Origin of the sequence: Lacticaseibacillus hegangensis, from assembly GCF_003946465.1 — a bacterium.
GTDB classification, from domain to species: Bacteria; Bacillota; Bacilli; order Lactobacillales; family Lactobacillaceae; genus Lacticaseibacillus; species Lacticaseibacillus hegangensis.
In genome coordinates, this window is sequence record NZ_RHOL01000009.1 from 1 (window position 1) to 85,498 (window position 85,498).

At 55.1% G+C, this 85,498-nt stretch carries 55 protein-coding genes and 2 pseudogenes; 43 read left to right on the plus strand and 14 right to left on the minus strand.

Annotated elements, in window-relative coordinates; genetic code table 11:
- From EKM86_RS03695 to EKM86_RS03705, 3 genes are all read right to left on the minus strand, one after another.
- On the minus strand, window positions 1-374 hold a 374-nt coding region (locus tag EKM86_RS03695; RefSeq protein WP_164506152.1), incomplete at its 3' end, for a PTS system mannose/fructose/sorbose family transporter subunit IID.
- Window positions 371-1,186, minus strand: coding sequence for a PTS mannose/fructose/sorbose/N-acetylgalactosamine transporter subunit IIC (locus EKM86_RS03700; RefSeq protein ID WP_125755173.1), 816 nt, complete (start codon window positions 1,184-1,186; stop codon window positions 371-373). The genes EKM86_RS03695 and EKM86_RS03700, both read right to left, overlap by 4 nt.
- Before the next feature lie 2 nt (window positions 1,187-1,188).
- Window positions 1,189-1,671, minus strand: coding sequence for a PTS sugar transporter subunit IIB (locus EKM86_RS03705; RefSeq protein WP_225419348.1), 483 nt, complete (start codon window positions 1,669-1,671; stop codon window positions 1,189-1,191).
- Between the two features lie 241 nt (window positions 1,672-1,912).
- On the opposite strand from EKM86_RS03705, the gene EKM86_RS03710 reads away from it, so the two are divergent.
- From EKM86_RS03710 to EKM86_RS12345, 19 genes and pseudogenes are all read left to right on the plus strand, one after another.
- Window positions 1,913-4,654 carry a sigma 54-interacting transcriptional regulator gene (locus EKM86_RS03710; protein ID WP_125755178.1) on the plus strand — a complete coding sequence of 914 codons (2,742 nt, stop codon included), beginning with the start codon at window positions 1,913-1,915 and terminating at the stop codon, window positions 4,652-4,654.
- Between the two features lie 82 nt (window positions 4,655-4,736).
- Window positions 4,737-5,150: a PTS sugar transporter subunit IIA gene (locus EKM86_RS03715; RefSeq protein ID WP_164506153.1), complete on the plus strand. Its 414-nt coding sequence runs from the start codon at window positions 4,737-4,739 to the stop codon at window positions 5,148-5,150.
- A gap of 61 nt (window positions 5,151-5,211) precedes the next feature.
- Window positions 5,212-5,370, plus strand: a complete 159-nt coding sequence (locus tag EKM86_RS12340; protein ID WP_164506154.1) for a hypothetical protein — start codon at window positions 5,212-5,214, stop codon at window positions 5,368-5,370.
- Between the two features lie 179 nt (window positions 5,371-5,549).
- Window positions 5,550-6,038: a GNAT family N-acetyltransferase gene (locus EKM86_RS03720; RefSeq protein ID WP_164506155.1), complete on the plus strand. Its 489-nt coding sequence runs from the start codon at window positions 5,550-5,552 to the stop codon at window positions 6,036-6,038.
- A 136-nt stretch (window positions 6,039-6,174) separates the two neighbouring features.
- The gene (locus EKM86_RS03725) at window positions 6,175-8,778 is read left to right on the plus strand and encodes a sigma 54-interacting transcriptional regulator (protein WP_125755183.1); all 2,604 of its coding nucleotides are present in this window, start codon (window positions 6,175-6,177) and stop codon (window positions 8,776-8,778) included.
- A gap of 241 nt (window positions 8,779-9,019) precedes the next feature.
- Window positions 9,020-9,517, plus strand: a complete 498-nt coding sequence (locus tag EKM86_RS03730) for a PTS system mannose/fructose/N-acetylgalactosamine-transporter subunit IIB (protein WP_125755185.1) — start codon at window positions 9,020-9,022, stop codon at window positions 9,515-9,517.
- 3 nt (window positions 9,518-9,520) lie between these two features.
- A complete protein-coding gene (locus tag EKM86_RS03735) occupies window positions 9,521-10,318 on the plus strand; it encodes a PTS mannose/fructose/sorbose/N-acetylgalactosamine transporter subunit IIC (RefSeq protein ID WP_125755188.1) in 798 nt (265 codons plus the stop codon).
- A gap of 7 nt (window positions 10,319-10,325) precedes the next feature.
- A pseudogene (locus EKM86_RS12490) lies at window positions 10,326-11,135 on the plus strand (PTS system mannose/fructose/sorbose family transporter subunit IID).
- A gap of 67 nt (window positions 11,136-11,202) precedes the next feature.
- Window positions 11,203-12,315 carry a glycoside hydrolase family 88 protein gene (locus EKM86_RS03750; protein WP_225419346.1) on the plus strand — a complete coding sequence of 371 codons (1,113 nt, stop codon included), beginning with the start codon at window positions 11,203-11,205 and terminating at the stop codon, window positions 12,313-12,315.
- Window positions 12,309-13,235: a glycoside hydrolase family 43 protein gene (locus EKM86_RS03755; RefSeq protein ID WP_125755196.1), complete on the plus strand. Its 927-nt coding sequence runs from the start codon at window positions 12,309-12,311 to the stop codon at window positions 13,233-13,235. Before EKM86_RS03750 ends, EKM86_RS03755 begins: the two co-directional genes overlap by 7 nt.
- Window positions 13,232-14,821, plus strand: a complete 1,590-nt coding sequence (locus EKM86_RS03760; protein WP_125755198.1) for a glycoside hydrolase family 43 protein — start codon at window positions 13,232-13,234, stop codon at window positions 14,819-14,821. The genes EKM86_RS03755 and EKM86_RS03760 overlap by 4 nt, the downstream gene beginning before the upstream one ends.
- Window positions 14,822-15,089: 268 nt before the next feature.
- On the plus strand, window positions 15,090-15,482 hold the full coding sequence (locus EKM86_RS03765) for a PTS sugar transporter subunit IIA (RefSeq protein WP_125755200.1): 393 nt from the start codon (window positions 15,090-15,092) through the stop codon (window positions 15,480-15,482).
- Window positions 15,460-16,272, plus strand: coding sequence for an HAD family hydrolase (locus EKM86_RS03770; RefSeq protein ID WP_125755202.1), 813 nt, complete (start codon window positions 15,460-15,462; stop codon window positions 16,270-16,272). The genes EKM86_RS03765 and EKM86_RS03770 overlap by 23 nt, the downstream gene beginning before the upstream one ends.
- 28 nt (window positions 16,273-16,300) lie before the next feature.
- On the plus strand, window positions 16,301-17,599 hold the full coding sequence (gene rpoN, locus EKM86_RS03775) for an RNA polymerase factor sigma-54 (protein ID WP_125755204.1): 1,299 nt from the start codon (window positions 16,301-16,303) through the stop codon (window positions 17,597-17,599).
- Between the two features lies 1 nt (window position 17,600).
- Window positions 17,601-18,281, plus strand: coding sequence for a hypothetical protein (locus EKM86_RS03780; protein WP_125755206.1), 681 nt, complete (start codon window positions 17,601-17,603; stop codon window positions 18,279-18,281).
- A 3-nt stretch (window positions 18,282-18,284) separates the two neighbouring features.
- Window positions 18,285-19,697 carry a glycoside hydrolase family 36 protein gene (locus EKM86_RS03785; protein ID WP_164506156.1) on the plus strand — a complete coding sequence of 471 codons (1,413 nt, stop codon included), beginning with the start codon at window positions 18,285-18,287 and terminating at the stop codon, window positions 19,695-19,697.
- 371 nt (window positions 19,698-20,068) lie between these two features.
- Window positions 20,069-20,857, plus strand: a complete 789-nt coding sequence (phnX, locus tag EKM86_RS03790) for a phosphonoacetaldehyde hydrolase (RefSeq protein WP_125755210.1) — start codon at window positions 20,069-20,071, stop codon at window positions 20,855-20,857.
- 174 nt (window positions 20,858-21,031) lie between these two features.
- Complete coding sequence (locus EKM86_RS03795) at window positions 21,032-22,465, plus strand: MFS transporter (protein WP_125755212.1); 1,434 nt, start codon at window positions 21,032-21,034, stop codon at window positions 22,463-22,465.
- 217 nt (window positions 22,466-22,682) lie between these two features.
- Window positions 22,683-22,859 (plus strand): hypothetical protein, encoded by a 177-nt coding sequence (locus EKM86_RS12345; protein WP_164506157.1) that lies wholly within the window; start codon window positions 22,683-22,685, stop codon window positions 22,857-22,859.
- A 164-nt stretch (window positions 22,860-23,023) separates the two neighbouring features.
- Here the strand turns inward: EKM86_RS12345 and EKM86_RS03800 are convergent, their stop codons facing one another.
- Window positions 23,024-24,145 carry an alpha-L-fucosidase gene (locus EKM86_RS03800; protein ID WP_379908839.1) on the minus strand — a complete coding sequence of 374 codons (1,122 nt, stop codon included), beginning with the start codon at window positions 24,143-24,145 and terminating at the stop codon, window positions 23,024-23,026.
- A gap of 42 nt (window positions 24,146-24,187) precedes the next feature.
- On the minus strand, window positions 24,188-26,566 hold the full coding sequence (locus EKM86_RS03805; protein WP_125755216.1) for a glycoside hydrolase family 3 C-terminal domain-containing protein: 2,379 nt from the start codon (window positions 26,564-26,566) through the stop codon (window positions 24,188-24,190).
- Between the two features lie 136 nt (window positions 26,567-26,702).
- Here EKM86_RS03805 and EKM86_RS03810 point away from each other — a divergent pair.
- Window positions 26,703-27,782 (plus strand): annotated as a pseudogene (locus tag EKM86_RS03810) (endonuclease/exonuclease/phosphatase family protein).
- Between the two features lie 121 nt (window positions 27,783-27,903).
- Here EKM86_RS03810 and EKM86_RS03815 read toward each other — a convergent pair.
- Window positions 27,904-28,686, minus strand: a complete 783-nt coding sequence (locus EKM86_RS03815; RefSeq protein ID WP_164506158.1) for a MurR/RpiR family transcriptional regulator — start codon at window positions 28,684-28,686, stop codon at window positions 27,904-27,906.
- A 348-nt stretch (window positions 28,687-29,034) separates the two neighbouring features.
- Between EKM86_RS03815 and EKM86_RS03820 the strand changes: the two genes are divergently transcribed.
- From EKM86_RS03820 to EKM86_RS03860, 9 genes are all read left to right on the plus strand, one after another.
- A complete protein-coding gene (locus EKM86_RS03820) occupies window positions 29,035-30,552 on the plus strand; it encodes a DUF5597 domain-containing protein (RefSeq protein WP_164506159.1) in 1,518 nt (505 codons plus the stop codon).
- 61 nt (window positions 30,553-30,613) lie between these two features.
- Complete coding sequence (locus EKM86_RS03825) at window positions 30,614-31,957, plus strand: PTS sugar transporter subunit IIC (RefSeq protein WP_164506160.1); 1,344 nt, start codon at window positions 30,614-30,616, stop codon at window positions 31,955-31,957.
- Window positions 31,958-32,041: 84 nt separating this feature from the next.
- Window positions 32,042-34,444, plus strand: a complete 2,403-nt coding sequence (locus tag EKM86_RS03830; protein WP_125755223.1) for a glycoside hydrolase family 3 N-terminal domain-containing protein — start codon at window positions 32,042-32,044, stop codon at window positions 34,442-34,444.
- A 118-nt stretch (window positions 34,445-34,562) separates the two neighbouring features.
- Window positions 34,563-36,791, plus strand: a complete 2,229-nt coding sequence (gene bglX / locus EKM86_RS03835) for a beta-glucosidase BglX (protein WP_125755225.1) — start codon at window positions 34,563-34,565, stop codon at window positions 36,789-36,791.
- A 216-nt stretch (window positions 36,792-37,007) separates the two neighbouring features.
- The gene (locus EKM86_RS03840) at window positions 37,008-37,694 is read left to right on the plus strand and encodes a GntR family transcriptional regulator (protein WP_125755227.1); all 687 of its coding nucleotides are present in this window, start codon (window positions 37,008-37,010) and stop codon (window positions 37,692-37,694) included.
- 114 nt (window positions 37,695-37,808) lie between these two features.
- A complete protein-coding gene (locus EKM86_RS03845; protein ID WP_225419347.1) occupies window positions 37,809-38,126 on the plus strand; it encodes a PTS sugar transporter subunit IIB in 318 nt (105 codons plus the stop codon).
- A complete protein-coding gene (locus EKM86_RS03850) occupies window positions 38,116-39,522 on the plus strand; it encodes a PTS sugar transporter subunit IIC (RefSeq protein ID WP_125755231.1) in 1,407 nt (468 codons plus the stop codon). The genes EKM86_RS03845 and EKM86_RS03850 overlap by 11 nt, the downstream gene beginning before the upstream one ends.
- Window positions 39,522-39,857 carry a PTS lactose/cellobiose transporter subunit IIA gene (locus EKM86_RS03855; protein ID WP_125755233.1) on the plus strand — a complete coding sequence of 112 codons (336 nt, stop codon included), beginning with the start codon at window positions 39,522-39,524 and terminating at the stop codon, window positions 39,855-39,857. Before EKM86_RS03850 ends, EKM86_RS03855 begins: the two co-directional genes overlap by 1 nt.
- A gap of 40 nt (window positions 39,858-39,897) precedes the next feature.
- Entirely contained in the window at window positions 39,898-41,328 is a 1,431-nt protein-coding gene (locus EKM86_RS03860; RefSeq protein ID WP_164506161.1) for a sialate O-acetylesterase, read from the plus strand.
- A 129-nt stretch (window positions 41,329-41,457) separates the two neighbouring features.
- Here EKM86_RS03860 and EKM86_RS03865 read toward each other — a convergent pair whose 3' ends face one another.
- Together EKM86_RS03865 and EKM86_RS03870 are read right to left on the minus strand one after the other, a co-directional pair.
- On the minus strand, window positions 41,458-41,727 hold the full coding sequence (locus tag EKM86_RS03865) for a type II toxin-antitoxin system RelB/DinJ family antitoxin (protein WP_125755237.1): 270 nt from the start codon (window positions 41,725-41,727) through the stop codon (window positions 41,458-41,460).
- 212 nt (window positions 41,728-41,939) lie between these two features.
- Window positions 41,940-43,349: a C69 family dipeptidase gene (locus EKM86_RS03870; RefSeq protein WP_125755239.1), complete on the minus strand. Its 1,410-nt coding sequence runs from the start codon at window positions 43,347-43,349 to the stop codon at window positions 41,940-41,942.
- Between the two features lie 218 nt (window positions 43,350-43,567).
- Between EKM86_RS03870 and EKM86_RS03875 the strand changes: the two genes are divergently transcribed.
- The 4 genes from EKM86_RS03875 to EKM86_RS03890 all read left to right on the plus strand — a co-directional run bounded on the left by EKM86_RS03875 (window position 43,568) and on the right by EKM86_RS03890 (window position 46,979).
- Entirely contained in the window at window positions 43,568-44,764 is a 1,197-nt protein-coding gene (locus EKM86_RS03875; RefSeq protein WP_125755241.1) for a hypothetical protein, read from the plus strand.
- 341 nt (window positions 44,765-45,105) lie between these two features.
- Window positions 45,106-45,486, plus strand: coding sequence for a GntR family transcriptional regulator (locus tag EKM86_RS03880; protein WP_125755243.1), 381 nt, complete (start codon window positions 45,106-45,108; stop codon window positions 45,484-45,486).
- Window positions 45,479-46,186, plus strand: a complete 708-nt coding sequence (locus EKM86_RS03885) for an ATP-binding cassette domain-containing protein (RefSeq protein WP_125755245.1) — start codon at window positions 45,479-45,481, stop codon at window positions 46,184-46,186. The genes EKM86_RS03880 and EKM86_RS03885 overlap by 8 nt, the downstream gene beginning before the upstream one ends.
- A complete protein-coding gene (locus EKM86_RS03890; RefSeq protein WP_125755247.1) occupies window positions 46,179-46,979 on the plus strand; it encodes a hypothetical protein in 801 nt (266 codons plus the stop codon). Before EKM86_RS03885 ends, EKM86_RS03890 begins: the two co-directional genes overlap by 8 nt.
- A gap of 197 nt (window positions 46,980-47,176) precedes the next feature.
- Here EKM86_RS03890 and EKM86_RS03895 read toward each other — a convergent pair whose 3' ends face one another.
- Both EKM86_RS03895 and EKM86_RS03900 read right to left on the minus strand, forming a co-directional pair.
- Window positions 47,177-47,767, minus strand: coding sequence for a histidine phosphatase family protein (locus tag EKM86_RS03895; protein ID WP_125755249.1), 591 nt, complete (start codon window positions 47,765-47,767; stop codon window positions 47,177-47,179).
- Between the two features lie 32 nt (window positions 47,768-47,799).
- Window positions 47,800-48,750, minus strand: coding sequence for a DHH family phosphoesterase (locus tag EKM86_RS03900; RefSeq protein WP_125755251.1), 951 nt, complete (start codon window positions 48,748-48,750; stop codon window positions 47,800-47,802).
- Between the two features lie 96 nt (window positions 48,751-48,846).
- On the opposite strand from EKM86_RS03900, the gene EKM86_RS03905 reads away from it, so the two are divergent.
- Together EKM86_RS03905 and EKM86_RS03910 are read left to right on the plus strand one after the other, a co-directional pair.
- Complete coding sequence (locus tag EKM86_RS03905; RefSeq protein WP_379908853.1) at window positions 48,847-50,271, plus strand: nicotinate phosphoribosyltransferase; 1,425 nt, start codon at window positions 48,847-48,849, stop codon at window positions 50,269-50,271.
- 680 nt (window positions 50,272-50,951) lie between these two features.
- Complete coding sequence (locus EKM86_RS03910; protein ID WP_125755255.1) at window positions 50,952-51,776, plus strand: Cof-type HAD-IIB family hydrolase; 825 nt, start codon at window positions 50,952-50,954, stop codon at window positions 51,774-51,776.
- A 155-nt stretch (window positions 51,777-51,931) separates the two neighbouring features.
- Here the strand turns inward: EKM86_RS03910 and EKM86_RS12350 are convergent, their stop codons facing one another.
- Window positions 51,932-52,087, minus strand: a complete 156-nt coding sequence (locus EKM86_RS12350) for a hypothetical protein (protein ID WP_164506162.1) — start codon at window positions 52,085-52,087, stop codon at window positions 51,932-51,934.
- A 363-nt stretch (window positions 52,088-52,450) separates the two neighbouring features.
- Between EKM86_RS12350 and nagA the strand changes: the two genes are divergently transcribed.
- The 5 genes from nagA to EKM86_RS03935 all read left to right on the plus strand — a co-directional run bounded on the left by nagA (window position 52,451) and on the right by EKM86_RS03935 (window position 66,009).
- Window positions 52,451-53,614 carry an N-acetylglucosamine-6-phosphate deacetylase gene (gene nagA / locus EKM86_RS03915; RefSeq protein ID WP_125755257.1) on the plus strand — a complete coding sequence of 388 codons (1,164 nt, stop codon included), beginning with the start codon at window positions 52,451-52,453 and terminating at the stop codon, window positions 53,612-53,614.
- Between the two features lie 108 nt (window positions 53,615-53,722).
- On the plus strand, window positions 53,723-55,096 hold the full coding sequence (locus EKM86_RS03920) for a TPM domain-containing protein (RefSeq protein ID WP_125755259.1): 1,374 nt from the start codon (window positions 53,723-53,725) through the stop codon (window positions 55,094-55,096).
- Window positions 55,097-55,535: 439 nt separating this feature from the next.
- Window positions 55,536-58,466, plus strand: a complete 2,931-nt coding sequence (locus EKM86_RS03925) for a mucin-binding protein (RefSeq protein WP_125755262.1) — start codon at window positions 55,536-55,538, stop codon at window positions 58,464-58,466.
- A gap of 745 nt (window positions 58,467-59,211) precedes the next feature.
- Window positions 59,212-65,196: a mucin-binding protein gene (locus tag EKM86_RS03930; RefSeq protein WP_125755277.1), complete on the plus strand. Its 5,985-nt coding sequence runs from the start codon at window positions 59,212-59,214 to the stop codon at window positions 65,194-65,196.
- Between the two features lie 321 nt (window positions 65,197-65,517).
- Complete coding sequence (locus tag EKM86_RS03935; RefSeq protein WP_125755264.1) at window positions 65,518-66,009, plus strand: AP2 domain-containing protein; 492 nt, start codon at window positions 65,518-65,520, stop codon at window positions 66,007-66,009.
- 97 nt (window positions 66,010-66,106) lie between these two features.
- Here EKM86_RS03935 and EKM86_RS03940 read toward each other — a convergent pair whose 3' ends face one another.
- The 3 genes from EKM86_RS03940 to EKM86_RS03950 form a co-directional block, all read right to left on the minus strand.
- Window positions 66,107-68,302: an MBG domain-containing protein gene (locus EKM86_RS03940; RefSeq protein WP_164506163.1), complete on the minus strand. Its 2,196-nt coding sequence runs from the start codon at window positions 68,300-68,302 to the stop codon at window positions 66,107-66,109.
- Window positions 68,274-69,806 (minus strand): hypothetical protein, encoded by a 1,533-nt coding sequence (locus EKM86_RS03945; protein ID WP_125755268.1) that lies wholly within the window; start codon window positions 69,804-69,806, stop codon window positions 68,274-68,276. Before EKM86_RS03945 ends, EKM86_RS03940 begins: the two co-directional genes overlap by 29 nt.
- Before the next feature lie 113 nt (window positions 69,807-69,919).
- On the minus strand, window positions 69,920-71,398 hold the full coding sequence (locus EKM86_RS03950) for an ABC transporter substrate-binding protein/permease (RefSeq protein WP_125755270.1): 1,479 nt from the start codon (window positions 71,396-71,398) through the stop codon (window positions 69,920-69,922).
- A gap of 1,062 nt (window positions 71,399-72,460) precedes the next feature.
- Between EKM86_RS03950 and EKM86_RS03955 the strand changes: the two genes are divergently transcribed.
- The 3 genes from EKM86_RS03955 to EKM86_RS12355 form a co-directional block, all read left to right on the plus strand.
- Complete coding sequence (locus EKM86_RS03955) at window positions 72,461-74,050, plus strand: glycosyltransferase (RefSeq protein WP_125755272.1); 1,590 nt, start codon at window positions 72,461-72,463, stop codon at window positions 74,048-74,050.
- Between the two features lie 12 nt (window positions 74,051-74,062).
- Complete coding sequence (asp1, locus tag EKM86_RS03960) at window positions 74,063-75,580, plus strand: accessory Sec system glycosyltransferase Asp1 (RefSeq protein WP_125755274.1); 1,518 nt, start codon at window positions 74,063-74,065, stop codon at window positions 75,578-75,580.
- 133 nt (window positions 75,581-75,713) lie between these two features.
- Window positions 75,714-85,498: KxYKxGKxW signal peptide domain-containing protein (locus EKM86_RS12355; protein ID WP_164506164.1), on the plus strand; the 9,785-nt coding region annotated here is incomplete at its 3' end.

Genomic DNA, 85,498 nt, shown 5'->3' on the forward strand with positions numbered 1-85,498 from the left:
TGAAACACCAAAGCAGCGCAGTCCCGTGTGAATCGTGGGATTGCGCTGCTTTTTTGAAATTCTATGAATAATCCAGGTTCAATGTTATCAACGGGTTTTTCCGCGTTCTGTTTCTCCATGGAGTAGACGATTCCTTGAAGGAACGGCAGGAAGACCGGGTTGGTGTTGAAATACTGCATGTGCCGAGTCAGCGCGGCGTAGTAGTCGTCGTCATTTTTGTAAAGTTTGCGCAGCAGCGGCATCATGGTCCAGCCGAAACCCGGGCCCTGCATCCGGACGTAGGTCATTTCGCCCATGACAGTGAAGCCGCGCCAGAAGATGCTGTGAATATTTTTCTTGTCTTCAGTGGTCAAAGTCGTATTTTTTGTACTCACGATAAGAAGTCCTCCATTTCTTTGGAGCCAGTCTTCCCGGTGTCACCAGTGGCCGGTCCGCTAGGGTTATTCTTGTTGTTCTTACGCTTGCTGAAGTCGGTCAGGACGTAGTAAACCGCCAGTGCCGCCCCAAGAACGGCAATCGGCATGGTGCCGAGGTTCAGGTAAGCAGCCAAGATGAAACCAATGAAGAAGAACGGGATCAATTGCTTATCCCACATCGAGTTGACCAGGATCGCCATCCCTAAGGCTGGCAGTGCAGCGGACATGGCAGTCAAGGCGTTATTGACGAAGCCTGGCATGCTATCCATCAGACTCTTAACGGGTTCAACGCCAACCATCATGATCACGAACGCCATGATCGCGTAAACGGTAGGGTAGAAGATGATGGCGAAGTAGTGGGCGGCGGTGAAAAGCTTGTCATTGTGGTTCGCAACGGCGCGGTCTTCGAAGTCAACGACAAAGTTGAAGAAGACACCGGCAATCAGGTTGAAGAGTAAGACCGCGAGTAAACCGATTGGAATGGATAACGCGACGGCCGCCGAGGTGCCCTTGCCGAGCAGGATCCCAAAGGCAGTGCCGAACACCCCAGCAGACGCGACATCGGAAGGTACTGAGCCGCCAACGCTGAAGGTGCCCAAGAAGACGGCCTCGATTGCTGCCCCCATTAGAACACCTTCGCGCAAGTCCCCAAGCGCCAAGCCAACGAGAGGGCCAATCCAGATCGGTCGGATCTGGATGTTGAAGAAACCCCAGTCGAGGAATTTGGTGAGGAACATGATAATGGCAATTAGTAAGGCTTGAATAACCATGTTTAAGCTCCTTTGCTAATGAGTTTGTCGAATGCAATCAGTTGCTGATCAGGCACAATTTGGTAATTAACGGTGATGCCTGAATCCTCGATGGCCTGCAGGTCGGCGACGTCTTGGTCGCTCAGCCGCAGGTTATCCGTGTACTGTTTCTTTTCTTCGGCCTTACCGACCCGGCCGAAGTTGCCGATGTTGACCCGCGGGATCCCGGAGACGATTTCCGTGACGAAGCATGCGTCTTGTGGATTATTCACGACAATTAAGCTGTCGAGTTGCTGGATCCGCGGATCGGCAAACAGGACCTTGGCGTTTTCGCGCGTTAACACAATTGCTTTCATGGTGTCAGGGGTCGCCATTTTCAAAGAGGCCGTCTGAATCGGATCATTTGCGGCCTTATCGTTCACGACAATGATCCGACTGACGCCAAGGTTTCGGCTCCAGATCAGTGCGACCTGACCGTGGATCAGGCGTTCGTCAATGCGTAACATTTTAATCAATAAGATCACCTCATCTTTTTTTCTGCAGAATTTGGAACTTAGGCCTTCACCGTTGAACAAGCAACTATGGTGCCATTAATTGGCGAATGAGAGATGAACCGTGGTTTGACGGCGCTGGTGAGGACATTTATAAAAGCGCCTTCAGGAAATTCTTGTGAACCAATGAATAAATGGTATGATGTTTTCGACAGAACAGGCACGATTCTATAATGTGTCGAAGGAGGCGTTTTCAATGGGGGCTCATGAAGTTGAGGCACAAGTCCGGCAGTTGACCAAGGCGGCCTCAAGCTTGGCCGACCTGACTGCGATCACGACGGAAGCAATTGCCAGCGCGGTGCACCTGAGCCGTAATACGACCAGTCAGTACCTGAATGAGTTGCTCAAAGCGCACCGGGTCTTGCAGATCAAGTCACGGCCAACGTACTTTGCCGACCACGAGGCGTTTGCGGCGCAGTTTTTTGCCCCCAAGCTGGACGTTTATCCATCATTAGCCGCCCTTGAGCACGAGCAAAGGACGAGAAATAATGTCTTCAAGTCATTCATCGGCAGCGACCAAAGCATGAAGGAGGACATTGATCGCATTATTACCGCCTTGGCGTACCCACCCAACGGGTTACCGTTTATTCTCTCCGGTAGCACTGGGGTCGGTAAAAGTTATTTAGCCAAGCTGTCTTATGAATACTGTGTGCAGGAAGGCATTTTAAAAGCGCACGCGCCGTTTCTAACGCTTAACTGCGCGCAGTATTACCATAATCCGGAACTGCTTTCGAGCAACCTGTTCGGTTACGTCAAGGGCAGCTTCACCGGGGCTGTCAGTGACATGAAGGGGATGCTGGAGGCGGCCGATGGTGGAATCTTGTTCCTCGATGAATGTCATCGTTTGGATCCGGAAAGCCAGGAGAAGCTTTTCTCGTTCATGGATACCGGGACGTTCCAGCGCATGGGCGACACCGGTGCCGTGCGCAGATCAAACGTCCGGCTTGTCTTTGCGACGACTGAAGATCTCCAGGAGACCTTCCTCCAGACGTTCATGCGGCGGATTCCAATCGCGGTGACCGTGCCGAATCTCAACGACCGGTCCAAAATCGAGCTGCGGACGCACATCTACCAGGCGTTCATCAACGAGGCCAAACGGCTCGATATGCAGATCACGGTCAGCCCGTGGATCATCAACCGCCTGTACAACCACACCTACAAGGCCAATGTTGGCGAGCTGCGGTCGGATGTGCGGATCCTTTGCGCCCGCGTTTTCTCCCAGTCAGACAGCAAGCAGGCCATGACAATTGCCACTGAAAATATCGGCAACGGCTTGCTGACCAATTTGCTGGCCGTCAACGAGCAAGAGACGATTGTCCAAGAGCCGGTGGTTTTCACCCCCCAAAGCGTGCTGTCGGATTACTTGAAAGCCTGGCATGACGACAATGCCCTGGTGAAGGAGCTAATTCAGAAATTCTTACGGCTGGAAAATGACTACCAGACCCAGCAGATCACGCCAGATGTCGTGAAGCAGCAGTTGGCCCGCGAAACGGCCGCGCTGATGGAACAGATGGTCCACCAGGACAAGCGTTTCGAAAACGAATCGCTGAAGTACCTGACGGCGGTGATTCAGAAGTTGTTTGACTACTTGAATTCGAGCTTTTTTGTGAAAATTAAAGGCAACGCGGTCGTCACCATTGCTAATTTTCTGTATCGCAAGCACGACTTTGAACTGACCCTGACCCCGGCTAACGAGGCTAAGATTGAGCATCTGCTGGCGCTGCTGACCGAACACGCGACCGTCGAGAATCAGCTACTAAAGGCGTTCTTGGACCTGGTTCGGACCCAGCTGGACTTTCGGCTGGATGCCCTGAACCGGCTGCTTTTGCTGAGCTACCTGGTCAGCCTTGAGTTGAATGCTGAAGAAACCGGGATGCATGCCTTGATTTTGGCCCATGGATTTTCGACCGCTAGTTCAATCGCGGATGTCACCAACCAGTTTCTCAACGGCAAGGTTTTTGATGCGTACGACATGCCGCTGACGGTGTCTGTCGATCAGGTCAAAGGTTTCCTGGTCGATTACGTCAAAAAGTATGATTGTCACAACGGGCTGATTGTCCTGGTTGATATGGGTTCCCTGATGGTGCTGCCGGAGACCCTGAGCGACTTGCTGACCGGACCGCTGCTCCTGATCAATAATGTGTCGACGCAAGAAGCGCTTTACGTTGGTGAAATGATCCAGCAGGACGCGGGCATCGATGAGATTGGCCGCCGAGTGCAGGATAAATTGTTGCCCCAGTACAAGCTAACTTACCCTGTGATTGAGAAGACACCAATGATCGTCACGACCTGCCACACCGGGGTGGGGTCCGCACGCCAAATCGAGGCGCTGTTAGAACACAGTATTCCGGATTCAGTGAACTACAAAGTGGAGTCTGTCGATTACGCTTTTTTGCTCAAATATCAGCGGGAAGCGCCGATGTTCAAACAATACGACGTGGTCGCAATCGTGGGCACCAACGATCCGAAACTACCAGACGTGCCCTTCATCTCGCTGGAGATGCTCTTTTCAAACAAGGGGACCGAGGTCGTGCAGCAGTTGTTTCCGACAATTACGGACGCTGAGGAATTGGCCTCGATCAATGACAAGCTGATCCAGAATCTTTCCCTGGAGCGGTTGCTTTCGGCGGTGACGATCCTAGACGTTCATAAGGTGATCAAAATCGTTGGTAAAATGATTGAGCGGCTGGAAGATAGTGCGAAGATCCATCTTTCTAATAATCAGCGGGCGACATTATACGTGCACATCTCGGCGTTGATCGAGCGCCTGATTCGTAATGACAAGCCGTTAGAGTATGCACCAGTGGCCGACGTTGAGGCACGAGTCCAAGGGCTGGCCCAACTGCGCCGCGCGTTGTCCGAGATTGAAACCACTTATGGCGTGACAGTTCCCGAGGGGGAGCTGAATTATCTCTACGACATTGTGTATACGGACTAGCGTTGCCTTTGCCATTGTTCGACAGTCTCTTGGCATACTCCTTGCTTGTGAAGGGATGAATCAACCTGAAGGAGTCTTATCGATGTCGAGAATAATTCTGGTATCCCACAATCAACTGGCACTGGGGATGAAGGCCGCGGTCGAAATGATTGCAGGGCCTCAGGCCAACCTAGAGGCACACGGGTTAATGCCCGGTGAACTGCCTGACGCGATCATCGCCAAACTACGCCAAACAATCACTACGGATCAAGACGTCGTCATTTTGGCAGATATTGTCGGCGGATCAATGTGCAACGCCGCGATGGCACTGCTCGACCTGCCGAATGTCCGCCTGGTCGGGGGGATGAATCTGGCCTTAGTGCTGCAGCTGGTCTTGGCCCCTCCAACTGAGCCGGTGTCGCTGAGTAAAGCCATTAAGAATGCTAAAAAAGACGTTCGTGAGGTGGTCCTGGAGCTCAATGCGGATGATGATTTTTTCAAGCCGATGGCCCCTTAGTGTTTCCTGATGGATCAGGTGACCATAGCCACCCACGAAAAGGCTGTCGGAAATTGTCATCATGACGATGATCATTACTTTCCTCAGCAAGCTGATAGCGTTGATCCAAACGATCACGATATCGGCTATCGCATGGCGATTTGGCGCTGGCATTCGGCCGCGGGCGAAAGAAGAGCGACTCAATAAGCCGCTGAACCTTGCTCAGGAAGAGGCGGCGTAACCTTTGCATTCAGAATGCCAGCGGCCAAAATAAGTCTGCGGGGGACGTTAAGGCGTCCCTTTTTGCTGACTTCGTTATCTCCTGCCTTGTGGTGGAGAAAATACCAATCGTTTGTGACCGGGCCAGTAGACGCCCAACTGTGCTAGACTGGGACCATTCTAGTAAGTGAGATGACAGCCATGCCGACAATTCGTGAGATTCAGCCCAAAGACGACGCCCAGATGAAGGCCATTCTGAAGTTCTGCCTCGAGGAGGCCGATTTGGCGCTGCCGGGGACAGCGTATTTTGACCCGCAGATCGGTGAGCTGGCGGAGTATTACGCCGGGGTCGCTCGCAGCAAATACTTCGTCGCGGTGGCGGAGGGCGATGATGATCAGGTGCTTGGCGGCTGCGGAATCGGCCCGGTGGCGGATTTTGCCGACATTTGCGAGCTGCAAAAGCTGTACCTGACCCCGAGCGCTCGCGGCCAGGGCCTGTCCAAGCGGCTGCTGGCCCAAAGCATTGGTACTGCGAAGTCGTTTGGGTATCGCCGGATGTACGTGGTGACCGACACGAAGCTGCCGATCGCCAACAAGTTGTACCAGGCGCAAGGCTTCACGCGCCTGCCCCACGCGCTGGCCGATGACCCGCATGACGGCTGCGACACGTGGTACATCAAGGCCATTTGAACGCGGCAGTGTTCGGCCCGGTTCAACACTAGCCGCACTTTATTTTTAAACACCGGCTTGAACCCGCATCGGAAATCTGCTAGCGTTACCCCTGAAAGGGTTTGCATAACTGCAATTCTTGGAGGAGGAGACGCTGATGGCCGTTCAACGCGCTAAAGACCGGGTTTACGAGAAATTGAAGGAGTTGCTGCGGCTCCATGATAGTGTTGAAACGACGACCTTGGCCGATAACTTGGGGCTGAGCCGGTCCGTGACCAGCCACTACTTGGGGGAGCTAGAAAAGGCTGGTCGTGTCATTAAAAGTGACGGGCGGCCGGTCCGGTGGCGGCTGACCGTCGCCGGTGCGCCCAGCCATGAGCCGGCGGCCTTGCACGGGCTGAATGAGGTGATTGGGGCCAGCGGCAGCCAGCGTGAAAGTATTCGCAAGTGCATCGCGGCGGTCGAGTACCCGGGCGGGCTGAATCTGCTGATTACCGGCAGCAGCGGCGTGGGCAAGACTTTTTTGGCCAAAAAAGTGTACGAGTACGCCCGCGACACGGGTGCTATCGCGGCCGAGGCGCCATACAAGGTGTTGAACTGTGCTGACTACGCGAACAACCCGGAGCTGCTCTCCTCAATCCTGTTCGGCTACACCAAAGGGGCCTTCACCGGCGCCGAGGCTAACAAGCCGGGGCTGATCCAGGAGGCCGATGGCGGCTACCTGCTGCTTGACGAAGTGCACCGCCTTTCCGGGGAAAATCAGGAGAAGCTGTTCACCTTCATGGACACCGGAATTTACCGGCCCATCGGCGAAAATCAGCGTGACTGGCACGCGACGGTTCGCTTTATTTTTGCCACCACTGAGGACCCGAACGCGGCGCTGCTGGAAACCTTCAATCGCCGCGTGCCGGTCACGGTGCACTTGACGACCTACGCACACCGGCCAATCGACGAGCGGCTGGCGTACATCCGGGTGCTGCTGCAAACTGAGGCGAAGAATTTTCACAAGCCAATAACGCTAGCCCCGCAGGCCGTGAGTTACCTACTGAACTTACGTCCGGCTGGCAATGTCGGCCGGCTCAAAAACCTGATCAAGCTGGCCTGCGCCAAGGCGAATACCGGCGAGCACAATGACCTGCTGAAGGTCGGCCTGACCGACTTTGATTTGGCAGGGGCCGCGTTCGACCCGGTTGGTCAGCTGAAAGTGATCAAGCCGATGCTGGTGGCTCCGGATACCACTGATGAAGCCCTGCCGCCGGCGCTTGATCTGACGGTCGGCCAGCAGCTGACTGCCTATCTGCAAAGCGCCACTGACCTCTCCATGACCGATGTCCGCCGCAAGCTCCAGGCGCTGTTCACCGCGCAAGGCGCGATCGATCCCAGCATTTCGCTGCTGCACAGTATTCACGCCGAAGTGTTTAAGCACATCGTCATGCAGCGGTTCGGTCTGAAAGCGGCGAGCGATTACGAAAGCCTGCTGTTTCGGTTGTATGATTCGCGAGTGACGCTGGCCCAGCCAACCCTGGAAAAGCTGCAAACGCTGGCGGCTGATCACCCGCGGGCGCTGCACGTTGCCCAGAAGTTTTACCAGCAGCTGCCGCCACTGGACGCAGCCAGTGCTGAGGCGCTGCCGCTGCTCATGGCCAGCGTGATCTGCGATTCGATCGATGAGTCAATCGCGCTGCGCTGCCTGATGGTGGCGCACGGCTCGCGGATGGCCACCAGCATTCAGTCTGTGGTCAACCAGCTGTGCGGCACATACTTGGTCGACGCTATCGACATGCCGATCGATTCCAGCATCGGCCAGATTGCGACGATTGCCAAGCAAACGGTGAAGGATTTTGACACCTCGAACGGCTTCATTTTGCTGGTGGACATGGGGTCGCTGAGCCAGCTGTACCGCGTGATCAAGAATCAGCTGCAAGGCGACGTCCTGGTGGTCAACAATCTGACCACCGCCACCGCACTGGACATCGCGCTGAAAATTCAGCAGCAGCAGCCGTTTGACCGCATCGCGGAGTACGCCTCAACGGAGTACGCCATTTCGACGCAATACTTCGAAGGCTTTGCCAAAAATCAGAACATCGTGATTTCATGCATGTCGGGTCTGGGCATTTCCGAAAAGCTTAAGGAGATCTTCCAGTCCGTGATGGACCGGCGCCTCAGCGTGGTGGCGATGGATTACGCGCACCTGCACCAAAGCATCGAGGCGGACAACATCAGCGAGTTCGACGCGACGCAGCTGGTGATCACGACCACCAATCTGCCGGACTCGTTTGCCATTCCGCACATCAACATTTACGACCTGCTGGATCCAACTGGCCAGGAGTTTCTGCACAACATTTTGCGCCAATTCATCGACCAGAAGACCTTTGACGATCTGTACAACCGGATCGTTCGCTTCCTGTCGATTGAAGGGGTCACCGAGCGCCTCTCCTTCCTGAATCCGGACGTGATCATTCAGGAAGTCGAAACGGTTATTTTCAAGTTTGAAAATTACTATCACGTTCAGCTCGACGGCAAGGTCAAGCTTAACCTTTACATGCATATTTCCCTGATGGTGGAGCGCCTAATGACCGGGGTCAGCCGCAACGGGGAAAAGGATGAGCGCACGCCGGCCAGCCAGGAAGAGGCGGACTTCAACACGGTCGCCAAAGGCATTTTCAAGCCGCTGGAGCTCAAGTACAACATTGACATTAACGGCTATGAGCTTTCACTGCTGTATCAGCTGATGAATTACGCGTTCACGGAGGCTAAATAAATTCAATGGCTTGGTGCCGCTCCCTGGGGGTGGCGCCTTTTTCGTGTGTGCAGGGCAAGGCGCGGTGAAGTGTTTAGTTTTGTGTTTAAGAATATAGCGCAGCAAAAATTAATGCGGCAAAAGCCAATCACGACCGCTTTGGCACGCCAGTTGCTTATACCATAGTGAACACGTGTGTTATCCGGATAGACATGTGGTGTTTCAATGAATTGGAAGCGTTAACTATTATGGAGGTGTTGAAATGATCGAAATGATGCGGGTCGATGATCGGCTAATTCACGGTCAAGTCGCCTTGTTATGGTCCAAGGAACTTCAGCTCAATCGGATCATTGTGGCTAATGACCGGGCCGCTGCCAGCGAGATTCAAAAAAACGCGCTGCTGCTAGCGGCGCCGGCGTCGATCAAGGTCGCCGTTGAGCCAGTCGATAAAGCCATTAAGTTGGCTAATGATCCTCGCGGCGCCAAGTTGAAAATGCTGCTGATCGTGAACAACGTGGCAGACCTAAAGCGCGTGGTCGATGGGGTCCAGGCGCCGGACGACGTCAAGGTCGACATTGCCAACGTTGGCCGGATCGGTGGCGACTTGGCTAATAAGCAGAAAATCTCAGAAACGGTGTACCTCACCGAAGATGAGGTCAAACTGGTGCGGGAAATTGCCACCAAGGCCAAAAATTTTGTTTATCAACCATTACCTGGAGATACCCCGACACACTTTGTAGATTTATTGAAGGGAGAATAAACAATGCTCTTATATCAAGCGATTGCGGTGGGCCTGATCATGGCCTTCGCAAAGTTTATCAACGCATACGGCTCTTTTGCCCAACTGATGCCATTTATTCAATACATTTTGCTGGCTCTGGTTTTGGGGAAGAGCCCGTCACAAGCCATTATCCTTGGTGCCGCCGTTGAGCTCGCGTTTTACGGCGTCATGCAGATCGGCGCGGTCCTGCCACAGGATACCCAAGTCGGTGGGGTCCTCGGGGTCGCGTTCGCGCTGATTCTGAACCAGAAGCCGGCCGTTGCCGTTGCGCTGGCCGTCCCGATCTCAATGCTCGCGGTCATTGTCTGGAACCTGCTGAAGTTCTGGTTCACCGCGAACGTTGAAGTCTTTGAAAAGCACATCCGCGAGCGCAACCTCGCCAAGTTCAACCGGCTCTGGTGGATGCAGGTCGGCGTTTACGAAGTGGCTTACTTCGCCTTGGCCTTCATCGCCATTCTTGCCGGCACCACTGGCATCAAGATGTTTGTCAACAGCATTCCCAAAGTCTTCCTGACCGGCCTGACCGTTGCCGCCGGCATGCTGCCAGCCGTTGGGATGGGCATGCTGCTCAAGTACGTTTGGAACATTGAATTCCTGCCATTCTTCATTGCCGGGTTTGCCCTTGCTGCTTATCTGCAGCTGCCAATCATGGCGATCAGTATCTTCGGGGTCGTCTTTGGCCTGATCATGTTCTTCATTGACAAGCATATCGATGAGGTGAAAAAGAGCACCAAGCAAGTCAGTTCAGGAGATAAAGAGGAGGACTTCTTCAATGACTAAAATAGAAATGACGGCCGATGACAAAAAACTGACCAAGCACCTCTTTTGGCGCAACATGTGGCTGGGGTTCTGCATGTCTTATACCCGGCAGCAAGGCGTCGCATGGGACTGGGTTCACGAAAAGGCCTACCGTAAAATTTACAAAGATGACGACCAGTTTTGGGAAGCCATGAAGCGCAACCTGGAGTTCTACAACACCACCCCAAACATGAATGGCCTGGCGTCCGGGCTGGCAATCTCGATGGAAGAAGAGAACGCCAAGGCACCGAAGGGCACCTTCGACACAGCTGGTATCAGCGGGATGAAGATCGGGCTCATGGGGCCCTTGGCCGGCATCGGCGACACGTTCTTCTCCGGCGTGTGGGCGCTGATCATCATGGGCATCGCGATCAGCTTTGCCAAGACCGGCAACCTGGTCGTCGCCGCTTTGCCACTGCTCGCCTTGATTCCGAACATCCTGGTCCGTTGGTACGGTGAAAAGTTTGGCTAAAAACTGGGCAGCCAGTACATCGCCAAGGCGGTTCAAAATGGCGTTATGACGATGTTCACGAAGGCGGCTTCAATCGTTGGGGTCACCGTTGTGGGTGGCATGATTGCCACTTTGGTCAAGGTGCCTGTCGTTTTGAAAGGGAAAATCAACGGCTCTGAGCTGGTCCTGCAGAAGATTCTGGACCAGATCCTGCCAGGAATGCTGCCGCTGCTGCTGGCGGTTGGATGCTTCGTGCTTCTGCGCAAGAACGTCAGCCCGGTCAAGGTTCTGATCGGCGTGGTTATCTTGGGCTTCGCGCTGACCTTCCTGGGCATTACCGGCGCATAAGGATCGCTTTAAAGGCTCGTCCTGCGGGCCTTTTTTGCTTTAAACGGCACAAAAGGAGGAAACAATCGTGGCACAAACGAGTGATGAGGAACTGTTCGCTAAGGTGCAAACCAAGCTGACCGCCGAGGCCAAGCGGCTGGGGTCTGCGATCCCATACACGCCAGGGCCAGACGGCAAGTATGTGGACATGGCGCAAAAGGACATCACCTGGTGGACCAACGGCTTTTGGGCCGGCACCATGTGGCTGATGTACAACGCCACCAAGGACCCACTGTTTAAGAAAACGGCCGAGGCCAACGAGGATGAATTGGACGAGGCGATGACGATTTACACCGGGCTGCACCATGACGTCGGGTTCATGTACCAGCTGTCGGCCGTCGCGGATTACCGCCTGACTGGCAGCGAGCGCAGCAAGGCCCGCGGGCTGCACGCTGCGGCGCTGCTTGCCGGCCGCTACAACCCACGGGGCAAGTTCATCCGCTCGTGGAACCGCGACCGCGCCGGCTGGGTGATCATCGACAGCATGCTGAACATTCCGCTGCTCTACTGGGCACGCGATACGATCGATGACCCGCGGTTCGGCTACGTGGCCGAGGACCACGCCGACACTGTGATGCAAAACATCGTGCGGCCGGACGGCTCCACGAATCACATCGGCATTTTTGACCCGACTAATGGGCAACTGCTAAACACCCCAGGCGGCCAGGGCTACGGGCCGGGCTCGTCCTGGTCCCGCGGGCAGGCGTGGGCCCTGTACGGGTTTGCGCTCAGCTTTGCACACACGCAAAAACAGGCGTACCTCGACACCGCCAAGCGGGTCGCGAGCTACTTCATCGCCAACGTTGAGAAGACCGGCTATGTGCCCCTGGCTGATTTTCGCGCGCCGGCCACGCCGGTGATCTACGACACGTCGGCCTCGCTGTGCGCCGCCTGCGGCCTGCTTGAAATCGAAAAGCACGTGAGTGAATTCGAGAAGCCGCTGTACCACGAGGCGGCGGTCAAGCTGCTGCAGGCCGTGACTGACCACTACCTGGACCTGGATCCGGCCACCGACGGCATCGTCTTGGGCGCGACCCCGGCGTACCACGACAAGCTCCACGAGGTGCGGCTGATCTACAGTGACTTTTACCTGGTCGAAACGCTGACGCGACTGCTCGGGAAGGACTTTCTGATATGGTAAGCAACGCGAACGGCCAGCCGTGGCGCGACGCTGACGGCCGGCTGATTCAGGCCCACGGCGGCACCATCCTCGCCCATCAAGAGACCTATTACTGGTACGGTGAGGACCGTAGCCAGCCGGCCTTCGTGGCAGCCGGCAGGCGCGTGGTGCCATTCACTGGGGTGCGGTGCTACTCGTCCACGAACTTGCGCGACTGGCACGATGCCGGCCGCGTGCTGACGGCGGCTTCGGACCCCGAAGGCCGCCTGCAGGTGACCAGTGTCGTCGAGCGGCCCAAGGTCTTGTTCAACGCTGAGACGAGGAAATTTGTGATGTGGGCGCATTTTGACGACCAGGACTACACCTACGCTGGCTGTGTGGTGGCCATGGCGGATGCGCCGACCGGGCCGTTTACCGTGCATGACGTGCTGCGGCCTAACCGGCAGGAAAGCCGCGACATGACGCTGGTTCAGGACGGCGGCAAGGCGTACCTGTGCTTCAGCTCGGACATGAACCAGACGCTGTATTTTGCGCAACTGACGCCAGATTACCTGGACCTGACCGGTTTTTCAGCTAAGATTCTAGTCGATCAGGCGCGCGAGGCGCCGACCGTGGTTCACGACGGCGAGTGGTACTTTACCATCACCTCTGGCACGACCGGCTGGCGGCCCAACCCGGCGCTGTACTCGCGCTCCCGGTTTCTCTTTTCCGGCCAAAAGCTGATCGATAACCCGTGCGTGGGGCCGACGGCGGCAACCACGTACGGCGGTCAGCCGGCCGCGGTGTTCGCAGTGGCCGGGCGCTGGTACTTGCTGCTGGATCACTGGCAGCCGGCGGATCTGAGTCAGTCCGGCTACAGCATTTTGCCGATTGAAATCACTGGTCGCGACTTGCGCGTGGCCTGGACGCAAACGCCATTTGGCGGGGAGGTGAAGGCATGAGTGCCACAGTGGAAAATCCAATTTTACGAGGCTTCAGTCCCGATCCGAGCCTGCTGAAGGTGGGCGAAGATTATTATCTGGCCACCTCGACGTTTGAGTGGTGGCCGGGAGTTGAAATCTATCACAGCGTCGATTTGGTGAACTGGACCTTGGTGGCCGAGCCGCTGAACGACCCAGCGCGCGTGGATCTGCGCGGGGTTTACGATTCCGGCGCGATTTGGGCGCCGCATCTCAGCTATGCGGAAGACCAGTTCTGGCTGGTGTACACGATTGTGAAGTCGGCCACGGCATTCAAGGACACGCTCAATTACGTGATCACCAGCCCGGCGATTACCGGCCCCTGGAGCAAGCCGACGTTCATCAGCGCCAGCGGCTTTGACCCAGCGCTGTTCCACGATGATGACGGACGCCATTACTTCATGAACATGCTGTTTGATCACCGGCTGGATCACCCGGGGTTTGCCGGCGTGGTCATGCAGGAATTTGACGCGCAGGCGAAGGCCCTGATTGGGGAGCGCCGGCGCTTTTTCCCAGGCACGTCGCTGGGCGTTTGCGAAGGCCCCCAGATCATGAAGCGAAACGGCTGGTATTACTTGCTGTGCGCTGCCGGGGGCACGGGGTACAGCCACGCCTCGACAGTCGCACGCAGCCGCAACATTTGGGGTCCGTACGAGTTGTCCCCGTGGCAGCCACTGATCTCGACGAAGTACCACGACGACTTGCCGCTGGCCAAGGCGGGTCACGCCTGTTTTGTTCAAGGGCCGCAGGATGACTGGTACATTGTGTTCCTGTGCGCGCGGCCGCTGACCCCGCACGGCAACAATCCGCTGGGCCGTGAAACCGGGATCCAGTCACTGGTGTGGGAGGATGATTGGCCGCATTTGGCAAACGGGACGCACCTGCCTGACCAAACGGTGACGATTACCTCGGCGCCGGCGACTGCGGTGCAGGTGCTGGACCACTCGCAGGCCATTACGTTTGACCAGCCTAGTCTGCCGGCCAGCCTGAAGACGCTGCGCCAGCCGCTGGGGGACCGCGCGTCACTCACCGCACGCCCGGGCTGGCTGCGCCTGTATGGGCGCGAAAGTCTGTCAAGCCTGGACGCGCAAACGCTGCTGGCGCGCCGGTGGCAGAGCGTTCAGTTCACCGCCGAAACTTGCGTGGATTTTGCCCCGACCAGCTTTCAGCAGCTGGCCGGCCTGGTGCTGTACTATGACACCGCCAACTGGGCGTACTTGCACCTGTCGTACGATGAGGAGCTGCACAGCCGCTATCTGCAGCTGGAGGTGGCCGACTGCGGCAAGTTCAGCTACCTGTCTGAGCACCTGCCCATTCGCTTCGCAGGTCCAGTCGTGTTGCGAGTCCAGGTTGACCGAGAGGTGGCCCGGTTCGCGTATTGCCAGGCCGGGACGGCGCAGTGGCAGGTGCTGGCCACCCCGTACACCGCGGATCACCTGAGCGATGATCACATCAAGGCCAACGGCAAGCTGGCCTTCACCGGCGCCATGGTCGGGATCTGCACGCAGGACATGGACCAGCACCGCTCGCACGCAGATTTTCAGTACTTTAATTATCAAGAACAGTAGTCGGTTGGTGACTGGCGGCGCCTGGGAGAGACCCCGGGCGCTTTTCTTTTCTTGAACGGTAGAATTCTCGCAGTGTTTAGTTGACCTTAAACAGTCTGAGCAATTGCTTGAATCCAGGTATCTATGCCCTCAAATAATTAATTTTTTAATGCCACGGGTCTCCTTTTGTTAAGACCATTGCGGCAAACCAGCTTAAAATAGCAATTAGCTTCGCTTTGGCATACTATTTGCTTGAAGTAGCGTGAAGTATTCTGAGGAGACGTGACGAATGACAAAGATTATTTTGATTTCTCATAATAGCCTGGCAAAAGGGCTCGCTAAGGCGGTTGAAATGATTGCCGGACCCCAAGAAAATTTGGCCGCGTACGCCCTGATGCCGGGTGAAAATCCCGATGACATCGTTGCGGGATTTGCCAAGGACCTGCCCAGCGACGAGCCGGTGCTGATCTTGGCGGATCTAGTGGGCGGCAGTATGTGTAATGCCGCCATGGCCCTGCTGAAGCGGCCGAATGTCCGGTTGGTTGGCGGGATGAACATGGCGCTGGTACTGCAGTTGGTGCTTAACCCCGACGCTAATCTCGATCACGTGATCCAGTCTGCACGAGATAGTTTGCAAGAGGTCCGGTTGACCCCCGTCCATGCCGAAAATGACTTTTTCTAAACCGCGCTTGATCTGTACAGACCTGGACCGGACGCTGCTAGACCCCAAGGGCCAGGTGTCTGCGGCCAACCGTGCCGCCCTTCAAGCGGCCACTACGCGAGGCGTGGTGTTCGCCGTTGCGTCTGGGCGCCGGCTGCCTTCGATTGAAGTTCTGATGGCAGGGATGGGGATTTCCGGTTATAAAATTTTCTTCAACGGCGCCTGCATTGCCGATCCTAACGGTAAGCTGATTCATCGCCAGGCGCTGGCACCTAGCCGAGTCCGCAAGTTGATCGACCTTGGCGCTGCGGCCGGGGTGAATGTGACGCTCAGTACCATGACCGCCAACGTGGACTACATTCCCCAAACTGCCCAGTGGGTGCCGACATACATTGAGGCGCCGGCGACAAAAAGTGACTTGGCACCGCTGTACCAGGCGGCTGAGGCGACAGAGGTGTTTAAGGTCAGCTATTACGGCGCTGATTTGGCTGCACTCGGGGCGGCGTTGGCCACGGTCAGGGCGCGGCACCTGGCCACCGGCTGCTGGACCGACACTCGCTACGTTGAAATGACCGCCCCCGGGGTCGATAAGTTCAGCGGCATTCGGTGGCTGTGTGGGCATCTTGGGCTGGCAGTCTCGCAGGTCGCGGCGTTTGGTGATTACGACAACGATATTTCGATGCTGGCCGGCGTCGGTTGCGGGGTGGCGATGAGCAACGCGCTGCCGCAAGTGAAGCAGGCAGCCGCGCTGGTCGTCGATAATCACGCCAGCAGCGGCGTCGCCAAGGCACTGCTGGCGATGCTGAAATAAGTCGGTCAAGCAAAAAGGAGGGATCACGATGGCGTTAACGCAGAATTTTAGCTTCGGTCAAAACCAGGCCCAGGCGCAAAAACTGGTTCTCACCCAGGGCATGCGCCAGTCGATCCTGGTCCTTCAGCTTGATACCATCGACTTGGCGGCGTACCTGCAGGACCGCAGTCTGGGCAACCCTCTGTTTGACGTCAAGACTCGGCTGGACGCCCCCAGTGTCGCCCCGGTCGCCAATGACAGTTACCAAATCAAGGATACGCAGCAGTCGCTGTTTGATTACCTGCTGGAACAGGTGCAGTTGACCATGCGGAAAACCCCGCTGCGAGCGCTGGTGGTTTACCTCATCGAGCAGCTTGACCCGCGTGGCTATTTGCCGGTCAGCAATGAGCAAATCAAGGCGGAGCTGGGCATCACTGACATCATGCTGGCGGACGCGATGACGCTGCTGCAGCGGTTGGATCCGCCCGGCGTTGGCGCCCATGACCTGCAGGAGTGCTTACTGCTGCAGGCCCAGGCGGATGAGTATCCGGTGCCGACCGGCGTTATCGCCATTTTGACCGATCAGTTTGCCAACCTGACCGCTGGCCGGTTCGAGGCAATTCAGGCGAAGCTTGCGCTGACTGCCAGTCAGCTGAAGGCCGCGCTCAACTACATCCGCACGCTGTCCGCCGACCCGGGGTTGCCATACAACCACACAGCCACCGAGTTTGTGGTCCCGGACCTGCGCGTGCATCAGGTCAACGGCAAGCTGAGCATGGCCGTGATCAAGGCCAATCAGCCGCGGCTGGTGTTCGCCGAGGAGACTTACGCGCAGCTGAAGGACTCGACCGATCGTGAAGTGCAGCATTACCTCAAGGAAAAACTGGGTGAGTACCAATCCTTGACGTACAGTCTGGCGCGGCGCGAGGAGACACTGAGTCTGATCGGCCGTGAGCTGGTCAAATCCCAGTACGCCTTTTTCATGCAGGAACAGAAATCACTCGCACCGCTGCTGCTGCGGGACATTGCACAGCGGCTGCAGCTGGCCGAGTCGACCGTCAGCCGCGCCATCAACGGCAAGTATCTGCAAACCGACTTCGGGGTCATGCTCATTAAATCGTTTTTCTCTCGCTACTCGGCCAAGGACGCCACGCATTCTGTCGATCAGATTCAGACAGTGCTGGCGTCACTGATTGCCAAGGAGGATAAGACCCGGCCGCTAAGCGACGATGAGCTGGTGGGTCTGCTGCACGAGCAAGGCCTGAACATCGCGCGGCGGACCGTTGCTAAGTACCGGGCGGCATTGCAGATCCCGGTCGCACGCAAGCGCAAACAAGGGAGTGTTTAGTTTGACAGAACAATTACGTGTTTTATCCGAGCTGGCGTGCGGCGACATGGTCGCGCGCTACCTGATTGACGCCCATCAGCATGTGGAGTGGACGGTGTTTCCCGCCGCTTTGGCCGAGTCTGTAGTGGCGCCGCCAGACCAGGTCAACACCTTTTCACTGGTCCAGGCCAAGCGGCGGCAGGATCCGTCCGATAAAAACTTCTCCAACGGCTCGACGAGCTTTAACAGCGCCACGGCCCGGAGCCTGACCTTTGCCAGTCAGCTGATCGTACCCAGCAGGGCTGGCGTGCACGTCACGACGGCGCTAGTCGATCCGGACGGCAACCGCTATACACAGGAGCTGGTGTGGCAGGCTGAGGAGCATCGATTGAAAACCTGGACGACCTTCACCAACGGGACCGCGGCCGTGCAGACGCTGGATGGCTTGGCCTCGGTTTGCCTGGCGGGGCTTTCGCCGTTTCACGCTAAGCAGAAAACCGGCGACTTGGACCTGCTGCGGCTGCGCTCGAAGTGGGCGATGGAAGGTCGGCTGGAGCAGCGGCCAATTGAGGAATACGGGCTGGAGGAGAGCTGGAAGCCATCCGGCCTGGGCCTTGAGTCTTTTGGCCAGAACGGCACCATGCCTGTGCGGCGCTTCTTCCCGCTGGTCGGGGTGCAGGACAAAGATCAGGACTGCCTGTGACTGGTGCAGCTGGCAGGCAAGGCGTCCTGGCGCCTGAACGCCGCTCGGCTGGATGATCGCCTGGTCGTCTTCGGCGGCCTGCCGGACCGCGACACCGGCGCCTGGTTCCAGGAGGTGGCGCCGGGGGTGACCATTCGCACGCCGTTTGCTTACGTTACCTGTGGCCAGGGCCCGTTGCTGCAGGTCAGTAAGCGCCTGCACGTGCCGGTGCAGGCCAGTGATGCCAGCGTGGTTTACAACGAGTGGGCGACCACTTGGGGTGAGCCAACGACCGCGTCGATCAACCGGGCCCTGCCGCTGCTTGCGGCCCACCACATTGGGACGTACGTGATTGATGCGGGCTGGTTTCGCAAAGGTAGCACCAATTTTGACCCACAGATTGGGGACTGGCAGGTCGACCGGGATGCTTTTCCCGAGGGGTTGAAACCGGTGGTCGCGGCGATTCATCATCGTGGCATGAAGGCTGGTATCTGGTTTGAATTCGAGAATGTCGGGCCGGACAGCGACCGCGCCAAGGACCAGACGATGCTGGCTAAACGCGATGGGCAGGTGGTCGCGACCCTGAAGCGCCGGTTTCTCGACATGACGCTGCCGGCCAATCGGCAGTTCCTGCAGACGCGGATGATTGACTTGCTCAAGGCCAATGGGTTTGATTACCTGAAGGTGGACTACAACGACACCCTCGGGCCCGTCATGGACGGTAAGCACCCGGGCGCGGCGGCGCTGGAGGATCAGATCGACGCCACCCTGGCGGTTCTGGCCGATGTGCACCAGCAGCTTCCAGGCATTCAAGTCGAAAACTGTTCGTCGGGCGGGCACCGGTTGACGCCGGCGTTCATCGAAAATACCGAGTTTTCCTCATTTTCCGATGCCCACGACACGCTGTCAATTCCAATCGTGGCCGCCAATGAGCTGGTGGTGATCCCGCCGGCCAAGAATCTGATCTGGTGCGTGCTGCACGCCGATGAAGACTTAGAGACGTTGTACTACCATTTGATTGCCACCTTCCTGGGGCGTATCTGCCTGTCCGGTGACATCAGGGATCTGAGTGGCGCGCAGTGGGCGGCCGTCGATGCCGGTATCGCGTTTTATCAGACGCATGCGCCGCTGATTTTTAACGGCAGCCCTTATCGCCTCGGGGCGCCGGTGCTCAGTTATCACGATCCGCACGGCGTTCAGGTGATCGGCTTTTACAACGGCCCAAGCCTTGCGCAAAGCAGTCAGGTACTGGTGATGGTGTGGAGTATGGCGCCAGGTGCAGGCACGACAGTTGAGTTAGGCCTGCCAGCAGCGGATTGGGAGATTGTTGACCAGTACGGCAGCAGACAGTTACTCGTTGATGCCAAACACCTCAAGGTCACGAATGCCTCATCAGGTTACCACGCTGTCGCCCTGGCGCTGGACCGTAAGTGCTAGGCCTAGTCACCTTCAGAATTAAAGAACGTCTCGTTCGCGAAGAACGAGGCGTTAATTTTTGGCTTGCCAAGCGGACATTGTGCCAGCCCTTTTGGTGGTGACGTTCAATGATAAACCGAAAATCGATGATCTCCCCCCTCCGGAGTATTTACACTCGCCGCAGGATTTTAACTTAACCCTTACATGGAGCGGCTTAGATTTTTACACGTTTTGGGTATGGTGAAAGTGAGGAAAATTCCTCGTCACTCTTTTCTTATGTTGGGGAATTACAAGGTTAAGATGCGGAATCTTCTCGCGTGGTGGTTAGGAGGCACGCAAATAGCCTGTCATTTATCTGTGAGCCAGCTTTTTGAGGATTTGGGGAGGACGTTATGGCGATTGAAGCCGTTATTTTTGACTGGGAAGGCACGACCATTGACTACGGCGGGCGCGCCACGCTGCTGGCGTTTCAGCGCACTTTTACTAGTTTTGGCGTGAAACTTTCGGAGGGCGTGGTTCGCCGCGACATGGCGCTGGGCGACCTGGCCCACATTCACCGGCTGTTGCAGGATGCTGCCGTCCGCGATGGTGCGGCCGCCTATTTTGGCATGACCAGCATTGATGACTTGGCGGTTCGAATTCTGGCCGCGATCAAACGGACGCGGCTGGCGATTCTGCCGACTAGCGCGCAGCTGAAGCCTGGCGTGCGCGAACTGATTGCCTATCTGGAGGCCAACCACATTCCCTATGGCACCACCAGCAGCGGTGATCCAGAGTTGATCCCGGATCTGCTGCCGCTGGTGGCGGCGCAGGGATTTCGACCGCACGTCAACATCACCACGAAGGATGCCGAGGCAGGGCGGCCGGACCCGGCGATGAACCGCCTGGCGATGGCGCAGCTGGGGGTGCAGCATCCAGCCCGCACGATTATTTTGGGGGATACGCTCGACGATATTCGTGCGGCACAGGCGGCGAGGGCCAACGCGGTCGGCGTGATTGAAGGCGCCAGTCTGCTTGGACTGGCCAAGGACCAGTGGCTGGCGTTGACCAACCAAGACCGGCAGCAGCTGCGGTGGAAAATCCGGCGGGAATACGCGGCCGCCGGGGCGGATCTGATCGTGAATAATGCGCGCGATTTGGTGCGTCTCATGCAAAGCGAGGCGACCATGGCGGCGAATTGAATCATCCATGTGATGCTGGCACCCTCTTTTTCATTGAGACGGGCGACTTTCAGCATGCAGGAAAATCGGCATCCTTTTAAGTAATCTGGACCGGGTGCAAGCGGTTGATGGGGTATAATGATCGCGAACAATCAATGTTGAACCTGCGACCATGATGCCGGGAGGCGAGCCACAATGAACGAACCAACGCCAGCTCAGGAACCAACCCCGAAAACCGAGACAAGGCCTCGTGAGCGGATCACGTACTGGCTGTATTTTACCGGCCAGGCGATGGGGTACATGACCCTGACCGCTTTTTCCACGACGTACCTGATGATGAACGGCGTCAACGTCAGCGCGGTCGCTACGGCGATGTTCATTGCCAAGCTCTGGGACGTTTTCGCCGACGCGCTGTTTGGCGTGCTGTACGACAAAGTGCACTGGCGCTCTGGCAACAAGGCGCTGCCGTGGCTGCGGCTGGCCAGCTTCACCGTGCCGATCACGACGCTGATCTTATTCCTGATTCCCAGCGGGCTGACGCCGACCATGAAGCTGGTGTGGTTCGTCATCGCCTACATCATCTGGGACACCAGTTACACGATGAGCGACGTGCCGATTTACGCGATGATCACCAGCATGACGGCACAGGTCAATGAGCGCAACTCGATCCTGTCGATGGCGCGGCTGTTTGCGCTGGCCGGCAGCTTCCTGGTCACGGTGATTGGGCCGGTGCTAGTCTCCGAACGGGTGGGGATGAGTTTTCCCCAGATGGTCGCGATTATTGCGGTCATGACACTGGTTCTGATGTTCCCAGTGTCCGTGTTTGGCAAGGAGCGGATTAAGCCCAAGGCCGGGACGGAGAGCCATTACCACTTAAAAGACATTATTCACTACCTGCGCACGAACAAGTTTCTCGGCATCTACTACCTGGGTTACCTATTCTGGGGCCTGACCCAAACTGACCAGGTGGTCGGCCTGTTCACCGCGTACTACCTGTTTGGCACCGCGCTGTTTGCAACCCTGACGACCGTGCTGGTGGCGATTCCCACCATCATTTTCTCGCCGTTCATGGGCCGCATCCTCAAACGGGTCGATAAGTTCAAGCTGTTTTACTTTAGTATGATCGCGCTGGCTGTCCTGGCGTTCGCGATGTACTTCGTCGGTTATCACAACAAGACGATGTACCTGATTATGGTCGTGCTGCGAGCCATTCCAGTCGGGCTGATCGGCGTTTTGGGCCTGACCTTCACCCCGGACATCGTGGAGTACGGCGAGTTTAAAACGCACATCGATGCGCGCGGCATCGCATTTGCCGTGCAGTCCTTTGCCGCAAAACTGTCCTCGATGAACGCGCCGCTGGGCCTGGCGGTGCTGAGCCTGTTCGGGTGGAAGGCCATCACGGCCAGCTCGTTTGCCGCGCTTGAGGCCGAGCACGTGACGCAAAGCGGCAGCGCTTTGAGCGGCCTCTGGGCAGTCACCGCGCTGGTGCCGGCGATCGGCGCCGTGCTGGCTTCGATCGTCCTGACCTTCTACAAGCTCAACGACCACGACGTTCAGCTGATGGCCAAGGTCAACGCCGGCGAGCTCGACCGGGCGGCGGCAGAGAAGCAGATGAAAAATCAGTACTAAATCGTGTTCAGAAGGCGTGGCCTGAGCCACGTTTTTTTGTATCTGGTGTACTCGAAATAATGGCTGGATGGTTAGAGCCACTAGGCAATTAGGCGTATTTCCAGTATGATTATTGGAGCAGAAAAGTTAATGAGCGGTGGTATCTGTTTTCGGAAGAAGGTGAGGCTAATGGACTTGATGTTCATGCCCTCTAATTCTAAGGAAAGGAGGTACGAGTTTGTTTGTGATTGGCGCATTGGCGACAATCACGGCTTGCATCGGCTGGCTAGAATTCCTGGTCATGGCGTTAACGCGCCTTGTCTACAGGATTATCATGCTGCATGACGCAGTGTGTCAGCTGATAAAAGCGTTCGGCCGTGGCCGAAAAAAGAAGCAAACTAAAAAGCCGCGCTGAACTTTGGCAAGCATCGCGACTTTTTAGTTAAGATGTAAACCACCGCTCTTTAGGCGGTTCTGCGGGAAAGTCACCTTTGCAGAGGTGGCTTTCTTTATGTTTCAAGTATAGCATGATTTTTTCTGCGAGAGAACCAAAGAACAAGCAGTCCTCGGGAGAATCAACTATAACGCTTTACTCGCCAAATCTGCCAGCACTTTGGTCTGCGGCGCTGGCAAACTGCCATCGGCTTTCGGACCAACGTTCAGTAGCAACCGGCCGCGCTGCGGGCGCGCGTTTGCGATCATCTGGCGCACCTGCTTGGCGGTGATGAAGTCGCTTGGCCGCGCGGCGCGGTTGTAGCCGAACGAGTAGTCCATGCCGCGGGTGATCTCGTAGTAATCCGGCGCGCCGGTCCAAACGGTGTGGTACTCCAGCGTGCGGTAGTCGTAGTACTGCGGCGCGGCGGTCTTGTTGTTTTTTTCCTGGCGCCAGTTGACGAAGGCGCCGCCCGCGTTGAACAGCGGGTACAAGGCCTTGTGCCGCATCCAGCCGGGGTAGTCGCTCCAGCGGTCGTCCACCATGCCCTCGGGCACCGCGGCGTAGTAATCGCGGAACAGCTGCGGCAGCCGCGGATCCTCCGGGTAGCCGATGTCGCTCCACAAAATGTCGGGATGGTAGCGGTCGATCAGCTCGTGCCACTGGGCCCAGACGTAATCGCGGTACTGCTTTGAGTGGTCGGAGCCCAGCAGCATGGTCGCGGCGCTTTGGATGCGCTCGTGCTTGAAGGTCCAGTCGAGCAGGCTCGAGTAGTACACGCCAAAGCGCATGCCGCGGGCACGAACGGCCTTGGCCAGCTGGCCGACAAAGTCAAAATCGAGGTGGTAGCCGGGGCGGCACGGATTTTCCACCTGCGTGTCATACATCACAAACCCGTCATGGTGCTTGGTGACGACCACGACGTACTTCGCGTGCGCCGCGGCGAACGCGTCGGCCCATGCCTCGACGTCCACGTTCCGGGCTTTTTCGCGAAAAGTGTCGGCAAACGCCGCGTACGGCGCGTTGCCGTAGTGCTCGCGGTGGTACTGGCCGGTCGGGCCGGTCGGAAACAGCATCGCGTTGCCGTACCACTCGGCGTAGGGCTGGTGCTTGAACTGCTCATACAGGGTCGGGTGCTTGCCCGGGCCGGTCACGGGTTTGGGCGCAAACGCCGGCACGCTGTACAGACCCCAGTGGATGAAAATGCCAAAGTCGGCGGCCTCGAACCACGCCGGCGCTTGGTGGCGGTGAATGTTGACTTCACTCATGGTGATCCCTCCTGTGTTGATGAGTGGCGACGGAAAAGTGGTTCAGCGGCGCGGCGCCTTTTTGCCGTGATTGGCCAAGGCGACGAGCAAATCGACCATCCACAGCTTCAAGCTGCCGCCGCTTTGCTGGGCGAGGCGCACCAGCGGCGTGTCCCAGACGATGGTGGCCAAAAACTGACCTTCCGGCGAGTCCTTGGGCGTGCCGTCATTTTTCTGCATGTTGGCGATGACGACGGTGGCGACCAGGCGCGCGACTCGCGAGTACTTGGCCAAGTCGCGCGGCACGCTGAGCCGGGTGAAGTCGCCGGGCTGCGGCGCGCGGACCGGCGCCGGGGTCAGACCGCTGAGCGCGGTAAAGTCTGCCACGTTCGGCAGGCCAACTGGCTGGCGGTACCAGGCGGGTGCCTCCACGCGAAAAGCGGGGGCGTCCACGGTCAGCGGCAGCTGCGTGATCATGTTGCGGCTGTTGTTGCCGACGCACACGTGCCACGCGCCGCCGGCCAAGGTGAACTGCTGGCGGCCTTCGTCCCAGCGGCAAAACGTGCGCTGAGGCAGCGTCAGCGTGACGCGCTGCTGCTCACCTGGGTCCAGCCAGACTTTTTGAAAAGCGGCCAATGCTTGCTTTGGTACCAGCTGGTCCTGATCGTCTTCGCTGACGTAAGCCTGCACGACCTCGGCGCCGCGCATGGTGCCCGTGTTTTTCACGTCAACGGTGACGGTCAGCGGTTGGTCGGTTTTGCCAAGGTGATCGGCGTTTAAGCGCGCGTTGCTCATGGCAAAGGTGGTGTAGCTCAGCCCAAAGCCAAAGGGATAGGCGACGGGCTGCCTGGCCTTGTCATAGTAGCGGTAGCCGACGTACAGACTCTCGGCGTATGGCACTGACAGCGGCGTTTTCCCGTACAGTACGCTGGAGGGCACATCTTCGTAGCGCAGCGGGTAGGTTTCGGCCAGCTTGCCGGATGGGGATACCGCACCGAACAGCAAGCGCTCGGCGGCGGTGCCGACGGCTTCACCGCCAAGGAACAAGTTAAGCACCGCCTTGGCGTCCTTCGCCCAGTCCGTGGTCACCACCGAACCGGCGACCAGCAGGACCACCACATTCGGATTGACGGCCGCCACGGCGTGCAGCAGTGCGGCTTGATCTGCGGGCAGTGCCATGGTCGTGCGGTCGGTGCCTTCCGCCTCGGCGGTGGCCGGCAGCCCCAGCACGACGATCACGTCTTCCGCCTTCTTTGCAGCGGCCGTGGCCGCCTTGACCAGCTTTTCGTCGGCCTGGCCGTCCAGCGCGTAGCCCGGCGCGTAGGTATACGCATGCCCGGCGGCCTTGAGCCCGGACAAAATGGAAGTGCTTTGCGGGGTCGTGATGTGCGACGACCCTGCGCCTTGAATGCGGGTCTCGTCGGCCAAGGCGCCGATCACGGCCAGCTTGCGGCCAGGTTGCAGGGGCAGCGTGCCATCGTTTTTCATCAGGACGGCCGAATTTTCCTCGATCTGCTGCGCCAAAGCGACATGGGACTGCAGGAGCGCCGTGCGATCGCCGGTGAACGCGGGGCGCTTCCGGTCGGCGATGGCCGCGATGTTGGCAACGGCGCGGGTGAGGCGGGCGCGGTCCAGCGCGCCTGTTTTCAGTGCGGCCAGGGCGGGCTTATCGAACAGGTGGCCGGAGCTCGGCATTTCCAGGTCGGTGCCAGCGTTCAGGCTTGCGACCTTGTCGTTCAGCGCGCCCCAGTCGGTGACGACCGCGCCCTTGAAGCCCCACTGTCCGCGCAGCACGGTGTTGAGCAGGTACTCGTGGTCGCTCATGTACGTGCCGTTCAGCAGGTTGTAGGCAATCATCACGGTTTCCGGCTGGCCTTGGGTGACGGCGAGGCGAAAGGCTTCGAGGTACAGCTCGTGCAAGGCGGTGGCATCAATCAGCGAATCGGAGCGCAGCCGGTCGGTTTCCTGACTGTTGCCGGCAAAATGCTTGAGCGAGGCGCCGACGCCTTTTGACTGCAGGCCGGAGATCCACGCGGTGGCAAGCACACCAGTCAGCAGCGGGTCCTCGGAGAAAAATTCGAAATTGCGCCCGCCCAGCGGATTGCGCTTGATGTTGACGCCGGGGCCGAGCACCACGTCAACGTTCATCGAGCGCGCCTCTTCGGCGATCGCCTGGCCCATTTTGACCAGCAGGGCCGGATCCCAGCTGGACGCCGACGCGCTGGCAGTGGGAAAGGCGGTCGCCGGCACGGCCTCGTTGATGCCGAGGTGGTCGGCCGCCTGCGCCTGGTAGCGCAGCCCGTGCGGCCCGTCGCTCATGCGAATGGCGGGGATGCCGGCGACGCTTTCGCTGCTCCAAAAGTCCCGGCCCGAGGTGAGCTTGATCGCGTCCTGGTCGGATAAGTCGCGGCGAGTGGCGCCGCTGCCGATGGTGATAGTCATCCTAAAACCCCCAATTCTTACCTTGAGAATAACACGCGAAAGCGGTTCTGTAACGCGCTTGGGGTCGCTTTATTTGCTGGAAAAAGCAGTCTGGCGTGGTACGATGAAGCGGATGCAACAATAGGAGGATGACGCTGTGAAAAAACATCGCGCACTGAAAATTATTGGGGGCTTGCTGGGATCCGTGGTCGTCATTCTGGGCGGCTACATTGTCTACCTGTACGCGGCCTACTACCGGCTGCCTGACAACTTGAAGCTGCGGGCCCAGCACAACCAGACCGGTGCGGTGCAGGTGGGCAAGACTTACCTGGCCCAGTCGTACAACATCGGCTACGATTCGTACCCGCCGAGCTATTCCTTTTTCATGGACGGGGGCAAGTACTCCCGCGCCTATAGCAAAAAGGCTGTTCAGGACTCGCTGGCCGGCGTGATCAACACCACGCGCCAAGGCGATCCCGACTTTGCCTTTTTCCAGGAAGTGGATCAAGACGGCGACCGCTCGCAGCACGTCGATGAGGTGGCCGGCATTCGCGGCGCGTTTGGTCAGCAGTACAGCAGCGTCTACGGGCAAAACTACGACTCGCCGTACCTGTTTTACCCGTTCAATCAGCCGATTGGCGCGGCCAAGTCTGGGCTGGTGACGCTGGCCAAGTTCAAGGTGAGCGGCGCGCGGCGGTACTCGCTGCCGATCGCGACCAACCCGACCAAGTTCACCGACCTCGACCGCGCCTTCACGGTGACCCAGACGCCCACCAGCAACGGCAAGCACCTCCAGCTGGTCAACATCCACATGTCGGCGTTCACCAAGGACCGGTCGATTCAGCAGGCGCAGTTCGCCAAGCTGTTCAAATATATCGACAAGGCGTACAAGCAAGGGGATTACGTCATCGTCGGCGGCGACTACAACCACCGCCTCCTGAAGGATTCCGCGGCGATTTTCCACACGAAGCCGCAAAACGAGACCTGGACCCACCTGTTCCCGTACGACCAGCTGCCGGCTGGCTTCCACGTCCCGACCATGGGCCTGGCCAAAGCCGCCCAGCCGTCCGTGCGCGCACTGGACCAGCCCTGAAAACCGGGGAAGAGCTTCGTGACGCTGATCGATGGGTTTATTCTATCGCCGAACGTCAAGGCCAAGTCGGTGAAAATTGTCGATACCGGGTTTAAGTACTCGGACCACACGCCGACGCGGATGGAATTTGAGCTGGAACCCTAGCACCACTACCTATGATTGGCACTTCTCTGATTCGAACGAACAATCAAAAGCAGACGTCAAATGCGGACGTCTGCTTTTGATTTGGGCCGGGAACCCTCGGTTGGAGCTTCTAACCTCGGGATTAACAATCGTCCCCGATGGTTTCTGCGTAGCGCCGGACGAGAAACTCGGTGGCGAGGAGCAAGATGTAGGAGCCAGTGATGGGATTGTTGGTTTTAGTGACGGCGTACACAGACTTAAACAGGTATGTCTCTGGAATGCCGGGATTTTGGGTGAACAGCGCAGTGTCTGCTGGGGAGTTAGAAATAATGTCGATCGTGGCAGAAAACTTGCTGACGAAGTAACCATAAGTTGAAATCGCAATTGCCAGATCGCCCTGCCTGAGCTGTTTGGCCTCGATCACCTGCTCATCACTAGTGCTGGGGACGTAGATGATTTTTCCATATCGCGCCAAGTCGGTCTGAATAATATTTGCAATTAATCGCGAACTGGAAAAACAGAAAATAAAGACCCGCGACGCGTGATGAATTGCTTGAGCCAACTGATCAAACAGCGAGATGTCAGCATTGTTGATGAAGTCTGTCATGGTCCGGTTGAGTTCGCGCCCAAAAAAGTTGAGGTACTCTCGGGGCTCGTTCTTGACCAGACTCAGCTTTGTCTCGGGGATGTGAAAGCCAGATGACTTAAGGGCGAGCTTTTCTTTGCGGGCGCTGTCTCGCATGTCGGTGTAGTTGCGAAACCCCGCGGCCACGACAAAGCGGCTAACGGTCGGCTCTGAAACGTTGCACTGCTGTGCGAGTTCTGTGATGGACATTTTGGCTAACCTGGGCCCCAGACGCAGGATGCAGTCGGCTAGTGTCCACGGGGTCGAGTTGATCGTATTTGTCTGTAAAATTTGAAGCATACTTTCCTGCAATGTCATGGCTTGCCCCTTTGAAAATCTTTTCATGTTTGTGAATAATCGCTTATAGGCTGAATATACCACTCCGATACGAAAATGTAAGCCCCTACATTTGTCGTATGATAGCTCGTGTAGGAGAGAGCAAGGGCACGATTCCTTGTTAGACCAAGCCTTGAGAGTGGTGCGCAACCACTACTTTCACTCAGTCAACTTATTTCAGTTTACCCAGTCGAGGCCTCGATGACGTTTGCTGACGATGAGTCAGAATCATTCAAAATGAAAAGGGTTTCTTTCGCTGATTGGTTTGGTCTCCTACATTGTCATTCAGTTAGCGACAAGGAGGGATTACTGATGACCACGCCACATCTACAAGAACTTGATGGTCAGACCGTACTAATGGTCGATGATCAACCATTCATCGGCTTGGCGGCAGAATGTCACAATTCTAGTGCCAGCAGCACGGCATATATGAACACAAAGGTGTGGCCTCGTGTTTCGCCACTAAACATCAATACCCTGTTAGTGCCAGTCTATTGGGAGCTGGTTGAGCCCGCACCAGGCAAGTTCGACTTTTCCTCAGTTGAAGACCTGATCTTGGGCGCGCGAGCGCACCAGGTGAAACTGGTGTTGCTCTGGTTCGGACTATGGAAGAACGGATTGTCATCATATGTCCCTGGTTGGCTCAAAGCCAATCCAACAGTCCAATACGCACAACAACAGGCCGGTCAGCACTTATACTCGATTTCGCCCGCCGATCAGCGAGCGGTTTCGCAAGATGCCAGGGCGTTCGCCCAGCTGATGGCCTTCATCAAGAAGGCTGATGCTGAACAATCAACCGTAATCATGGTGCAGGTGGAAAATGAAGTGGGGCTGCTTGAATCCGACTTTGACTACTCAGTGGCCAAGGATCAGGCGCTAAGTCAGACCCTGCCGCGAGCACTCAGTCAAAAGCCCGGCACGACCTGGCAACAGCAGTTTGGCGCCCAAGCCGGAGAGGCCTACATGGCGTTTCTATACGCCGCGGCGGTGCAGCAAATCGCCGCGGCAGGCAAGGCGCAGTATGCCTTGCCGATGTATGTAAACGCGTGGCTCGAAAAACCGCTCGGGCGCCCAGGCAACTACCCCACAGGGGGACCGACTGTGAGGATGCTGCCGATTTGGCAAAAGGTGGCGCCGGCCATTGATCTTGTCGCCCCAGATCTCTACGTGCCGAATTTCAAGGAAGTGAGCGATGCTTATGCGGCCCCCCAGCAAGCGCTGCTGGTTCCCGAAACTAGGCAGGATTTGCGCACTGTGTCCAACCTTATCTATGCAATTAGTCATTATAATCTCCTGCTATTTTCGCCCTTTGGTGCTGAGGATTTCTTCAGCCAAGCAGCGGCCCTTGATGAACATGTGTTAAAAGCAGTGGCCATCGATGCCGACGCTTTTGATTGGCACCAAACCGGGCCGGAACTGGCCCGCGCTAATGCGCTTTTGGCGGGGCTCTTACCATTACTCGTTTCCAAGCGCCAGACAGCGCAGATGCACCCATTTATGATCAGTCAGGCGGCCGACCGCGGCCGGCAAATCAAGTTAGCCGATTGCGAGGCGCAAGTGCACTTCCTGAAGCAGGAAGGAAACGTATCGCCTTCAGCGGGTTTTGTTCTGGAGCTCGCCGATAATGAATTTCTACTTTTCGGGGTCAATCTGTATGTGGACTTGGTTGCTGATGATCCACGGCGCAAGGTCGGCTTGTTGAGCCTTGAAGAAGGCACTTGGGAACGCGATGGGTGGCACGCGGGCAGAATGCTCAATGGCGACGAACGCTACCGCATTCAGATCGGTGCGATGCCGCAGCTGCTCAAGATTAAGACCCATCTGTACTGAGGCGCACTGTCAGTTCAATTGAATATTCGTTTCAGTAATCATTGTCAAAGGAGTGAGGATCGTGAACTTGCAAAAAATTGGCGAAAAGATTTTACCGGTTGTCGGTAAAATCAGTAACCAAAAGCATCTAGCCGCCATCCGCGACGGGTTCATCATGGCGATGCCAATGAGCCTGGTCGGGTCAGTCGGGTTACTGCTTCAGAATTTTCGCATTAACTTGGTCAATACGACGTTGCCGCTTGACCAAGACCCCTTCCAGAAATTTCTGGTGTTCGTGTTCGGGAAGAACTGGACAGCTTTTCCTAATGCCATCACCAACGTGTGCAACAATTTGATTTCAATCGTGGTTACGGTGACCATCGCCTACATGCTGACTGAAAATTATATTGAAGCCGGTAAGGCGAAGAACAAGTATCAGCACGCCGATCCACTGGTTTCAGCTATCATTGCGCTGCTCGGCAGTTTCTTGGTCTTTCCGCAAAGCACTGCAGGCAAACTTGGCAACGTCTGGACCCAAGATTCCTTCGGAGCGACCAGCCTGATTCTTGGCATGATTGTCGCATTGCTGTCGACTGCGATGTACGTTCACTTATCAGACACCAAGTTGACGATCAAGCTTCCAGATTCCGTCCCACCGGCCATTTTGAATGCGTTCGCCTCGGTGATCCCACTGGCCATTAGTGTGATCGTGATCAATGCAATCGAGTTCATCATCCGTGCCTTCGGGTTTACCGGGATGCAGGACTTGATTTACAAACTGGTTCAAGCGCCATTGCAAGGCGTCGGGACCTCAGTTGGTGGCGCCTTTATCACCGTTATCGCGCAGAACTTGGTGTTCTTCTTCGGGATTCACCCTGCTGCGCTGTCACCGATTTTTGAACCTATCAAAACCATCAATCAGAATGATTTGACCAACCAGTTGCTTCACGGGGCCTCAGTGATGAACTTAAAAGGTGCCCCAATCGGTCAAACCCTGCAGATGATCATGGGTTTGACGACCGTCTCTGTCTGCGTGGCAATCTTCCTGGTTGCACGTCAGTCGCCACACTATATGTCAATCGCCCAACTGGAATTAATTCCAGGGATTTTCAACATTGGCGAACCAATGATTTATGGCCTGCCAATCGTGCTAAACCCGTTCATGTTGATTCCTTATGTGTTCGCGAGTGCGATCACTAGCACGATCTACTACTGGCTGGAGTTGATCCACGCTATTCCCGCCATCGCGATCGCCGTTCCATGGACGACCCCGCCATTTCTTAACACGTACCTGGCTTCAGGCGGTCACATTATGCCAGTGCTCGTGCAGATTATCTGCTTCGTGTTTGACGTGATGATGTTTATCCCGTTCGTGAAGATGGCGATTCGGTCAGAGGCCAACAACGCTGCACTTAACGCAGATTAGACCCCGTTTCAGAGTAAAACCTCATGCGAGTTAGGCCCGCGTGAGGTTTTGTGGACGAAACAGGCGAAAAGGGAGAAAGAGAAAATGTCAAACTCAGCAAATGACTCAGCAACAATCAAACAACGGGTCGACCAGCTCTTTAATGACCTCAGTTTCGAGGAGAAAGTCGCCCAGTTAGTTGGCTATAATCAGGCCGCCTGGTCGAATGACGATTTGGAACACGATTTTCCCAGTGGCGCAGGCCAAGTCTCGTTGTTGGTGGGTGAGGAGATGCAACACATCGAAGACGTGGCCCGCGTGCAGCGCCAAATCCAGGAGAAAATCATCGCGCTTTCACCGCACCATATTCCGGCTTTGTTCCATGTCGAAACGCTGACCGGGGTTAAACTGCCTGGTGCGACCAGCTTTCCGACCGGGATTGCGCAGGCTGCGACGTTCGACCCGGAGGCAGCGGAACAAATGGGCGAGGCAATTGGGCGCGAAACCAAAGGGGTTGGGGCCACACTGGCCTTTTCGCCGGTCCTCGATATTTCCCGCGACGCGCGGTTTGGCCGCCAGGGTGAAACGTTTGGGGAAGACCCGACACTTGCGAGCGAAATGGGTACTGCAGTTGTGACGGGGATTCAGAAAAATGGCCGAACAGCTGCGGTCGCGAAGCATTTTCTCGGGTATCAGGCGGCGGAAAGCGGCATTCATGCAGCTGTGGCGAACATTCCGGAGCGGCTGCTCCATGAAGTGTATGCCAAGCCGTTCCAGGCGGCCATCTCGCTGGGTCATTTGAAAGGCGTGATGCCTTGTTACAGTGCCATTAACGGGGAACCGGTGACCGGCTCAAAGCATCTGCTGACAGATCTGTTGCGCAACCAGATGGGCTTCAACGGTATTACTGCCTCTGATTACAGCGGCATCAGCGAGATTTTTACCCGCTATCATCTAGGCGGACAATTAGCTGACGCTGCACACCGAGCGCTGCTTGCCGGGGTCGATCAGGAGTTGCCCTCAATGAATGCCTACCGACCAGAGGTACTGAAGCAGTACGTGGGTCAAAAGGACTTTGATGACGCCCTTGCTGCCGCGGTAAAGCGTGTGTTGACCCTCAAATTTGAACTTGGCGTCTTTGATCATCCGTTCGCAGAAGCGCCGACTGAGGTGACACACAGCTTCAGTCAGCCGGCGGCCATTGCGGCGAGCCGGCGGGTTGCCACCGAGTCGTTAGTTCTGCTTAAAAATAAAGGCATTTTACCCTTAAGCAAGAACAAGCAATCGATTGCCTTGGTTGGGTGGCACGCCGACGCAATTCGCACGATGTTTGGTGGGTATACCTATATGTCGACGATTGAAAAGCATTTCGGGGTTAAAAACACGATGGCCGGAGTCGAGGACGTCAAGTCTGAGCTGACGCCTGCAGGCTCGAAGAAACATTACCCTGGATCCAACGTTGACGTGGAAAATCCTGATGTTGAAGCCTTTGCTCGCTCTCAGCAACCGCAGATGAAGTCTTTACGCCAGCAAATTGAAGCGGACGTTCCGAGTGCGACCGTCAATTATGCCTATGGGTTCCCGTACGTTGGGGATGATGAAAGTCACTTCGACAAGGCACTTGATGCGATTCGCCAAAGTGATGTCGCCATCATCACAGTTGGCGGCAAGTATGGCACTGGTTCTTCTGCATCACAAGGGGAAGGAATCGATGCCACTAACATCAATTTACCGAAGTGTCAGGAAGACTTTATTGAAGCCGCAGCACGATTGAATAAGCCACTGGTCATCGTGCACTTCGGCGGTCGACCAATTTCCAGTGATGCGGCTGACCGGTACGCAGACGCAATTCTGGAAGCCTGGAATCCTGCCGAATGTGGGAGTGAGGCCATCGTCAGTGTTCTTTTTGGTGATTGCGAACCCACTGGGAGAATGCCGGCAACGACTGCATATACCGCCGGCCAGTTGCCGCTTTACTACAATCACCCGAATGGCTCGAGCTATCACCAGGCGACTGGTGGTGCATTTGACGGCTACGTGGACTGTCCCCACGAGCCCCGGTACTACTTCGGCGCGGGCTTATCCTACACGACGTTTGCTTATGGCGCATTTAAAGCGACCGCCGATTCGGTGGGGACGATTCATGTTGCATGCAGTGTCACCAATACTGGTAGCCGTGAAGGTACGGAAACTGTTCAGTTGTATGGCCAAAATCGTCACGCCTCGATGGTGCGGCCTAACATTGAACTACTAGGATTTAGCCGTGTGCCGCTGAGGGCTCACGAGACCAAGCAGGTCGAATTCACTGTAGAACCGAGTCAACTCGCATACTTGAACAACGAAATGAAATGGACTCTCGACCAGGGCGAATACCAGTTTTCGATTGGCCATTCCGCCGGGGAGCTGAAGTTCAGTGGGACTGTCGCAATTCGCCAGTCTCAGTTTTTCGGGGAGACCGACCGTTCACTTTTCGCACAAGCAACGGTGACGCCCCCGGCTGCAGATTGAGAATCTCGGCCGCGATCATCATTGCTGCCCGGCGGTCTGGGTGTCGACAAAGTGTGATTAGCCGTTCAGCACCGCTAAACAATCAGCAGCACATTATCCAGAGTATGGAGGGATAAGGTTGGAAGAAGCAAAACTTAGACAGTTATTGAACTCACTCACCATCGAAGAAAAAATTGGCCAGCTGGTCCAACTATCCGGGGAGTTTTACAACGCTTCAGATATTTCAATGGGGCCTCAACGTAAACTTGGCATCACTCAGCGAATGGTTGACCTTTCGGGATCAGTTCTGAACGTGGCCGGGGCAAGGCAAATTCACCGTTTGCAAGAAGCACATTTGGCTAAAGGCGGGCACGCCATTCCCCTGCTGTTCATGTCGGATATCGTCTATGGCTACAAGACGGTATACCCGATACCTTTGGGAATGGGGGCCTCATGGGATCCAGCTTTGATCAAGAAGGCTTACGAGAATGCCGCTGAAGAAGCGTATGCTGGTGGCCAGCAAGTTGCTTTCGCGCCCATGGTCGACCTCGTTCATGATGCCAGGTGGGGCCGAGTCTTGGAATCGACTGGTGAGGATCCATATCTCAACGCGCAGTTTGCGAAAGCGATGGTGGGCGGCTTTCAAAGTGGTCTCAAGAATGGCAAGGGCATTGTCTCCTGCGTCAAGCACTTTGCCGGTTACGGCGCAGTTGAAGCAGGGCGGGAGTATAACTCTGCAGATATGTCCATCAGTAACCTGTACCAGGACTATCTGCCTTCCTATAAGGCGGCGGTCCAGGCGGGCGCCAAAATGGTGATGACGTCGTTGACCACTTTGAACGGCGTGCCGGCGACTGCTGATAAATGGCTGTTGAGCGATCTGTTACGTAAGCAGTGGGGCTTTAACGGCGTGGTGATCAGCGATTATGCGTCGATTTATGAACTGACTCAGCATGGCTTTGCAGCGGATGAACAGGATGCTGCGTACAAGGCCTTGGATGCTGGTGTCGATATCGATATGAAGTCGCCTTGCTACGCGAATGGGCTGAAACCGTTGCTTGCGGACGGCCGGCTGAGCGAGAAAAAAATCGATGCGGCGGTTTGGCGTGTGCTGTCTTTGAAGAACGAACTGTGTCTGTTTGAAGACCCGTTCCGTGGTTCCTCCGAAGCGCTGGAAAAAGCCAACTTACTGACTCCTGCTAAGCGCCAGCTGGCCAGAAGGGTCAGTCAGGAGGCGATGGTGCTGCTCAAAAATCAACGGCATCTGCTCCCGCTTGACCGTTCAAGCCATCATCAGGTGGCACTGATTGGTCCTTATGCGGATGAGTATAAGATGTTGGGCCTGTGGGCGATTCATGGTGACCCGAAGGATACAATCACCTTTAAGCAAGGGGTCGGTGAGTATCTGGATGCGAGTCGACTGACGGTAGAAAAAGGGACAGATATCATACGCGATGCTGATTTCTTCGCCGAGTCCGGGCGTCCGGAAGATCAAGCAAACAGTCAGATTTCCGATTCGGCAACTGAGAAGAAGCATCACGATAGTGCAATTGCTGCTGCCAAGCGTGCTGACATTATTATTTTTGCCGGCGGTGAGCACACGCTGCAAAGCGGCGAGGCGGGATCAAGAACCAAGCTGAGATTGCCTGATAACCAGCAGCGCTTGCTTGACGAGCTGGCAACGTTGGGTAAGCCAGTTATTTCGGTGATCATCAGTGGCCGGCCGTTGGTCCTGACTGATGTCCTCGCGGATTCTGATGCCGTCATCCAGGCGTGGTTCCCAGGTATCGAAGGCGGACACGCCTTAGCGGACATTATCTTTGGTGCTTATAATCCCTCGGGTCGGCTGTCAATGAGCATGCCAGCGGTTGAGGGCCAAGCCCCGATTTACTACAATCATCTCAGCACCGGCCGTCCTGAAAAGACCTCTCAACACGTTGGCCGCTTTGTTTCAAGGTACACAGACGCGCCAACTGGACCATTATTCCCGTTTGGATATGGGCTATCGTATGGCGAGGTCACTTATCACCAGCCGACGATTGACCAGAGCCAAATCAGTTCGGCTCAGTCAGTAACGATTAGTGTGCCAGTTGAGAATGCTGGGGATATTGACAGAACCGAAACCATTCAACTTTATCTGCATGATGAAGTGGCTTCAATTGTTCAACCAGTCAAACGGTTGATCGATTTCAAGCGTGAAGTGATTCCTGCTGGTAAAACGGTGACCGTCTCTTTCGAAGTCAAAGCCCAGCAGCTGGGTTTTTACAACCAGCGAGGGGAGTATGTGATCGAACCTGGTAAGTTCGAACTGATGGTTGGCCCCAACTCAGATGAGACTCAGGCAGTTGAGTTTAGTCTCAAGGATTAACTAGCTTTTGTTGCTGTGGGAAACAGATTTTTGTCCATTGCGGGGGCCACAAGTGGTGCCCGCGTTTTTGGCTGCGCGCTGTTCGATGGCATACCTCATTTGAAGAGTTGTTATAACAATTTATGATTTGATGAGAGAAATCGCCAGAATCGTGTTAAAATGCGTCATGATGACACCGTATACATGAGTCACTGAGATAAGGGAGTATCCAATTTCATGAAGACGAAGTATGAATTGATTGCGGAAACGCTGCGCCAGAAAATTATGAATCACGACTATGAGGTGGGGGAACAGCTGCCCCAGGAGGAAGCCCTGGCGAAGGCCTACAACGCCAGTCGAATTACAGTTCGACGCGCCCTGGATGAGCTTCAGTCGGCCGGCCTGATCAATCGGGTTCAAGGCGCGGGGACGTTTGTGAAGAGTGATAAGGAAATCGAGGAGGAGCCGGGCAGTTTTGATTTGATTGACCCGGCGACGGTTTCAATCGACGTGCTGGATTTTGCAGTCACCAAGGCCACTCCGGAAATCAAGAAACGCCTAGCCGTCAATGATTATGACTTTGTCTACGATATTAAACGGCGCTACATGCTGGACGGTAAACCGGTCGGCTACAACCGCCTGTGGATGCCCGTTAAGGTGATCCAAGGGATGCGGCTGGACGTGCTGAAAGGGTCCATTTACGATTTTCTGCAAAATGATCTCGATTTGACTTTAGAGTCATCACGCCGGTCTTTTGCCGTTGCGCTGGCTGATGCCGATGTCGCTAAAGCCTTGTCAGTCAAAGCGGGCACGCCACTGCTGGAAGTGATTCAGGAATCATACTTGGCGCAGGGCAAAAAATTCGAGTACGGCAAAACGGAAATTGTTACCAGCCGGTATTCATTGCAGGAGACGCTGATGTAAAATTTTTTCGAACAAAAGGTCATAACAACTAAAAAGGGTATTGGCTATTCACGACAACGAATCTATATTAATCCGTGTAAGGGGTTTCAAATTCAGCTTCAAGGAGGAATTATTATGACTTTACGTGTTGGACTCTTTTGTTCCGGCGGGATGTCGACTAGCCTGATTGGTTCGAAGATGCAAAAGGTTTACGACGCAGCCCAACGCGATGTCAAGGTCACCGCATCCGATTTGTCCATGATCGATGAAATTGGGGACGATCTAGACGTGATCATCATCGCACCGCAGATTAACTGGGCGGCTGACCAGGTTAAGCAGCAGCATCCAAAAGCAAAAGTTGTGCCGCTAACAATGCAAGAATTTGGTCAGATGGATGGCAAGGTCATCGTCGACAAGCTTGATAACGAAGGGGTGACAAGCAATGAAGGCTAGTGCATGGACGCGATTCCAGGCAGGCTTTACGAAGACTGCTGGGAAAATTGCGGCGAATAAACTGCTGTTAACGCTTCGTGATTCCTTCATTCTTGTGGCCTCAACCACAATGATTGCCGGGTTTGCGACAATGATTTCGTCGGTTTTTGTCGATCCTTTAAACGGGTTGATTTTCGGCAAGCAGGGCCTGCAGTTAGGTAAAGTGATTGCTGGCTCCTGGGGTGCCTGGAGCAAGTCAGGTTTGTACAACGGCCTGCTGTCCACCCAGGGCTTGATCAGTTTGATTGCCAATGGGTCTTTGAACCTCATGGCGCTGCTGCTGGTCATCGTCTTTGCTTACATCCTGTCCCGCAAGTTCTACCGTAACAATAAAGAGCACATGACCTCCGTCATTTACGCGGTCGGTGCGTTCTTCATTTGCTTACCTTGGACATTCAAGTACGTCAACGGTAAGAGCACTGTTGACGTCACCAACGCCATCAATTCAACGTACCTTGGGACTCAAGGGGTCTTTGCCGCACTGGTCATTTCCGGTTTGGCGGTTGTGATCTACAACGAGATTTTAAAGCGGAACATCACCATCAAAATGCCAGACTCTGTGCCACCGGCTGTTGCCCGCAGTTTTGAATCATTGATTCCAGGCCTGGTCACAATGCTGTTCTTCGTCTGCGTCACTGGCCTGTCCAACACGCTGACTGGCAAATCGATTCCGGATCTGCTGCTGTCACTGCTGCAAAAGCCAGCGATGGCCGTTGCCGGCACTGGTGCGTTTGCCTTTGTTTCGCAGTTTACCTGGTCTTTGCTTCAGTGGTTCGGGATTCACCCAACTTCCATTTGGGGCCCGATCTTCGGCTTGACCTGGAACATTAACGATACGCAAAACATGCTGGGTCAGGCGCACCACCTGTACTCCACCATGTTCATGAACTTCTCGACTATTGCTGCTGGGACGTTTGCCTTGGCACCAGTCCTCGCGATCCTCATTGCGTCGCGTCAGGCCTCTGATAAGAAGATTGGTAAGATTGCCTTAATGCCAGCGATTTTCAACATTTCAGAGCCGATCACCTTCGGCCTGCCAATTGTTTTGAACCCGATTTACGCGATTCCATTCATCATTGTGCAGCCACTTTGCTTCTACCTTGCAGTGTTCTTCACTAAGATTGGGTTCATTGGGGTCATCATGAACAATGTTCCTTGGACTGTGCCGCCGATTCTTTCCGGTTTGCTGTTCTCCGGGTCAATTAACGGGGCCATTGTCCAGCTGATTAACCTTGCTGTCGCCACCCTGATTTGGATTCCATTCGTTCAGGTCTCCAACCGGATCAATGCACAGAAGCAACAGGAAAAGGAAGACAAAGCAGCGCTTGACGATGCTGCTAAAGGATCTGAAGCTTAATGGATGAGAAACAGTTAAAGCGCGCGATGCAGCTGATTGCAATCGCCGGCAACGCCCGCTCTGAGGCCGTAAGGGCCATGCAATCCGCTGACGATGAAAAGTTTGACGAGGCCGACGAGCTGTTGGCCAAGGCGAAAAAAGATCTTCACGATGCGCACAACATTCAAACCCAGTGGATGTCTGCTGAAATGGGCGGGGAAGTCGTAGAGAAGTCTCTGCTGCTGATCCATTCTCAGGACCACTTCATTGCCGCAGATATCATGATGACGGTTGCCACCGAGCACTTAGCTCAGGCGAAGAAAATCAAAGCACTCGAGGCGAAACTCAATGCTTGATCACGTCATTTTGGCGCCAGTGTTTACTGGGGGCGCAGTTTTGCAAGCAGCTAAACCAGTGACAGTCTTTGGCTGGGGCCCAAGTGGGGCGCTTGTCCGTGTTTTACTGGGCGGACAGAAGCGTGACACCGTGGTTCCGGAGACTGGCAAGTGGCAAGTTAGCTTTGGCAGCTTTCCGTATCGGTTGAAGACTCAGTTAACAATCACGGCCGGCCAAGCTTCGACGACTGAAGACGTGCAGTTCGGCGATGTGTTCCTGCTGGCTGGCCAATCGAACATTGAGTACAAGCTGCAGGACGACGCGGAGTTTGACACGGAGAAAGCCAATTTCTCTGCCACCAACATCCATGTCTACTACACCCCGCAAATCGAGTATGAAAAGTCGCTCACCTTTGGTTGGGGAGAAGTTACGACCCCCAGCTGGCAGTCTTTGACGAAGGATAATCTCGGCGATGTGTCTGCTGTCGGGTATTACGCTTTGAACAAAATTGCGCATGCGAACCCAGATATTCCGCTGGGGATGCTGGAATGCTTCAAGGGCGGCACTAGTGCATCAAGCTGGATGGCAGAAGCCACATTAGCCGCTGATCCGGCGCTGGCCGCGGGTTATCTCGAGCCTTACCACCAAGCTGTGGATGGCAAGAGCGCCGCTGACTTCGATCGTGCGGATACCGATTACAACACCATCCTTGAGGCGTACAACGCCAAAAAGGCGGCGTATATGCAGGCGCACCCAGAGCTCAGTCAGGAGCAAGTGAAGATGCACGTCGGTCACACGCCCTGGCCGCCCCCAATGCGGCCGGAAAGCTACCTGCGGCCGAACGGACTGTTCCACACGATGGTCGAGAAGACGGCGCCTTATACCGTCAAAGCGATGGTGTGGTACCAGGGTGAAAACGACGCCGACCATGCCGCGCTATATGAAAAGTTGCTGCCACGGCTAATTATCCAGTGGCGCACGACTTTTCAGCAGAGCAGTTTACCAGTCTATCTTATTCAGCTGCCGCAGTATCAAGATGAGCCGCATCACGCGTGGGCGCAGATTCGTCAGGCGCAGTGGCACACCAGCCAGCGGCTGGAAGACATTCACCTTGTCTCCCTCGTCGATACCGGTGAGCAGCATAATATCCATCCTGTCCACAAGCGTACGGCCGGCCAGCGCCTTGGCAGTTTGATCCTCAGTCAGGGGCAAACGCCGTGTGTGACCAGTTGCAAGCGCGTGGGGGATGCGGTCGTCTTGACGGTCGAGCCGGCGACTCAGCTGGTGGTGCAAGGTGAAACACCGGTTGAGGGGTTGTTGAATGGTCACTGGCAGCCGATGAAGGTGAAAGTGGCCGGCAATCAGCTGATTATTTCTGACCCAGCGCACGTTGAAAAGCTGCGCTATGCATACCGCAATGCACCGATCCCATCATTCTTTAACGAGGATGGTTACCCCCTAAGTCCGTTCTTGCTAAGTGTGAGCGAGTAACCGTAACTGGCGCTGGGAATTCGCAATCTAGTTTGGTAGTTAAGGAGAAGCCTGCCGTCTGGGCTTCTTTTTTGGTTTGGTGCAGATTTAGGACTTAGTCTGTGTGCTCGACGCCATGATTCTCATGGCTTACACGTTCAAATCACGCCACATGTCTTCAGCATTGTCGTAAGTCTTATGTGCTTTGGAATGGTCTGATTCGTGGAGCGCCTCTAGGGTCTCACTTGGAAGAGTTGAGGGTTCAAAAGGCAGCCGATGCGTCCTGACCATGGCGGCGATAAACAAATTAATGGCTGTATTCAGATCAATTCCTAAGTCTTTGGCAACTTCCTGACCAGCAGTCTTCAGTGCAGAGTCGATGCGGATGTTGAGCTGAACCTCTTTCTTTTTGGTGGCCATTTGCGAGTCCTCCATTCGTTATTTGGTCAGTTTCTGGCTTGCTAATTATACCAAGTTGTTGGTGATTCAGTGTGTGTGTCAAGCAATTTGGTATGAGGACATACTTCTCCGGCATAGTTGCACTGTGGTCAGACTTATGAATAAATGACGAAAAAAAGAAGGCCTGAATACTCGTTGTTGAGTATCCAGACCTTCTTGTTTAAGGCTTTGCTTTAGTCGTGCAGCGTGAACTGCAGCTTCATCCGCGGGGCGGCGAGCTCGATCATCTGGCCCAGCAGCTGGTTGGAGTTGTTGAACGAGACGTCGGCGAGCTTGGCGTTGACCTCGGTGAGATAAGCGGTGGTGTCCGGCTTGTCCAGCGCCACCTTGTCGCTTTCCAGCTGGATGTGGCGGCATTCGCCCACCGTGTTCTGCTCGAAAATGTTCTCGAAGTCTTCAAACAGGTGGAAGTCGTAGTCGCCAAACGTCGCCAGCAGGTAGGAGAGCCAGTACTGACTGCCCTGAGTGTAGTGGGCGCCGGTGTTCTTGTACTGAGCCGGGGTGTCGTTGACGTTGGCATAAAATGGCACGACCGCGTTGAACGTGTTCGGGCCGTATGCCAGCCAGTGAATACCCGCGATTTCCTTTGGCACATCGTTGCGGATCTGCAGAATGTGCAGCTCCTGGTTGCGATTGATGCCGATTGGCCGGTACAGCTTCTTTTGGCCTTCAGTGTTGGTGGTGCCGTAAGGGTCAAAGTCAGTGTTTTCGTAGTGGGAGCTCAGCACAAACTTAACGTCTTCAACCGAGATTTTCTTTTCCGTGCGGCAGATGAACGGCAGGTCCTGGTCGATCGGGCTCTGGTCAATTTCTGGGTTGAAGTACTTTTGGCCGTACCAAGCGCGCGGATTGTTGTAGCGCGTGTCCTTAACAGTTGAGGAGCCGAAGATGTGGCGCAGGTTGTAGCCTTCAGGATCCGGGTTCAGGTGGTTGTCGTCGACGAGCTGCTTCAGATCCGGTGCACACAGCGTGTCGTCGGAGTCGAAGTCAAAATGGTCGATGTTGAAGCGGTTTGGCGCGATGACATAGGCGTCGTCGGGGATGCGGACCGCGGCCCAGTGATGGCCGGCGATGCTGTCGAAGTACCAGCATTCGTCCTTGTCGGAGAAGCAGATACCGTTGGTTTCGTAAGTCCCGTACTGCTCGAGCAGCTTGCCCAGGCGCTGCACACCTTCGCGGGCGCTGTGGATGTACGGCAGCACGATGGCGGTGATGTCCTCTTCGCCCAGACCATCCGGATTCATCGGATCAACGCCCAAAGCGCGGGAGTTGGTTGTGATGGTTTCGGTTGCGGTCATCGCGACGTTTTCGCTGTTGATGCCGGCCGCGGCCCAGATGCCGTGGCCGTCCACCGCGTCAGGGGTGGAGGTGTAGCCGAGCGGGTTGTCCGGCAGTTCGACGTGGAACTTGGAGAGCACAGCCTGGTAGTGGCGTGGCTGGTCTTCCGGCTTCACGTAAACGAACTTCTCGGGGTTGAGCGCCTCGGCGCCGTCCTCGTTGCGGGCGATCATGGTCGAGCCGTCAATGCTGGCCTTCTTGCCGACCAGAATGGTCGTGCAGGAGCCTTTGTAGCGTTTCGTCAAAAGGATCATCTCTTTCTCAAAAGTTTGCCTCTTTATTGTAGGCTTTCGGCGGGGAAAATGCGAAAAGCCCGTGAAAGGTCTCTTGAAATGTTACAGTTCAATGACTTTGACGATTTGGCTCTTTACGACATAATGTGTCGCCCCGATGAATATAATTAGCGTGTATCTCAATTATTTGGCCAAGGAGTTTAGTCTTTGGCTTTCAGGAGGCGGTATCAATGGGTGAAGAAGTTGCAGTGGCACATACGAATGCAGAGGTCCAGGCGGTTTACCAGAAGGCGCAGCAGTTTGATCAAGCACGCGATTGGAATATTCCGAGTTATGCGTGGGACGTTGCACATATTAAGCAGCTTCAGCAAATGTCATTGGACAGTATCATTAATCATCTGCGCCAATTAATTGCCGCGAAGTTAGGGATGGAGGATCTTCAACGCCAACTTGAACAGCAGACCCGCAGTGAGACGGACCACTTCAATAGCGCCTTGGCTGAACAGAAGAAACAATTGAAACGTTACGTCTATTTGAACCAGCACCCGCATGAGGCAGCATATTTTAAAGAGCATCCGAATGGGTATCCAAGAGAGCAGAAAATTGATTATCACAACACGAGAACGGCGTTTTGGGGCACTTTCATTGCCTGGGGACTGTGTGTGGGTGCCGGGTTAAGTGTGAACTATGCCCCAAACGTTTTGATTTCGGTTGTATTAGTATTGTTCTCTCTGCTTTCGGCGGTGATGATTCCTATCTTTGTTGTGTTGTATCTTATGGCTAAATTTGGCTTTCATTTCTCACAGCCCTGGTCAAATTATCATAACTGGCGGATTCGTAAAGTCAGGACAGACATTCTCAAAGCCGACGAGGAATACCGGCGGGCGAATAACCGTAATGATGAAGCGCTACTTGAAAAAGAATTTAAATATCCAGATGCCATCACCGCATATCGCGGTGAGTATGTTGAAGCAATGCAAGAGACTTTGGTCAAGACGAATGCGCAATTGCAGCAGTACATCGTCACGGTTAATGCGCATGTCGGATTCTTCCCGCCTGACGACACACAGAATATGCAGCACTTATTCCGCGTCTACCTGCAGTTTTGGAATGGCCGGGCAGCGGACTGGCAGACCGCGACAACGCTGGTGGACCAGAGCGAACAGATGAATGACCTCAAAGAGAGCCTGATTGCCGAGATTCACTCCGCAACCACGGCGGTCATTGACTCAATCAATCAGGCCCGGGACCAGATCACCAATGCGATTGAAGACGCAGTCGACGCAATCAATGAGGTCGCCGATGAAGTCAATCACATGACGAACGCAATCAATTACTGGGGCAGGGTTCAAACGGAATTATCCGCGGTCCAAACTGGGTTATTGGCGCAAGCTGATGCTCGTATCGGTGCATACCGGCGGTACTAAGTTTCAAGGTGAATTAGGATTTTGCAAGGCCCTTGTTGGGGCCTTTTTGATTGTTTAACGACTTAAAATAAATGCCTGACAGAATTTGCGACTGGTCCGATGGTTTAAATAAGGAAAAATTTCGCCAAACGTGGTGAGCCAATTTTCACAGTTTTCTTAGTGAGTGCGGCTTTGCGATTTAGACAGATCATGGCAGTCGCTTAGTCGTCATTAGACCTTGGCTCCGAGGCTCAACTGTCCGGGTGGATAAGAAATTTTTGCGATATTGGTTGCACATTTCTGAGTGAGGCAGTATAGTACCAGTGTAATAGCTAACTAGAACACTCGTAAGGAGGCGCGGCATGGAGTTCGACGATAAGGTCCCGATTTATTTTCAAATCGAGCAGTACATCGACCGCGAGATCATCGTCGGCAACCTGGCGCCAGGCGCGCAGGTCCCGGCGGTGCGGCAGTTGGCGCTCACGCTGACGGTCAACGTCAACACGATCCAGCGGGCGCTGGCAGAGCTGATCCGCGAAGGCATCCTGGTGTCCGAGCGCGGCAAGGGCAACTTTGTCACCACGGACACGCAGGTCTTGGCCCAGATGAAAAAGCGCGTGATCCAAGGCGAGCTGGCCGGCACCTACGATCATCTGGCGTCCTTGGGGATGGCACCGGCGGAAATGGTCGCGGCACTGGAGGAGTACATCAAGGAGCGAAAGGGTGGTGAATCGCATGACTGAGGCATTGGCGATTCAGGGATTGAGTTATCGACGGAACCAGAAGCAGATTTTAAAAGACGTCAACTTGACGCTGCCGACCGGCCAAATCGTCGGCCTGCTGGGGGCCAACGGCGCAGGGAAAACGACGCTGATGCGGCTGATTGCCGGCAGCGCGATCAACTTCCGCGGCACGATCGACGTGGCCGGCGTCACCAAAGCGCCGCAGCGCAAGGGCCAAATCAGTTTCTCCGCGCAAATGGCCGGGTTCAACCCGAACTGGCGCGTGGGCCAGGTGGCCGATGTGATGACGGCGCTGTTTCCGGATTTCCGCACAGCGGACTTCCTGCAGCTGGCCCAGCTGCTGGACCTGGACCAAAAGCAGCGCATCAAGCGGCTGTCGAAAGGCAATCAGCGCAAACTGCAGCTGGCGGTGACGCTGTCCCGCCGCGCGGCGCTGTACCTGCTGGACGAGCCGTTTGACGGCATCGATGTGATGACGCGCAAGGCGATGCTCAGCAGCATCCTGCGCTGGACGCCAGAGCAGGCGACACTGGTGATCTCCGACCACCACGTGTCAGACATCGACCAGCTGCTGGATCAGGTGGTCGTGATCAAGGACCAGACCGTGGTCGCTCAGGAGGCGGCGGATACGATCCGCGCCAAGGGCCAAAGCATTGAGGCCTACTTTGAGAGTTTTTACGGAGGTGAGCAGCATGACTAGCATGAGTAAAGTATTTTGGCAGATGACCAAAGAACGCGTTCGGCAGGTCACGCAGCTGATCGAGATCGACCTGGGCGTGATCGCGGTGCTCGTGATCATGCGGCTGCTGGGGCGGATTTCGACAGACGATGTGCTTGGCTTTTCGACCCTTTTCGGCTTGATTACCGTGATGGTCGGCTTCATCGCCCAGGCGCAAAGCCAAGAGCAGGTCTGGGTCCAAAACCGCTGGCGGCTGGTGCCGATTGCCGACTGGAAGCTGTACTGTGCCAGCACGCTTTCGAACCTCGCGACCAGCGTCTACCTGTGGGCCGTCATCGCGGCGATCACAACTGTGGAGGTGCTGGTTTCTGGAAATAAGGGAAATTGGTCGAACACTGGTTTCACGATGGTGGCCAGTGTGCTGGTCCTGGTTCTGGTGATGCTCTTGCTGCTTTGGACCTTGATCAGTCTGGAACACATGCTAATTACCATGATCACTGACTTTCTGCCGGGCATGCAGGAAAAATGGCTCCGTTGTGTCATTATTTTTGCCAGCATTCTGGTTTCGCTCAAGCTGGTCGACTGGTTCTTCAGCGGCCTCGGCTGGCTGATCAAGGTGACTGGCATCACCGGCGCCTCGCTTAATTCGTCCATGACGATTGACGGCGCTGGGCTGACGATGCACGGCACCGTGCTTGCCGATCTCTGGCTCAGCACTGGCGTGTTTGCCGCCGCGGTGCTGCTGCTCGGCGCGCTGAACTGCTTTCTGCTCAGTCGTTGGGTGGAAACCAAGCAGACACCAACGGCGGTATAGTCTTGAGCATGAAAAGATGGCTGATTATGGCGGCCGCGGCCTTGGTGTTGATACTGGCTGGCACGTTGCCGGTGATTCGCGCGGCCCGGCTGGTGCCAATTTCCGCACTGCGTTACGAGTAAGATTCTATTTCAGTCGCCAAACAGGACCACGAGTCGCAAAACTGCGAAAACTCGTGGTCCTGTTTGGCCCCAAAATCAGTCTTTCTGCAGCGGGTCGTCACTGGCAACAAAGTGGAATTCGCTGCCGTCAAAACTCATTTCCAGGATCGCGCAGTTGCCGGTGTAAATCTGGTAGCCGGTCATCGGCCAGGGCAGGTAGTGCAGCAGGAAGGCGTGCATCGCGCCGCCGTGGCTGACGGCCAGGACCGTGTCGCCCTTGGCGTGCTGCATGACGTCAGTGAGCGTGGCCACCATGCGTTTTTGCACGTCCAGCATCGCCTCACCGCCGTAGCCGTGGTCGGCAAAAAAGGTGCCGTAGCTGGCCTCGCCGGGATGCTTGGGGTTGAGCGTTTCGCTTCCGCCTTCAAACACGCCGAAGTTCCACTCCTTGATGCCCTTCAGCCGCTGGTAGGGCTGGTCGGTGATGAGCTCCAGCGTGTCTGACGCGCGCTCCTGAGTGGAGGACACTGCGCAGGTGAAATGAATGCCGCGTTTTTCGTAAAAGGCCTTGGCCGCCTTGGCCTGCGCGATGCCGCGTGCGGTCAGCGGCGAATCCGAGGCGCCTTGGATTCGGTGGTAAACGTTGAATAAGGTTTCGCCGTGCCGCATCAGATAGAGAGTTTTCATTGGCTGATCCTTTCGTTCTGAAAAAAATTGGGTTACGTCTGCTGCTCGGCGTTCAGCGCGTCGAGCTCTTGAATGATCTGCTGGCACTCGTCGAGGTTCTTGGCCACGGCGCCCGAGGCCAGGGGATGACCACCGCCGCCGTGCTTGACCGCGAGGTGGTTGATTGGCCAGTTCTTGGAACGCAGCTCGACGCGCCACTGCCCGTCCGCGCGCTCGGTGAACATGACCCAGGACTGCACCGTGGTGAGCTTGCCGACCGTCGAAACCGCCGCCTGGGCCTCGCCGGGCTGCAGCTGCAGCTCTTCGATCACTTTTTGCGTGATGAAGAGGCTGCCGGCGCCATGTGGGGAAACCTGCATGTTGCCGAGCGCGTAAGCCTCAAGGTGCGCGATGGCCGGCGTGTAGTCGGACTCGGCGCGGCCGATTGCCGGCGCGTCGATGCCGGTGCGCATGAGGTCAGCGGCGACTTCGTGCGTGTGCGGCGTGGTCAGGTCGTACAAAAAGCGGCCGGTGTCGCCGATGATGCCGGCGTACAGCATCGCGGCCACCGGCTTGGTGAGCTGCAGGTCGGGGCTGGCCGCGATCATGTCCGCGACGATTTCCGAGCAGCTGGACGCGTTGGTGTTGACGAAGCTTAGATCACCGAAGGGCTCGCGGTCCGGGTGGTGGTCGATTTTGATCAGTTGCTTGCCGTCCTGCCAGTGGGCGCCGGCGATGCGCGGCTGGTTGGCTGTGTCGATGACGACCACGACGGCATCAGCATAGGCCTCAGCCGGCACGGTATCAGGCGTCGTGATCCAGGCCAGGCCGGCATCGGGTTCGCCCGCCTTGAGGACGGTTTTTTCCGGGTACGCGGCGGTCAAAGCGGCCGCCAAGCCGCCCTGGGAGCCGAACGCGTCGGGGTCGGGATTTTGGTGGCGGTGAATGATGATGGTGTCCGCGGCTTTCAGCGCCGCGAGAATTTGCGTGATGGTTGCTTGCATGATGTGCCTCCTACCAGTAGTTTAGCGTTTACCTTGCGAAAAAGGTACCGGCGTTGTGGTATTATTGAAGCTAATTACTGACAAGACAGGGAGATCATCATGCGTAATCTAGAAATGCTGACGGACTTGTACGAGTTTTCCATGGCGGGCGGCTTCCACCACGACCTGCCGCAGACCCGCGGCGTGTTTGACATCTTTTACCGCGACGTGCCGGACAAGGGCAGCTTTGTGCTGGCGGCCGGATTGGCGCAGGCCGTCGATGTGCTGCGCGATTTTCATTTTTCGCCTGATGACATTGCCTACCTGCGCAGCCTGAAGCTGTACGACGAGGACTTTTTGCAGTACTTGGCTAACCTCAAGCTGGACTGCACGGTGTCTGCGGTGCCCGAGGGGACGCCGGTGTTCCCGCGCGAGCCCTTGATGACGGTCGAAGGGCCGCTGGATCAGGCGCAGCTGCTGGAAACGGTGCTGCTCAACATTTTGAACCACCAGTCGCTGATCGCCACCAAGGCGCGGCGGATCACCTTCGCCGCGGCGGGCCGGCCGGTCATGGAGTTCGGCGCGCGCCGGGCGCAGGGGCCAGATTCCGCGATTTACGGGACGCGCGCGGCCATCATCGGCGGGGCGGCGTCGACCTCCAACGTGCTCGCCGCGAAAATGTTTGGCATTCCGGCGGCCGGCACCATGGCCCACAGCTGGGTCGAAGCCTACCCGAGTGAGCTGGCGGCTTTTCGCGCCTGGGCCAAGCACTACCCGGACAATGCGGCGCTGCTGGTCGACACCTACGACGTGCTGAATTCCGGCGTGCCGAACGCCATCACCGTGTTCAAGGAACTGCGCGCGGCCGGCCATAAGCCGGTCGGCATCCGCATCGATTCTGGCGACATCGCCCGGCTTTCCAAGGCAGCCCGCCGCATGCTCGACGCCGCCGGCTTTCCGGATGTGAAAATCACTGCCAGCAACGCCCTGGACGAAAACGTCATCCCGGCACTGCTGGGTGAAGGCGCGCCGCTGGACAACTTCGGCATCGGCGAGAAAATGATTACCAGCTCGTCCTCGCCGGTCCTGTCCGGGGTCTACAAGCTGGCGGCCACGCGCACCAACGGCGTCCTGAAGCCGAAGATCAAGGTGTCGGCGTCAATTGAAAAAACCACCCTGCCGGGCATCAAGCAGACCTACCGCCTGTACACGCCGGGCACCCATGAGGCGTTTGCCGATGTCATCGCACTGGCCGACGAAAAGCTGGAAGCGCCGCTGGCCGTGGTCAACAGTAACCCGCTGCTCACTTCCAAGCGCATCGTGCTGAAGGCCTTTGACGCGGCGCCGCTGAGCGCGCCAGTGCCGCTGGATCAGCCGGCGCCAAGCGACGTATTTGCAATTCAGCGTCACGCCAAGGCCAAGCTCAGTGAGCTGCCACTCGAGACCCAGCGCCTGGTCAACCCGGACACCTACACCGTGTACGTGACCCAGAAACTGGCCGACCTGCAACAACAGCTGGTGGACGAGGCTAAGAAAGATTAACTTTTTAGGAAAACCTGCAATCATCTGGTTGCGGTTTTTTTTTGCGTTGCACAAAAAAGCCGCCAGTTGGGGGACTGGCGGCAAAAGTTTGGGGTGCGCCTCACTTGGGGGGATGAGACGCGATAGGAGGAGTAAATATGAAGATTGGGGTATGGGATAGAAGCAAGTTTGCCTTGTTTCTATGGTGTTAATACTACAGAGGGTCTGTGAAGAATTAGTGACAGCACCTTGCAGGTTTTGCGGTGAAATGTGAATTTTTGGCAAAAGAAAGCCGCCGGTTGGGGGCCGACGGCTAATTGGGGTAGGGATGGCAACGTGCTTTGGGGGAGCACGCTGCCGAATTTTTACTTTGGAGGAGTAAAAATGAAAAAGTAGGGTTTGGATAGGAACGAGTTGTTCGCTCGCTTCTATGTTGTTCATACTAATGGCCGAATGTGAAGAAAGTGTGACGTAAAAAGTAAGGAATATTTTGTTTTGTTCAATTTAAAAATTCATGGCGAAAAAAGCGCGCCGACGGAGTTAGAGGCAGCGTCGGCGCAGGGCGAAACAGGTTGGAGGCTTGTTTCGATACTGATTACTATAGCGGGCGAATGCGGCAAAATTGTGACCAAGTCTTAGCCTTTTTCCATTCGGTGCTGCGGTACAATAAAACTAATACGAAGAGATGAGGGGCTGGTTGCATGTATAAGATGATCGTGAGCGATTTGGACGAGAGCCTGCTGCGAGACGACGGGTCGGTGTCGCCAAAGGACATCGAGACGATTCACAAGCTGCGCGATGAAGGCGTCAAGTTTGTGCCCAACACCGGCCGCGGCTTCGCGTCCGTCCAGCCGTTGCTTGCGACCATCGGCACCAAGGACCTGGCTGGCCAGTACGTGATTTCATACAACGGCGGCGCGATTGTTGAAAACAAGGACAATCGTATCCTCGTGCAGCACACGCTGGATTTTGACATCGCCGACCAGATCTACCGCCTAGCGATGGCGGAAGGCGACTTGTGCGCGCATGTTTATACCTTCCATCACGTATACGTGGCAAACATCAACGAGCCGGAACGCGATTACCTTGAAAACCGTGGGGTCGACTTCCAGCAGTTTTCTGCGCCGGACCTCAGCCAGTTCAAGGACCAGGCGATCGCCAAGGTAATTTTCCAGCATCTCGACTTCGGTGTGCGCCGCCGCTTTTACGAAAAAGTCGAGGACAACATCAAGACGCCGCTGACCGTGACTTACTCGTCCAACCGCTACGTCGAATTCAACCCCGACGCGATCGACAAGGGCAAGGCCGCCATCGCGCTGGGCGAGCAGATCGGCATCAAAAAGGATGAGATCATCGCCCTGGGCGACAACTCCAACGACCTGAGCATGCTCCAGCAGGTCGGCCTGGGCGTTGCCGTATCCAACGGCATCCCGGCGGTCAAGCACGCGGCCGGGCTGGTGCTCGACGCCACCAACAACGATGACCCGGTGACGGAACTGTACGAGAAAGTCTTCAAGCAGGCCTAAGAAAAGACTGTTGATGGTGGTCATTTTCTCGTGATATAATTAAGCCAGCAAAAAGGACGCCGGGAAGGGCGCCCCTGCAGAACACCATTCTTTGGTGGCCGACATTTAACCAGTAGCCGCGTCAGACCCAGCTAAAAGTCAACGCGGCTATTAGTTTACGCTTTTTTTCGGCCGCGGCCGAAAGACTGTCTCAGCTTCTTCGCTGCGCGGTGAAGCCGCGTGAGCCACACGATTACTCGTGTCGCCCAGCGGAGCACCGGCAGCGCGTTATCGCTGAGCCAGTCGATGATCCACGCGAGCGCGTCGATCATGGGTAAACTTGTACCTCCTTTCTTGAGAATTTAAGGTTATGGGCCTCAATGGCCATAAGCCTCACCTTCTTTCGAATGCGAAGATACCACCGCAGTTTGGTTGTTCTGCGCTCATGATTATACGGGATAATTTGCTTACTGCTTAGAGCCGCAAGGGATTACAAATTTATTCATCTCGAACATTAATTCACTAATCGCGGGGAGCCTTTTCTCCAAAGGCTTGAGCCGGACCGCTCGCCGCTAGCCGTGCTATGCTGTCCGTAGAGCACTGCTGGCTAGCTTTTGGCCTAGACCACTACCGGCAACCGTGCTACACTGGTGAATGGAAGTAAACCTCTACATTAAACCTAAGGAGATCACGCAATGAGCTACTACATTCATGCTGCAAAGTTTTTCCTGAAGAACAACACCGAGATCGGCGGCTGGCTGGAAGTCACCGCTGACGGCAAGTTTGGCGAGTACATCCCGAGCTACGGCCACAAGCCGGCCGGTGAGATCAAGGATTACGGCGAGCAGTGGATCGCGCCAGGCCTGGTCGACACCCACATTCACGGCCTGCTGGGCCACGACGTCATGGACAACGACTGGGCGGGCCTCGAGGAAATGTCCGAGGGCCTGCTGCGCACCGGCGTTACCAGCTGGCTGCCGACGACCTTGACCGGCTCATTCGACCAGCTCAATGACGTCTGCAAGACCATCGGCGACCATGCCGGGGAGGAAAAAGGCGCCAAGATCAAGGGGATTCATTTTGAAGGGCCGTTCTTCACCGAGGAGCACAAGGGTGCGCAGAACCCGAAGTACTTCCGCGACCCGTCCATTGAGGAATACGACGAATGGCAAAAGAGTGCCAAGGGCCTGCTGCAAAAAATGTCCCTGGCCGCTGAGCGCGACAACGCCGTGCCGTTCATCCGCCACATGGCTGGCGACGACGGCAAAGTTGTTGCCTTGGGCCACAGCAGCGCGACCTTCGAACAGGCTAAGGCCTGCATTGAGGCCGGAGCAAGCATGTTCTGCCACACCTTCAACGCGATGAGCGGCTTGAGTCACCGCGCGCCTGGCATGGTCGGCGCCGCGATGTACCTGAAGAACGTCGACGACGAACTCATCGCCGACGGGCACCACGTCCGGCCTGAAGTCATTTCCGTGCTGGTCCGCGAAAAGACCGCCGAGCACATCGCGTTGGTCACCGACTGCATGTCCGCCGGCCTGCAGCCTGACGGGGACTACATGCTGGGCGAATTTCCGGTCGTTGTCGCCAATGGCACCGCGCGGCTGAAGGACGAGACCCACAACCTCGCGGGTTCCATCCTCCAGCTCAAGGACGCCATCAAGAACGTCGTTGACTGGAACGCCGCAACGCCGGAAGAGGCCATCAACATGGGGGCTTACGTCCCGGCCAAGTCCGCCAAAATTGACGCGACCTGCGGCAGTATCCTGCCGGGCCGCGACGCCGACTTCTTGGTTCTGAACCCAGACATGAGTTTGTCCGAAACCTACCTGAACGGGGAGTCCCGGTACCAAGCTTAAGCGAAATGTTTCATCAGGCCTCGCCACAATTGGCGGGGCTTTTTTTCGTAAATTGCTCGTTTTGGGAAGGACGGGGGAGTAGACTTAATCAATATTGGAGGCGTGAAGATGAGAAAAAAGGCATTCTGGCTCAGCTTGCTGATGGGGCTTGCGCTGGTTTTTGGACTGGGGCACCCAGTTCAGGCGGCGACGCTGACCGATAATCAGGTGCAGCAGACGCGGGAGTGGTACCGCGATCCGCAAGGCGTCGTTGGCCCACACACCCAGCAGGCGTTGTACAACGCGAACTACCGGGCTTTTCAGAAAATCAAAGGCAAGCCGCAAATCGCGGTCATCGTGACATCGGGCAAAGACCAAGACGAGCTGCAGGATTACGCCAACGAGCAATTTAAAAAATACGGCTTCGGCCATGCGGACTGGGACAACGGGCTGCTGCTAACGATCGAGCCCAAGGAGCATCACTACTGGCTTGAGGTCGGCTATGGTCTGGAGCCGGTCGTGCCTGATGGGTCCGCCGATGAAATCGTCACTGATGCAGTGAAAAATCAGCTGCGTGCTGACCAGTACGACCATGCCATCGCAGCCATCGTCAACAACACGGTTCGTCGGGTGCAGAAACATCAAAGCGCCATCTCCACGCCGGCGGACATCGGGCAGCGGCGAGCGCAAGAGCGGCAGCAAAATGCCATCACCGTCGGGCTGATCTTGCTGTTTATCCTAGTTGTCTTCTTGATGGCGGCAAGGTTCTTCGCTTTGCGGAATTGGATCGGGCGGACGCTGGCGAATAAGCCGGACACTTTTCCCATCTTGCAGGAGTTGCACGAGGCGGGCATCGTCATCGACCCGAAAAGCGTGCCCGGCGGCGGCTGGCAGCTATTCGACCGGCAGCTGGCGCTGAAAGTCGCATTCGCCAAACTGATTCGCTGGGAATACATCAAGTGGCTGGCGGCAGCACCACAGCTCGGGCCGCAGCCGTATTACTACTACGAGAAGAACGACGACCGCATGACTGACGACAAGTGGCCCGCGGCCGAACTGGCAGCGGCGCCGAGCCTCAATGCGGTCCTGACTGACGAGACTGAGCGGCCGGGCAGACACAAAGAGCTGACGACGATCAAGGCTCACACAGATGCTGAGCAGCGTAAAGTCGGCGCCTATCAGGAGCGGTTCGAAAGGTGGATCACGTCTAGCCACGCGAAGCCTGAAGAGGCGAGTTACGTGTGGCAGGAATTCTATGGTCACGTGACGCCTGAGGATGCGAAACTAGCGGACGATAAGTTGGCAAAGCTTTGGTCCGTGCTGTTGAAACACAAGCGCCATCCGGATCTTGACCAAAAAGGAGTGATTGGCATGCCCGTCTGGGTGGATGAGAATTATGTCCATTCAAGTTCGCCAAGTTCTAGTACCGGTGGCGGCAGCAGCTTCGGCAGTGGCGGGGGCGGCGGTGCCTCCGGTGGTGGTGGCTTTGGCGGCAGTTGGTAAGCAGATAGCAAGGACCTTTCTTAAGGGTCCTTTTTTTGTGCGCAATATCTATCATAATCACTTCCGATTGATTGTGTGTACAATACTTAATATCCACGGAAAGATTGGCTTGAATTGTCAGTAATTGAACATATTTTGTTTGTTTTCTCCCTTGCTTTTTGAAGATACTAGCAGTTACCCCCTTACTTCTTAAATATCAGTATTTTTCAAATCGGCAAATGGACAATATGGACAGCCCGAAACGGGCACTAATAGACAGGACGGTAAAAATTTTTCTATTCATGATTCCTAGCGCCACGTGGCTTGACAGATTAAAATCTATATTTCGAGGAAAGAATATACTATTTTGACCAACCAATTCCATCAGATTTGAGCTATTATAGTCTTGTACATGGACTATTACCGATATTTAGGTATTCTATCAAAGGAGTAATCGATTATGGGAGACAGACATCTAATGAAGCGGTTAGCTGCTGATTCGCGCGATGAGAAGCGGCATTACAAGCTGTATAAGTATGGGAAGCTATGGGCTGTCGCTGGTATTTCTGTCTTGTTTGCGGGCACGCTTTACGTGCAGCAGCCGGAAACGACACATGCGGCTGCCAGTGATGATAGTGATGCGACGACACAAAACGACGCTGACGCGACGATGGATATGAGTGCTACGGTTCGGCTGACACCGAGTGCCAGTGCTGTACAGAAATATTCTGCGGCAGGGACATCTAGTGCAGATGAGGCACCAAGCAAAGAGATTTCACAGCACGCGGCGTCTGGCCAATCGCCAATGTCCTCGACCCCCGCCAAAGCTTCGGTCGCCAATGCGGCAGCCCAATCACACGCTGAGGAGCCAAATGTCTCCGGGCAGACGTCAACAAAGCCTTCTCTAACTGTGACTTATGTAGATGACGAAGCAGATAATACTGATGATGCAACAGTTTATACGGATCACGTCACTGGTGCGCCGGGTCAATCTGGCACATACAGATTCAGCTTACCGGGATATGATTCTAATTATGTGGCGGCATCTGGTCAGCCCACGGATATATCTTATACTCTGCCTAGCGAGGGCACAGATAACATCACAATCCACCTAACGCATAGAATTGATGACGTACATACTGAAACATTTCGCCAAATCACGTACACATATCAGGAAAATGGCAAGCAAGCAAAAAATTCAAAACGACAAACTATTGAATGGACAGGAACAAAAGACGAAGTAACGGGGATAAGCACCTATACGCCATCGGCACCCGAATATGCCCCCGTACCGAGTGGCACGATAGACGGTTACACCGCGGATCAGGCAACAGTACCAGCTGAACCAGTACCGGCGACTGTGGAATTGTTGCCAGGCGAAGACTTTCCTCTAAATTCAGAAGGGCCTCAGGTCGTATTCAAAAAAAATAAGGCTGCGGCAACAGTCACCTACGTTGACGACGCTGAAGGTGGCATCAAAGTGGCCACCGATACGATCAACGGCCGCCTGGGTGACACGGGGACTTATGACGCGGCAAATTATGTAGCCAACGATTCAAAACTCACAGAATACACTTTTGGGAAAATCTCATCTGACCAGAAAAAGCCTATCGAGATTCAGCCCAGCAAGGTGCCATATACATTGACTGGTGATGATACAGATAACTTAGTCGTTCATCTGACGCATCGGATCGATCACATCTCTGGTGATACCGAGCGAGTGATCACGTACTCAGATGAAAAAGGTCATCAACTTAGCGCACCTGTGACCCAAAGAATTAAGTGGGAAGCCTCAAGAGACCGGGTCACCGGAACAGGCATCAACACGCCCAACCCGGTTGGGTATGCCGCGGTCTCCAGCCCACTGATCACCGGGTATTACGCTGACCAGCAAATCGTGCCTGCGGAAGCTGAGAATGCGAATACGCAGGGCGTGCCTGCGCTGCAGACGATCCCTGTGGTTTATCACACTAAGGCGGAAACAGCCAAGGTCCTCTACGTTGATGATACGGAAGGCGATACCGAGGCCGTCAAAATTGACACCATTTATGGGCACTACGGCGACAAGGATGAGTATCAAGTCCAAGTGCCAGCCAACTATGTTTTAGCAAAGGGGCAGTTGGCTAAGCTGCCATATACCCTAACCGACAGCGTGGATGATAACCTCATCGTTCACCTGACGCATAAGGTGACCGATACCAGTGTTGAGACGAAGAGAACGATTCATTATGTGTTTGAGAATGGGAAGCCAGCTGCGCCTGACAAAGTACAGACCATCGAATGGAACGTTTCAAGAGATTCGGTTACTGGTAAGAGCGTTGCAACCGCGCCAACAGCCTATTACGAGGTGATTTCTCCAAGCATTGCCGGCTATTCTGCAACTCAGACTGTTGTGAAACAGGAAACACCAACGCCGCTTTCAGATGCTTCACGGATCAAGGATGAAACGGTAACGGTTAAATACGTTGCCAACGCTGCTGAGCTACAGATCACGTACGTCGCGCGCGGGCAGTCTGGTCAGCCTGATGAGCTCATCAAAACGGATAGGATCACGGGCAAAGTCGGTGATTCAGGCGACTACACACCAGTTGTTCCAGAGGGTTACGAAGCGGCGAACTTCACGCCTGGAAAACCGATCAGCTACACTTTGACTCCATCAGCTCAAGGCATCACGCTTTATCTGACCCGAGTGCCCGACAACAGCACCCCGGGTGGGAACATTAACCCAGGAGGGAACACTAACCCAGGCGGCAACGGCAACCCAAGTGGTAACACTAACCCAGGTGGTAACACTAACCCAGGTGGGAACACTAACCCAGGTGGTAACACTAACCCAGGTGGTAACACTAACCCAGGTGGTAACACTAACCCAGGTGGGAACACTAACCCAGGTGGTAACACTAACCCAGGTGGGAACACTAACCCAGGTGGTAACACTAACCCAGGTGGAAACACTAACCCAGGCGGCAACAACAACCCAGGTGGAAACACTAACCCAGGCGGCAATACTAACCCAGGCGGCAACACCTCCACGACAGGTGGGCAGCCTGCAGGAAATAACCAGAACGCTGGAAATTCGGGTAACGGCGGCCAAACCACTAGCCAAACAACTTCCCGTCCCACTCTTCCAGACACTGACGGAACGACTTCGCAGCAGACGGCGAACGGTGGCGCTGTGACGGTTTCTGCCAAGAACCGGCCGACGCTTCCAGACACTAACGGCACGTCTTCACAGGCAGGAACGAATGCTGGATTCGTGAAAGCCTCTGCTAAGAAACGTCTGACGCTGCCAGAGACTGGCGAGACGGCTACAGTTGGTCTTGCGTTACTTGGTGTTTCGCTACTTGCCCTATTAGGGTTAGCCGAGCGCAAACGCCAGGGTCAGCGTTAAGTCATTAACGGATCGGAAAGGGCAGCTCCTCTTGAGGGGGCTGCTTTTTCTGCTCTTATTCGGTCCATAACAGGCTTGGTACTGCTTTGCTAAAAACAAACGATCCATGGATGATGTACATAACAGTCATGTCGCAAAGCGAGTGAGATTCCAACTCCAGGACTCGTTCCCCGTTTTGCCTCGCCAGCAAGATGGACAAAACTGGGGGCTCACTTTTTGTCAAAATGGTAAAAACTGAGGATGTGAAACTACCGGATGATCAGTTGGCAAAACCTGGTCCGCGCTGTTGAAATATAAGTGCCATCCGGAACTTGACCAAGAGGGGGTGATTGGCATGCCCGTCTGGGTAGATGAAGATTATGTCCACTCAAGTTCGTCAAGTTCTGACACCGATGGCGGTTTTGGTGATGGCTGGTAGTGCCGATTACCGGAATGTCTGATCTTTCTGCAATCCTGGTTGCTTTTACGATAAAAGGGAAATCTAGCCATACTTTAGCGCAGGATACAGAGCGCGAGGAGTATGGTTTTTGATTGCTCAATCTGGGGGTGGTCTGTTAATGACGGGAAAAGAGGGCTAAAATAGGGCCTATAGTAAGCACACATTAGGGACCGTTGCTGTCCAGGTGAACGTAGTGATAGGGACGGCAGCCTAAATTCGTGAGCGTAATGGATTGTTGAAATTTTTGGGTAATTAAGCACATCTGGGCTGGGTGACAAAGCTTGGACTGCAATAGGGGGTAGTCTCATGCAATTTGATAGAAAAAATTCGCGTTTATTCCATGACTCATTTGAGGAAAAAAGTCGGTATAAGTTATATAAAAGCGGTAAGCTTTGGCTTACCGCCAGCATGTCTGTGCTCGTGGCGGGAATGGTTCTGACTAGCAAGACGCAAGTGCAGGCAGCTACGGCAACTGGTGAGCCCGACGTTGCTGGCCCAACAGGGGAATCGATTGCTGGTGCTAAGACTGTTACTTTAGCCTCTAGCCAACCAGGTAAAGCCATGGCGAATGTGGCTCAACCTGCTGCGGCGACACTCCAGGCTACGGCCTTCACGGGGACTGCCGCGACAGTGGAGGGTCAGACTGATAGTGGTTCGGGCCGCTATCAAGTGACTTTGGCCGCAGGGCTGCAAGCGCCCAACTGGGCCGCTGCGGATTTTGAGCAGACTAAGACTTCTGGCACTGACGACGAGTCAGTCGTGACTTTGTCGGCTGCAGGGCTTGCAAAGCTGCAGGCAGCCAATCCGTCGTATACGTTTAGTGCCGCCAATATTAAGCCAGGTGAGCTGGCTGGCGCACCCGCTGCGGTCGACGCGTCGGCTGCCAAGTCAGGCGCAGCCTCGGCTCATTTTGATGTGCCTTCTTCAGTTGATCAGAACCAGGCCTCAACGCAACGCACAAGTATTGACGCGGCTGCTGCGATCGCAGAGGCTAAACAATTGAGCCAAGGGGCACAGAAGACTGTGGCCCAGCTTGACACATACGTGACCCAGGACAACGAACTGGCGAGTCAAAGTGCCTCGGACAATATTCCGCATAATGATGCGCTGACTGCCCTGCAGACCCATGTTGGTGATGAAAATGATCAAGTTTTGGCGCTTACCGCTAATGTGTCTGATGATGTCAGCGAGGACCCAGCCGCGACTTTGAGTCAATTGACGCAAGCGGCGCAGATTTTGAACACGATGAATGAGGAGCTGACCCAGGCCGCATCAATGTTAGATACGGATAGAAACGGTGCCCCAAGTGAAGCCGCAAGTGCTGCTCAGACGGCCTTAGATGCGCTCACCCTACCAGCTGGCACAAGCGGTAAAGTTAACACTTACGGGGACTTAATTCTCAACGCGGCCAGTCCGGCTGATTACCAAGCTGCCGTCGATGTCGTGAAGGGTTCCGGCGAGTTGAAGAGCTTCCGGCAGGTTGTCGATCCTGATACAGACGCCCTGACTGACGCGGCAGGCACTGTGTTTGGAGATATTGGTCAGACACACAATCTGGTTGTTTCTGTGGATGCCAACACCGGAGATAAGATCACCGTTAGCATTCCGAAGGCCTTTCTTTCCCAGAGTGATTCCGTGATGAACGTCTCACCGACTACTTTGTTTAATGCGGGTTATGCCACTGACGCAGCGGGCGTAAACCGATTGATCAATGGACTAAATACATTTACGTACACTGCAGATACCGCTGGCACGCACCAATTTAATATCACGATTACCCTCGGTCGTCCATATGGTAAGGACTCTGATACCAAGTATGCCTATCCTCAGGACACGCAGCTACCAATCACCCTGAGGCACGGTCAGACGGTCAAGACGTTGACTTACACGCTGGATAATGGGTTTAGTCTGCAATCCCCAAGACTAAATCTTCATTCAGGTTATGCCACTTCGGCATCCAATGTTTCGATTGACAGCCTCGTGACGAATCAGGTGTATGAATTTACAATAACTTCGAATGGACAAGGGGACCCCTTAGAATTAAAAACAACTGTTAGTGTCCCAGAGGGTTTTGTAGTTGATGCGGTGACAAGTGATTTTGGTGATTTGGCCGAGACTTCAACAAACGGTGCGACATATACTTTCTCACAACCTGGAGGTGCTGGTACACCTGTAGTCGTCAGCACAGACCACACGTACAATCCCAGTACTCTCAGTGCATTCAATTTGTTGGGTCATTATACCAAGGTGCCCGTGGACAACAGCTTTACTGTGACCCAGGTCCTAGGAAGCACGACGGTGACAGCTAAGCAGAGCTTCCCACTGGTTAAAGATGACACCTCAGCAAACGTTAAGGTCGCGCTTGAACACGGAACGGACTCTTTGTTTTCAAGCCCAAACATCCAAAATAACGAAGTAGTCAAAGTTGATCCAAGCGGCAACGTATTGACTAGTCCTCAGAACTTTCTGGATGTGCCTGTTAACTCAGGAGATCAACTCACTAATAACTCCAATATTGCGTTGACTAACTTCGCCGCTTCTTTCGCCATTGAACCTGGGACGATTATTAACGACGATTCGAGTACCAGTGGTTTGGGCAAACTGTTTGCCAACGTTTCCTCGTTGACCCATTTTCAGCTAATTGTGACGCACAGTAACGGTCAACAAGAAACGTTTTCTAATCTGGATAGTACGGGCCAACTAAGTAGTCAGGTAAATGGCAAGCTTACTGGTGCGTTTGACGATGTGACTAACATCACGCTAAAGGCCGACCGTCTGTTACCTGGTGAAAGTGTGCAGCTATATTACCGCGATTACAGTCTGATCAAGACCGACAAAGCAGTCGGCGATGTCGCCCATTACCCAATTTCGGTGACGAGTGAACAGTTGACTCAGAACTTTGTCAATGATCGGCAGATTATTGCGCCAGTAAATATTAATTATTCTGTTAGTCAGTCATTCACCGCATTAGTACAGATGGCCCCTAACGACCTCGGTGTGCTTCGTCCAGGTGATGTTGTCATCCTTGGGGATACCTTGATTCCAACGCCTGAGACCGCTAGTGGGGTTTACGGTGATTCATATTTCATTGTTCCAACGGGATTTAGCGTCGTTAGTGCAACAGCCAAGATTGGAAATCTGACCGGCAAAGTTGATGATCTAGGAAACATTGGCCCTGGCGGTGCGGATGTTCTCAAGTTTAGTCTTGCTCAGCTTGCGGGTCAGGCGTCTGGCCGGGCAAATATTTCTGTGCAAGTACAAGTCAATGACAACACTCTACCAGGCACGTACACGATTAACGATGCCTTCGGCGGGGTTTTTGTGAACGAGTACATTCCTGCTTATGGTGCGGCAACACCCGTGAATACCATGACGATTGCTGGTCAGCCAGTTAAGTACATTACTGACAACAATAGGACATTCAAATATTCATTCCTTGTCCCTCTATTCTTGGGTAGTGAAAATGGCATTGATGACCCTGCCACGAGTAGTGTGGCTTATCTGACCTATTCGGATGCGAAGCCCGATGCCACCACAGCGCATCTCTCTCGGGGCGCAACGCCAAGCGAAGAGGATGATACAAACGCTGCGAACATCCAACTGGCCTCCGTCAATACAACAACGAATAGTGCCCCTTGGAGCGATAATCTGATTAATCTGCCTACAGTCCAAGATGGGGATCATTTCACAATCGTTTTGACTGGTCCGGGCACGCTGAGCCCGAATTCTCCAGCTGGTTCGAAGCTGCTGTATTCTTCTAAAAAGGTGACCCCTGATCCGGATGGCTCAATCGACCTAAGTTCCTTTAGCGACGTCGTTAGCGAGGACAAATGGGACACCGTTAAGACGGTTGTGCTACAAACCGGGAAACTGTCTCAAAATGATGTGGCTTCTGCAATTCTGCCTGTGAAGGTGCCGTCGATTAACACGGTTATACCGGGTAAAATTGCAAATCTGACGACCACCTTCGTCAGTCCCAAGGCCAATGGCGAGACCTTCATGGCGACGCAGCCGCTGGCGGTTGAGGTTAATCAGGATACTGCGGTGACGACAGAGTATGTGGCAGCCAATCCTGATGGCTCTGCAAGCACGCATCCAATCGCACCCCCAGTCACTCGGGTTTATAAGGCTGGCGATAACTATGAGACAACACCTTTGGCAACAGTGCCAGCAGGCTATGACGGCAGTCAGGTCAATCAGCCGGCAAACGCTCAGGGCATAATTGCAAAGAATCAGAACGCGATTACGGTTACCTATATTTATCCACTGGCGACATTCAAGGCTAGCGTAAACTATGTTGACGATAACAACGATGAGGCCATCGTCAAAACAGATCACCTCACTGGCAAGCTTGGGGCCGTCAACAACTACAGTTTGGTGAAAGCTGCTAACGAGGGCGGGCTTACCGCGCTTGGCTATGTCATCGGCAAGGACGACCTGCCAGCCGGTGACTTGATTGTCTTTAACCAGTCAGCAAGTGGTGACCAGACTTATACGGTTCATTTGAGTCATAAAATGGTCACGGTGACGCCAAGTGCGCCAGGGAATCCTGGCCAACCGATTGACCCTGCCAATCCAGGAGTGCTGTGGCCAGCGGGGTCTGATAAGCAGTCCCTCCAGAAGACGATTACCGAATCGATTCATTACAGTGATGACAAAGCAGACCCCCAAGCCCCTGACCACATTGGTACCGTGGTCTTCGACCGCAACGGGACGGTCGACGCGGTCACCGGCAAAGTGACCTATGACGCTTGGACTGCTCAAAATGGTGATACGACCTTTGATGCGGTCCGCAATCCTGTGGTCTCAGGAATGGTCACTCAGACCAACGGAGTCGGCCCAGTTGGGGATGTCACCGTTGAAGCCGGGAACCTCGATCACACAGTCGTGTATCAAACGCTAGGGGCATGGGTGTCGAATCTACCAGATGTCTCAGCAATCACCTATCCTAATGATCCTACCGACCCGACTCGGACAGCCGCTGCCACGGATGCGAAGTACCCAACAATTCCGTACAAGGCTGGTTACACTGCAAAAGACGCTCAAGGAAACGCGTTGAAGCCAGCAGACCCCCAGCACCCGGAAAAAGGCTATATTCCGCCAGCAGTCCCGAGTGATCTGACTGCGAACACGCCAATCACCTATGCGAAGAATAAGTCGATGATTAATATTGTCTATTTGGACAATACGACCCACCAGTGGCTTGCGACTGATCATGAGAATGGCGCGTATGGTAATTCGAGTGCTTATCATACCAGTACCCGGATTAAGCAGTTTGAAGCGGCAGGTTATCAGCTTGTCGACGACGGTTATCCAGCCGGGGTCGTCTTTGGTGACCACGCGCAAACCTACGTGGTCCACCTGAAGCACGGGACGATAACGGTCACGCCGAACCATCCTGGCGAGCCAGGAAAGCCAGTCGATCCAAAGAATCCAGCGGGCGTGAAGTGGCCCGCTGGTACCGATAAGTCCGCGCTGGAAAAAGTTGTGACCGAAACGATTCACTACGTTGATCAAACCGGTAAGACGCTCGCACCGGATCACCTCGATCGGGTCATCTTTAGCCGGGAGGCGGTTGTGGATGAGGTGCTCGGCTCAGTGCGCTACAGCCCATGGACGGCGGAGAATGACGACACCACTTTTGATGCTGTCAAGAATCCGCTCGTCTCCGGGTACAAAGCTGACTACGCGGGTGTCGGGGCGGTTGGTGACATCACTGCTCAAGCGGCGAACATTGTGCACACAGTTGTTTACACTGCCATCGAGGATGGCGATAACCCCGGCACCCCAGGTGGCAATAATCCAGGGAACCCGGGGGATAACACCCCCGGCACTCCAGACGGCAATAACTCAGGAAATCCAGGGGATAACAACCCCGCCACACCAGACGGCAATAACCCAGGAAATCCAGGTGACAATAACCCCGGCACGCCAGACGACAATAACTCAGTAAATCCAGGGGAAGACAACTCGGACACCACGACTGATAACAATCCAGGTAATCCAGAAGGCAATAACCCGGATGCTCCAGGCGGTGATAACGCCGGCGCTACCCCCGGACGGGCAGGGCTACCAGAAACTGGCAGTTCGACAGGAACAACGCCATCTCGTGCAGCTAACCTGAACAACCGTCGAGACCAACGACAGGCTGGCGACTTGAAGCAGTCTGAGGAGAAGCGGTTACCAAGTACTGGTGATGTTCAGAGCCAATGGCTGGTATCGGTAGGTTTGAGCTTAGCAGCCCTACTTGGATTGGCATCTCTCGATGTGCGTCGGCGTAAGCAAGACTAGATCAGCAATTTGAGGAAGCTAGCGAGTAATTGCCGGCTTCTTTTTTAGTTGCGTCAATAAAAAAATCAACGTTCACGTTTGCTGCATAGATTTGCGACTATTCGCTGTCTTTCTGATAAGAGCTAACTGACTAGGGCTCAAGCCGAGTCGGACCCGTCACTGGCGAGCATAGCTGACCGTTTCTGACGGCGCTTTTCAGCCCATAGCCAAATGTACAAAACTGGGTTCTCCACGGTTTTTGTCAAAATAGCAAAAATTGCGGAGAATGTCATCCCATGTTCCTCGGTAGTATATAAGCATAGGAGCAAGGAGGGATGGCCGATGCGAGTTAAAGATCTGACAGGAGAAAAGTTTGGCCGGCTGACCGTACTCATGCGAGTCGGGACAGCCAAAAACGGGAACGCGGTATGGGAATGCCGTTGTGCCTGTGGTCATACGGTCTCAGTTGATGGGTATCGACTGCGGTCAGGTCAAGTCCGCAGCTGCGGATGCTTGCGTCGGGATGTTGCACGCGAGCGTGCGGCGCTGAATCCAGCCTTTAAGGCTCACCAGCATGCGCATGGGCGCGATTTGACCAATGGGGAAGGCATTTCGCTGAACTCGTTAGTCAAAAGCAAGCGTAATAAGTCTGGTGTTGTGGGTGTCTCTTACAATCCTTCCAACGACCGTTGGTTTGCTCGGCTGCGGTATCGGGGCCGGTACGTGCTGCTCAAGTCGTGCCAGACGTTTGACGAAGCCGTGGCCCTGCGTAAGGCTGCAGAATACCAGTATCTGGGCAAACCGACAGAAGAGTTGGCAGAAAGCGTTCGGTGACACACTCCGGGGAGGGAGTGCGGCGCTGGCCGCTTTTTTTGTCGGTTCACCAAAAAGGCGGCAAATCGCGAAAATGCGATTTGCCGCCTTGCTTGTGCTAACTGTGAATACCGAAGTTGATAACGCCAGAAAGGCTCTCCCAGTATGCGGCTAGCATCGCCGCGCCGGCAGCCAGATCTGGGGCTCCACCGCCATTGCCATGATGTTGTTGCAAGCTCATGGAAAATGGGGTGTAAACCATCTGGCGGTTTAAGCGTTCACCCTGAAACATCGCCACTATCTGGGCCTGGGGCGCGGTCTGAGCGCTGCGATCAGCCTTGGCAGCGTCACTGGCCTTGTGGGCGGTCAGCGCTGGAAGCAGGGCCTGATATTCACTTGGCAGGGGCGTGGTCAGCGTGGCCTCCTCTGCGCGCTCAACGGTAATGATGAGCGTTTGGTTCGTGGCAGGAAACGCGGTCAGATCGGTTGCAGGGTTGATCAGCACGGCATAGCCGGCCACCACCAGGGACTGGGTGAGCTCATGAAAATTAAAGGTAATCGGGTCTCCAGGCACGCCTGTGACCATGGCGGTTTGCAGTGGTTCGCCAGTGTCGGTATCGACCACGATCACAGTTAGGCGGGTCGTCCTGCGGGCCGGCACTGCCTGCTTGCGACCAGCGCGAGCTGCCGGTGCCGTTTGGGTGACCTCAGACTCCGGCGCTAGTAGTGCGGCGGCGTGAGCCGTGCTTGGTTCAGGTAACGCAGTGGGCTTGGCCGTTTGCGTGGTTGGGTGCTGATGCTGCGCGGCTTCACTCGCTGCGATGCTCTGAGCAATTGAGTTGGCCTCGGCAATGGCGGCACTCTCCGCAGCCTCACTGGCTGCCTTACTCTGAGCGATGGAGTTAGCCGCGGAGATTGCAGCACTTTGCGCGGCCTCACTGGCTGCTTTGCTTTGGGCAATCGAGTTAGCCGCGGAGATTGCAGCACTTTGCTCGGCCTCACTGGCAGCCTTGCTTTGGGCAATCGAGTTAGCCTCGGAAATAGCGGCACTTTGCGCGGCTTCGCTGGCTGCCTTGCTTTCAGCGATGGAGTTAGCCTCGGAGATGGCGGCACTCTCCGCAGCCTCACTTGCTGCCTTGCTCTGGGCAATGGAGTTGGCCTCGGAAATTGCGGCACTCTCTGCGGCTTCGCTGGCTGCCTTGCTTTGGGCAATGGAGTTGGCTTCGGAAATTGCGGCACTCTCTGCGGCTTCACTGGCTGCCTTACTTTGGGCAATCGAGTTAGCCTCGGAAATAGCGGCACTTTGCGCGGCTTCACTGGCTGCCTTGCTCTGAGCGATGGAGTTAGCTTCGGAGATTGCAGCACTTTGCGCGGCCTCACTGGCTGCCTTACTTTGGGCGATGGAGTTAGCTTCGGAAATGGCGGCACTCTCCGCAGCTTCGCTGGCTGCCTTACTTTGGGCAATCGAGTTAGCCTCGGAAATAGCGGCACTTTGCGCGGCTTCGCTCGCCGCCTTGCTTTGGGCGATAGAGTTGGCCTCGGAGATCGCAGCACTTTCAGCGGCTTCACTCGCCGCTTTGCTGGCCGCAATACTTTGCGCTGCCGATGCGGCACTAGACCCGGCCTCACTGGCGGCACTTGAGGCGCCTAAGTCGGCGTTGCTGCTTGGCTGCTGGCGTGTCACTTGAATCGCTTTGGTCAGCATGCGCGTTGTCAGGGCAAAGGTGATCTGGCTGCTTTGGCCTTGCGCCAGGACGTAACCCTTAGGCGGCTGGGCGACGTAAGTCCCAGTCGCCTTCAAGCCAACCTGTTGGTGCACGGTGGCAATGACCTGGCTGCCTGCGATGTAGTTGTAAGTCAGCACGGCGGTGTCCTTGCTTGCCGGGTTGACGGCCAGGCTCCCCTGGATGCTGGCAGGGACGACATAATTGGCCTTACCAGTGGCGGCCGCGATGGCTGCGGTCAGCTTTGCCTGCCCCTGCGCCGTCAAATTGGCGGTGTAGACGCCAGCAACGGTGTCGTCATCGACCACACTGAAATCGCCAGCAGCCAGTGTGACGGTTGCAAGCGTCTGGTTAGTGTCGGGCGTCTTGGCGGTGAGCTCGCTGCCGATGAAGTGCTGAGAGGCCGGCGTGCCATCGACCGTGCTGGACAGCACGCTCCAGGTCGTGTGAACCGGAGCCGAGGCGGTGGTTGAAGCCGTGACTGGCGTCGTTGGCAGGGCCGCTGGCGCCACCAGCGCGGCGCCGGTCAGTGCGGCAGCGCCCAGCAGGAGAGTTCCGATTTTATTCACGTTGTGAGGTGATTTCGGCATCACTATCGTCCTTTCCTTTCAGCGCAAAGGGGTCACTCACGGTTTGCGGGACCACTGACTGAATTTTGGCCTGTTTGACCCGCACCGTCAAGTCCGCCAGCTCCCGCCAGTCTGCAGGGGAAGGCGGGTTGGCCCAAGTGACCTGGGGCACACTCAGGCTAGGGTCTGCAAAGTCCGAGAGATAGACGTCAGTGTGCTTAGACAGCTGGTGCTCGACCACGATGAACGCGTTATCGAAGCTCGACAGCGTGCGCGAGATGTAGTCGGTGTAAATTGGCCCTTGGGCAAAATCGACGCAGACGTAAACTTTATCGCGCAGCGCTTCAGTCGGCACGTAGTTGATCAGCGTGAACATGTAGGAAAAGTACAGGTTGACCGCCATCGTCCGGTTCAGCACCGGATCGCCGCGCTTGGCCAGCTGGCTGATGAACGTCAGGATCAGCTCATCAAAGCCAGGGTAAAGATTGGCAAAAAAGCTGATCTGCTGGTCGTCGATGAAGGTCGTCGGCGCCAGGTAGAACGTGACCATTTGCACGTGCAGCCCGAATAGCGCCTGCCGCAGCGCGCTCAGATCCGTATTGCCCGGGTCCTCCAGAATGTGCTGGGACTGAACGAGCATCAGGAATTCGTCGGTCATTCGCCCGGCCTTAGGCAGGCGCGCGGCCGAGATCAGGTCGGTTTCCATCGCCGGTGGCAGGTAATGCCAAATGGCCAGAAACGCGTACAGGTAATCGAGCTCGGCTGGAGTGACGCCGAACTGCTTGGGTAAAATTTTGTGGATTCCGTCGAGACAGCCATTGGCGCCGGGCAACTCGAGCGTACTCGGCAGCACTTTCTCAATGTGCTGGCCGTTCATCATGCGCAGTAGCCAGATCTTGAGGAAAAAGCGCAGCTTGGTTGCTTGTGTCGGCAGCAGAGCCACGTTCAGTTGGGCCTCCAGCGTGCGGATCAGCGCTTCAACGGTTTCGTCCAGTTCGCTGAAGGGGCTGGCGATGCCATTGTAGGCGACAAAGTAAAACTGGAAGAGGGCCAGCCGGGTCGCAAACTCCGTGTCCTCCGGCGCGTGCGGCGAGAGAAAATCATCCGCCAGCGCGGTTTTCAGTTGCGCCGCCGCCTCGTAGAACTTGGCGTTAGAGATGAAGTGCTCCTGCATGTATTTACTTTTAGGGGTGCGATTGGAGAAGAAAAACTGATACTCGAACACCGTGAACTCGTAGCTGCGCTTCAGGTACATCACGCGCAGCTTCTGCAGGATCACCTTCGTGAGATGATGCGCGCGCCAGTAGCCTTTTTCCAGGTCGTCGAGGTAGCTTGGGGTCTTGGTGGACACCGCCACCAGGTCGGCGTTCAGGGTGTCGAAGACCTTGTTTAACTTGTACTTGGTCAGGCCAAACTGATCTTGGAGCATGGTTTCTGAAAGCGTCTGGTTTGCGGCGTTGCTGATGGTCTGCAGAATCTGGTAACGCGCTTGGTCTTCCGCGTTGAACAGCGCTGACTCGTTCATGGTGGCACCCCCTCTCGAATTTATCCCCCATATAATAAATATTATACTGCATTTTGAAAGCTGTTAGAGATGAAAAAAAGCCCCGGCTGGGCGGCCGAGGCGTGCGCCGTGGGTCACACTGTGACTTCGTGGTGCATTTTCTTTTCCAAAAAGGCGAGGAGCTTGGTCAGGCTGTAGGTCATGATGAAGTACAGGACCATCGCGATGGCGATTGGTAAAACGCCGCGGTAAGTGTCGGCCTGCACGATGCGCATCTGGTAGATGAGATCGGCCACGCCGATGATCGAGACGATCGAAGTTTCCTTGATCAGCGAGATGAACTCGTTGCCGAGCGCCGGCCAGATGTCGGTGAGGGCCTGCGGAAACACGACGTAACGCATGGTGTCGCGCTGGCTGAGCCCCAGACTGCGCGCCGCCTCGGTTTGCCCCTTGGCGATGGCCTGGATGCCCCCGCGGAAGACTTCGGAGACGTAGGCCGCCGAGTTCAGCCCGACCGCCAGCGTGCCGGCGACCACCGCCGAGACGTTGTAGAACGTCCCGATGCCGAAGTAGATAAACATGACCTGGACCATCAGCGGCGTGCCGCGGACAAAGGTGACGTACGCGTTGGCCAGCTGCTTCAGCCAGGTGATATGCCCCAGCCGGACGAAGGCGAGACCGGAACCCAGCAGGACCCCGATAATCACGGCGACCAGCGAGATGCCGACGGTGTACTCAACGCCCTTGGCGAAGTAGGTCCAGTAGTGCCACATGGTGTGGGTCTTGGCGCCGGTCGAAATGTACTTGGACGCCTCGGGCAGGAACTGCTTGTTGATCTGGTCCTTCTTATGAATTTTGGCAATGCTTTTGTTGATGGCGGCCTGCAAGGCATACGAGCCCTTCGGCAGCGCAATGGCGTTGCCGGATTCGGCGCCGGACACCGTGAACTTGCCATCGATGGCCGCGAGCGTCGGGTCGGAATTGGCGTATGCCACCGCGGAGGCAGAGTCCTTCACGATGCCATCGATTTTGTGCGCCTTGAGCGCAAGCACCAGGTCGGATGCGTTTTGCATGCCGACGACCTTAGCACCGGGCATCTGCTGCTTGACCAGGTTGTAGGCGATGCTGCCGACCACCGCGCCGACTTTCTTATCATTAAAGGACTTGCGGTCCGAGTACAGGCCCTTGTCGGTTTTGAGAATGATGATGTCCTGCTTGGACGTGTAGTACGTGTTGGAAAAGTCCACGTGCTGCTTGCGCTCGGCGGTCGGGGAGAAGCCGGACAGGATCATGTCGACTTTGCCGGTTTCCAGCGCGACCAGCAGCGAATCGAAGTCCATGCGCTTGACCACCAGCTTCACGCCGAGGTCCTTGGCAATTTGCTTGCCGATCTCGATGTCCATGCCGACCACCTGCTCCTTACCGTTCACATTGGTCGTGAACTCGTAAGGCGGGTAATTCGGCGAGTTGCCCATCACCAAGGTGCCTTTTTGCTGGATGCGAGCCAGGGAGTCGTCGGTGGCCGCGTGGACCGGCTGCGGTTGGGCGATAGCGGCCAGGAGCCAGACCAAGAGGCCGAACAAAAGCGGGTAAAGCCATGTGTGCTTATGCATGTTTATATTTCCTCCAAGTAAATATTGAGATAAGCATACATCCGAATAAATAAACATGCAAAAAAAATTCGGTTCAATCCTTCATCAACCCTTTGCGAAGTATGCACTCAGGAGACAACGTGAGCTGCACCGCAGAGGGTTTACAAGAAGATAACGACGAACTAATTTGAGACAACTGAGTTCACAATACAATTCGCAGCTTGATCTAGTGCACGAGTCTTGCTTCTAAATGACAAGGCAACAATTATTCATCGGCCCGCGGTGGCAGTTGAAGCTAAATCTAGCAGCCGGCAGGCCCCTAAGGGCTCCATTGGATCTGCCGTTATATATCGGCTGTTTTTAATTGAAAATAAGAGTCGTCTGAATGAACATATATTTCATATATCTAGTATTGATATAAATTAGATTATTAAAACCATAGGAAGCATCTAACTGCAACCCATTTCTTTCCTACCATGTATTGACTGGAAAAGTTATTGTTTGCCGCGTGACCACCTTCTTTGGAAACGCAAAACCCGTTATCCTAAGCAAAAAGAATTCGCGATAATAAATATAATAGAATAACATAGACCATTCTTAAAGTGCGCCTATCTCTAATCACTATTGTGACCTGTATACCGGCACAATTGGGGCAGACCAAATCACTCGGTGACTGGCTGCCTGGCATAATCCTTGATAAGTTAAGGACTTACATCAAAATTGCCGCGAATATTGAAAGGACTGAATAAAACGGTCGATAAATATTCAGAGCCCTGAAAGTTAACAAAAAGGCGACTAAAGAGATAAAATAAGGTCGGTACAGGCGAGCAAATATCGCCTTTCCCCTCGGCGGTCGCTGTTATGAATGAACTTGATAGAACTGACTAGGGCTTGATAAGACCGTTCTAAAATGCGAAATGGTGCCAACAATAAATCCGAGTCATATTCGCAAATGATTCTTTTGATAATTGACCTGCTGGACAGGTGACTTTTTGTTATGCTAATCGAGTATAGTCTGTGCATCGAACGCCTGCATTCAAGGCGGTGCAGATGCTGGGCATTAAATTCAGGGGGACATATAAGATGAATTTCTTTGTTAACGCGCTCATGCAGAAACAGAAGTCAGGGATCGAACATGCTGAGCTGACTCGGCTTAGGCTGTTCAATCAACACGACACACCGGCTCGGATCGTGCTGCGCAACTATGACCCAGTGCTGCACCAAACGCTGAAAGATGATGGCGTTGATGAAGCCCAAGTCATCAACATGTTTGATTATTATCAGCAGACTCAGGCGACGCCATTTAACCCGACTAAGGTTAAGGATCTTGATTTCGGGGTCTTGAACACCACCACTGAGTTTGAAGCTGAGCACCATCGCTACTTGGTTTACACGCCGCAGCATCAGTTGGTCGCCCGCGTCAATGTTCGCGATGATACCGAAGAAGTCACCTCAACAGAATTGTTTGATGGCTTCAACAATCTCTATCGGGTCGATTTTTACGACATTCGCGGATTTGTGACCTTGCAGCAGTGGTACTCCCCAGATAACAAGATTGAAAACGAGGTTTGGCTCACGCCGGCCGGTGTGCCCGTGGTGCACGCGTTTAACCGGGCGGACGTCAACGGTGATATTTCTCAGTCCGGCTGGCTGCTCACGCCAGTCAACGGCCAGGTCTTTTCATTCGACACGATCGACGAGCTGTTTGGCCACTTCCTCAACCAATTGAACGACGACTTTTGGGATGATAAGCAGCCCAATGTCTTCATCCTTGACCGGTCGACCATTGCGGACTACACCATGATTCATTTCCGGAAACCGGCGTACCGCGTGCTTCACTTCCACAACGCGCAGGCCAGTGCGCAGGACCCGATGCACTCGATCGTCAACAACAATTATGAGTTTGACTTGAGTGTCATGGATCAGTTCGATGCGTCCATCACTGCGACCAAGCGCCAGGCGAAAGATATTGAAGCGCGTTTCCATCCCCGGACACCAATCTTCACCATCGCCGTTGGGGTGGTGCCAGAACGCCTGTTGAACGCCCCGCGTGTACCAGTGAGTGACCGCGAGTTCGGGAAAATGGTTGTTTTTGCCCGTGTGGCCCCCGAGAAGCAATTGGATGATTTGGTTCGGGCCCTGGGCATTGTCCACAAAGACTACCCGCAGGTCTCACTTGATATTTACGGCTATGCGGATTCAACCAATAACTATGAGGCCCGCCGCAAGGTCCTGGAAGCTGCCAAAGAGGTCGGCATGGAAGACCAGGTTCAGCTGAAAGGCTACACGACCGACATTGATACAGTCGAGAACAAAGCCATGATGTACGGTTTAACCTCGGTAATGGAGGGCTTCAACCTGGCAATCATGGAAGCAAGTGCCCATGGATTGATTTCATTCACTTACGATGTCAACTATGGCCCTAACGAAATTGTTGAGGATAAAGTTTCCGGGCGCGTGACGCCATATAAAGATATTCCAGCGATGGCTGAAGCCATTAAACAGGTGCTGGCTGACAAGAGTCTCGCTCAGAAGTACTCGGATGGCGCGTACGACTCCTCAAAGCGCTACGCCCCAGATGCGGTTTGGCGCGAATGGCAGGCGTTGCTTGATGAGGCGCAAAAGCGCTGGCCAGCTAAGCTCGCGGCGCTGCCAACTGCGGCTGAGAAATAGGGAGGACAGAACATGAATTATTTTGTTAGTGAAAGCAGCTACTTATTCAACTCGGGAACTGAACATTCCCAAGCCAAGCGCACGGCGCTGTTCAATGCGATGGGTAACGAAGCAAAATTTGTGACCCGGAACTATTCCCGTTTTCTTAACCGTGATTTAACTCGTGAAGGCCTGACCCAAGCGGAAGGGCTCAACATGTATGACTACTTCCAAGGAATCACTGAAGTTGAACGGAAGGAGCAACCCCTGCGGCTGCTGAAACAGATTCCGCTAGACGAGTACCATCTGGTTTCGACCAATCCCAACTACACATGCATGGAACACGATGGGCGGCCGATTGCCAAAATCAACGTCATGCCGGCCACCGTTGGGTTGATTGATAACATCAACTACCGTGACCGCTTTGGCCATGATGTGATGCGGGAAAATTTCGATTGGCGCGGGTTTAAGTCTTCAGTGGACTACTTCCATCAAAATGGCGATTTAGGCACTCAGCTGTTCCTTAACCGCGATGGCCAACCAGTCATTGAAATCACCCACATGAATATCGGTAAGAAAGTTCAGCCGACAATGTGGAAGCTGCTGAATTATAAGGGCCACAGTTATCGCTTTAACAATGAGAATCAGATGTTCCTGTTCTTCCTGAATGAATTAATGTCTCAGAATCCTGGCTCGACGATTATTTCCGATCGCCGTTCGCTGGATCCAATCATTGCAGACGTGCAAAATGCGGCTGCAAAGTTTGCTTATTTCCACGATACGCATACGCCTGATGTTCAAGCACCGGTTCATGGCAAGCTGTATGATGCCTACAAACTCGCGCTAGAGGATCGGCCAGAAGCATTTGATGCAGTAATTGTGCCAACAGAAAAGCAGCGCGCAGATCTGGCACAGCGCTATCCGGAAGATCATTTTATTGCCATTCCGGACACTTACGTTTCATCCGAACAGCTGGCTGCTGGGCGGGCTGCGTCAAGTAATCGCGAACACCGTATCATCTTTTCCGGCCGCTTGGCGCCTGAAAAGCAGCCTGAGCACGCAATTCGCGTACTGAAGAAGGTTTTGGATCAGGTGCCAGACGCACAACTCGAATTCCGCGGGTATGCGTCGTCGGACGACGAACAAAAGCAGCTTGACGAGCAGGTCAAGACACTGGCGGTCGAGGATCACGTGACATTCGGTCCATATCTGGCGCCGACTGAATTGCCTGATCGTTTGAAGGACAGTGCCGTGATTGTTCAAACCTCTCGCGAGGAAGGCCTGGGCATGAACCTCATTGAGGCAATGGCCTATGGTGTGGTGCCTGTCTCGTTTGGTATCACTTATGGCACCAATGATTTGATTACTGACGGCGTCAATGGCGCGATCGTCGCGCAGAACGATGATGATGCCATGGCTGCTAAGATTATTGAATTGCTGACTAATTCTGATTTATGGCACAAGGAGTCTAAAGCCGCAATCGCCAAAGCGGCGACTTACGATGCGAAGACTGTCTATAACGCTTGGGATGGCATCCTGGCCAAAGCCTGAGTTGAAAGATGACCTGTGCCATTTAAGGAGGTGGTTAGCAACAGCTGAAGCCTCGAGTATGAGACAGCTGTTTTAAAATTTTATATTCAAGATAAATTTATGGGATTAAGTATGTAATAGGAGTGAGGTTCAGATGAAGTTTAATAATTTTAAGCGGAACCCTAATGCAAAAGTCACCCATTATAAGATGTATAAGGATGGTAAGAATTGGGTTTTCGCTTCTGCAGTTATCATCGGCCTCGGCATCACTGGGAGTGTTCTGACAACGCAAGCCAATACCGCATTTGCGGATACGACTAATACCGTTGCTACAGTTGCCACCCCTGCAACATCAGACAAGGGATCAGGCGCATCAGATTCAGCTGAAGTTTCAAGTGCAGCCTCAGCTAATTCTGAGAACCCTGTCGCTTCAGGCACGCAGGACGCAGTTTCAGCTGCCCCTGCTGCCGCTGGGCAGAGTGACAGTTCTGATTCAAGTCAAGACGTTGCAACTAGTGCTGTTGAGACATCACAAGCACCTTCAGAAAACACCACTTCTAACGGCGCGACGTCTTCAGACGCGACCGCCGTTAAGAGCGCATCTGCGGAACAGGTCACTGTCTCCGCAGCTTCAGACTCAGCGACTACGAAGAGTCAGTCGGCTAACTCGAGCACTTCATCAAGTGCGTCAGCAGAATCAGCTGGCTCGAGCAGCGCTGCGACAAACAGCGTCGCCAGTGACGCCGCAGTGACGACGACCGTCAATACTAATGGCGATATTACAACCACCATTGGCGACTCAGCCGCTGAAAGTGCCACGTCCCTGACCACTAGTCAGGCCAGCGCGGCTGCTTCTCAGGCTCAGCTGGACCTGCAAACCGCCGGTATTACCACCGCGCAGGTTGAGGTGCTCAACAATGAGCTGAAGGTTTCTTTGGTCACGACAACCGATCAGAGTAAGACGATTGTTGCTGCCATTGACAACACCGTTCGTCAGTACAAGCTGACCGCTGAAATCGATCAAATGGCCGCGGCGCCTGCAATCAACACCAGCAGCAACGACTACCAAAGCGGCTACAACAAGGCGCAGGATAACCTGGACAAGACCGCAGGTTGGGGTTCTCTTTCGGGGCCTCTGGGGTCAATCGTTACCATTGGCAACGTTAATGGTTACACCGATCTTGCTGCTTTGAGTAAAGCTTACACTGCGGGCCTTTCGTATGCTAAGTATCTGCAGGATGGAACTACCCCTGACACGAACAATAATGATTATTTACTAGTCATTAAAGATACCGGTATTTTTGGCGTCGGTTCCAGCAAGCCAAACTCGAGTCAGATGAATAACGTTGACTACATGAATGGCTACAAAGCGTTCGTCGCCGAGTGGGCCACCAACATGAAGCAGTACTTTGACAATCAAGGCAAAGCGCTGAATGATCAGGCTGGGTTGTACGCCAACTCCATTCCTTACGATAAAGACAATGGGAATGGCCAAAACTCTGGTATCTTGAGTGGCACGTCGTCAATCCAGGGCAAATTAGCTATTAACATTGCCAGCTTGGGCGATGGCTTTGCGAATAACAATACCCAGATCAGAGCAATTTGGGATCAGGCGGCTTCTTCTATTAGTTCGACTAATTCCGTCATTAGGGAATCAGTTTCGCGGATGGAACAGACAGCTTACGCGTATGTACCAATGTTCCAGACTCAAATTCAGTCGTACATGATCAAGCAGATGATCTCGAACCCTACGTTCATGGGCACCCAGGACGATATCGACAAAATGTTCGATGGTGTTGGTAAGACCTTCCTGGATGTTATCGAGTCGGCTCCTGGTTGGACGAATGGCGTTGACGTAGGGATTGCCGGGCTCTCTGGCTCAGGCGTTGATTACGTTTCTGAACTGCCAAGTGCCTTGATTAATGAAGTTTATCTTGGTATTCGGTCAACAATCGAGCAGGCCATGGTTATCGCTGCCCGTGAAGGTCTGTACAAGTACCTTGATGATTTCTTGGGTCAGGATGCTGGTAACAGTAGTGAAACTGGGACAATCGATCTTGGCGCTAATCCGCTGACCAGCACGAGCGAACCTGCTTATAACTGGGGTCGTGCAGCAATTTCCGGCGGTGACAGCAAGATTTTATCCGCTGAGAAGTCTCAAAGCGCTAACGACACAATGACTCTCGGTCAGTCTATTGTTTATCGGTCGATGCAACAATTGGTCGGCAAGACGCAAAATGGTGCATGGAATAAAGACGCGCTGAAGGACGCTGCGATTGCGCAGGCGGTTACGGATGCGAATACCACCAACCAACTTGACGACAATGCCGTCAACGCGATGTTCCTGCCGGGTGGTCAGTTTTACTTTGACTCTGCCCCATTCAAGGACGGCAGTCAGTCATCTGACTACGCGACCCGTACTGCCGGTGTTCGTCAGACCTTGCGTGAGACGTATGAAGCCGAGTACTGGGCGGTTCGTAAGGCCATTGAAGACTTCACGAAAGACCCAGCCCACATGCACACGTATAAGCTGGTTGACGGCAAGCTGACTGATATTACCGATCAGCAGACCTCAAGCAGTACTGCGCAGGGCACGTTCCTGTACACTGTTACCACGCTGGCGACTGGGACCATTCGTCAGAACTCTGACGGTACGACGTCTAATTGGTACCAGCAGTATTCTGACCTTGGCACGGATATTACCGTTGCCGATTATCAGAACATCTGGAATTACCTCCAGAGCTTCAACTTTGGTCAAAACGCGATGCAGGCGGCCGATGAGGCTTCCCATGTTGAGCAAGACGGGAATCTGAAGTCAGACTACACGTCATTTGACCAAATCAAAGCGGACTGGGGTACCAAGGTTACAGCGTCACTGTTTAATACCAACACTGGCGACACTTCGAAGCTCACTGCCAGTTTGTTGACTGAGTTCCAGAACATTCCTGGCGCCATGGACAAGCTGCAGACGCTTGCTGCTTCTTCTTTTGTTCCTATCTACAACTATGAAGCGGTTCAAGCAAACACTGGGTTCCGTGCCGGCCAGCAGGCGGTCTACGACGAAGTTAAGGCGCAGACTGATGCGGACGGAAACTTCAACGGTACGCTGAAGGGTAGCGATGTTCCGTTCAGCGGTGCCTTCCAGTTGGCTAACGGCACTGCCGGTGCCGGTTCATACGACGGCACCGATGATGGTACTGGTGAAGTCCAAGCAGGTAGCACGACCCACGAATTCAACAAGCCAAACACCATTGGTGCTGACACGTCGACGGCTAACTACTTCACGCCTTCAACGATTGCTGGCAAAGGTCAGGCGTTCAAAGATGGCTATAACAAGAATGTAACTGCCTTCAATGAACTACTGATCAAGGCCAACGGTCAGCCTTCAGCACAGTGGAATGCTGATCTACAGAAGAACGCTGCAACCACACTTCAGGGCTTCACTGTAAGCACGAGTTCGGCCACCGCAACGAAGAACAATGTTGCTGCGCCGAAGACTGGCACCACGTTTGAAGGCACCAACGACGGGGATACTGCCGTTGCCGTAAACAACGTGACTGTGCAAGGGCCAAAGATCGGTAACTGGACTTCCAACACATTTAATGGCACGCTGAGTCCTGCTTCACCCACTAACGTGACACTCCAGTACACCTACACTGATCCAACCACCGGTGCTGCGTCTGCTGCCAGTGATGCAGGGACTGCCGCGAAGAGTGCTGCTAGTGAGGCAAGTTCTGCACCAAGTCTGTCTAACGATGCTGCCAGCTATGCATCCACGGCGAAGAGTGCGGCCTCAGCTGCCTCCTCAAGTTCATCGCTGACTGGTTCGCTGGCTACCGGAATTGGTTCGATGTCTCAGGCCAACCCAACTAACCCAACCGTTGCCAGCGCTTCTGCGGAAATTGCTAAGCAAAGTGCAGCTGCTTCAACTGCAGCCTCGACTGCGGCCTCTGCGGCCAGCGATGCTTCACTTTCCGCTTCTGCGGCTAGTGCTGCTGTACCGCTGATCCAGAGTGCTGCCACCGCGGCTTCGACTGCTGCTTCACAGGCTTCTAGTGCTGCGGCAGCGGCCTCAGCTGCAACTGATGACGATACAAAGACTAGCCTGAGCAGCGATGCGCAGAGCTACGCAAGCACTGCAAAGAGTCAGGCATCGACTGCTGATACGCTTAATACTGGACTTCAGTCAGATGTTTCAGCAGCTTCAAGCGCCGCACAAATTGCGCTGGGTGGTTCCTCAGCTGCTTCGACTGCTGAGTCCCTTGCCCAAGCTGCCTACGATCAGGCTAAGGCATCATTGAATAATTCAGATGCTTCGAACGCCAAGTCGGATGCAAGCACGGCCAGCTCTTCAGCTAGTCAGGCAAGTGTTTCCGCTTCTGGTGCTAGTGGTGCCTCGACGAAAGCAGGGAGCTACGCCAGTGATGCCAAGAGTTCCGCCTCTGCTGCTGATAGTTCATCCAGCCTGGCTTCGAGCGCTGCAACTAACGCTGGTAGTCTTGCTTCCCAATATCCTTCCAACGCCGACGTGTCCAGCGCTGCGAGTGCGGCATCCTCAGCTGCAGTGATTGCTTCTTCAGCAGCCTCAGTTGCTGATTCTGCTGCTACCGCAGGTTCTGCGGCGGCAAGCAAGGCTTCTGATGCGGTGACACAAGCAAACTCTGCTGCGTCTGATGCAAACTCTGCGGCTTCTGCCGCAAGCACGGCATCGTCGCTTGCTGGTTCTGCTGCCTCTGCAGGCAACAGTTCAGCAGCTGCGAGCTATGCCAAGACGGCTTCAACTGAAGCCAGCGCTGCATCTAGTGCCGCAGTCGTCGCTTCGGGTGCCAGTGATGCGGCTAACTCTGCTGAAACTGACGCATCCACTGCGGCTTCGATTGCTTCCTCAGCTGCTTCAGCCGCTTCAGTAGCTGCAAGCACGGCTGTTGATGAAAATAACAAAGCTGTCTCTGCTGGATCTGCAGCTGGGTCTGCAGCTGGTTCATCAGCTGCTAGCTCAGCCAACAGTGGTGCAAAATCCGCTGCTAGTGATGCTTCGAATGCGAATAGCGCTGCTAGTGCGAATGCCGACTCAGCCGCTGCACATGCGACTAATGCCGACAGCTACGCAAGCAATGCGAGTGAATCTGCTAAGGCCGCTGACAGTTCTGCCAGCGACGCTTCCAGCGCGGCTAACACGGTTGCCAGCCTTGCTTCGGGCAATCCAAGCAATGCTGTTGTAACATCAGCCAACTCAGCTGCAAAGAGTGCTGCTAGTGCTGCCGGATCCGCTGCTTCTGATGCTGATTCGTTTGCTGGTGATGCCAGCGCCGCAGCATCTAACGCTGATTCTGCTGCCGTGGTTGCTAAGTCTGCGGCGTCAGTTGCATCATTGAATGCTTCGCTTGCTTCTTCGTCTGCGATGGATGCCAGTGCCGCTGCTAAGTATGGTGATCCGTCTGGTGCGGAGAGTGCTGAATCTGCTGCTAAGAGTTACGCCACTTTGGCTAACTCCGCCGCTACCGTAACATCAGCTGCCAATAGCACTGCTGCTAGCGATGAAGCAACGGCTAGTGTCGCTGCTGATTCTGCCGCTTCAGCTGCTACGGTTGCTTCCACAGAGGATGCAAAAGCTAAGGCAGCCTTGTCTGATGCGCAAAATGCAATCAGTGCGGCTTCTGCTGCAAGTGGTGCTTCAAGCTCTGCTAGTGTTGCCAGCTCAGCTGCATCTGATGCTTCGATCTCCGCTTCTGGCGCTTCGGCTGCTCAGACTAGTGCTGATTCGGATGCATCGCGTGCTGCCAGTGATGCTTCGCAGGCGGCGAAGGATGCCAGTGCTGCTAGCTCTGCCGCTAGCCACGCCGGTGACGTTGCCAGCCAGTATCCTAACAACTCGGCCATCAGCTCCGCCGCTTCGGTTGCAAGCTCTGCTGCTGCAAAGGGCAGCTCCGCTGCTTCGGATGCTTCGACTGCCAACTCCGCTGCTCAAAGTGCCGCTGTGATTGCCAGCTCCGCTGCTTCCGTTGCTGACTCCGCTGCCGGTGATGCTTCTGATGCTAAGTCGGTTGCTCAAAGTGCTGCAAGCGTTGCGGATAGTACCGCTGCTTCCTTAGCTGGATCTTCAGCTGCTTCGAGTTCTGCTAGTGTTGCCAGCTCTGCTGCATCTGATGCTTCGATCTCTGCTTCTGGCGCTTCGGCTGCTCAGACTAGCGCTGATTCGGATGCATCGCGTGCTGCTAGTGATGCTTCGCAGGCGACCAGCGATGCCAGTGCTGCTAGCTCTGCTTCTAGCCACGCCGGTGATGTTGCCAGCCAGTATCCTAACAACTCGGCCATCAGCTCTGCTGCTTCGGTTGCAAGCTCTGCTGCTGCAAAGGGAAGCTCCGCTGCTTCAGTAGCTAACAGCGCTGCAAGCGACGCCAGCTCCGCTGCTTCAATTGCTGACTCCAATGCTGCCGCGGCTTCAACCGCTGCAAGCACAGCCAACACTGAAGCTAGTGCTGCCAGCTCCGCTGCTGCTGCCGGTGATTCGAGCGCGGCTTCTGAGCACGCAAGTGCTGCTAAGTCCGCTGCTTCGGATGCTTCGACTGCGAACTCCGCGGCTCAAAGTGCTGCAAGCGACGCCAGCTCCGCTGCTTCCGTTGCTGACTCCGCCGCTGGTGATGCTTCCGATGCTAAGTCGGTTGCTCAAAGTGCAGCAAGTGTTGCGGATAGTACCGCTGCTTCGTTAGCTGGATCCTCAGCTGCTGCAAGTGGTGCTTCGAGCTCCGCTAGTGTTGCCAGCTCTGCTGCATCTGATGCTTCGATCTCTGCTTCTGGCGCTTCGGCTGCCAAGAATAGCGCTGATTCGGATGCATCACGTGCCGCAAGTGATGCTTCACAGGCGACCAGCGATGCCAGTGCTGCTAGCTCTGCTGCTAGCCACGCCGGCAATGTTGAAAGTCAGTATCCTAACAACTCGGCCATCAGCTCTGCTGCTTCGGTTGCAAGCTCTGCTGCTGCAAAGGGCAGCTCCGCTGCTTCAGTAGCTAACAGTGCTGCAAGCGACGCCAGCTCTGCTGCTTCGATTGCTGACTCCAATGCTGCCGCGGCTTCGACCGCTGCAAGCACAGCTAACACTGAAGCTAGTGCTGCCAGCTCCGCTGCTGCTGCCGGTGATTCGAGTGCGGCTTCCGAGCACGCAAGTGCTGCTAAGTCCGCTGCTTCGGATGCTTCGACTGCCAACTCCGCTGCTCAAAGTGCCGCTGTGATTGCCAGCTCCGCTGCTTCCGTTGCTGATTCCGCTGCCGGTGATGCTTCCGATGCTAAGTCGGTTGCTCAAAGTGCTGCGAGCGTTGCGGATAGTACCGCTGCTTCGTTAGCTGGATCTTCAGCTGCTGCAAGTGGTGCTTCAAGCTCCGCTAGTGTTGCCAGCTCTGCTGCATCTGATGCTTCGATCTCTGCTTCTGGCGCTTCGGCTGCTCAGACTAGCGCTGATTCGGATGCATCACGTGCCGCAAGTGATGCTTCACAAGCGACCAGCGATGCCAGTGCTGCTAGCTCTGCTGCTAGCCACGCCGGCAATGTTGAAAGTCAGTATCCTAACAACTCGGCCATCAGCTCTGCTGCTTCGGTTGCCAGCTCTGCTGCTGCAAAGGGCAGCTCCGCTGCCTCAGTAGCTAACAGTGCTGCAAGCGACGCCAGCTCCGCTGCTTCAATTGCTGACTCCAATGCTGCCGCGGCTTCGACCGCTGCAAGCACAGCCAACAGTGAAGCTAGTGCTGCCAGCTCCGCTGCTGCTGCCGGTGATTCGAGCGCGGCTTCTGAGCACGCAAGTGCTGCTAAGTCCGCTGCTTCGGATGCTTCGACTGCCAACTCCGCTGCTCAAAGTGCCGCTGTGATTGCCAGCTCCGCTGCTTCCGTTGCTGACTCCGCCGCTGGTGATGCCTCCGATGCTAAGTCGGTTGCTCAAAGTGCTGCGAGTGTTGCGGATAGTACCGCTGCTTCATTAGCTGGATCTAGCACTGCAAGTACTGCTGATTCCAGTGCTTCTAGCGCTGATAACCATGCTTCTGTTGCTAGTGATGCTGCTTCAGGTGCCTCAGGTGCCCAGACCAACGCGGATAGCTATGCAAGCGATGCTGATACTCAGGCATCTAATGCCAAGTCTTCTGCTTCCGTTGCTGGTGCTGATTCAACAGCGATTGATAGTATTGCGGCAAAGAACCCTGGTAATGCCACAGTTACCTCAGCTGCATCGACTGCTAAGTCCGCTGCGAGTGTTGCCAGCTCCGCTGCCACGGATGCATCAAGCGCTGCGATCGACGCTCACTCAGCGGCTAGTGATGCCAGCGTTGCTGTAAGCAACGCCAACGTCGCAGCTTCTGCTGCAAACTCTGCTGCTAGTGCGGCACATGATGCTGCCAGCTCCGCTGCTTCTGCAGCTGCTGCCGGCGACAACTCTGCTGCCAATAGCCTTGCGCTGGTTGCCAGTGGTCTTGATTCCGCTGCCAGCTCTGCTGCAGACGTTGCAACGGCTGCTAGTGGTGCGGCAAGTGAAGCTGAAGCGAAAGCTTCAACTGCTGACTCGATTGCTAAGTCTGCTGCGAGTGTTGCTTCGACTGCTGCCAAGACAGCAAGCACCGCTTTGAACGCGGCTTCGACTGCTGCTAACAGCAATGGTTCTAGCGCGGCCAGTGCTGCTGATTCCAGTGCTTCCAGTGCTGACAACCACGCTTCTGTCGCTAGTGACGCTGCTTCAGGTGCCTCAGGTGCCCAGACCAACGCGGATAGCTATGCAAGCGATGCTGATACTCAGGCATCTGCTGCGAAGTCCTCTGCTTCGGTTGCCGGCTCTGCTGCAACTGAGACTGCTAGTGTTGCAACCCAGTACCCATCCAACGCGGCGATTTCTTCAGCTGCTTCGACTGCTAAGTCAGCCGCTTCAGTTGCAAGTTCTGCTGCTTCGGATGCTTCAAGTGCTGCAATCGACGCTCACTCAGCGGCTAGTGATGCAAGTGTTGCTGTAAGCAACGCCAACGTCGCGGCTTCTGCTGCAAACTCTGCTGCTAGTGCGGCACATGATGCTGCCAGCTCCGCTGCTTCTGCAGCTGCTGCCGGTGACAACTCTGCTGCTAATAGCCTTGCGCTTGTTGCCAATGGACTTGACTCCGCTGCTGGTTCTGCAGCTGATGCTGCTGTGGCCGCAAGCAGTGCAGCCAGTGAAGCTGAAGCGAAAGCTTCAACCGCTGACGCCATTGCTAAGTCTGCTGCATCTGTTGCGAAGTCCGCTGCTGCGGTGGCAACTGGTGCTCAGGCGACTGCGGATAGCACCGCCGAGTCTCTTGCCAGCTCCGCTGCTTCCAGTGCTAGTGGTGCTTCTAGCTCCGCCAGTGTTGCCAGCTCCGCTGCCTCCAACGCAACTTCCGATGCTTCGAATGCAACGAGCGATGCAAGCAACGCAAAGTCAGATGCTTCCAACGCAACTTCCGATGCAAGCAAGGCTGCTAGTGATGCTAGTGCTGCGAAGAGTGACGCAAGTCACGCTGCCAGCGTAGCAAGTCAAAACTCCGACAACTCGACGGTTTCGTCAGCTGCCTCGGTTGCTAGCTCCGCCGCAAGCAAAGCAAGTTCCGCTGCCAGTGTTGCCTCCAGCGCTGCAAGCACTGCTAACTCCGCTGCCAGTGTTGCCGGATCCGATGCCTCCACGGCATCGAGTGCCGCAAGCACTGCCAACAGTGAAGCGAGTGCTGCCAGCTCCGCTGCTTCTAACGGCGACTCAAGTGCCGCTGCTAGTCACGCCAGTGCTGCCAGCTCCGCTGCATCGATTGCTTCGTCTGCATCATCTAATGCTTCGAGTGCCGCATCCGTAGCCAGCTCTGCTGCCTCCGATGCACACTCCGCTGCTAGTGTCGCTTCTAGCGCACACTCAGTTGCATCAAGTGCTGCAAGTGTTGCTGATAGCGCCGCAAGTTCCGCTGC

Excerpts from the sequence above, each read along its gene's own strand:
- EKM86_RS03700 (WP_125755173.1), bottom strand. The coding sequence starts at position 1,186 with ATGGTTATTCAAGCCTTACTAATTGCCATTATCATGTTCCTCACCAAA.
- EKM86_RS03705 (WP_225419348.1), bottom strand. The coding sequence starts at position 1,671 with ATGTTACGCATTGACGAACGCCTGATCCACGGTCAGGTCGCACTGATC.
- EKM86_RS03710 (WP_125755178.1), top strand. The coding sequence starts at position 1,913 with ATGGGGGCTCATGAAGTTGAGGCACAAGTCCGGCAGTTGACCAAGGCG.
- EKM86_RS03715 (WP_164506153.1), top strand. The coding sequence starts at position 4,737 with ATGTCGAGAATAATTCTGGTATCCCACAATCAACTGGCACTGGGGATG.
- EKM86_RS12340 (WP_164506154.1), top strand. The coding sequence starts at position 5,212 with ATGACGATGATCATTACTTTCCTCAGCAAGCTGATAGCGTTGATCCAA.
- EKM86_RS03720 (WP_164506155.1), top strand. The coding sequence starts at position 5,550 with ATGCCGACAATTCGTGAGATTCAGCCCAAAGACGACGCCCAGATGAAG.
- EKM86_RS03725 (WP_125755183.1), top strand. The coding sequence starts at position 6,175 with ATGGCCGTTCAACGCGCTAAAGACCGGGTTTACGAGAAATTGAAGGAG.
- EKM86_RS03730 (WP_125755185.1), top strand. The coding sequence starts at position 9,020 with ATGATCGAAATGATGCGGGTCGATGATCGGCTAATTCACGGTCAAGTC.
- EKM86_RS03735 (WP_125755188.1), top strand. The coding sequence starts at position 9,521 with ATGCTCTTATATCAAGCGATTGCGGTGGGCCTGATCATGGCCTTCGCA.
- EKM86_RS03755 (WP_125755196.1), top strand. The coding sequence starts at position 12,309 with ATGGTAAGCAACGCGAACGGCCAGCCGTGGCGCGACGCTGACGGCCGG.
- EKM86_RS03760 (WP_125755198.1), top strand. The coding sequence starts at position 13,232 with ATGAGTGCCACAGTGGAAAATCCAATTTTACGAGGCTTCAGTCCCGAT.
- EKM86_RS03765 (WP_125755200.1), top strand. The coding sequence starts at position 15,090 with ATGACAAAGATTATTTTGATTTCTCATAATAGCCTGGCAAAAGGGCTC.
- EKM86_RS03770 (WP_125755202.1), top strand. The coding sequence starts at position 15,460 with ATGCCGAAAATGACTTTTTCTAAACCGCGCTTGATCTGTACAGACCTG.
- rpoN (WP_125755204.1), top strand. The coding sequence starts at position 16,301 with ATGGCGTTAACGCAGAATTTTAGCTTCGGTCAAAACCAGGCCCAGGCG.
- phnX (WP_125755210.1), top strand. The coding sequence starts at position 20,069 with ATGGCGATTGAAGCCGTTATTTTTGACTGGGAAGGCACGACCATTGAC.
- EKM86_RS03795 (WP_125755212.1), top strand. The coding sequence starts at position 21,032 with ATGAACGAACCAACGCCAGCTCAGGAACCAACCCCGAAAACCGAGACA.
- EKM86_RS03800 (WP_379908839.1), bottom strand. The coding sequence starts at position 24,145 with ATGAGTGAAGTCAACATTCACCGCCACCAAGCGCCGGCGTGGTTCGAG.
- EKM86_RS03805 (WP_125755216.1), bottom strand. The coding sequence starts at position 26,566 with ATGACTATCACCATCGGCAGCGGCGCCACTCGCCGCGACTTATCCGAC.
- EKM86_RS03815 (WP_164506158.1), bottom strand. The coding sequence starts at position 28,686 with ATGCTTCAAATTTTACAGACAAATACGATCAACTCGACCCCGTGGACA.
- EKM86_RS03820 (WP_164506159.1), top strand. The coding sequence starts at position 29,035 with ATGACCACGCCACATCTACAAGAACTTGATGGTCAGACCGTACTAATG.
- EKM86_RS03830 (WP_125755223.1), top strand. The coding sequence starts at position 32,042 with ATGTCAAACTCAGCAAATGACTCAGCAACAATCAAACAACGGGTCGAC.
- EKM86_RS03840 (WP_125755227.1), top strand. The coding sequence starts at position 37,008 with ATGAAGACGAAGTATGAATTGATTGCGGAAACGCTGCGCCAGAAAATT.
- EKM86_RS03845 (WP_225419347.1), top strand. The coding sequence starts at position 37,809 with ATGACTTTACGTGTTGGACTCTTTTGTTCCGGCGGGATGTCGACTAGC.
- EKM86_RS03850 (WP_125755231.1), top strand. The coding sequence starts at position 38,116 with ATGAAGGCTAGTGCATGGACGCGATTCCAGGCAGGCTTTACGAAGACT.
- EKM86_RS03855 (WP_125755233.1), top strand. The coding sequence starts at position 39,522 with ATGGATGAGAAACAGTTAAAGCGCGCGATGCAGCTGATTGCAATCGCC.
- EKM86_RS03865 (WP_125755237.1), bottom strand. The coding sequence starts at position 41,727 with ATGGCCACCAAAAAGAAAGAGGTTCAGCTCAACATCCGCATCGACTCT.
- EKM86_RS03875 (WP_125755241.1), top strand. The coding sequence starts at position 43,568 with ATGGGTGAAGAAGTTGCAGTGGCACATACGAATGCAGAGGTCCAGGCG.
- EKM86_RS03880 (WP_125755243.1), top strand. The coding sequence starts at position 45,106 with ATGGAGTTCGACGATAAGGTCCCGATTTATTTTCAAATCGAGCAGTAC.
- EKM86_RS03885 (WP_125755245.1), top strand. The coding sequence starts at position 45,479 with ATGACTGAGGCATTGGCGATTCAGGGATTGAGTTATCGACGGAACCAG.
- EKM86_RS03890 (WP_125755247.1), top strand. The coding sequence starts at position 46,179 with ATGACTAGCATGAGTAAAGTATTTTGGCAGATGACCAAAGAACGCGTT.
- EKM86_RS03895 (WP_125755249.1), bottom strand. The coding sequence starts at position 47,767 with ATGAAAACTCTCTATCTGATGCGGCACGGCGAAACCTTATTCAACGTT.
- EKM86_RS03900 (WP_125755251.1), bottom strand. The coding sequence starts at position 48,750 with ATGCAAGCAACCATCACGCAAATTCTCGCGGCGCTGAAAGCCGCGGAC.
- EKM86_RS03910 (WP_125755255.1), top strand. The coding sequence starts at position 50,952 with ATGTATAAGATGATCGTGAGCGATTTGGACGAGAGCCTGCTGCGAGAC.
- EKM86_RS12350 (WP_164506162.1), bottom strand. The coding sequence starts at position 52,087 with ATGATCGACGCGCTCGCGTGGATCATCGACTGGCTCAGCGATAACGCG.
- nagA (WP_125755257.1), top strand. The coding sequence starts at position 52,451 with ATGAGCTACTACATTCATGCTGCAAAGTTTTTCCTGAAGAACAACACC.
- EKM86_RS03920 (WP_125755259.1), top strand. The coding sequence starts at position 53,723 with ATGAGAAAAAAGGCATTCTGGCTCAGCTTGCTGATGGGGCTTGCGCTG.
- EKM86_RS03925 (WP_125755262.1), top strand. The coding sequence starts at position 55,536 with ATGGGAGACAGACATCTAATGAAGCGGTTAGCTGCTGATTCGCGCGAT.
- EKM86_RS03930 (WP_125755277.1), top strand. The coding sequence starts at position 59,212 with ATGCAATTTGATAGAAAAAATTCGCGTTTATTCCATGACTCATTTGAG.
- EKM86_RS03935 (WP_125755264.1), top strand. The coding sequence starts at position 65,518 with ATGCGAGTTAAAGATCTGACAGGAGAAAAGTTTGGCCGGCTGACCGTA.
- EKM86_RS03940 (WP_164506163.1), bottom strand. The coding sequence starts at position 68,302 with ATGCCGAAATCACCTCACAACGTGAATAAAATCGGAACTCTCCTGCTG.
- EKM86_RS03945 (WP_125755268.1), bottom strand. The coding sequence starts at position 69,806 with ATGAACGAGTCAGCGCTGTTCAACGCGGAAGACCAAGCGCGTTACCAG.
- EKM86_RS03950 (WP_125755270.1), bottom strand. The coding sequence starts at position 71,398 with ATGCATAAGCACACATGGCTTTACCCGCTTTTGTTCGGCCTCTTGGTC.
- EKM86_RS03955 (WP_125755272.1), top strand. The coding sequence starts at position 72,461 with ATGAATTTCTTTGTTAACGCGCTCATGCAGAAACAGAAGTCAGGGATC.
- asp1 (WP_125755274.1), top strand. The coding sequence starts at position 74,063 with ATGAATTATTTTGTTAGTGAAAGCAGCTACTTATTCAACTCGGGAACT.